Source organism: Streptomyces katrae, assembly GCF_000717655.1.
In the GTDB taxonomy this organism is placed as follows: Bacteria; Actinomycetota; Actinomycetes; order Streptomycetales; family Streptomycetaceae; genus Streptomyces; species Streptomyces katrae_B.
In genome coordinates this window covers 115112-209329 of the sequence record NZ_JNZY01000014.1, presented here as the reverse complement: position 1 = coordinate 209329, position 94218 = coordinate 115112, and the positions used below count along the sequence as shown (strand labels likewise).

Annotated in this window: 75 protein-coding genes, 3 tRNA genes and 1 pseudogene (1 of these 79 running past the window's edge); 41 read left to right on the top strand and 38 right to left on the bottom strand. The window is 72.7% G+C overall.

Features of this window, described 5'->3' with window-relative positions:
• Positions 1-94: 94 nt before the first annotated feature.
• The 3 genes from IF09_RS0119520 to IF09_RS0119510 all read right to left on the bottom strand — a co-directional run bounded on the left by IF09_RS0119520 (position 95) and on the right by IF09_RS0119510 (position 2829).
• Complete coding sequence (locus IF09_RS0119520; RefSeq protein WP_267882159.1) at positions 95-1282, bottom strand: S8 family peptidase; 1188 nt, start codon at positions 1280-1282, stop codon at positions 95-97.
• 194 nt (positions 1283-1476) lie between these two features.
• On the bottom strand, positions 1477-1890 hold the full coding sequence (locus tag IF09_RS0119515) for a GNAT family N-acetyltransferase (protein ID WP_030297381.1): 414 nt from the start codon (positions 1888-1890) through the stop codon (positions 1477-1479).
• Between the two features lie 240 nt (positions 1891-2130).
• Positions 2131-2829, bottom strand: a complete 699-nt coding sequence (locus tag IF09_RS0119510; RefSeq protein WP_051832641.1) for a 4'-phosphopantetheinyl transferase family protein — start codon at positions 2827-2829, stop codon at positions 2131-2133.
• Positions 2830-2918: 89 nt separating this feature from the next.
• On the opposite strand from IF09_RS0119510, the gene IF09_RS0119505 reads away from it, so the two are divergent.
• Positions 2919-3692, top strand: coding sequence for an alpha/beta fold hydrolase (locus tag IF09_RS0119505; protein WP_030297377.1), 774 nt, complete (start codon positions 2919-2921; stop codon positions 3690-3692).
• On the opposite strand, the gene IF09_RS41825 is transcribed toward IF09_RS0119505, so the two are convergent.
• A complete protein-coding gene (locus tag IF09_RS41825) occupies positions 3689-4213 on the bottom strand; it encodes a hypothetical protein (protein ID WP_051832640.1) in 525 nt (174 codons plus the stop codon). The genes IF09_RS0119505 and IF09_RS41825 overlap by 4 nt on opposite strands.
• 271 nt (positions 4214-4484) lie before the next feature.
• On the opposite strand from IF09_RS41825, the gene IF09_RS0119495 reads away from it, so the two are divergent.
• A complete protein-coding gene (locus tag IF09_RS0119495) occupies positions 4485-4982 on the top strand; it encodes a phospholipase (RefSeq protein ID WP_030297373.1) in 498 nt (165 codons plus the stop codon).
• Positions 4983-5417: 435 nt separating this feature from the next.
• Here the strand turns inward: IF09_RS0119495 and IF09_RS0119490 are convergent, their stop codons facing one another.
• The gene (locus tag IF09_RS0119490; protein WP_030297372.1) at positions 5418-6179 is read right to left on the bottom strand and encodes a class I SAM-dependent methyltransferase; all 762 of its coding nucleotides are present in this window, start codon (positions 6177-6179) and stop codon (positions 5418-5420) included.
• Positions 6180-6755: 576 nt separating this feature from the next.
• A tRNA-Arg gene (locus IF09_RS0119485) sits at positions 6756-6828 on the bottom strand.
• 332 nt (positions 6829-7160) lie between these two features.
• Between IF09_RS0119485 and IF09_RS0119480 the strand changes: the two genes are divergently transcribed.
• The 5 genes from IF09_RS0119480 (at position 7161) to IF09_RS0119460 (ending at position 14387) form a co-directional block, all read left to right on the top strand.
• Positions 7161-8774 carry a GTPase domain-containing protein gene (locus IF09_RS0119480; protein ID WP_030297371.1) on the top strand — a complete coding sequence of 538 codons (1614 nt, stop codon included), beginning with the start codon at positions 7161-7163 and terminating at the stop codon, positions 8772-8774.
• 4 nt (positions 8775-8778) lie between these two features.
• Positions 8779-10620, top strand: coding sequence for a GTPase (locus IF09_RS0119475; RefSeq protein ID WP_037635372.1), 1842 nt, complete (start codon positions 8779-8781; stop codon positions 10618-10620).
• Positions 10621-10783: 163 nt separating this feature from the next.
• A complete protein-coding gene (locus tag IF09_RS0119470) occupies positions 10784-11191 on the top strand; it encodes a single-stranded DNA-binding protein (protein ID WP_030297369.1) in 408 nt (135 codons plus the stop codon).
• A 182-nt stretch (positions 11192-11373) separates the two neighbouring features.
• Positions 11374-12549, top strand: coding sequence for a thioester domain-containing protein (locus tag IF09_RS0119465; RefSeq protein WP_037635371.1), 1176 nt, complete (start codon positions 11374-11376; stop codon positions 12547-12549).
• A gap of 353 nt (positions 12550-12902) precedes the next feature.
• A complete protein-coding gene (locus IF09_RS0119460; protein WP_030297367.1) occupies positions 12903-14387 on the top strand; it encodes a bifunctional phosphatase PAP2/diacylglycerol kinase family protein in 1485 nt (494 codons plus the stop codon).
• Between the two features lie 558 nt (positions 14388-14945).
• On the opposite strand, the gene IF09_RS43115 is transcribed toward IF09_RS0119460, so the two are convergent.
• Entirely contained in the window at positions 14946-15827 is an 882-nt protein-coding gene (locus IF09_RS43115; protein WP_418953060.1) for a PRC-barrel domain-containing protein, read from the bottom strand.
• A gap of 337 nt (positions 15828-16164) precedes the next feature.
• On the opposite strand from IF09_RS43115, the gene ettA reads away from it, so the two are divergent.
• The 3 genes from ettA to IF09_RS0119440 are packed head-to-tail and all read left to right on the top strand — an operon-like array spanning position 16165 to position 19046.
• Positions 16165-17829 carry an energy-dependent translational throttle protein EttA gene (gene ettA, locus IF09_RS0119450; protein WP_030297365.1) on the top strand — a complete coding sequence of 555 codons (1665 nt, stop codon included), beginning with the start codon at positions 16165-16167 and terminating at the stop codon, positions 17827-17829.
• A 12-nt stretch (positions 17830-17841) separates the two neighbouring features.
• Positions 17842-18330 (top strand): acyl-CoA thioesterase, encoded by a 489-nt coding sequence (locus IF09_RS0119445; RefSeq protein ID WP_030297364.1) that lies wholly within the window; start codon positions 17842-17844, stop codon positions 18328-18330.
• Positions 18327-19046: a hypothetical protein gene (locus tag IF09_RS0119440; protein WP_030297363.1), complete on the top strand. Its 720-nt coding sequence runs from the start codon at positions 18327-18329 to the stop codon at positions 19044-19046. Before IF09_RS0119445 ends, IF09_RS0119440 begins: the two co-directional genes overlap by 4 nt.
• 61 nt (positions 19047-19107) lie before the next feature.
• Here the strand turns inward: IF09_RS0119440 and IF09_RS0119435 are convergent, their stop codons facing one another.
• Positions 19108-19512, bottom strand: a complete 405-nt coding sequence (locus tag IF09_RS0119435; RefSeq protein WP_030297361.1) for a globin — start codon at positions 19510-19512, stop codon at positions 19108-19110.
• Between the two features lie 138 nt (positions 19513-19650).
• Between IF09_RS0119435 and IF09_RS0119430 the strand changes: the two genes are divergently transcribed.
• Complete coding sequence (locus tag IF09_RS0119430; protein WP_078613344.1) at positions 19651-20667, top strand: methyltransferase domain-containing protein; 1017 nt, start codon at positions 19651-19653, stop codon at positions 20665-20667.
• A 15-nt stretch (positions 20668-20682) separates the two neighbouring features.
• Here IF09_RS0119430 and IF09_RS0119425 read toward each other — a convergent pair whose 3' ends face one another.
• From IF09_RS0119425 to IF09_RS0119360, 14 genes are all read right to left on the bottom strand, one after another.
• Positions 20683-21720, bottom strand: coding sequence for an FHA domain-containing protein (locus IF09_RS0119425; protein ID WP_030297359.1), 1038 nt, complete (start codon positions 21718-21720; stop codon positions 20683-20685).
• Positions 21721-21764: 44 nt separating this feature from the next.
• A complete protein-coding gene (locus tag IF09_RS0119420; protein ID WP_030297357.1) occupies positions 21765-23090 on the bottom strand; it encodes a vWA domain-containing protein in 1326 nt (441 codons plus the stop codon).
• Positions 23091-23126: 36 nt separating this feature from the next.
• Positions 23127-24725 (bottom strand): protein phosphatase 2C domain-containing protein, encoded by a 1599-nt coding sequence (locus tag IF09_RS46375; RefSeq protein WP_199920455.1) that lies wholly within the window; start codon positions 24723-24725, stop codon positions 23127-23129.
• A gap of 3 nt (positions 24726-24728) precedes the next feature.
• A complete protein-coding gene (locus IF09_RS0119410) occupies positions 24729-27509 on the bottom strand; it encodes a serine/threonine-protein kinase (protein WP_030297354.1) in 2781 nt (926 codons plus the stop codon).
• Positions 27506-28771, bottom strand: a complete 1266-nt coding sequence (locus IF09_RS0119405) for a hypothetical protein (RefSeq protein WP_030297353.1) — start codon at positions 28769-28771, stop codon at positions 27506-27508. Before IF09_RS0119405 ends, IF09_RS0119410 begins: the two co-directional genes overlap by 4 nt.
• Before the next feature lie 71 nt (positions 28772-28842).
• Entirely contained in the window at positions 28843-29898 is a 1056-nt protein-coding gene (locus tag IF09_RS0119400; protein WP_078613343.1) for a glutamate ABC transporter substrate-binding protein, read from the bottom strand.
• A gap of 5 nt (positions 29899-29903) precedes the next feature.
• Complete coding sequence (locus IF09_RS0119395; RefSeq protein ID WP_418953059.1) at positions 29904-31301, bottom strand: hypothetical protein; 1398 nt, start codon at positions 31299-31301, stop codon at positions 29904-29906.
• Positions 31302-31482: 181 nt separating this feature from the next.
• Entirely contained in the window at positions 31483-32532 is a 1050-nt protein-coding gene (locus tag IF09_RS0119390) for an N-acetylglucosamine kinase (protein WP_051832639.1), read from the bottom strand.
• Positions 32523-33797 carry a 6-phospho-beta-glucosidase gene (locus IF09_RS0119385; RefSeq protein ID WP_030297346.1) on the bottom strand — a complete coding sequence of 425 codons (1275 nt, stop codon included), beginning with the start codon at positions 33795-33797 and terminating at the stop codon, positions 32523-32525. The genes IF09_RS0119390 and IF09_RS0119385 overlap by 10 nt, the downstream gene beginning before the upstream one ends.
• Before the next feature lie 5 nt (positions 33798-33802).
• The gene (locus tag IF09_RS0119380) at positions 33803-34639 is read right to left on the bottom strand and encodes a carbohydrate ABC transporter permease (protein WP_030297345.1); all 837 of its coding nucleotides are present in this window, start codon (positions 34637-34639) and stop codon (positions 33803-33805) included.
• A 2-nt stretch (positions 34640-34641) separates the two neighbouring features.
• Positions 34642-35616 (bottom strand): carbohydrate ABC transporter permease, encoded by a 975-nt coding sequence (locus IF09_RS0119375; RefSeq protein ID WP_030297344.1) that lies wholly within the window; start codon positions 35614-35616, stop codon positions 34642-34644.
• A gap of 6 nt (positions 35617-35622) precedes the next feature.
• Positions 35623-36957: an ABC transporter substrate-binding protein gene (locus tag IF09_RS0119370; protein ID WP_030297342.1), complete on the bottom strand. Its 1335-nt coding sequence runs from the start codon at positions 36955-36957 to the stop codon at positions 35623-35625.
• 148 nt (positions 36958-37105) lie between these two features.
• Positions 37106-38314: an ROK family transcriptional regulator gene (locus tag IF09_RS0119365; RefSeq protein WP_030297341.1), complete on the bottom strand. Its 1209-nt coding sequence runs from the start codon at positions 38312-38314 to the stop codon at positions 37106-37108.
• A gap of 158 nt (positions 38315-38472) precedes the next feature.
• Positions 38473-39564: a mechanosensitive ion channel family protein gene (locus IF09_RS0119360; RefSeq protein ID WP_199920454.1), complete on the bottom strand. Its 1092-nt coding sequence runs from the start codon at positions 39562-39564 to the stop codon at positions 38473-38475.
• Between the two features lie 261 nt (positions 39565-39825).
• On the opposite strand from IF09_RS0119360, the gene IF09_RS0119355 reads away from it, so the two are divergent.
• A complete protein-coding gene (locus IF09_RS0119355) occupies positions 39826-40362 on the top strand; it encodes an HNH endonuclease (protein ID WP_030297339.1) in 537 nt (178 codons plus the stop codon).
• 39 nt (positions 40363-40401) lie between these two features.
• On the opposite strand, the gene IF09_RS0119350 is transcribed toward IF09_RS0119355, so the two are convergent.
• Entirely contained in the window at positions 40402-43512 is a 3111-nt protein-coding gene (locus IF09_RS0119350) for a beta-N-acetylglucosaminidase domain-containing protein (RefSeq protein ID WP_030297335.1), read from the bottom strand.
• Positions 43513-43723: 211 nt separating this feature from the next.
• Here IF09_RS0119350 and IF09_RS40385 point away from each other — a divergent pair, with 211 nt between their 5' ends.
• From IF09_RS40385 to IF09_RS0119335, 3 genes are read left to right on the top strand one after another with little or no spacing between them, the layout of a single operon-like run.
• Positions 43724-43951: a hypothetical protein gene (locus tag IF09_RS40385; protein WP_051832637.1), complete on the top strand. Its 228-nt coding sequence runs from the start codon at positions 43724-43726 to the stop codon at positions 43949-43951.
• 22 nt (positions 43952-43973) lie between these two features.
• A complete protein-coding gene (locus IF09_RS0119340) occupies positions 43974-45968 on the top strand; it encodes a 4-alpha-glucanotransferase (protein WP_030297334.1) in 1995 nt (664 codons plus the stop codon).
• Between the two features lie 20 nt (positions 45969-45988).
• Entirely contained in the window at positions 45989-46228 is a 240-nt protein-coding gene (locus IF09_RS0119335; RefSeq protein ID WP_030297332.1) for a hypothetical protein, read from the top strand.
• 175 nt (positions 46229-46403) lie between these two features.
• On the opposite strand, the gene IF09_RS0119330 is transcribed toward IF09_RS0119335, so the two are convergent.
• Positions 46404-46898 carry a MarR family winged helix-turn-helix transcriptional regulator gene (locus IF09_RS0119330; RefSeq protein ID WP_030297330.1) on the bottom strand — a complete coding sequence of 165 codons (495 nt, stop codon included), beginning with the start codon at positions 46896-46898 and terminating at the stop codon, positions 46404-46406.
• A gap of 110 nt (positions 46899-47008) precedes the next feature.
• Here IF09_RS0119330 and IF09_RS0119325 point away from each other — a divergent pair, with 110 nt between their 5' ends.
• The 4 genes from IF09_RS0119325 (at position 47009) to IF09_RS0119310 (ending at position 51182) form a co-directional block, all read left to right on the top strand.
• Entirely contained in the window at positions 47009-48289 is a 1281-nt protein-coding gene (locus tag IF09_RS0119325; RefSeq protein ID WP_078613341.1) for an MFS transporter, read from the top strand.
• A gap of 65 nt (positions 48290-48354) precedes the next feature.
• A complete protein-coding gene (locus IF09_RS0119320; protein WP_030297327.1) occupies positions 48355-49293 on the top strand; it encodes an EamA family transporter in 939 nt (312 codons plus the stop codon).
• A gap of 62 nt (positions 49294-49355) precedes the next feature.
• Positions 49356-50273 carry a DMT family transporter gene (locus IF09_RS0119315; protein ID WP_051832645.1) on the top strand — a complete coding sequence of 306 codons (918 nt, stop codon included), beginning with the start codon at positions 49356-49358 and terminating at the stop codon, positions 50271-50273.
• Between the two features lie 9 nt (positions 50274-50282).
• Entirely contained in the window at positions 50283-51182 is a 900-nt protein-coding gene (locus IF09_RS0119310; protein WP_030297323.1) for a LysR family transcriptional regulator, read from the top strand.
• A 64-nt stretch (positions 51183-51246) separates the two neighbouring features.
• On the opposite strand, the gene pepN (IF09_RS0119305) is transcribed toward IF09_RS0119310, so the two are convergent.
• The gene (pepN, locus tag IF09_RS0119305) at positions 51247-53838 is read right to left on the bottom strand and encodes an aminopeptidase N (RefSeq protein WP_030297321.1); all 2592 of its coding nucleotides are present in this window, start codon (positions 53836-53838) and stop codon (positions 51247-51249) included.
• A 141-nt stretch (positions 53839-53979) separates the two neighbouring features.
• Between pepN (IF09_RS0119305) and IF09_RS0119300 the strand changes: the two genes are divergently transcribed.
• On the top strand, positions 53980-54501 hold the full coding sequence (locus IF09_RS0119300) for a DUF1203 domain-containing protein (RefSeq protein ID WP_030297320.1): 522 nt from the start codon (positions 53980-53982) through the stop codon (positions 54499-54501).
• A gap of 71 nt (positions 54502-54572) precedes the next feature.
• On the opposite strand, the gene IF09_RS0119295 is transcribed toward IF09_RS0119300, so the two are convergent.
• From IF09_RS0119295 to pepN (IF09_RS0119275), 5 genes and pseudogenes are all read right to left on the bottom strand, one after another.
• Positions 54573-55601, bottom strand: coding sequence for an aspartate-semialdehyde dehydrogenase (locus tag IF09_RS0119295; protein WP_030297318.1), 1029 nt, complete (start codon positions 55599-55601; stop codon positions 54573-54575).
• A 215-nt stretch (positions 55602-55816) separates the two neighbouring features.
• Positions 55817-59146 carry a S8 family serine peptidase gene (locus tag IF09_RS0119290; protein WP_030297312.1) on the bottom strand — a complete coding sequence of 1110 codons (3330 nt, stop codon included), beginning with the start codon at positions 59144-59146 and terminating at the stop codon, positions 55817-55819.
• 303 nt (positions 59147-59449) lie between these two features.
• Positions 59450-59881: pseudogene (locus IF09_RS0119285) on the bottom strand (ABATE domain-containing protein); the annotation flags it as partial.
• 68 nt (positions 59882-59949) lie between these two features.
• Positions 59950-60909 carry a hypothetical protein gene (locus tag IF09_RS0119280; protein WP_030297309.1) on the bottom strand — a complete coding sequence of 320 codons (960 nt, stop codon included), beginning with the start codon at positions 60907-60909 and terminating at the stop codon, positions 59950-59952.
• Between the two features lie 158 nt (positions 60910-61067).
• Entirely contained in the window at positions 61068-63626 is a 2559-nt protein-coding gene (gene pepN, locus IF09_RS0119275) for an aminopeptidase N (protein WP_030297307.1), read from the bottom strand.
• A gap of 124 nt (positions 63627-63750) precedes the next feature.
• Here pepN (IF09_RS0119275) and IF09_RS0119270 point away from each other — a divergent pair, with 124 nt between their 5' ends.
• On the top strand, positions 63751-64398 hold the full coding sequence (locus IF09_RS0119270) for a DsbA family protein (protein WP_030297305.1): 648 nt from the start codon (positions 63751-63753) through the stop codon (positions 64396-64398).
• Positions 64399-64519: 121 nt separating this feature from the next.
• Here IF09_RS0119270 and IF09_RS0119265 read toward each other — a convergent pair whose 3' ends face one another.
• Together IF09_RS0119265 and IF09_RS0119260 are read right to left on the bottom strand one after the other, a co-directional pair.
• Positions 64520-65176, bottom strand: coding sequence for a superoxide dismutase (locus IF09_RS0119265; RefSeq protein ID WP_030297304.1), 657 nt, complete (start codon positions 65174-65176; stop codon positions 64520-64522).
• Between the two features lie 184 nt (positions 65177-65360).
• Positions 65361-66770: an amino acid permease gene (locus IF09_RS0119260; RefSeq protein ID WP_030297303.1), complete on the bottom strand. Its 1410-nt coding sequence runs from the start codon at positions 66768-66770 to the stop codon at positions 65361-65363.
• Positions 66771-66935: 165 nt separating this feature from the next.
• Between IF09_RS0119260 and IF09_RS0119255 the strand changes: the two genes are divergently transcribed.
• Positions 66936-67718: an SDR family NAD(P)-dependent oxidoreductase gene (locus IF09_RS0119255; RefSeq protein ID WP_030297301.1), complete on the top strand. Its 783-nt coding sequence runs from the start codon at positions 66936-66938 to the stop codon at positions 67716-67718.
• A gap of 70 nt (positions 67719-67788) precedes the next feature.
• Here the strand turns inward: IF09_RS0119255 and IF09_RS0119250 are convergent, their stop codons facing one another.
• Entirely contained in the window at positions 67789-69204 is a 1416-nt protein-coding gene (locus IF09_RS0119250) for an amino acid permease (RefSeq protein ID WP_030297299.1), read from the bottom strand.
• A 285-nt stretch (positions 69205-69489) separates the two neighbouring features.
• Between IF09_RS0119250 and IF09_RS0119245 the strand changes: the two genes are divergently transcribed.
• Entirely contained in the window at positions 69490-70071 is a 582-nt protein-coding gene (locus tag IF09_RS0119245) for a biotin transporter BioY (RefSeq protein WP_030297297.1), read from the top strand.
• An 84-nt stretch (positions 70072-70155) separates the two neighbouring features.
• Here IF09_RS0119245 and IF09_RS0119240 read toward each other — a convergent pair whose 3' ends face one another.
• Positions 70156-71589 carry an amino acid permease gene (locus tag IF09_RS0119240; RefSeq protein ID WP_030297296.1) on the bottom strand — a complete coding sequence of 478 codons (1434 nt, stop codon included), beginning with the start codon at positions 71587-71589 and terminating at the stop codon, positions 70156-70158.
• A gap of 221 nt (positions 71590-71810) precedes the next feature.
• Here IF09_RS0119240 and IF09_RS0119235 point away from each other — a divergent pair, with 221 nt between their 5' ends.
• The gene (locus IF09_RS0119235) at positions 71811-72296 is read left to right on the top strand and encodes a ribose-5-phosphate isomerase (protein WP_030297294.1); all 486 of its coding nucleotides are present in this window, start codon (positions 71811-71813) and stop codon (positions 72294-72296) included.
• Positions 72297-72368: 72 nt separating this feature from the next.
• Positions 72369-73175, top strand: a complete 807-nt coding sequence (locus tag IF09_RS0119230; protein ID WP_030297293.1) for an Fpg/Nei family DNA glycosylase — start codon at positions 72369-72371, stop codon at positions 73173-73175.
• Between the two features lie 21 nt (positions 73176-73196).
• Here IF09_RS0119230 and IF09_RS0119225 read toward each other — a convergent pair whose 3' ends face one another.
• The gene (locus IF09_RS0119225; RefSeq protein WP_030297291.1) at positions 73197-74432 is read right to left on the bottom strand and encodes a GNAT family N-acetyltransferase; all 1236 of its coding nucleotides are present in this window, start codon (positions 74430-74432) and stop codon (positions 73197-73199) included.
• 132 nt (positions 74433-74564) lie between these two features.
• On the opposite strand from IF09_RS0119225, the gene IF09_RS0119220 reads away from it, so the two are divergent.
• The 3 genes from IF09_RS0119220 (at position 74565) to IF09_RS0119210 (ending at position 79032) form a co-directional block, all read left to right on the top strand.
• Positions 74565-75692, top strand: coding sequence for a PP2C family protein-serine/threonine phosphatase (locus IF09_RS0119220; RefSeq protein ID WP_234321067.1), 1128 nt, complete (start codon positions 74565-74567; stop codon positions 75690-75692).
• 125 nt (positions 75693-75817) lie between these two features.
• Positions 75818-76657 (top strand): ABC transporter ATP-binding protein, encoded by an 840-nt coding sequence (locus tag IF09_RS0119215; protein ID WP_030297287.1) that lies wholly within the window; start codon positions 75818-75820, stop codon positions 76655-76657.
• Complete coding sequence (locus IF09_RS0119210; RefSeq protein WP_030297285.1) at positions 76657-79032, top strand: ABC transporter permease; 2376 nt, start codon at positions 76657-76659, stop codon at positions 79030-79032. Before IF09_RS0119215 ends, IF09_RS0119210 begins: the two co-directional genes overlap by 1 nt.
• Positions 79033-79287: 255 nt before the next feature.
• Here IF09_RS0119210 and IF09_RS0119205 read toward each other — a convergent pair whose 3' ends face one another.
• A complete protein-coding gene (locus IF09_RS0119205; protein WP_078613339.1) occupies positions 79288-79764 on the bottom strand; it encodes a DUF4232 domain-containing protein in 477 nt (158 codons plus the stop codon).
• 451 nt (positions 79765-80215) lie between these two features.
• On the opposite strand from IF09_RS0119205, the gene IF09_RS0119200 reads away from it, so the two are divergent.
• The 4 genes from IF09_RS0119200 (at position 80216) to IF09_RS0119185 (ending at position 83139) form a co-directional block, all read left to right on the top strand.
• A complete protein-coding gene (locus tag IF09_RS0119200) occupies positions 80216-81628 on the top strand; it encodes a pyridoxal phosphate-dependent decarboxylase family protein (RefSeq protein ID WP_030297281.1) in 1413 nt (470 codons plus the stop codon).
• A complete protein-coding gene (locus IF09_RS0119195) occupies positions 81625-82083 on the top strand; it encodes an HD domain-containing protein (protein WP_030297275.1) in 459 nt (152 codons plus the stop codon). Before IF09_RS0119200 ends, IF09_RS0119195 begins: the two co-directional genes overlap by 4 nt.
• Before the next feature lie 176 nt (positions 82084-82259).
• The gene (locus IF09_RS0119190; RefSeq protein ID WP_030297273.1) at positions 82260-82454 is read left to right on the top strand and encodes a hypothetical protein; all 195 of its coding nucleotides are present in this window, start codon (positions 82260-82262) and stop codon (positions 82452-82454) included.
• Positions 82455-82812: 358 nt separating this feature from the next.
• Positions 82813-83139, top strand: a complete 327-nt coding sequence (locus tag IF09_RS0119185) for a hypothetical protein (RefSeq protein WP_158710005.1) — start codon at positions 82813-82815, stop codon at positions 83137-83139.
• Positions 83140-83213: 74 nt separating this feature from the next.
• Here IF09_RS0119185 and IF09_RS0119180 read toward each other — a convergent pair.
• Positions 83214-83284, bottom strand: a tRNA-Gly gene (locus IF09_RS0119180).
• A 168-nt stretch (positions 83285-83452) separates the two neighbouring features.
• On the opposite strand from IF09_RS0119180, the gene IF09_RS0119175 reads away from it, so the two are divergent.
• The 6 genes from IF09_RS0119175 to IF09_RS45685 all read left to right on the top strand — a co-directional run bounded on the left by IF09_RS0119175 (position 83453) and on the right by IF09_RS45685 (position 88679).
• Positions 83453-83529: transfer RNA gene (locus tag IF09_RS0119175), tRNA-Pro, on the top strand.
• 172 nt (positions 83530-83701) lie between these two features.
• Positions 83702-85105, top strand: coding sequence for a trigger factor (tig, locus tag IF09_RS0119170; protein ID WP_030297270.1), 1404 nt, complete (start codon positions 83702-83704; stop codon positions 85103-85105).
• Between the two features lie 320 nt (positions 85106-85425).
• Positions 85426-86043, top strand: coding sequence for an ATP-dependent Clp protease proteolytic subunit (locus IF09_RS0119160; RefSeq protein ID WP_030297268.1), 618 nt, complete (start codon positions 85426-85428; stop codon positions 86041-86043).
• A gap of 86 nt (positions 86044-86129) precedes the next feature.
• Positions 86130-86801, top strand: coding sequence for an ATP-dependent Clp protease proteolytic subunit (locus tag IF09_RS0119155; protein WP_030297267.1), 672 nt, complete (start codon positions 86130-86132; stop codon positions 86799-86801).
• Positions 86802-86954: 153 nt separating this feature from the next.
• Entirely contained in the window at positions 86955-88241 is a 1287-nt protein-coding gene (gene clpX / locus IF09_RS0119150; protein ID WP_030297265.1) for an ATP-dependent Clp protease ATP-binding subunit ClpX, read from the top strand.
• A 165-nt stretch (positions 88242-88406) separates the two neighbouring features.
• Positions 88407-88679 (top strand): hypothetical protein, encoded by a 273-nt coding sequence (locus IF09_RS45685; RefSeq protein WP_158710004.1) that lies wholly within the window; start codon positions 88407-88409, stop codon positions 88677-88679.
• Between the two features lie 60 nt (positions 88680-88739).
• Here the strand turns inward: IF09_RS45685 and IF09_RS0119145 are convergent, their stop codons facing one another.
• A complete protein-coding gene (locus IF09_RS0119145) occupies positions 88740-89663 on the bottom strand; it encodes a hypothetical protein (protein WP_030297263.1) in 924 nt (307 codons plus the stop codon).
• A 129-nt stretch (positions 89664-89792) separates the two neighbouring features.
• Here IF09_RS0119145 and IF09_RS0119140 point away from each other — a divergent pair, with 129 nt between their 5' ends.
• From IF09_RS0119140 to IF09_RS45680, 3 genes are all read left to right on the top strand, one after another.
• On the top strand, positions 89793-92414 hold the full coding sequence (locus tag IF09_RS0119140) for a valine--tRNA ligase (protein ID WP_030297261.1): 2622 nt from the start codon (positions 89793-89795) through the stop codon (positions 92412-92414).
• A gap of 102 nt (positions 92415-92516) precedes the next feature.
• On the top strand, positions 92517-93986 hold the full coding sequence (locus tag IF09_RS40380) for a glycoside hydrolase family 26 protein (RefSeq protein WP_158710003.1): 1470 nt from the start codon (positions 92517-92519) through the stop codon (positions 93984-93986).
• Between the two features lie 50 nt (positions 93987-94036).
• Positions 94037-94218: the 5' end (the start) of a hypothetical protein gene (locus IF09_RS45680; RefSeq protein WP_158710002.1), read on the top strand. It continues 565 nt past the right edge of the window; 182 of the gene's 747 nt are visible here — the first part of the coding sequence; the start codon lies at positions 94037-94039; the stop codon falls past the right edge of the window.

Genomic DNA, 94218 nt, shown 5'->3' with positions numbered 1-94218 from the left:
GGGTGCGGGTGGGGTGGGTGGGGTGCGGGCGGGGGGCTGACCTGGGCGTACGGGCCCCCGCGGCCGCGGGCCCGAGGCCGCCCGTGCGGGCCCGTCAGCCCGCGGCCGCCGGGGCGCGCAGCAGCAGGTTGGCGGTGCCGGCCGGGACCCCGGCGAGGTGGTCCGGTACGGCGCCCCGCACCAGCGCGGCGGACACCTCGGCGGGGGTCTTGGCCGTACCGCCCGCGGCGAGGCCGTCCGCGAGGATCAGCGCGGCGACGCCGGCCGCGTGCGGGGCCGCCATGGAGGTGCCGGAGGCGCGGGCGAGGGCGGTGGTCGAGCCCTTCCAGGCCGAGGTGACGGACACGCCCGGCGCGGCGAGGTCCACGCAGCGGCCGTAACTGGAGAACGGGGCCCACTGGTCCGCGGCGTCGGCCGCGCCGACCGTGACCGCCGCGGGGACGGCGGCGGGGGATCCGGTGCAGGCGTCGTCGGCCGAATTGCCGGCGGCGACGGTGAAGGTGATCCCGGCGGCGACGGCCCGCGTCACCGCCGCGTCCAGGGAGTGGCTTCGGGTGCCGCCCATGCTCATGTTGGCCACGGCGGGGGTGCCGGGAGCCTTGGCGGCGTCCTTCACCATCCACTCCAGGCCGCCCAGGATCGACGTCAGGGCCGCGGACCCCTTGCAGTTGGCGACCTTGACGCCGACGAGGGAGACCCCCTTCGCGACGCCGTACGTCGCCCCGCCCAGGGTGCCGGCGACGTGCGTCCCGTGGCCGTTGCAGTCGCTGGAACTCTCCAGGAACACCCCGTTGTAGCCGGCCCGGGCCCGGCCCCCGAACTCCTGGTGGCCGGTGTTGATCCCGGTGTCCACCACGTACGCGGTCACGCCCCGCGCGGTGGTCGCGTACGAGTACGAGCCGTCGAGCGGGAGATCGCGCTGGTCGATCCGGTCCAGGGGCCAGGGCGCCGGGTTCTGCGCGTCGCTGATCCGGAATTCGGCGTCCGGCTCCACCGAGGCCACCCGGGGGTCGGCGGCGAGCGCGGCGGCGCGGGCGGCGGTGGTGCGGACGGCGAAGCCGCTGAGGACGGTGTCGTAGACCGCCCCCACCTGGTCCCCGGCGCCGGCGGCCTCGGCGGCCAGGGCGCGGGTAGGGGCGCGGGAGGCGGTGTCCTTGAGGACCACGACGTACGGGGCGGTGGCGGTTGCGGCGCGGCCGGCGGCGGATGCGGGGGGCGGCGGCAGGGCGGTGGCCGCCGCCAGCAGGGCGGCGGCCGGGAGCAGCGCGGTGAGTGCGGTCATGCGGCCGATGCTCGGCGAGGTGCGGGCCGGGCGCGCGGAGGGTGCGCCGACTGGGCGCACGACACGCCGCCGGACGGATGAGGCCGCACCCGGCGGATCACGGCCGCGCCGAGCCGGCCGGACGCCCCGACGGCGACGACCTCGGTCGCCTCCTCCGGGCGCAGCCGGCCGGGCGGATCCGGAACCGACATCCCTTAGCCGGCGAGGGGCCAGCCGCGCATGGCGAAGACGCCCTCGTCGCGGGAGCCGGCGGAGGCGTAGGTGGCGAGGGCGGCCTCGTTGTCGGTGTCGACTCCCACCCACATGCCGTAGCAGCCGCGCGCCTTGGCCTCGTCGGCGAGGGCCTCGGTCAGGGCGCGGCCGATGCCGCGGCGCCGGTAGCCCTCGTCGACGGAGAGCTCGTACAGGCACATCTCGGTGCCCTTGTCGGGGTGGCTCATCTCGACCCCGGAGACCATGCCGGCGGGGATGTCGTCGACGTAGGCGATCAGCATCAGGTGTCCCGGCGCGGAGAGGAAGCGCTCGGACCAGTCGAGTCGGGCGGGGCCGTCGAAAAGCCCCTCCGCGGCCTGGAGTTCGGCGACGGTGCGGGCAGGGCGGATGTCCATGGCGGTCACCAGATTTCTCCCGTGAAGCCCCGGGCTCCAGCCTGGGGAGATTTCAATAATGGGCGCATGGCGGGCGGAGACCTTGATTTCCCGACGGCGTGGCGAACCCTTCCGGCGGCGGTGCGCTCGACCGCGGCTGCCCGTGCGGGCCGTACCTCCGGACGGTTTCCCGCTGCGCGCGCCGGCTGGCGGGCGGGGGATCCCGGCGGGCGGGTGGAGTTGCCGGGGCCGGGCGGTGGGTCAGGTGCGGAGGGCGAGGGCTGCCGCGTAGGCCGGCGGGGACGGGAGGTCCGTCACCTGCCAGCCGGGGACGGGCGCCGGGTCGGGGCCCGAGCCGACGTACGGGTCGGCCAGACCCAGGGCCAGGCCGGTCCCGGTGCCCTTGAAGTAGGCCTCCTTGCGCGCCCACAGGCGGGCCAGTGCCTCCGGCCGCTCCGCCACGGGCAGTGCGGAGAGCTCCGCGGTCTCCGCCGGATGCAGGCTGGGCAGGACGTCCGCCACCGCCGCTGCACTCGGGGTCGCCTCCACGTCGATCCCGACGGGCACCCCCGCGAACGCGAGGTACGCCAGGTCGTCACTGTGCGAGAGCGAGAACTGCACCGCGCCTCCCGCCACCGCCGGCCGCCCGTGCGGGCCGTCGCAGCACGGGCAGTCCTCCCGGACCAGGGCGACGTCCTGCGGGGCCAGCCCGAGGTAGCCGCCGAGCAGCACCCGCAGCCCGACGTGGGAGGCGAGGTAGCGGTGCCGGTCCTCTGCCCGCAGCAGCCGCCCGGCCCGGTCCCGCTCGTTCGCGTCCAGGATCGCCGTGGCCCCGTCGATGCGGTGGCCGCCGACCACGTCGAGGGTGGTGTCCAGGGACCACACCGTCACGGCCGTCCCCGTCGGGACCTCGCCGGTCCGCTGCGGGTCCGCGCCGAGGCGGTTCACGTACGTACTCACCCGATGAGGGTAGACCAGGCGTTCGAGGCGGCCCTGGTTAACCTCTTCCTCTCGCCGGTCAGTTGATCAGCCGATCAAGGGAGCTCCAGATGAGAAGTGCCGCCGTCACGCCGGAAGATGACCTCATCCGCTGGGTCGAGCTGCCCGGGGAGGAACCCGCCCGGGTGTACGTGCACGGGCTGGGATCGACCTCGCCCGCCTACTTCGCCGCGAGCGCCGTGCACCCGCTCCTCGCGGGCCGCCGCTCGCTGCTGGTCGACCTGCTGGGGCACGGACACAGCGACCGGCCCGAGGGTTTCCCGTACACCCTCGAGGCGCACGCCGACACCCTGGCGGCCGCCCTGGATGCGGCCGGTGCGACCGGGGTCGAACTGATCGCCCACAGCATGGGCGGCGCCGTGGCCATCGTGCTCGCCCACCGGCACCCCCGCCTGGTCTCCCGGCTGGTGCTGGTCGACGCCAACCTGGACCCGGTGCCGGTCGTCCCGCGCACCGCCGGCAGCAGCGGGATCGCCTCCTACACCGAGGAGGAGTTCCTGGCCGGCGGCTGGGCCGAGGTGCGCGACCGGGTCGGCGCGCACTGGTGGTCCACCATGCGCCTGGCGGACCGTACGGCCCTGCACCGCACCGCCGTACACCTCGCGGCCGGCACGACGCCGACCATGCGCGAGCTGCTGCTCGAGCTGAAGATCCCGCGCACCTACCTGCTGCCGGCGGCCGACGGGGCCCTCGCCGGGGCCGACGCCCTGGAGGCCGCCGGGGTGTCCGTGGTCCCCGTTCCGGACTGCGGCCACAACATCATGCTCGACAACCCGGAGGCCTTCGCCCGGGCCACCGCCGCCGCACTCGAACGCGAGAACTAGCCGCGGCTGCGTGCGTGGGCCGTCGCCGGGGAGCCGTCCTGCGTCTTCGCCCCCGGCGAAGGGGTCCCGTCGGTCCAGGCGTAGACCCGCTTGCCGCGCACGGCGACCTGGTACTGGTAGAAGTCCCTGCACTCGGGCCGCTCCTCGGCCCGGGTGCCGTGCGGCCACCACTTGGCGCTCAGCTTCCGCCCGCCCTGGTCGTTCGGCGTGCCCGCGGCGCATTGCGGGCCGTCCAGCGGGGTCGCTCCGAGCGTGAAGCGGATCAGCCTGGCCTCGCCGGTGCTGCGCACGCGTATGCGTATGTCGGTGGCGTCCTCGGGCACCCAGGACGGCAGCGCGAAGGCCTTCCCGTCGCGGGTGGGCGCATCGGCGGCGGTCGCGAAGTGCTTGCTCTTCTCCTTGAAGACCCGGTCGTTGATGGAGTCGGTCAACGGGTTGGGCGGGAGGTTGGGCAGCGCGAAGGCGGCGGTGGCGACGACTCCCACGGTGGCGGCGGCGATGACGAGGGGACGGCGGTTCATGCGATCCAGTCTCGGCCGCGGCGCTCCCGTGCGCGTCCCTCCCCAGGACGAACCCGATGTCTGCCGGAAGTCTGATACCGCGTCCTACCTGAGAGCTGCCCCGGTCAGCCCAGGAGCCTTCACTGACCCCCCGTCATGCCGACACCACGGCTCGGCTAGCGGCGTTATAGCGGCGTTAAGGGGCGGCGATAGGACGTGCCCCGAAGGTGGGACCCGACGCCGTACCGGGGGTTACCCCCGGGCGGCCCCACCCCCGTCCCGGAGGAATGCCATGCGCCGTCGTCCCGCTCCTCTCCTCGCATCGGTGGCCGTGGCCGCCGTACTCGTCGTCGCGACCCCCGCGTCGGCCGTCCCGGCCGACAAGCCGCAGGTCCTCGGTACGTGGACACAGACCAGCGCCACCAGCTACAACGCCTGGGCCGCGGCGCGCGGCAACCAGGGCAATTGGGCGGCGTACGGCTTCGACTGGTCGACGGACTACTGCACGACCTCGCCCGACAACCCGTTCGGGTTCCCCTTCCAGATGTCGTGCGCCCGCCACGACTTCGGCTACCGCAACTACAAGGCCACAGGTGCATTGCCGGCCAGCAAGTCCCGCCTGGACGATGCCCTCTACGCGGACCTGAAGCGGGTCTGCTCGGCCTACTCGGGTGTGAAGAAGGGATCCTGCGACAGCACCGCGTGGACCTACTACCAGGCCGTCAAGGCCTTCGGCGTCGCCCCGCAGGACGTGCCGCAGGACGTGCCGCAGGACGTGCCCGCCGCCTGAGCCGTCCCGTGATCGGCCCGGTTCTCCTTTGCCCTCCGGTCCCGCCCGCACCCCCGTCGGGCGGGACCGGCCGGGTTCTGCGCTCCCTCGTGCGCCCCCTCACGGGGACGCGCGCTCCGGGGGCCGAGAGGGGCGACCTCGTACGGGAACGCCTGACCAAGGCCGCCTGTGGAAGGAGGCCCGGGACCGCCTGCGCCGGCCGGGCGGCCCTCTCTCGGGCGGTCAGCGCGCGCCCGTGCATCACCCGCTCCCTTGCGCTGCGCCCGCAGATCCTGCTGATGGACGAGCCCTGGCCGGCGCTGGACCCGACCTCCACGTGCCGTATCGAGGAGACGATCCGGGAATTGGCCGACGAGGTCACCATCGTCATCGCCCTCGTCGAACACGGCCCCACCGAAGCCGTGTTCCCCACCCGACGGACCCCCGCACGGAGGACTACGTCCAGGGCCCCTTCGGCTGACCCACCCGCGCAACCCGCAGGTCGACGAGGTAATGCTCTCGAACCGTCCCCTCCGGGAACAGCCGGAACAAATGCTCCCTCTCCCCGTCCAGGAACTCGTCGGTCCCGGGCCGTCCGATCAGAAAGAGGGAATGCGTGCCCAGCTTGGCGAGGTGGACATCGATGGGGACCCGGCGGGACCAGCGCAGCACCCGGGTGGTGAACTCCAAGCCGCCCTGCGACCGCGGACGTTCGTTGATGTACCAACCGGGACCGAACCTCTCCTCGATCCGCGCCTGCTGGTCGGCGATCCACCCGACGCCGACGTCCGGGTCGTTCGACCAGACGGCCAGCGCCCCGCCGGGCCGCAGCACGCGCAGGGCTTCGGGCCCGGACCGGGCCGGGTCGGTCCAGTGCCAGGACTGCGCGTACGTAAGGAGGTCCAGGGACCCGGACACGAACGGCAGCCGATCCCCCTCCCCCCGCACGAGCGGAATGCGCGGGTGACGCCGCCGGAACTCCGCGGCCATCCCCGCCCCCGGCTCGACGCCGACCACCCGAGCCCCGCGGCCGTACAACACCTCAGTCGCGATCCCGGTCCCGGCCCCGACATCGGCAACCCGCGCCCCACCCAGCGCAACCCCGGAAACCTCCTCCAAGGCATCGAACAGCCCATCCGGATACGAGGGCCGGTGATCCCCGTACCGCCGGGCAGCCACCCCGAACGACCGCGCCCGCTCAACAGATCCGTCCGCCATCCGGCCACCCTCCCGCACCACCGCCCTCCCACACCAGGGCGCACTGGAGCCGTGGCCGGCCCCGTCTTCTTCGGCCTCCCGCAAGATCAACGCCCTACGCACCCGATCCCCCCACTGCCCAACCCGCGGCAAGAGGGCCAGCCAGCCGCGCGCTGACGCCGGAGGAAGTGGCGTCGCCCCTCGGGAAGCGGGTGTACGACTTGCGCCATACCTGTCTGACTAATTGGCTGAACGACGGCGTGCCGCCGGCGTAGGTGGCCGACTGGCCGGGTAACGGTGTCCCGGTCCTGCTGGCCGTTTATGCACGGTGTGTCAGCGGGCAGCTCGCCGATCTCGAGCGACGGATCGAGAGCGGGGGAGACCTCCCCGAGGTGCCGGAGGACGGCTGAGGGCCGCGGAGAACTTCACCGCGTATTCTCCGTGGCCACTCGCAAGAACCCGGTGACAGCCGGACAGCCCCGGACTCCGGGCAGGGGGTTCCGGGGCTTGCGGCAGTGCTGTCGGCGTCACGTTGGGGTGCCTCTGACCAGCAGAAAGGCCCTCCGAGAGGAGGGCCTGAGGGTGGGACGTGGAGAGTGCCCCCGGCAGGACTCGAACCTGCGGCCAAGTGCTTAGAAGGCACCTGCTCTATCCACTGAGCTACGGGGGCCGGAAGGTGGCCGTGGTGGCCTGGAGCCCCAAGGTGGGGGTGGGACTGCTGTCCGGACCGGGTCAAGGATAGGGCTCCGGCCGCCTTGTCCCGGTTGCTTCACCCGCGTGCCACGATGTGGAGGTTCGGTGAAGCGGTCCCGATAATCGCAGGCAGGTGCGATTCGCGCACCGCTTTTGCGCCGCGGCGGGCCTGGTGTTGTGCACTCGTTATGCCTGCGCCCCACTCGTCCGCTGTGTCCAAAAGGTCCCACTGGAGTCGCGGTCGGCGCGCAGAGGGCGTATAAGCTTCAAAAATGGTCCCAAATTGGGCATTCTTCGCATGTGGTGACCTTGGATGTTCGGCCTCAGCTGCTCGATGCCCTGTCCGCCCTGCGCGACCGGGTCGCGTCCGTGCGTCTGCCGCTGCCCCTGCCCGGCGCCCCGCGCGCCCGCCAGACCAGAGCCGAGCTGCTCGCGCAGCTCGACGACTACCTCGTACCCCGGCTGAAGGCGCCCGAGGCGCCGCTGCTCGCCGTCGTCGGCGGGTCCACCGGGGCCGGTAAGTCCACTCTCGTCAACTCCCTCGTGGGGCGCCAAGTGAGTGAAGCCGGCGTGCTCCGGCCCACGACACGCACCCCCGTACTCGTCTGCCATCCGGATGACCATCACTGGTTCGCCGGAATGCGGGTCCTGCCCGACCTGATGCGGGTCTGGGCCCCGCCCGGCGAGGACGACCCCCTCCCCGGCCCGCACCGCGGCTCCCCCCGCGGATTCGGGAACACCGCCGCCACCCGCGAGCTGCGGATCGAGACCGTCGCCGGTCTGCCGCGCGGGCTCGCCCTCCTCGACGCCCCCGACATCGACTCCCTCGTCGTCGAGAACCGGACACTCGCCGCCGAGCTCATCTGCGCCGCCGACGTCTGGGTCATGGTCACCACCGCCTCGCGGTACGCCGACGCCGTGCCCTGGCACCTGCTGCGCACCGCCAAGCAGTACAAGGCCACCCTGATCATCGTCCTCGACCGGGTCCCGCACCAGGTGCTCACCGAGGTCTCGCGGCAGTACGGGGCCCTGCTCACCCGGGCCGGCCTGGGCGACGTCCCGCGGTTCACGGTGCCCGAGCTGCCCGAATCGGCCGGCGAGGGCGGGCTGCTGCCGGCCAGCGCCGTCGCCCCGCTCTTCGCGTGGCTCGCCCACCACGCCCAGGACCCCGCCGCCCGGCAGTACGCCGTCGGGCGCACCGCGCTCGGCGCGCTGGACTCCCTCGGGCGCCGGATGCCGGAGCTGGCATCCGCCGTCGCCGCCCAGTACGCCGCCTCCGTACGGCTGACCTCGGCCGTGGAGGACGCGTACCGCAGGGAGGGCAAGCGGGTCCGCAACCGGCTCGACCAGGGCGCCGTACTGGCCGGGGACGCGCTGACCCGGTGGCGCGGCTACCCCCTCGACACCACCGCCGACGAACTGCTCGACTCGCTCGCCGAGTCGCTCGCCGCGCTGCTCCAGTGCGCGGTGGCCGCCGCCGACGAGCGGATCGCCCAGGCCTGGCGGCGCGAGCCGGCCGCCGGGGCGGTGCAGCTGCCCGGACCCGACCGGGAGGCGTCGGAACGTATCGGCATGGCCGTACGGCGTTGGCGGCGCGTACTGGAGGAACTCGCCGAGGACGAGGTCTCCCGGCTCGACAAGCAGCCCGCGCCCGATCCCGACGGGATCGCCGCCCTGCTCGTCGCGGCCCTCCTCGGCGGCAAGCGGGCCCGGCCCGCCGGGGAGAAGCTCGCCGAGCGGATCGGCGTACAGGCCGCCGTACGGCTGCGCGACCGGGGCGGCGAACTGGTCGCGCAGCACCTGGAGCAGGTGCTGCGAGCCGAACGGGACCGTCGGCTGGCCCCGCTGGAGGCGCTCGAAGTGACGCCGGAACCGCAGGCCGAGCTGATCGCCGCGCTGTCCCTACTGCAGAAGGAGAGGTGACGCGGTGACCGCCTTGACCGACCGCACCGACGACCGCTGGGACGACGGATTCATCGCACGCTCGCGCCGCGTCGGCGGGATCGACGTGGACCTGGACACCGACGACGGGGACGAGGGCGACGACGCGCTCGTCCGTGCCGTCTCCGGCGCCGGCAGCGACGGGGGCAAGGCGCCCTCGCCGCCGCTCAGCCCCGAGGGACAGGCGCTGCGCACGCGCCTCGAGGCGCTGCGCCAGCTGGTCGGGCTCTCACGGACCCGGCTCGACGGAAAGACCCTCGCCGAGGCCGGCCGGGTGCTCGACGAGGCGGCCGCACGGCGCGGGCTGTCGCCGCAGCACACGGTCGTCGCGATCGCCGGAGCCACCGGAAGCGGCAAGTCCACGCTCTTCAATTCACTCGCCGGAGTGCAGATTTCCGAGACGGGGCTGCGCAGGCCGACGACCGCCGCGCCCATCGCGTGCAGCTGGTCGGACGGCGCGGCCGGGCTGCTCGACCGCCTCGAGATCCCGGGCAGGCTGCGCCGCCGGCCGCGCGAGACCTCGGAGAACGGGGCGCTGCGCGGGATGGTCCTCGTGGACCTGCCGGACCTGGACTCCGCGGTCGGCGCCCACCGCGACCACGTGGACCGGGTGCTCGCCCTCGTCGACGCCGTGGTGTGGGTGGTCGACCCGGAGAAGTACGCCGACGCGGTGCTGCACGAGCGGTACCTGCGGCCGCTGGCCGGGCACGCCGAGGTGACGTTCGTCGTGCTGAACCAGGTGGACCGGCTGCCCGGCGAGTCGGCGGACCTCGTACTGGACGACCTGCGGCGGCTGCTGGACGACGACGGCATCGCCCTCGGCGAGCACGACGAGCCCGGCGCCACCGTCCTCGGGCTGTCGGCGCTGACCGGCGAGGGCGTCGGGGAACTCCGCGACCTCCTCGCACAGTTCACCCAGGAGAAGGGCGCCGCGACCCGGCGGATCTCCGCCGATGTCGACCGGGCGGCCATGCGCCTGCGCCCGCTGTACGTGGCCGACGGCCATCCGGGGCCGGAGATCGGGGAGGCGGCGCGCGCCGAGTTCGAGGACCGGCTCGCGGAGGCGGTCGGGGCGTACGCGGCCGGGCTGGCCGCCGAACGGGCCTGGCGGCGCAATGCCGGCAAGGCGTGCGGCACCCCGTGGCTGCGGCTGTGGCGGTGGTACGAGAGCCGGCGCGCCCCGCGCACGCTGGCCGGGCTGGCCGCCCTCGCGGTGATCGGCGGCCGGGGGCCCGCGACCGCGCAGACGCCGGTCGAGGAGGAGGTGACCGCGCGTCAGCGGGTGGAACAGGCCGTGCGGACGGTCGCCGACGCGGCGGCCGACGGGCTGCCCGACGCCTGGGCGCAAGCGGTACGGGAGACCGCGGTGCGCGGCGCCGAACAGCTCCCGGAGTCACTGGACGAGATCGCGGTCACGCTCGGGCCGGCGGTGACGGTGCCGAGCGCCAAGCCTCCGCGGCCGGCGTGGTGGCCTGCGGCGGTGCTGGCGCAGGCGGCGATGACGCTGCTGCAGATCTACGGCGGGCTGTGGCTCGTCGGGCAGATCGTCGGGGTCCTGGAGCCGCGCCTGATGCCGCCGGTGCTGCTGATGGTGGCGGGCATCGTCGGCGGACCGCTGGTGGAGTGGACCTGCTCGATCGCCGCCCGGGGCCCGGCGCGGCGGTACGGGCAGGACGCGGAGCGGCGGCTGCGGCAGGCGGCGGCCGGCTGCGGTCGGGCCAGGGTGCTGGAGCCGGTGGCGGCGGAGCTGCTGCGCTACCGGGAAGTGCGCGAGCAGTACGCGACGGTGGCCGCAGGGGGGACGAAGTTGTCCACAACCCGCCAGTAGTCCACAGGCCGGAGCGGGAGTCGGGGGGCCGCGCCAGCATGGGTCGTACCCGTGCGGATGGTCCGTGCGGGTTGTGCGGATGATCCGTGCAGGTCGTGCGGATGGTCCGTGCACGTCGTGCGGATGAGCCGTGCGGGTACGGATGCGGGGGAGGGCTGCCGGGATGAACGACACCACGGTGACGCTGATCGGTCATGTGGCCACGCAGATCGACTACAAGGAGACGGTGAACGGGCCGTCGGCGCGGTTCCGGTTCGCCGTGACGCCGCGGTACTTCGACCGGCGCAAGGACGCCTGGACCGACGGCACCACCAGCTTCTATACCGTGTGGGCGCGGCGCACGCTCGCCGTGAACCTGGCCGGTTCCGTCGCGGTGGGCGAGCCGCTGGTGGTGCACGGGCGGCTGCGCGTCCGGGAGGATCCGCCCGACGGGGAGGGCAACCGGTGGTTCTCGGCGGAGATCGACGCGACCGCCGTCGGCCACGACCTGAACCGGGGGACGGCGGCCTTCCGCCGGGTCGTCAAGGCGGACCCGCCACTGATGGTCACTCAGAAGGTGGCGGTGGTCTGAGTGTTCGAGGCGGTTAGGATTCCCCGGTACTCACGGGCACCAGGGTCATTGGCCCGAAGGGGAAGACTGTGTCGATTGCCGTTCCCGCATCCTCCGCTCCTGATTCCGTTCCTTCTCCGCTGCCTGCTGCCGCTTCCCCTACTGCTGGCGCTTCCGCGAGACCTGCCACTCCTGTTGCGGCGATGGCGGCCGTACGGGCGTCCGGGCGGCGGCCGTTGGCCGCGGCGCTGCTGGCCGCGGCCCTGGCCGCCGCCCCGGCGGCGCGGGCGGCCGCGGACTCCGGGACGCCTGCCCACCGGACACCCGAGGGCGCGAGCGCCGTGCTGGACGGGCTGAAGACGTACGGGCAGGCAGTCCTGCGCGGGAAGGACGGGTCGGTCCGGGAGATCCCGGCCGGGCTGTACGAGATGCGGGTCGACGGCGGCGGGACGCTCCAGACGTACGGGGTCGGCGTGGCGGGCAACGCCCAGCCACAGGCCCGGTACACGGAGAGCGGCTGGAACGGCACCCTGCTCGCCGGGAACGGGGAGGCGGGCCGGATCCGCTGGGTCCTCGAGCACTCCTACCCTCAGCTGAACGATCTCGCGGGACTGGCCAAGGCGGCCGGGGCCGGGGCCCTGACCGCGCAGAGCGCGGCCGCCGGGACCCAGGTCGCGATCTGGCGGCTCGCGGACGGGGCGCAGGTGGAGGCCGCCGACCCGGCGGCGGAGAAGCTGGCCGACTACCTCCAGAGGTCGGCGGGCAAGCTCCCCGAGCCGCCGGCCTCGCTGGGGCTGGACCCGGAGAACGTGTCGGGTCCCGTGGGCACCCGCCTCGGGCCGGTGACCGTGCGGACCGGGGCTCAGAGCGTGACGGTCGCCCCGGACGCGGCGGCCGTGGCCATGGGGGTGCGGGTGGTGGACGCCGAGGGGCGACCGCTCACCACCGCGGCCAACGGGAGCCGGCTGTACTTCGAGGTGCCGGCGGGCACCCCGGACGGCGCGGCCTCGGTCACCGTCCAGGGCTCCACGAAGGTGCCGGTCGGGCGGGTCTTCACCAGCGGGGTGCCGGCCCAGGCGCAGATCGTGGCGGGCTCCAGCGAGTCCGCGGCGGCGGCCACGGCGAACGCGGTCTGGCCGCAGCCCGTCGTTGCCGAGGCCGGCTCGACCGGCGACGGACCGGCCGTGACGCAGGCCTCGGCCGCGGCTGCGGCGGCGGTTTCGTCGGCGTCCACCCCGGACGAGGAACGGCTTGCCACCAGCGGCAGCTCCGCCGCCACCCCGGTCATCGCCTCGCTGGCGGTGGGCCTGGTGGTCCTGGGCGGCCTGGTGGTCCTCCTGCTCCGCAAGCGCCCGCTGGACGAGGAGGAGCAGGCGTAGGGCGTCCCGACGGCCGTGGGACCGGGTCCTGGCGGGCGCGGCCGGTTGCCCGCGAGATGGCTCCGGCGCTCGAAGGGCCGCGGGAGAGGCCATGGGGCGGCGGCGCAGGCCCTGGGGCAGTGGCGCCGGGCCATTGAGGTCGCGCGCGCGTCCCGGCGGCGGTATGCCGCCAGGTGGCGGCACGTCGCGCCTGAGGTGGCTCCGGTGGCATGGCGGCGGGGTGCGTGGGGAGGGGGTCCCGCGAGCGGTATGCCGGCCGGCGGGGGCGGTCCGACGCGCGCAGGGGGTGCCCGGGGAGGGCCGGTTGGCGCAGGCGCAGGTTCCAGGAGCGGCGGTTCGGGTAGGCGCAGGCAATGGCTGATCAGGAGTTGACCTGGCGGGGCGCCGCCGCGCGGTGGGACCGGATGCTGTTCGACGGGGTGGCCCGCAGGCACTGGCCCGCGGCCGACCGGGTGCTGCCGAGACTCGGGCGGGCCGCGAACCACGGGGTGCTGTGGGGCGGGGCCGCCGCGGCGATCGCGGTCCTCGGCTCGGCCGGGGCCCGTAAGGCGGCGCTGCGCGGAGCCGCCTCGCTGGCGCTGGCTTCGGCGACCGTCAACAGCGTGGGCAAGTGGTCCGTACGCCGGCCCCGCCCGCTTCTGGAGGGGGTGCCCGAGGTGCGGCGGCTGTTGACGCAGCCGACGACGACCTCGTTCCCGTCCGGGCACTCGGCGTCCGCGTTCGCCTTCACCACAGGGCTGGCGCTGGAGGCGCCCGGCTGGGGCGCCGTGCTGGCCCCGCTGGCCGTGTCGGTGGCGTTCTCCCGCGTGTACACGGGGGTCCACTACCCGTCCGACGTGGTCGCGGGGGCAGCGCTGGGCGTGGCCGCCGGCCTGGCCGTACGCCGCCTCGCGCGCGGCGTCGAGGAGGCGCGGGTCGTGCCGGGCGACGAGCGGACGGCCGCCGAGGCGCCCGCGCTGCCGGACGGGGCCGGGCTCACGGTGGTGGTCAACACCGGGTCGGGCACGGCTGCCGCGGCGGGCCTGGACATCCTGCGCACCCGGCTGCCCAAGGCCGAGGTGGTCGAGTGCGAGGGCCCGGAGCTGTCCGCGGAACTGGCGGCGGCAGCCGCCCGGGCCACCGTGCTCGGGGTGTGCGGCGGCGACGGCACGGTCAACGCGGCCGCCACCGCCGCGCTGCGGGCCGGGGTGCCGCTCGCCGTGTTCCCCGGCGGCACGCTCAACCACTTCGCCCTGGACCTCGGCCTTGCCGGAGCCGAGGACACCTGCCGCGCCGTGGCCGCAGGCCAGGCGGTGCACGCCGCGGTGGGCCGCTTCACCCCGGGCCCCGACCCCGAGGACGGCCGCTCCGGGTACTTCCTGAACACCTTCAGCATCGGCGCCTACCCGGAGCTGCTGCGCCACCGCCTGCACTGGGGGCCCCGGATCGGCGGCGGGCCCGCCGCGCTCCTGGCCGCCTGGAAGGTGCTGCGTGCGGAGCGCCCCGTACGGCTCCGGCTGGCCGGCAGGCCCCGGAGCGTCTGGCTGCTCTTCGCGGGCAACGGCACCTACCACGGCACCGGCCCGGCCCCCCGCCGCCGCGACGGCCTCGGCGAGGGCCTGCTCGACGTCCGCCTCGTGCACGGCGGCGGCCGCCCCGGCCCGCGCCTGTTCGCCGCCGCGCTCGCGGGCCCGCTGAGCCGGTCCCCCGTCCACACGGCCACCCGCCTGCGCAGCCTGCGCGTCGCGGAGATCCCCGCCGGTACCCCGCTGGCGTACGACGGCGAGTACGCGCACGCCCCCGCCGCGCTCGTCCTCGACACCCTCCCGAACGCCTTGACGGTCTACCGCCCCCGGTGAGCGGTCCCTGTGCCCTCCCCCGACCGCGCGCACGCCCCGAGAGGGTGTCGTCGAAGTCCCTCCCCCGGCTACCGCTGGGAGGTGCCCCCAGGCCGGAGGGGTGTGGCACGTGCGCTCGCCGCGTCGTCGTCGGTCGGCGACGCGAGCGTCGCCTCCTCCCCCCTGCCTTCGGCGAGGCGGACTCCCGCCTCCGCCTTGTGATCACACACACCAGACCCCGCCGGCCCCGCCCTCACGGGCGGACGACGCTACTTTGACGACACCCCCCCAGGCTCAGGGGCGCGATGACGACTACGTGCTCGACGGCCGCCGGATCGGGGGGCCCGAGGACTTCTGGACGGCGACGGGCGAAGCCGTCAACGGGACCGGGGGCTATGCCGGGAGGGGCCCCCGGAGCCATACGGGTTTCCCCCAGGGATGGACGTACCGCAAGATGGGGTGTTACTGGCCATCGGATGACGAAAAACCGCCCCCCACCTGCGATGGAACCGCGAGCCGGGGGGCCGTCTCATGCCGCCTGGGCCGTCCGTGGGCCGTCGAGCGCCCCACCGGGCCGCTTCAGCACGCTGTTGACCGCCTTGCGGGTGCGCCCCTCGCCGCTCGGTCCGTCCAGTTACGTTCGCCGCTCTTCGGGAGCCACGTACATACGGAGCCGTGCTCGCCGCCGTTCGGAGCTGTCAGATCGGGCGGGCGCTGTTCCGCTGCGGGCGATGCCTGAGGCGGTGGTGTCGTCGTAATCGGACTGGGGCGCGCTGGTGTCGGCGTCCTCTTTGCCGCTGCGGGCGATGCCTGAGGCGGTCGTGTCGTCGTAGCCGAGCGAGGCTCCTGCAGTGGAGGCGTCCGCCGTTCGGAGCTGTCAGATCGGGCGGGCGCTGTTCCGCTGCGGGCGATGCCTGAGGCGGTGGTGTCGTCGTAATCGGACTGGGGCGCGCTGGTGTCGACGACGTCCTCTTTGCCGCTGCGGGCGATGCCTGAGGCGGTCGTGTCGTCGTAGCCGAGCGAGGCTCCTGCAGTGGAGGCGTCCGTGACGGCCCGGGAGTCGGTGCGGGTCCCTCTGCCCTGGCCGGGCTGGCCGGCCTGCTGCCCGCCGTCCTCCCATTTGATGCCGTAGTGCTCGTACAGGCGGTGTTCCTCGTCAGCCGAGAGGGCGCCCCCGGCGTCGACGTCGGCATTGGGGGCCTCTTTGACCGTGTCCTTGGCGTAGGGAACCTCGAGGTGGTCCTCGACCACGGTGGCCTCACGGAGGGGAACGAAAGATTCCCTGGCGCCGAACAGACCCGTCTTGACGCTGACCCACTCGGGCCGGCCGGTGACGGCATCGAGGAAGACGTGTTTGGCATCGCCGATCTTGTTTCCATCGGCGTCATGGACCGAGTGGTCCAACACGGTGGCGATCTGTACCTGAGTGATCATCTCGGTGCCTCCTGCCCACGCGGTCACCGTTTCGCCTAAGCGGGAGGAATCGCGCGGAAGCACGCTTGAAGAGCCTTCCTTCCCATATTGGTCGGGTTTCCGGAGTCCTGCTACCGCCCGCGCTTGTCCGCCTCACGCAGGCATCCCCGGGCCGGCCAGGAGCGACGGGAACAGGATCCGTTCCGGGCCGTCCGTGGGCCTCCAGCAGCTACCGACGACGCCCAACGGCGACCAAAGGGTGAGACCCGCCCCCGGGCCGCCCCCCCAGGTCGGGGGCGCTGACCATACGGGTTTCCCCCGGGCTATGGACGCCTGGCAAGATGGGGTGTATCTGCCCACCCATCGATCTGCCGGACGGTTTCTCTTGGCTGAGTTCATCTACACCATGCGCAAGACGCGCAAGGCGCACGGCGACAAGGTGATTCTTGATGACGTCTCCTTGAACTTCCTGCCCGGCGCGAAGATCGGTGTGGTCGGCCCGAACGGTGCCGGTAAGTCCACCGTTCTGAAGATCATGGCTGGTCTGGAGCAGCCGTCCAACGGTGACGCGTTCCTGTCGCCCGGCTTCTCGGTCGGCATCCTCATGCAGGAGCCCAAGCTCGACGAGTCGAAGACGGTCCTGGAGAACGTCCAGGACGGCGCCGCCGACATCATGAAGAAGCTCAAGCGCTTCAACGAGGTCGCCGAGCTCATGGCGACCGACTACACCGACGCCCTCATGGACGAGATGGGCAAGCTCCAGGAGGACCTGGACCACGCCAACGCGTGGGACCTGGACGCCCAGCTCGAGCAGGCCATGGACGCCCTGGGCTGCCCGCCCGGCGACTGGCCGGTCACCACCCTCTCCGGTGGCGAGAAGCGCCGCGTGGCGCTCTGCAAGCTGCTGATCGAGGCCCCGGACCTGCTCCTCCTCGACGAGCCCACCAACCACCTCGACGCCGAGTCGGTGAACTGGCTGGAGCAGCACCTCTCCAAGTACGCGGGTGCCGTCGTCGCCGTCACCCACGACCGCTACTTCCTGAACAACGTCGCCGAGTGGATCCTCGAGCTCGACCGCGGCCGGGCGCACCCCTACGAGGGCAACTACTCCACCTACCTGGAGAAGAAGGCCGCCCGCCTCAAGGTCGAGGGCCGCAAGGACGAGAAGCGCCAGAAGCGCCTCAAGGAAGAACTGGAGTGGGTCCGCTCCAACGCCAAGGGCCGCCAGACCAAGTCCAAGGCCCGTCTCGCCCGCTACGAGGAGATGGCGGCCGAGGCGGACAAGATGCGGAAGCTGGACTTCGAGGAGATCCAGATCCCGCCGGGCCCGCGTCTGGGCTCGATCGTGGTCGAGGTCAACAACCTCTCCAAGGCGTTCGGCGACAAGGTCCTCATCGACGACCTGTCGTTCACGCTGCCGCGCAACGGCATCGTCGGCATCATCGGCCCGAACGGCGCCGGCAAGACCACGCTCTTCAAGATGATCCAGGGCCTGGAGACGCCGGACTCCGGCGCCATCAAGGTCGGCGACACCGTCAAGATCAGCTACGTCGACCAGTCCCGCGCCAACATCGACCCCAAGAAGACCCTCTGGGCGGTCGTGTCGGACGAGCTGGACTACATCAACGTGGGCCAGGTCGAGATGCCGTCCCGCGCGTACGTCAGCGCCTTCGGCTTCAAGGGTCCGGACCAGCAGAAGCCGGCCGGCGTCCTGTCCGGTGGTGAGCGCAACCGCCTCAACCTGGCGCTGACGCTCAAGGAGGGCGGCAACCTGCTGCTCCTCGACGAGCCCACCAACGACCTCGACGTCGAGACCCTGTCCTCGCTCGAGAACGCGCTGCTGGAGTTCCCCGGCGCGGCCGTGGTCATCTCCCACGACCGCTGGTTCCTCGACCGGGTCGCCACGCACATCCTGGCGTACGAGGGCGAGTCCAAGTGGTACTGGTTCGAGGGCAACTTCGAGTCGTACGAGAAGAACAAGATCGAGCGTCTCGGCCCGGACGCGGCCCGTCCGCACCGTGCCACCTACAAGAAGCTCACTCGAGGCTGAGGCTGACGAAGAATGGCCAGACACCTCTACCGGTGCCCTTTGCGCTGGTCGGACATGGATGCCTTCGGGCACGTCAACAACGTCGTCTTCATCCGCTACCTGGAAGAGGCGCGGATCGACTTCATGTTCCGGCTGGCGCCCGGGGAGGGCAGTGACTCCTTCACGGGCGGCTCCGTCGTGGCCCGCCACGAGATCGACTACAAGCTGCCCCTCGTGCACCGTCACGAGCCGGTCCTCATCGAGTCCTGGGTGAGCCGGATCGGCGCCGCGTCCCTGACCATCGGCTACGAGGTCAAGGACGAGGCGACCGAGGACGCACCCGAGACGGTGTACGTGCGCGCCGAGACGGTGGTCGTGCCGTACAACCTCGCCGAGGGGCGGCCCCGCCGCATCACCGCCGAGGAGAGGCACTTCCTCGAGAAGTACCTCGACGAGCCGGCCACGCCCGCCGGCAAGTCCAAGGTCAAGGCCAAGGCCGCCGAAGGGCGCCTGGTGGCATGACCGAGCAGCTGCGCTTCGCCGATTCCGGGGAGGCGGCGGACCTCGCCGCCTTCCTGGGCCGGCTGGTGCACTACGACCGCGCCGCCGCGGTCCGCCTGCAGGCGCAGGCGGGCGGCGGCGCGCTCGCCGTCTTCGGACGGCCGGCTTCCTTCGAGGTGCTGGCCATCCGCACGGTGCGGCTCGCCGTGCCCCTCTCCGGGCCGCTGGACGTGACGGTGTCCGCCGGCGAGCTGCTGGAATCCGTCGACGAGGCCACCGCCGGCGCCGCCGCTCCCGGGCCGGTCACCGGCCCGCCGTGGACCGGGGTGCTCCCGCCCCGCGGCGGCTGGCGGCAGCTGCCCGGGCTGCCCGGCGCCGAGGAGATCCGGGCCGCCGTGGCGGCCTCGGTCGCAGAGTTCCGGGCCCGTGACGAGGCCCTGCCCCCACAGCACCGGACCCGGTCCGAGCGGGACCGCATCGGCCGTGAGATCTGGTCCCGGACGCTGGGTGACACCGAGCTCCCGCTGCGCGCCGTGCATGCCGCGCAGTCCCTGGGCTTCCTGCGGCCGATCCGGTCGGCCGTGGCCAGCGGTACCCCCGCACCCGGCGCCCCCGAGCCGGTGGCCCTGCTCGCCTCGGGCGGCTGGCTCCGGCTGCGCACCCCGTACGGCTCGATCGCGATGCGCCGCCCCGGCGGCAACGGCGGCCTGGGCGCCCTCCAGGTCCGGCCGGTCTAGCCTCCGGTCGCGCCCTCCGCTCGGCGTTCCGCGTACGGGCGCCGTACGGGCCCTCTACGGATCAGCCCGCGGTGTTGATCATCGATGCGGCGGCGTACGTCAGGTACCGCCACAGCTGCGCCTCGTGCTCCGGCGCCAGGCCCAGCTCGTCCACCGCAACGCGCATGTGCCCCAGCCAGGCGTCGTGTGCCGCCGCGTCCACCTGGAACGGTGCGTGCCGCATCCGCAGGCGCGGGTGGCCGCGGTCCTCGCTGTACGTGTTCGGGCCGCCCCAGTACTGCATCAGGAACAGGGCGAACCGCTCCTCGGCGGGGCCGAGGTCCTCCTCCGGGTACATCGGGCGCAGCAGCGGGTCCTCCGCGACCCCCTGGTAGAAGCGCCGCACCAGGCGGCGGAACGTCTCCTCGCCGCCCACCTGCTCGTAAAACGTCTGCTCCTGAAGCGTGCCCCGCGGAATCTCATTCACCCGACCATCGTCTCAGACGCCCGGACGGAGGACCGAGGACTTAAGGACCACCGGCGCCGGCGACCACCTGCACCCGCGGCGGCCCGGCTCCCACGCCCACCGCTCGCCTCCCGGGCCCGGCCGCAGGACAGTGGAGCCATGGGTGCACACGCCGCACACTCCGCGCGCCCCGCGCATCCCGCGCCGGCCGCGCACGCCGAGACGCGGGACTTGCGGGACACCGCCCACGCCGCGCAGGTGCGGGAGCTGACCGCCGCCGGAGTGCTGCAGGATCCCGCCTGGCGCTCGGCCTTCGCGGCGGTGCCCCGGCACGTCTTCGTCCCGTACTTCTTCACCGGCCGCGGCGCCGGCCACGAGCGGCTGTGGGGCGAGGACCCGGACCCGGCCCACCGCGCCCGCTGGCTGCGAGGGGTCTACACGGACGGCCCGCTCGCCACCCGGCTGCGCGACGGCGAACTGGTCTCCTCCAGCAGCCAGCCGTCCCTGATGGCGAAGATGCTGCAATCGCTGGACGTCCGCGACGGGCACGACGTGCTGGAGATCGGCGCCGGCACCGGCTACAACGCCGCGCTGCTCTGCCACCGGCTCGGCGACGAGCACGTCACCACGGTGGACCTGGACGAGGAGATCACCGAGTCCGCGCGGGCGCACCTGGCCCTGCTCGGCTACCGGCCGACCGTGGTCACCGGCGACGGGGCGCGCGGCTGCCCCTCCCGGGCCCCGTTCGACCGGATCCTGGTGACCTGCACACTGCCCCTGATCCCGCACGCCTGGCTCGGCCAGTGCCGGCCCGGGGCGCGGATCCTGGCCCCGCTGTCGACCGGGCTGATCGCGCTCACGGTCCGGGACGCCGGCTTCGCGGAGGGCCACTTCCTGCACACCCCGGCGTACTTCGTCCCGCTCCGCGGGGCCACGGCCTCGCCGACCGCGCCCGGGCTGTCGTACGGGCTCCCGTACGAGCTGGTGGAGAACGAGCGGTTCCAGTTCATGCTCGTACTGACGGCGGGCGCACTGCACCCGCGCGAGGCCCTGGACCTGTGGCGCGGCGAGGGCAGGCCGGCCCGCGAGCGGTTCGGGGTGACGGTCAGCGCGGAGGGTCAGTGGTCCTGGCTCGACGACCCCCAGGGCCCGTACGTATGGCCCCTGGGGGAGTAGCCCGGCGGCCGGGGATCAGCCCCGGCGGATGGTGATGGTGGTCCAGGCGCCCACGTGGACCCGGTCGCCGTCGGTGAGCGGCACCGGGACGTAGGGCTGGATCGGCTCCTCGCCGCCGTTGATGGTCGTGCCGTTGGTGGAGTTCTGGTCCACCACCGCCCAGCTGAGGTCGGGCTGCTGGACGAGCACCGCGTGCTGGTGGGAGACGCCCGGGTCCTCCGGGGGCACCGACAGGTCGATGTCCGGGGACTCGCCCGTCGAGGCGCGGCGGCGGCCGATGGTGATCTGGCCGCCGGAGAGCGGAAGGTGCTGCTCCGGTGAGTACGCGGGCAGGTTGAGCCCGGCCGCCTCGGGTCCGCTGCGCTGCATCATCGCCATGAAGTACGAGCGGTCCGGGCCGATCGTGGCGCTCCAGGCGCCGGTGCTCTGCGGCGGGAACGGCTGGGGGGGCTGGGCCTGGTGCTGCTGCTGAGGCTGGTGGGCCTGCTGGTACTCGTGCTGCTGCGGGTACTCCGGCTGCCGGTACTCCTGCTGCGGGGGCTGCTGCCGGTACTGCTGCTGGGGCTGGGCCTGGTGCTGCTCGTGTGCCGGGGGCGGCAGCAGCCAGTCGTCCTCGCGCTGCAGGGGCTCCGCCGGCCGGTTGACCCGGGACGGCCGGGAGCCCTGGTACTCGAAGTGGTCCTGGGAGAACGGCGCCGGGGCAGGAGCCGGCGGCGCGGGCGGCGCAGGCGGCGCAGGCGGCGGAGGTGGCGGGGTTGCCCCGGCGCCGGTCGCGCCGCCGGCACCCGCGTCCGTGCCCAGCGGTGTGTACGAGGTCGCCGAGCGGGTCAGGAAGTTGTACCGGCACTCCTCGCAGAACGGGGCCATGGCCTCGCGCGGGGTGCGGCACTGCGGGCAGAGCTCCGCCTGGGCGGTCGGCTCACCGGCGGTGGGAGGGTAGCCGTAGCCGTAGGAGGGCGCCGCGGGCGCACCCGTGGCGGCAGCCATGCGGTGGCCGCAGACCTCGCACCAGTCGTCGGAGGCGGACTGGTGCCCGTTCGGGCAGGTCGGCATGGCGGCTCTTCCCCCTTCAGCCTGCGTCATCGCGTCAGGTCTTCTCAGGTCTTCTTCACTCGGACGGTCTGGATCGAACGCGTTTCGAGGGTCATCTCGTCGGCATCCGCGACCTTCGCCTTCAGCCGCACAGTACCCGCCGCGGCATCGACGACATCCACCACCTTCGCGAGCAGTTTGGCCGTGTCTGCGTTTCCGGAGGCACTGGCCAGCTGCACGGCACGGCCGAGCTTGGCCGTGGCGCCGTCGACATCGCCCAGTTTGCGCGCTTCCAGGCCCTGTTGGATAGCCTGCGCGAGCTCCGCCTGCCCCGTGTAGTGGGCGACCTGCGGGTTGATGGCGGTGGAGGCGGCCAGATCGTCCGTCCACACCGCCCGGACCAGCCCCTGGGCGAGCGTGGCCGGCGGTTCGCCCGGCGCGCCGGGGAGGAGGAGCGTGGCCCGGGCGGCCAGCATCTCCTGCCCGACGGACGCGGCCGGAACCCGGACGCACACGTGGTACTCGCGGGACTCGTCGCCCCACGACCCGGTCGGGTAGTCGCCGGCGCGCGGGCCCGCCTCGGTGCGGCGGTCGCTGAGGTCCTGGACGGTGGGCGCGACCTGCTTGACGTACTGGATCTCCACGCCGACCGGGGTCCACAGGCGCAGCGCGACGTCCGCGACTTCCTTGCCCATGACGTTCTCCATCATGCGCGTGAAGTCCTCGGTGAGGTGCGCCGGATCGGCCACGATGTCGGCCGAGCCGAGCAGGGCGCTCGCGATGCCGGTGACCTCCTTGACCTCCCAGTCGGTCCCCACCCCGCGGGCGTCGCAGGTGAAGCGGCCCGCGCAGGCGTCGAGAGTGGCGCGGAGCACGGCCGGGTCCTCGTGCTCGTTGCGGCCGTCGGTGAGCAGGATGCCGTGCCGTATGGCGGCCGAGGACTGGCGCAGCAGGCCGTCGGCCAGACGCAGCCAGGTGCCGATGGCGGTTCCGCCGCCGGAACTCAGGGACCGCAGGGCCTCCTTGGCCTGGGCGCGGGTGGCCGGGTCGGCTACCGCCAGGCGGCCCTGGCCGGGGTACACCTCCTTGGCCACGTGCGTCCCGGCGATGACGGCGAACGCGGTGCCGTCGCGCAGGGTGTCGATGGCGGCGGCGGTGGCCTCGCGGGCGCCGCGCATCTTGTCCGGCGGGTACTCCATGGACCCCGAGCAGTCCACCATGATCACGACGGCGGCCGAGCCGTGGGCGGCCGCCGCCCGGGTGGCGGCGGCGCCGCCGGTGGACGTGACCGTGACGATGGCGTGGACGTCCCGCCCGCCCTCGGGGAGGAACTCGTTCTGGTACACCTCCACGCTGAAGCGCGGGGCGCTCGGCTTGGCGAAGTTCGCCATCGGTTGGACTCCTAGGAGAGGGACGGGGCGGCTGGATCAGCCCTGAGGGCGCACTTCCGCTTCCATTTCCGATTCCGCTTGCGGCTGCTGAGGCCTCGACGCGGCTGTCGCCGGCTCTGCTGCTCCCGGCCCGGCCGGCGCGGCGAACGGGACGACGGCGACCGTGACGTTGTCGTGGCCGCCCCCGTCGAGGGCGTGCCCCACCAGGACCTGCGCACTGTGCAGGGGGCGGGCGGCGGCGTCCGCGGGCAGGACCTGGGCCATGTCCTGGGCGGACTCTGCGTAGTTCCACAGCCCGTCGGTGCAGACGACCACGACGCCCGCGTGGTCCGGCTTGAAGGTGGCGGTGTGCGGCTCCAGGTCGTACGCGTCGGCCCCGAGCCAGCCGGTGATGGCGTGGGCGCGGACGTCGGCGTAGGCCTCGGCCTCGCCCATCAGCCCGGCCGCGACCATCTGGGCCGCCCAGGAGTCGTCCTCGGTGAGGCGGCGCGGCAGGGCGTCGCGGTCGTCGGGGACCCAGTACGCGCGGCTGTCGCCGACCCATCCGATGGTCAGCAGGCCGCCGCTGACGACGGCGCCGACCAGGGTGCAGGCGGGGGCGTTCTGCGCGCCGGGGACCTCCGGGGCCAGGGCGTTCACGGCGGAGGCCGCGGCCAGGATGGCGTCGTGCATGGCCTCCTGCGGGTGGGCGCCGCGCGGGAGGGCTTCGAGCAGGGCCTCGTTGGCGGCGCCGGCCGCGGCGGCCGATGCCTCGTCGGGGCGGCTGGCGGAGGAGACGCCGTCGCAGACGATGGCCACGGTGGCGGCCGAGCCGTCGGGCAGGGCAGTGGCCGCGACCGCGAACGAGTCCTCGTTGCGGTGGTGGCGCAGCCCCCGGTCGCTGACGGCGGCGACGCTGCCGAGCTCCTCCTCGAGGTGGTCCCGCTCCCGGGGCTGGGCGTGACCGCAGTGCTCGCAGTAGCCGTCGGTGTCGACCCGCCCGGCCCGGCAGGCCACGCAGGTCTTCCCGCCGTCGGCGGCCGCGGGACCACTGCCCTGCGGGCTGCCGGAGGCGTACGGGTCCTCGTGCGCGGGGCCGGCGGCGCCGTACGCGGCTTCGGCCGCGCCCCAGGGGGCCCCGTCGGGAGGGGTGGGGGTGCTGCCGGGCCGGTCGTGGCGGATCTCGCCCCCGGCCGCCGGATCGGGCACGCCGCCGTACGCCGGCCCGGGCGCCCCGTACGAGGGCCCCTGCGGCGGTACGGGCGCGGCCTCGGCTACGGGCGCGGCGACCGGCGGGGCGACGGGCTCCGCGACCAGGCGCGCGGCGGCGGCCGGGTCGGGGGCCGGCCGTGCGGCCGCCTCCGCGCCGGGCTCGGCGGCCGGATCCGCATCCGCCGATGCGGACCAGCCGGCGGAGTCGCCGACCAGCGTGGGCGCCGCACCGGCCGCGACACTGCCCCACCCGGGCGCGGGCTCCGCGAGGGCGTACCCGCCGGCCGGTCCCGCCGGGAGCGGCGGGATCGGCCGGGTCGGGTTGTCCCGGGACACGGGCGGGGGCGCGGCGGACACGGGGGAGCCGCAGACTCCGCAGAAACGGTCACCCTCCTCGAGGGGCTCCGCGCAGCTGGGGCAGCCAGACGGCCGATGCATCGACATCACTCACACCCACGTCCGGGGACGGAAACGGTTTGCCCGCTCCACCAGTTCGATCCTGTCCTCGCCCCGCTGCGCCAGCCGCGCGAGTACGCGGTACGAGCGCTCCAGGCCGAAGCGCAGGCCCCGCTCGTCCAGTTGACTGCCGAGCAGCGAGGTCCGACCGGGGTCGGAACCCCGGCTACCCGACAGTACCCAGTCCAGGGCCGAGCCCAGAACCTCCGTCGACAGCCGCTCGTGGCGCACCGCGTCCAGGCCGAACCGCTCCAGGGCCTCCACCTGCGCGGCAGCGGCCGCCAGATCCGGCAGCAGCGCCTCCTCGGGAGACCGGTCGCGCAGGCGTGCCCGTACCGCCGCCACTCGTGCGGCGGTGTAGTGGATCGACGCCTCGGGCACGGACTCCAGCGTGCGCACCGCCCCGGCCCGGTCGCCCGCGGCGAGCTGGACGCGGGCCAGCCCGAAGGCCGCGCTCACGAATCCCGGGTCGGTGATCCAGACCAGCCGGTAGTACTCGGCGGCGTTGTCCAGCTGGCCCAGGACCTCCGCGCACAGGCCCAGCGCCAGCTTCGGCGCGGGCTCGCCCGGGAAGGCGTCGTAGATGGCGTCGAAGGACAGGGCCGCTATCTCGTCCTCGCCGGTGGCCAGCGAGGCGATCCCGCGGGCCCACACCACCCGCCAGTCGTCCGGATGCCGGGCCTCCAGGTCGGTCAGGGCGCTGCCGGCCGCGGCGAGTTCGCCGAGCTCCAGGCGGGCCCGCAGCTCGCGCAGCCGCAGTTCCGCCGAGTCGGCGGGCGCCGAGTGCAGGGCGCCCAGGAGGTCGCCCGGTGCGGAGGCCAGCAGTCCGGCCAGGAAGCCGGCGTTCGGGTCGCCCGCGGCCACCAGCGGCACCGGCAGGGCGAGCGCCATGCCCCTCGCGTCCAGCGGGGCCAGTCCCGCGGGATGGACGGCCGGTACGGGCACCGCCACCGGTCCGCCCGCCACGGGACCCGCCCCCGTCGTGTGCCGGCCGGGCGGCACCGGGGCCTGGCGCGCGGCCGGGACGGTACCCGCGGGCGCCGCTGCGGCGACCGGGCCGCCGACCCGGTGCGTCGCGGTGGTCCCGAGCGGCGCCGCGAGGGCAGCCACCCCCGGCGTCCCCGCAGGGGCGTGGGCCACGGCACCCGCCGGAGCGGGCGGCAGGCCCGGCGGCCCCGGCCTGCGCCCGAGCCTGCGTACCGCGGCGGGAGCCGGCAGCGTCCGTGCGCCCAGCCGGGACACCTCGGCCCCGGCCGCGTCGGCGAACAGCCGGGTGTCCGGCACCCGGAGCTCGGGCCCGAAGAGCGTGGACACCTGCGGCCGCGGCTGGCCGGTCTGCAGGGCGACGACCTCCCGCAGCACGCCCGTCAGCTGGTCCGCCATCTCCTGCGCCGACGAGAAGCGGCGGTCCGGATCCGGGTCGGTCGCCCGGACCAGCAGCCGGTAGAAGGACTCGTACCGCCCGAACACCTCGATGTGCTCCGGGTCCGGCAGCGAATCCACGAACACGTTCGTGTAGCCCTGGAAGTCGAAGGTCAGGACGGCCAGCGTCCGCGCCACCGTGTACAGGTCGGAGGCGACCGACGGGCCGAGCTCCGCCACCTCCGGCGCCTGGTAGCCCACCGTGCCGTAGATGGCCGACTCCTCGTCGTCCATCCGGCGCACCGCGCCCATGTCGATCAGCTTCAGCTGGTCCTGCTGCTGGATCGCATTGTCGACCTTGAAGTCGCAGTACAGCAGGTTGCGGCTGTGCAGGTGCCCGAGCGCCTCCAGCGCCTCGATGCCGTACGCACAGGCCTGCTCCACCGGCAGCGGATCGCGGCGCCCGTCCGGCCGCCGCCGCTCGTTCGCTATCTCCTTCAGCGATTTGCCGCCGACGTACTCCATGACGATGTACCCGTCCAGCGAGCCGGTCCGCTGGTCCAGGTGCTCCACGAAGTTGTAGATCCGCACGATGTTGGAGTGCTCGATCTCCGCGAGGAAGCGCCGCTCCGAGATCGCCGCGGCCATCGCGTCCTGGTCCCCGGTGTCCAGCAGGCCCTTGAGCACCACCCACCGGTCCGACACGGCCCGGTCCACCGCCAGGTACACCCAGCCGAGACCGCCGTGCGCCAGGCAGCCCGCCACCTCGTACTGGCCGTGCACGACCTCTCCCGCGCGCAGCTTGGGCACGAAGGAGTACGGGTGGCCGCACTTGGTGCAGAAGCCCTCGGTCCGGCCCGGCCGGTCCCCGCGGGCCCGGCCCACCGGAGCCCCGCAGTCCGAGCGCGAGCAGAACCGCTTGCGCTCCGGCACCTCCGGGTTCTCCAGCACCGCCGCCGAGGGATCCGGACGCGGCACCTCCGGGACGTTGACCAGCCCGGCGCCCAGCCGGCTGCGCCCCGAGGGCCCGGTCGCCGAACCCGAACTGCGCACGGACACCGAGCGGGTGGACGCGGCGCCCGACAGGGAGCGCGAGAGCCGGCCCGACACCGAGCGCCGGGAGGACGACGAACGCGAGGACCGCGAGGAGCGCGCCGAGGCCGATGTCGACCCCGACCGGCCCGACCGGGCCGAACCGTGCGAGCCCTGGGAACCCTGCGAGCCCCGGGAGTCGCCGTGCCGGGCCGCGCTCGTCATCCCCGTCGGCGGCGAGACCAGCTCCTCCGCGCCCGCGGCGACGGCGCCGACCGGCGCCAGACCGCAGGTGTCGCAGTACAGCCCGCCGTCGCCCATGTCCTCGTACGACCCCGGGCAGCCGGGGCGAACGCACGCGGTTCCGACCAGACTCATGCGTCCTCCTCCCCCGGCCCCTCGGGCCGGTACCGCGGCTGCGGCGGTGCCAGTGCCTCGGCCGTCGCCTGTTGGTAGCGCAGCACGGCCTGCTCGGCGGCCCGCAGATCGCAGGGCGCGCTCCACAGCATCCGCCGCGCCGTGTCGTACCGCTCGATCAGGAGCGGATCCTCCGCCATCCCGTGCCGGGCCACCTTCGCCTTGTACGCGTCCAACCGCCCGCGCAGTTCGGCCCGTACCGCCAGGGGAGCCGTCACTGCCGTCAACGATTCGCGGGCCCGGCGCAGTTCCTCCTCGGCCCGCTCCTCCAGCGATTCCAGCAGCGGCGAGAGCCGGTGCCACTGTGCCTGGCGCCGGTACTCGGCCGCCGCCGCCAGCTGCTCCTGCAGCGCCGTCGGCGGCCCGCTGACCACGGGAACCTCCGACGCCGCGATCTTCGCCAGCACCTCGCCGCGCGCGGTCCGCGCCTCCGCCAGCGTCCGGTCGGCCCGCGAGAGCACGTCCCGCAGGCTGATCAGCCGCTGTTCGGCGTCCTGCCGTACGGCCAGGACCGCCTCGATCTCCCGGCGTACGTCCTCCAGTGCGACCGCGGCCCGGTCGTAGCGGGTGGTGTCCGGACGGCCGCCGCCGGGCGCGGAGCTCCCCGCGACCGGCACCCAGAACGCCAGCGGATCCGCGATCACCTGCGCCCGCAGCCCGGTCAGCTCGGCGGTGATGGCCTCCAGGTCGTCGCCCGAGGGGTGCTCACCCGGGCGGACCCCCACGGAGTGGGCCAGCGAGCGGGTGCGGTGCAGTTCGGCCGCGAGCAGGTCGATACGGGCGGGCAGCGCCGACCACACCGAGTCGGCGGCCACCACCACGTCCAGCGAGCTGGCGTACAGCTCGTTCATCCGGGCCACCAGCTCGGCGAGCGACAGCCGCTCCGCCAGCGCCGCGCCCTCCGCCGCGGCCCCGGCGATCAGCACCCCGGGCCCGCGCAGCCGCTCGGTCAGCTCGATCAGCTCCTCGCGGCCCGGCCAGCGGCGCCGCTCACGGATCTCCCGGGCAGCGCCCAGCGCCCCGCTGTAGGCGTCGAAGTACGTCCACAGCCGGCTGATGGCGGCGTCGGCCTCGGCCCACCGCTCCTTGGTGACGCCGGTCAGCCCGGCCCCTTCCAGCAGCCGGCGCCCGGCGTGGTCCTGGAGGGCGAGCAGCGAGGTCTCGACGGCCTCGTGCTCCGCGCCGAGCCGGGCCAGGGCGCGGTCGACGTCGTCCCGGTCCATCACTGCCGACTGCGCTTCCAAAGACCCCGCCTCCGCTTTCCTGACATCGGGCTCCGACTCTGCCACCTGCCTCAGCCGTCCCGGTACTTCGGCGCGGGCGGTCCGGCCACTCCGGGCAGGACGGGCTTGAGGTGCGTCACGTAGGCCTGCATCCAGGGGCTGTTGTCACCGCCGGCGCGGTAGTCCTCCAGCACCTTGTTGACCCGGCGCACCAGGTCGGAGGCGTCCTTGTTCATGGCGACCCCGTAGAACTCCTTGGTGAACGGGGAGCCGACGAGGCGCACCGACGGGTCCTGCGCGGCCTGGCCGGCCGCGAGCGCGTTGTCCGTGATGATGCCGTCCACCTCGCCCAGCTGGAGCCGGACCAGGCAGTCGAGCTGGTTGGGCACGCTGACCGGGACCGAGCCGTACGGCTGGGCCTTGAGCGCCGCCTCGGCCGTGGAGCCGGCCGCGGTGCAGACCCGGCGGCCGTTCAGCGAGGCGTCGTACCCGGTGATCGGCGAGCCCTTGGGCGCGAGGACCTGCTGCCCGGCCTCGAAGTACGCCGTCGAGAACGCGACGTCCTCCAGCCGCTTGCAGTTGATCGTCATGGTCCGCACGACGACGTCGACGCGGCCGTCCTGGAGGGCGGGGACGCGCTGGCTGGTGGGGATGGCCCGGTAGATGACCGCGTTCTCGTCGCCCAGGATGTCCTTTGCGATGGCCTTGACCAGGGCGATGTCGAACCCGTCGAGGCGGCCGTCGACCGGGTTGCGGTAGCCCCACTTGAAGCTGTTCTGGTCCACGCCCGCGACGAGTTTGCCCGCCTTGCGGATCCGTTCGATGGCCGGCCCGTCCACGCCGGACGGCCGCAGGCTGGCCTCCGGGTCCTGGCAGGTGTCGGTGAGCGACCAGGGCGCCGGGGCGGCCGCCATCGAGGCGGGCTCGCGGACCAGGGCCGGGTGGCCGGTGTCCGGGGCGGCATGGGCCAGCGGCAGCAGGACGGCCGCGGCCGTCACCGCGCAGGCGGCGGCCATGGCGCTGACCCCGCCCCAGCCGCGCAGCCGCCCCGCCGGCCGGCGCCGGCCGGTTCCGTCGTCGCGGCGCTCGTCGTGGCTCTCGTCGTGGGACTTCACGCGTATCCGCATCGCTGTCACCTGTACTCCGAAAGCCGGCGCCCGATGCCGAGCAGCGCCGCCGCGGCGCCGATGACCGCGAGGGCCGCCGAACCCGTCACCAAACCGCCCAGCGCCCCGAGCCCGCCCCGGGCCGCCCGGGTGAACTCCTTCTGCTCATGGGCCACTGCCTGTTCCAGGGACTCGTCCACCGTGTCGAACGAGGCCCCGCTGCTGTCCTTGTGGTCCTTGTCCCCGATGACCTGGGGCAAAGCGTCCTGGTAGTCGCCGCGCAAGTCGGTCTCCCGGGCCGCCGCGTGCCGCTGCTTCCACTGCTTGACACCTTCCGCGGCGCGACCGACCGGGTCCCGTCCGCTGCTGTCGTCGGCCAGTTTCAGCGCCCTCGCCAGCCCGGTGTCCAGCTCCTTCATCTCGGTCGTGAAGTCCACGTCGTACTTGTCGGACTTGTTGTCCGCGGCGAGTACGGCGCCCCGCGCGATCAGCGTGAGGTTCTCACTGGCGCGCGCCTGGAGCGAGGCGATCCGCGCATCGTTCAGCACCTTCAGCGACTCCTGCCCGTCCGATCTGGCCTCCGCCAGCTCCGACCGGGCGACCGTGTGCCCCACGGCCAGCCACATCAGCACCACCAGCGAGGCGGCCGTCGCCGCCACGAGACCGTGGTTGAAGACCCGGTTCGTCCGCCGGTAGTTGCGGCGCTGCGCCCACGCCAGCGCGCCGAGCGCGAGCAGGCCCGTGGCGAGCGAGGCCAGCGGCAGCGAGCGGGCGTCGTCGTAGTCCGTGTAGAGCCGGTCCGTCTCCGCCTCGTACAGCCGCTGCGCGGCGGGCAGCAGCTGGGTGCTCATCTGCTCGTTGGCGTACCGCAGATAGGCGCCGCCCAGCGGCAGGCCCTGCTTGTTCGTGGCCCGCGCCTGCTCGATCAGGCCCGTGTAGCGGGGCAGCTGCTCGCTCAGCAGCGCGATCTGCTTGCGGGAGTCCTCGTCCGCCCTGGTGTTGGCGGCTGCGCTCACCAGCAGCTTCGAGGCGTTGGAGATGTCCTTCTCGTACCGCCGGCGGACCTCCCGCGGCTCGTCGCCGCCGGCCAGGAAGCCGCTGGAGGAGGCCGTGTCGGCGTCCGCGAGCGAACGGTAGATGCTCGCCGCGTCCGCGCTCAGCGGCTGGCTGCGGCCCACCACGTCCTCGGCGGCGCCGACCCGGCCGGAGATCTCCAGGACGGTCACCGCGCCGAACAGCAGTACCAGCGCGGCCAGGACCGCCCCGATGATCCGCAGCCGGCCGGGCTCGGTCGTCGCGGCCGCGCGCAGCCGCTCCACGCCCTCGGCCCAGGCCGTACCGGGCCGGGGAGGCGCCTGCGGCGGACCCGCGGGCGGGACGGCGACACCGCCCCCGGGCGCGGGCGCGCGTGATGTGATGGCCACCGTGACCTCCCCCTTGGTCCTCTGCTCCGCAGCAGTATGGCCGTAGTGACGGTCATCCACAGCACCCGGTGCCGGATCTTGGGTGATCCACCCCCCTGTGCGCGCGCCGACCCCACCCCTTCACCGTGAATACGACCCCACGGCCGCCACGGTTCCAGAACCGGGCCCTCCCGGGGCGGGTTCACCCGAAATGGGCACGGAGTTTTCCATGCGCCTCGGGCAGGGCGTCGAGCGCGTCCAGCCCCAGCAGACCGGCGCCCAGCACCGGCGGGGCCGCGACCACCGACACCCGGGCCCGCGGGGCCCGCCGCGCCAGCCCGGCCGCGATCAGCTCGTCCAACTGCCGATGACCGGCCGTCAGCACCCCGCCGCCGAGCAGCACCGGAGCCTCCTCGTCCAGCAGGTCCAGCCGGGCCAGCGCCACCGACGCCAGCGCCACCACCTCGTCCGCCTGCCGCTCCACGATCGCCGACGCCACCTGATCGCCCGCCGCGGCCACCGCGAACAGCACCGGCACCAGCTCGTGGGTCCGCCACTGCGCCAGGGCCCCCAGGTGCAGCGCCTCGATCAGCTCGGCCATCGAAGCGAGCCCGAAGTGCCCCGGCAGGGCCGCCGCCAGCTCCGTCGGCCCGCCGCGGCCGTCCTCCGCCCGCGCCGCCCACCACAGGGCCTCCGCGGCCAGACCGGCCCCGCCGCCCCAGTCCCCGGAGATCTGCCCGAGGGCCGGGAAGCGGGCCGTGCGCCCGTCGGGCAGCATCCCCACGCAGTTGATGCCCGCCCCGCACACCACCGCGACCCCGCGCGGCGGGCCGCCCGCGCAGAGCCCGGCCCGCAGGATCGCGAAGGTGTCGTTGAACACCCGGGTCGCCGCCCCCCAGCCGCGCGCCCCGACCGCGTCCGCGAGCTGCCGCTCCTCCACCGGGAGATCGGCGTTGGCCAGACAGGCCGAGACCTGGTCGGCGTACGGCGTACCGGGCTCCGGCAGGGGCAGCTCCGCCGCCTCGGCGGCCGCCGCGACCGCCTGCGCCAGTACGTCCACCGCCGCCTCGACGCCGGTGCGCTGCGGCTGGAAGCCGCCGGAGCGCCCGGTGCCGAGGACCGTGCCGTCCGCGGCGATCAGTGCCGCGTCCGTCTTGCTGTTGCCCGCGTCGACGGCCAGGACGGCGGCGGACCGTGCGGGACGAGTGGGACGGGCGGGACCCGTGGGGTGGGCGGGAGGGTTCACGCCCATGCCAGGTGCTCCTTGTTGTGCGCGAGGAGCCGGTCGGTCAGCCCCTCGGCGAGGTCGAACTGGCCGACCAGCGGGTGGGCCAGCAGCGCCTTGAACACCCGTTCGCGGCCGCCTCGTACGGCCGCGTCCAGCGCCAGGTCCTCGTACGCCGTGACGTGCGCGACGAGTCCGGCGTACAGCGGGTCGAGCCGCGCCGCGGCCAGCGGCACCGGGCCGGACCGGTCCACCCGGGCCTGCACCTCGATCACCGCGTCGTCCGGGAGGAACGGCAGCGTCCCGTCGTTCCGCGTGTTGACCACCTGCAGTGCCGCCGGGCCCGGGCCGCCGTCGCCCAGCAGCGCCGCCGCCAGGTCCACGGCCGCCTCCGAGTAGAAGGCCCCGCCCCGCTCGGCCAGCAGTCCCGGCTTCTCGTCCAGCGCCGGATCGGCGTACAGGGCGAGCAGCTCCTTCTCCATCGCGGCCACCTCGGCGGCCCGCGAGGGCTTCGTGCCCAGCTCGCGCACCACGGCGTCGTGCGCGTAGAAGTACCGCAGGTAGTACGAGGGCACGACGCCGAGGCGGTCCAGTACCGCGCGCGGCAGTCGCAGGTCCGCGGCGAGGGCCTCCCCGTGCTCGGCGAGCAGCCGCGGCAGCAGGTCCTCGCCGTCCGGGCCGCCCTTGCGCACGCCCAGCTCCCAGGTGAGGTGGTTGAGCCCGACGTGGTCCAGGTGGATGTCGGCCGGGGCCAGCTCCAGCAGCGCCGCGAACTTCCGCTGGAAGCCGATGGCGACGTTGCACAGCCCGACCGCCTTGTGCCCGGCCTGCAGCAGGGCGCGCGTGACGATCCCGACCGGGTTCGTGAAGTCGATGATCCAGGCGTCCGGGTTGGCCCGCCGGACCCGCTCGGCGATGTCCAGCACCACCGGGACCGTCCGCAGCGCCTTGGCGAGCCCGCCCGCGCCCGTGGTCTCCTGCCCGACGCAGCCGCACTCCAGCGGCCACGTCTCGTCCTGCAGCCGGGCCGCCTGCCCGCCGATGCGCAGCTGGAGCAGCACCGCGTCGGCGCCCTCGACGCCCGCGTCGAGATCGGCGGTGGTGGTGACCCGCCCCGGGTGCCCCTGCCTGGCGAAGATCCGCCGGGCCAGCGCACCGATCAGCTCCAGCCGCTCGGTGGCGGGGTCGATGAGCACCAGCTCGCCGATCGGCAGGGTGTCGCGCAGCCGCGCGAAGCCGTCGATCAGTTCGGGGGTGTAGGTGGAACCGCCGCCCACCACTGCGAGTTTCATGGTCACTAGCCTTTCACTCCCGTCAGTGTGACGCCCTCGACGAACGCCTTCTGGGCGAAGAAGAAGAGGACGATCACCGGCGCCATGACCAGCACGGTTGCGGCCATGGTGAGGTTCCAGTTGGTGTGGTGCGCCCCCTTGAAGGACTCCAGTCCGTAGCTGAGCGTCCAGGCAGCGGGGTTGTCCGAGGCGTAGATCTGCGGGCCGAAGTAGTCGTTCCAGGCGCAGAAGAACTGGAACAGCGCGACGGCGGCGATGCCCGGCCTGGCCATCGGTACGACGACGCGCAGCAGGGTGCGGACCTCGCCGCAGCCGTCGACCTTGGCCGCGTCCAGGTACTCGTCCGGGATCGTCAGCAGGAACTGGCGGAGCAGGAAGATGGAGAACGCGTCGCCGAACGCCATCGGGATGATCAGCGGCCACAGCGTGCCGGACAGGTCCAGCTGCTTCGCCCAGAAGAGGTACATCGGGATGACCACCACCTGTGGCGGCAGCATCATCATGGCGATCACCAGCAGCAGCGAGAGCCGCCGCCCGCGGAAGCGGAACTTGGCGAGGGCGTACGCGACGGGCACCGAGGAGACCACGGTCAGCAGCGTGCCCAGCCCCGCGTACAGCAGGGTGTTGCGCCACCAGGTCAGGAAGCCGGGGGTGTCCCAGACCTTGGCGTAGTTGCCCCATTCCCAGGTGTCGGGCACCAGGTCGCGGGTCAGCGCCTGCTGGTCGCTCATCAGGGAGGTCAGGAGCAGGAAGACGAAGGGGAGGACGAAGAACAGGGCGGCCGCGACGCCGAGGGCGTGCACCCCGACCCAGTGGAGGACGGCCTTGCGGTTTCGGCGCATGCTCAGTCACCTGCTCCGATCAGCCCGCCGCGGCGGCGCATCAGGAGTGCGGTGAAGGCCATGGAGAGGGCGAAGAGGACCAGCGCGACGACACACGCGGTGCCGTAGTCGAAGCGCTGGAAACCGACGTTGTAGACGACCTGGGGGAGGGTCAGCGTGGACTTGTCGGGGTAGCCCGGCTCGAACTGCTGGCCCGAACCCCCGATGACGCCCGCGGCGACCTTCCCCGCCACCAGGGGCTGCGTGTAGGACTGCATGGCCTGGATGACCCCGGTGACCACCGCGAACAGGATGATCGGCGAGATGTTCGGCAGGGTGATGTGGCGGAACCGCTGCCAGGGGCCGGCCCCGTCCAGCTCGGCGGCCTCGTACTGCTCCTTCGGTACGTCGAGCAGCGCGGCCATGAAGATGACCATCAGGTCGCCGATCCCCCACAGGGCGAGGAGGGTCAGCGCGGGCTTGGACCAGTCGGCGTCGGTGAACCAGCCGGGGGTGGGCAGGCCGGTCCCCTCCAGCAGGGTGTTGACCGGCCCGGTGCCGGGGTTGAGCAGGAAGACGAAGGCCAGCGTCGCCGCCACCGGCGGGGCCAGGTAGGGCAGGTAGAACAGGGTCCGGAAGAGCCCCGCCCCCGTCTTGATCCTCGTGATGAGCAGGCCGGTGCCGAGGCCGAAGACGACCCGGCTGAGGACCATCACCACGACCAGCCACAGGGTGTTGCGCATGGCCGGCCAGAACAGCGGATAGTCCGAGAAGACGTACGTCCAGTTGTCCAGGCCGTTGAAGACGGGAGGGCGGAAGCCGTCGTACTTCGTGAAGGAGAAGTACACGGTGGAGACGAGCGGGTACGCGAAGAAGACGGCGAACCCGATCAGCCAGGGCGACATGAAGGCCGCGGTCCGCAGGGCGGAGCGCCGGCGCTTCGCCCGCAGGGCGGGTGCGGTGGGGAGGGTGCCTGTGCTCGGCAGCGCGGCGGTCATCGGGGGCTACTTCGCCTTCGCGATGTCCGTGTCGATCTGCTGGTCGGTCTTGGCGAGGCCGGCCGGGATGTCGGCGACGTCGCCCTTCTCGACCGCGTACGCGAGGTCCTGGAAGGTCAGCTGGTAGGTGCCGCCGTCTGCCTGGGCCGGGGTGGTGTTCGACCTCGGGTGCCGGGCGATGTCGAGGAAGGTCTTGAACTCCGGGGTGACCTGGAGGTTCGGCGACTCCAGGGCGGCCAGGGTGGAGGGCACGTTGTGGATGGCGTTGGCGAACGCCACGACCGCCTCGGTGTCGGTGGTCATGTACTTCACCAGCTCCCAGGAGGCGTTCTGCTTCTTGCTGCCCGAGGCGATGCCCATGATCGTGCCGGAGAGGTATCCCTTGCCGTAGTCGGCGACCTGGTCGTCCGGCACCGGCAGCGGCGCGGTCCCGATCTCGAACGCGACCCCTGCCTCCTTGGCCATCGCGGCCCGCCACTCGCCGTCGATCTGCATGGCGACCTGGCCCTTGTGGAAGGGGTGCTCGGCGCTCCACTCGTCGCCGAAGGTGCTGCGGAACTTCTCGAGCTTCTCGTAGCCGCCGAGCTTGGCCACCAGGTCCTTCTGTGCGTTCAGCATGCTCGCGAAGCCCGGGTCCTTGGCCAGGCTGGCCTTCCCGTCGGCGCCGAAGTACTTCGGGCTCCACTGCGCGGCCAGGCGCATGGGGGTGGTCTCGTAACCGTGGTAGGTCGGCATGATGCCGAGCTGGTCGTACGAGTCCCCGCTGGACTTGGTCAGCTTCTGTGCGACCTCGGTGAACTGGCTCCAGGTCTTCGGGGGTTCGGTGATGCCCGCGGCCTTGAAGGCGTCCTTGTTGTAGACGAGGCCGTACGCGTCGTTCAGCAGCGGCAGCGTGCACTGGTTGCCGTTGAACTGGGTGTACTCCAGCAGGGTCTTGGGGAAGACCTGCGCCTTGTCGACGCCCGACTTGCGGAGGAAGGGGTTCAGGTCGGCGAAGGCGCCGGAGTTGCAGAACTTGCCGACGCTGTCGGTGGTGAAGGAGGAGACCACGTCGGGGGCCTTGTCCCCGCCGGCCCGGAGCGCCTGGTTGATCTTGTCGTCGGTCATGTTGCCCGTGACCTTGACCTTGATGTTCGGGTGCGCCTTCTCGAACCTGGCGATGTTCTCCTCGATCGCCTTGGCCTCGCTCGGCGCGGACCAGCCGTGCCAGAAGTTGAGCGTGACCTCCTTGTCCGGGTCGTCGGCGGCCGCGTTGCCGCTCTGGCCCGTACACGCGGAGGCCAGGACGGATATCGCGGCGACGGCGGTGGCCGCGGCGGTCAGACGGCTGTTTCTGGGCATGGCGGTGCTCGCTCTCTGCGGGAGGAACTTCCGGAGATGTGCCAGGGGACGCGACGACGGGCTTCGGTGACGCAGGTGGTGCCGGGGGGAGCCGATGGGGCGGGAGGTGCTGGTCGTACGTACGGGGAAGCGGGCCGGGCCGGGCCGGTCAGCGGCGCGAGGTGTCGAAGACCTCGTCGCGGGTGACGGCGAGGGCGCTCTCGAGTGCGCCGCGCAGTACGGGCCGCTCGCGCACCGTGCCCGACACCAGGCGCGGCCGGGAGGGGGCGAGATCGGCGAGCTCGGCCTCGACGAGCTCGCGCAGCACGTCCCCGCCGGCGGCGGTCACCGCGCCGGAGAGGACCACGATCTCGGGGTCCAGTACGGCGACCAGCGCGGCGAGACCGGTGGCCAGCGCGGTGGCGTACTGCTGCAGGAGCCCCAGGTTCGCCCCCTCGGGATCCCCGGCGGCCCGCGCCAGCAGCGCGGCCGCCGCGCCGACCGGCGTCTGCGCCTCGGCCCCGGGCGGCATCCCGATGCCCAGCGCAGCCGCCATCCCGGGCAGCGCCTCCACGCCGGCCAGCGCCTGGTAGCCGCCGGAGTTGACCCGGGCGACCTGCCGGACCAGGGGGTGGCCCGGCACGGGCAGGAACCCGACCTCCCCCGCGCCGCCGGTCCAGCCGCGGTGCAGCCGGCCGCCGAGTACCAGGGCGGCGCCGAGACCCTCCTCGTTCCACAGCAGGACGAAGTCCCCGTGGCCGCGTGCCGCGCCCAGGCGCTGCTCGGCGACCGCGGCGAGGTTCACGTCGTTCTCGTACCCGACCGGCATCGGCAGGGCCGCCGCCAGCTCTTCGAGGAGGGTGGGGGAGTGCCAGCCGGGGAGGTGCTCGGCGTAGCGCAGCGCCCCGGTGCGCGGGTCGAAGGACCCCGGGGTGGCGATGACGACGCGGTGGATGTCGCAGCGCCCGAGCCCGGCGTCCTCGACGGCCCCGCCGAGGGCGCGGGTGACCCGGTCGACGGCCCCGGTGCCCTCGGCGTACGGGAGCTCGTGGCTGCCGATCACCTCGCCGGTGAGATCGGCGACCGCCGCGACGATGCCGCCCGGGGTGACGTCCAGTCCGGCGACGTGGGCGGCGCGGGGGTTGACCCCGTACAGCTGGGCGTTGGGTCCGGGGCGGCCGCCGGCGGTGCCGGTGGCCACGACCAGCCCGGCGGCTTCGAGGCGGGCCAGCAGCTGGGAGGCGGTGGGCTTGGAGAGCCCGGTGAGCCGGCCGATCCGGGTCCGGGACAGGGGCCCGTGCTCCAGCAGCAGGTCCAGCGCCGCGCGGTCGTTCATGGCGCGCAGCAGGCTGGGCGTTCCGGGGGTGGTGCCGGTCATGAGCACTCTCTCCGTCGTCGGCTCACGCCGTGGTCAGAAACTGTTAGGTAAGTTTCCTATCGGCGTTTGAGCTGTGTCAATGCCGCTGCCCCCGCAGAAATGAACCTGCGGGGGCAGCGGTGTGGTGCGGGAGGTGGCAGGGAGGGAGGGGCGAAGGGCTACTTGCTGATCCGGGGCGTGCCGACGGCCGGTGCCGGGATCGGGGCGGTGGCCAGGGACTGCGGGGAGGCGGGGTTCGCGAGCGCCGACGGGGGCGCCACGGCGGCCGACGGGTCTGCCGGGGCCTCGTCCTCCTCGCCGTCGCCGGCCGGCAGACCGCCGATGATCCGGATGCCGGCGTCGTCGAAGGCCTCCTTGATCCGCCAGCGCAGCTCGCGCTCCACGGCGAACTGCTGGCCCGGCATCGTCTTCGCGGAGATCTTCACCGTCATCGACGCCAGCAGCACCTCGTCCAGGCCCAGCACCTCCACCGGGCCCCACAGGCGTTCGTCCCACGGGGACTCCTTGGCCATGCCGTCCGCGACGTGCTTGACCACCTCGCGGACGCGGGTCAGGCTCTCCGACGGCTTGACCTGGACGGCCACGCCCGCGGTCGCCCAGCCCTGGCTGAGGTTGCCGATCCGCTTGATCTCGCCGTTGCGGACGTACCAGATCTCGCCGTTGTCCCCGCGCAGCTTGGTGACGCGCAGACCGACCTCGACGACCTCGCCGGAGGCCACCCCCGCGTCGATCTTGTCGCCGACGCCGTACTGGTCCTCGAGGATCATGAACACGCCGGACAGGAAGTCCGTCACCAGGTTCCGCGCACCGAAGCCGATCGCGACACCGGCCACACCGGCACTCGCGAGCAGCGGGCCGAGGTTGATGCCCAGAGCCCCGAGCACCATCAGCCCGGCCGTGCCCAGGATCAGGAACGAGGCCACCGAACGCAGGACCGAACCGATCGCCTCGGAGCGCTGGCGCCGGCGCTCCGCGTTGACGAGGAGCCCGCCGAGTGCCATGCCCTCAACGGCCTCCGCTCCCCGGTTCATCCGCGTTATCAGCTTGGTCAGCGACTTGCGGACCAGCGAGCGCAGGGCTGCGGCGATCACCAGGATCAGCAGGATCTTCAGGCCGAGGTACAGCCATCCGGCCCAGTTCGCCTCGACGAAGCTGGCGGCGTTCGTGACGCTCTCGTGGGCCTCCTTGACCGAAGCGGCCGGGTCCGGGGTGTCGGCTGCCAGGGGCAGCAGGGCGGCAGGCCAGGGCACGACGGGAACCTCCAGGTGTAGCGGTCTGCCCGCGGAAGGGGTGTAGGGGGCAGGCCATCCACACTAACGGGGCAATCGGGTGACCCCGTTGCAGTGTTCGAGGGAGAGACCGGACTCACCTGGGGATGAAGCGGGTGTGGTTGAAAACACCTCGGACCCGTTACGGGCGCGTGGTGGCGCTTCGACCAGCCGTAAGGAGAGACTGGAGAGCAGATCGTCCCGGCGCGAGCCACGCGCCGCCGGCGTACAAGGAGGCAGTCCGTGCCGCACGTCCTGGTCCTCAACGCGTCGTACGAGCCGCTCGGCGTCGTACCGCTCCGCCGCGCGCTCGTCCTCGTCCTGGAGAACAAAGCTGTCTCCCTTGAGGAATCCGGCGCCTTTCTGCACAGCGCGACGAGAGTCGTCCCCGCGCCCAGCGTGGTCCGGCTCAAGCGTTTCGTGCGGGTCCCCTACCGGGGGCCCGTTCCTCTCACCCGCCGCGCGCTGTTCGCCCGCGACGGCGGCCGCTGCATGTACTGCGGCGGGGTCGCCACCAGTGTCGATCACGTGATCCCGCGCAGCCGGGGTGGGCAGCACGTGTGGGACAACGTGGTCGCCGCATGCCGGCGGTGCAACCACGTCAAGGCGGACCGGCACCTGCTGGAGCTGGGCTGGCGGCTGCGGCACCAGCCGGCTCCGCCGTCGGGGCTGGCCTGGCGGATCATCGGCACGGGCCACCGGGATCCGCGCTGGATGCCGTACCTCCAGCCGTACGGCGCGGAGGACGCCCTGGACCGCATCGGCGCGGCAGCCTCCTGACCGCCCCGGCCCGGGGGCCCGGCCCCCGGGCCGGGCCCCCTACGGCGTGACCGCGTACGCCTCCGCCGCGAAGAGGCTGCAGCCGAAGCGGGTCGCGCGCTTGTCGCAGGTGACGCGGACGAAGCGGGCCGGGGCCGGCGCGTCCAGGCGGACCGTCTCCAGGCCGCCGCGGGACGCCGGGACCGTCGCCGCCGGTTGCCACGTGACGCCGTCCGGGGAGGTCTCCACCCGGTACGCCGACGGGTACGCCTCCTGCCAGTGCAGGACCAGCCTGCCGATCCGGGCCGCCGCCGGGAGCTCCGCCTGCCACCACGCGCCGTCGACCGGCTTGGACGACCAGCGCGTGGTCGGGGAGCCGTCCACCGCCGCCGAGGCCGGGAACGCCGGGGTCTCGTCCCCCGACGACGAGGCACGCGCCGAACGGAACAGGTCCGGCCCGCCCGTACGCGGGACGGCGCGCACGGTCAGCGTCCGGGTCTGCCCCGCGAACGTGACCGGCACCGGATAGCTGCCCGCCGCGGTGCCCGCCGGGACCGTCACCGACACCGGGACCGTGACCCGCGTACCCCGCGGAGCAGCGGCCTCCGCGGGGAGTTTCACCTCGACGCCCTGTGGCGCCGCCGCCGAGAGCGGCCCCCGGGCCCCGCCGGCGCTCAGTGCCGACAGCTGCGCCGGCACCACCTGCGCGGCCCCGCCGATCTCCACGTCCAAGGCCTCCGGCAGCTCGAACGAGGCCGACGGCCCGTCCGCCAGCCACGGCACCACCTGGTGCACCGCCGGAGCCGGCCCCGCCCACGACAGCCGCACCGCGTCCGCACCCAGGCCGCCGACGTCCGCCTGTGTCCAGCCCGACGCCGAGGCCTCCGCGACCTTGCGCCAGCCCTCGCCCGGCACGTGCGCCTCCACCGCCGCGCCCCGGACCCCCGGCGGCAGCGGGTCCGTCATCACGGTCACCACCGACACCGGCCGCACCGTGTCCAGCCGGACCGTGTACGAGTCCGGCTCCCGGGACACCGTGCCCGGCGTGCGGGCCGCTCCGGTCCACGCGTCCGCCTCGGCCACCGCCCGTGCGAGGAAGGGGTCCAGTACGGTCTGGTCCAGCCGGGCGGTTCCCGGCTCGGCCAGCGCCTTGCGGGCCGCCGACAGCTCCTGCGAGGCCCGCCACGCCGCCGCGCCGTCCCCGCGGGACTGGGCCCGCAGGAGATCCACCGCCAGCTCGCCCGCCGTTCCGTACGCCGACAGCCGCGCCAGCCACGGCCCGGCCTCGGCCGACAGCCCCGGCAGCCGTGCAGGCGCCTCCCGCAGGGCCGTGAACGCCGCCCGCAGCCGGTCGCCCGCCGCCGGGTCGCCCGAGCCGCGGCTGCGCCAGAACTCGTCCACCAGCGGGCGCAGGTACGCCGACTCCTGGTGGCCGAGGCCCGAGGAGGCCGTGTTCCCGGCCAGCGCGGCCAGGGACCGGCGGGCCGCCTGGTCCGGCCCGGCCAGGTCGCAGACCGCCGCCGCCCAGGACTCGCCCGGCCGGTAGCCGTTCGCGTTCCACGCGAAGTCGGCGGCCGTGAACAGCGGGATCCGCGCCAGGGTGCCCTGCTGCATCGCATTGGCCAGCAGGGCCGCCGAGCCGCCCGCCACCGCCGGCTCCCGGCCCGTGTACGGGCCGAGGAAGACCCGGCCCGGGTCCCAGTCGTTGACCGGGTAGTTGTCCATGGTGACGAGCGGGTGCTGCCCGAAGGCGCTGCGCGCCCCCTCGAGTTCTTTCCCGGTGATCGCGCGCGGCACCACGCCCACGCCCGTCCAGGCGACCTCCACCCGCCCGTCGAGCCGGCTCGCCAGGGCGGTCCGGTACGCGGTCGCGCCCTTCTGGTGGTACTCCGTCGGCATCAGCGACAGCGGCGCAGCGCCCGGATGCCGCGCGGCGAGGTGCGCCGCCAGCTCGCCCGCGACCTCCGCGTGCGCCTTCGCGGCCGCCGCCGGGCCCGTCCCGTACCGCACGCGGTCCGCCCGGCAGCCCCACTCGGTGTAGCTGACGTCCTGGAACTGCACCTGGAACGCGCGGAAGCCCAGGTCCCACATCGCGTCCAGCTTGCGCGCCAGCGCCGCCCGGTCGGCCGCCGAGGCCAGGCACATCGACTGCCCGGGGGCCACCGCCCAGGCCAGCACCACCCGGTTGGCGCGGGCCCGATCGGCCAGCGCCCGGAACTCGGCCTGCTGCGCCGCCGGGTAGTCCTCGCGCCAGCCGGTCGTACGGTACGGGTCGTCGCCGGGCGCGAGCAGCAGCCGGTTCTGCTTGGTCCGGCCCATGAAGTCCAGCTGTGCGAGCCGCTGGTCCTGCGTCCACGGCTGCCCGTAGAACCCCTCGGTGATCCCGCGTACGGGCGCGGTCGGCCAGTCCCGCACCACCACTCCGGGCACCTTCCCGCCGCCCGCCCCGGCCGGGGCCAGCAGCTGGCGCAGCGTCTGTGCCGCGTGGAACAGCCCGTCCTCACCCACGCCGGCCAGCGCGACCGTGTCACGGCCCGCGGCCTTGCCGACGGCCAGCCGGTAGCCCCCGTTCGGCAGGTCCGCGGCCCCGGCCGCCGCCGGGGCCGCGCCCAGCACCCGCAGGGCCTCCTGCGCGTCGGGGCCCTGCAGTCGTACGACGGTGCCCCGTTCGGGCAGCGGGGCCCCGGGGGCCGGTTCGTGCAGGGTCCGTACGCCCGCTGCGCGCAGGGCGGTGCGCACCAGCCCGACCGCGTACGGATCGGCGTCCGGCGCCGCCACCAGAACGGCCTCGGCGCCCAGCGGGACCTCGCGCGCCGCGTCGGCGGTCATCGACTGCGGCCGCGGCCACACGGCCGGCCCCTCGGCGGCCGCTCGCGGAGCGTCGGAGCCCGGGTCGAACGCGGGCCCAGGAGCAAGCCCCGTCGCGGGATCCGTGCCCGGCCCGGCGGCGGGCCCGGCGGCGGGCGCGGTGGCAGGCCCGGCGGCAGGTCCGTTCGCATGTCCGGGCGCAGTCCCGGTGGCAGGTCCGGCAGCGGGATCCGGCCCCGGGAGGGCCGGTGCGCTCGGCGCCGCGAACGCGGCGGGCGGGCCGGCGAACACCCCGCCGCCCAGCAGCGTCCCGATGACCGCCACCGCCGCCGCCGTCGCCCGCTTCCTGCTCCTGAGCTGCACGGAGCCTCCCCGTCCCGAGTCGTCACCCGCCCGTACGAATGACCCCGAGCCCACCACCCGTGCGGCCGGAGTGTCAATGCGGGCGGGCGTTCTGACCTGGATACGCAGGAATTGCGGCGGCGCCCGCGGGGTATGGCTGCGATGTTCCCGGCGGTGTTCCATGGCCCCTGACCCACCCTCACACCTCGTACGGACAAAGGAGCAACCGCCCGTGGACACCGCAACCGGCACCCCGCACACCGCCGCCGCACCGCGGCACACCCCACTGCTCGCCCACCTGCCCGCGCAGGCCGGGCCCGCCGAAGGACCCCTCACCAGCGAGCCCCCGCTCGCCGGTGCCGCCCACGCGCCGCTGACCAGCGAGCCCCCGCTCACCGACGAGGCCCCGCTGACGAGCGAGCCGACCCCACCCGCCGCGGCCGCTGCCGCAGGCGACTAGACACAGGGACACAGGTATTCACATGGACGACCTCGCCCGGCTCGCCTCCCTGCACGGCATCGCCACCACCTACCAGCCCGCCGAGGACGTCACCGTCCCGGTCCCGGAGGCCACCGTCAAGGCGCTCCTCGGGCTGCTGGGGGTCGTTGCCGACGACGCCGAGGACGTCCGGGTGAGCGCCGAGGACGCCGTACGGGAGGCGGCCGAGCGGCTGCTGCCGAGGACGGTGGTGCTCTGGCAGGGGGAACCCGTGCCGCCGGAGCCCGCCGGGCTGCCGCCGGGCACCCGGGTACGGGTGGCCGCCGAGGAGACGGGGGAGGAGCTCGCATGGGGCCCCGGACTGCCGCTCGGCGTCCACCGGCTCGCCGCCGAGACCCCCGACGGCCGCACCGGCGCCGCCACCCTGATCGTGGCCCCGGAGCGGGCCCCGGCCGCGCCCGAGCGGGCCCACGGGCTGCTCGTCCAGCTGTACTCGCTGCTCTCCGAGCACTCCTGGGGCATGGGCGACCTCGGCGACCTGGCCGCACTCGCCCGCTGGGCCGGCCGCACCCACGGAGTCGGGTTCATCCAGGTCAACCCGCTGCACGCGGCCGTGCCCGGGATCCCGACCGACCCCTCCCCGTACCGGCCCTCCACGCGCCGCTTCCCCGACCCGGTGCACCTGCGGATCGAGGACGTCCCCGAGTACGGTGACTGCCCTGATGCCGGCGCCCTCGCCGAACTCGCCGCCCGGGGCGGGGAGCTGCGCCGCGCGGTACTCGAGAAGGGGGCGCTGATCGACCGGGACGCCGTCTGGGCCCTCAAGCGCGCCGCCCTGGAACTGCTGTACGCGGTTCCCCGCACGCCCGAACGGGAGGCCGCCTACCGGGAGTTCCGTGCCGAACAGGGCGAGGCACTGGACCGGCACGCGGCCTGGTGCGCCGACCATGCCGGCGACGATCCGAGAAGCGGGGCCGACTTCCACCGCTGGCTGGTCTGGCTGACGGTCACCCAGCTCGCCGCGGCCCAGAGCGCGGCCCGCGAGGCCGGGATGGCGGTCGGCATCGTGCACGACCTGGCCGTCGGGGTGCACCCGAAGGGCTCGGACACCGCCGGCCCGCCCCTGTACGCGAACGGCGTGTGCGTCGGCGCCCCGCCGGACGCCTTCAACGCCCGCGGCCAGGACTGGGGGCTGCCGCCGTGGCGGCCCGACCGGCTGGAGGCCACCGGGTACGCGCCCTTCCGGGCCCTGCTGCGCGGGGTGTTCCGCTACGCCGGCGCCCTGCGCATCGACCACGTCATGGGCCTGTTCCGGCTCTGGTGGATCCCTGAGGGCACCCCGCCCGCCGACGGCGCGTACGTCTCGTACGACGGCGAGGCCATGCTCGCGGTCCTGGTGCTCGAGGCCCACCGGGCCGGAGCCCTGGTCATCGGCGAGGACCTCGGGACGGTGGAGCCGCGGGTCCGCCGGGCACTGGCCCGGCGCGGGGTGCTCGGCACCTCCGTGCTCTGGTTCGAACGGGACTGGGCGGGCGACGGGCAGCCGCTCGCCCCCGAGGCCTGGCGGGCCGACTGCCTGGCCACCGCCACCACCCACGACCTGCCGCCCACCGCCGCCAAGCTGGCCGGCGGCCACGTGGAACTGCGCGACCGGCTCGGCCTGCTGACCCGCCCGCTCGAGGAGGAGCGGGCCCAGGACGCCGCGGACACCGCCCGGTGGCTGGACGTGCTGGAGGGGCTCGGCCTGGACACCAAGGGCGAGGAGGCCGCCGTACGGGCCCTGTACGGCTTCCTGCTGCGCACCCCCGCCCGGCTGGTCGGCGTATGGCTGCCGGACGCGGTCGGGGACCGGCGGCCGCAGAACCTGCCGGGAACCTGGGACCAGTACCCCAATTGGCGGCTGCCGGTCGCGGACGCCGCGGGACGGCCGCTGACCCTGGAGGCGCTGGCCGCCTCGCCCCGGGCGAACGCCCTGCTGGGCGCGGTCCGGGAGGGGGCGCGTGCCCGTACGGCACCCCCGGGCGCGCGCCTCGTTTAGGTGTTCGCTACGTTTGCACCGTGGACAAGAAGAACGCCCTGCGCGCCGGCGCCGTCACGGCCGGATCGACGCTGATGATGCTGCTGATGACGTCTCCCGCGCTCGCGGTGACCCATGACGACGGCGACGACCCGGGCGCGGGCCTGAGCGTTGCCCAGACCCTCGGTCTGTACGTCGGCCTGCCGATCCTGCTGTTCCTGGTCATCGCGGGCCTCGTGATGGTCCTCGACAAGTCGGACAGGCCGCAGGCGCAGGGCTGACCCCGCGGGGGTAGCAACCCGTCAGAGACTTCCGGGGCGCCGGGGGTCCGCAGGACGATGCCTTGTCGGCGTCGGTGCGGACCCCCGGCGCCCCGTTGTGCGTTCCGGGCGCCGCCGGGCCGGGGGCGGGGGCACCTCCCGGCGGTGGCTGGGGGAGGGACTTCGACGACGCCCCCTAGACGCCGGCCATCAGCTTGCGGAGCAGGCCCGTCAGGACGGCGACCTCCTCGTCGTCCAGCCCGGTCAGCGCGGCGCGCTGTACCTCCAGCCCGGCGGCGACGGCCTCGTCGACGAGGGCGAGCCCGCGGTCGGTGATGGTCACCTGGAGCCCCCGCCGGTCGTGCGGATCGGGCTTGCGGCAGAGCAGGCCGGCCTTCTCCAGCTTGTCCAGGCGCCCGGTCATGCCCCCCGTCGTGAGCATGAGCGTGGCCGACAGCTGGCGTGGCGAGAGGGTGTACGGGGCGCCGGAGCGGCGCAGCGTGCCGATGACGTCGAACTCGCCGCGCGAGATCCCGTAGCGGGCGTAGGCCTTCTCGATCGCGTCACCCATGGCCCGGGAGATCCGGTAGATGCGGCCGAAGAGGGCCATGGGGGCGGTTTCCAGGTCCGGCCGTACTGCAGCCCACTGGTCGATGATCGCGTCGACGGCGTCCTTGTTGGCCTCGGTCATGCGCGAAGTATCCAGCCTTCCTCCGATCGTTCGCAAGAAAGTTGCTTGACGGAAAGTAGCTTAGAGGTAAGCTACTTTCCAGCAACCTACTTTGGGGAGGGGCCGTGGCCATGGCCAGGGAAGCAAGGGTGGCGGGGGAGCGGTCCCTGCTCGTCGGCGTCGGTGTCAGCGCGGTCGGGATCGGCATGTACGTCCCGTTCTCGCTCGTCTTCTTCCACCACGTCACCGGCCTCTCCTTCGCCCTCGTCGGCGTGGTCATGACCGCCACCGGCCTGGCCGGACTGGCGTTCATGCCGCTGGCCGGCTCGGCCGTCGACCGGTTCGGCGCCCGGCGGATCGTCCTGGTCCTCTACGCGCTGCGGGCGCTCGGCTTCGCGCTCTACCCGTTCGCCGGCTCGCTGCCCGCCTTCGCCGGCGTCGCGCTCGTCACCGCCCTGGCCGACCGGTCCTTCCCCGCCGTCCAGCAGTCCCTGATCGGGGAGGTGGCCCGCGGCGCCGCCCGGGACCGGCTCCAGGCCTCGCTGCGGGCCCTGCAGAACGCCGGGATGGGAGCCGGGGCCCTGATCGTCTCCGGAGTGCTGGCGCTGTGGGGGACGGCCGCCTTCACGTACACCGCCTGGGGCAACGCGCTCGCGTTCGCGCTCGCCGGACTGCTCGTGAGCCGGGTCCGCCCGGTGCAGGGCGGGCAGGACGCCGCCGCCGGCCGGCCTGCCGCCGGATACGGGACGGTCCTGCGCGACCGGCCCTTCCTCGCGCTGACCGCCGCCAACTTCCTCACCGCGCTGGGCTACGCGGCCCTGTCCGTGCTCTTCCCGCTGTACATCGCCACCTGGCTGCACGGGCCCGACTCCCTCACCGGGGCCGCGTTCACCGTCAACACCGCCCTGTGCGCCGGGATCGGCGTGCTCGTCGCGAGCCGGGTCCGCCGCTCGGGCGCCCGCCGCACCCGCTCGGCCGCCCTGGGCGCACTGCTCTTCGCCGCCGCCTTCGTCGGGCAGATCGTGCTCGGCACGCTGCGCCCCGGGCAGAGCGTGACCCTGGTCGCGCTGCTGGCCATCGTCGTCGTCTACACCCTGGGCGAGCTCGTGCACAGCCCGTCCGGCGGGGCCCTGTCCGTCTCCGCCGCCCCGGCGGCCGTACGAGGTCGCTACCTCGCCACCTACCAGCTGTCCTACTCGCTGGCCACCGCGCTGGCCCCCTCCCTCTTCACCGCCCTGCTCTCCGTCGACGGCCGCCTGCCCTGGGCCGTCCTCGCCACCGCCGCGGCCGGCGCCGCCCTGGCGCTGGTCCGGCTGGAGCGGCGGCTGCCGATCGAGGCCGTGTACGCCGAGCCGCCGGCCGTGGTGGCCGCGCGGACCCCGGCCGCCCCGGCGCAGGCCCCGGCCGGCTGAGCCGCCCGCCGGTGGTCCGGCTCCCTCCCTCCCGAGTTCCTCACCCGCCCGAGGAGTCACCTGCCATGAACCGTTTCGCCACCGTCGCCGTGACCGCACTCGCCCCGGTCTCCTGGGGCTCGACCTACGCCGTGACCACCGAACTGCTCCCGCCCGACCGGCCCCTGTTCACCGCGGTGATGCGGGCCCTGCCCGCCGGGCTGCTGCTCACGGCCCTGTCCCGCAGACTCCCGAGCGGGCAGTGGTGGTGGAAGTCCGCCGTCCTGGGCACGCTCAACATCGGCGCATTCTTCCCGCTGCTGTTCCTCTCCGCGTACCGGCTGCCCGGCGGAGTGGCGGCCGTACTGGGCTCCGCCGGCCCGCTGTTCGTCGTCGGACTCGCCGCCCTCGTCCTGGGGGAGCGGGCGCGGCTGCGGACCGTCCTCGCCGCCGTCGCGGGGGCGTTCGGCGTGAGCATGGTCGTCCTGACCGCCGAGGCCCGGCTGGACCTCGTCGGCATCGTCGCCGGTGTCGTCTCCTCCGCCTCCATGGCCGCGGGCACGGTCATGACCAAGCGCTGGGGGCGTCCGGACGGGGTCGGCCCGCTGGCCGTGGCCGGCTGGCAGCTCACCGCGGGCGGGCTGGTCATCATCCCCGTCGCGGCCCTGGCCGAGGGGGCGCCGCCCGCGCTCGACGGAAACGCCCTCCTCGGCTACGGCTACATGATGCTGATCAACACCGGTATCGCGTACTGGCTCTGGTTCCGCGGCATCGGCAGGCTCACCGCCACCTCGGTCACCCTGCTCGGCCCGCTCTCCCCGCTCAGCGCGGCCGTGATCGGCTGGGCGGCCCTCGGGCAGACGCTGTCGCCCGTGCAACTGGTGGGCATGGCAATCGCCTTCGGCGCCACCGTCGCGGGCCAGCTGTTCGCCGCCGCCCCGACCCCCGCGCAATCGTTCAGTTCTACTGAAAAGAATAATCGAAACATTTCGATGGACCTGACGGATGGCTCGATGCGACGGTAGATCCACGTCGGACGGACAGACCGTCGGACCAGCACCCGAGGGGGAGATACACCGTGGCCGTCATGGACCGGGTCCGTACCGTTGCGCAGCACACGCCGGGCATCCAGGTGAAGAAGGGGTCCGCCGGACTCGGCGTACTCCTCGCCCTGGTCGCCACGGTCGTCTGGTCCGGCAGCTTCGTCGCCACCCGGGGGATGGCCGACGCCGTCCCGCCCGTCCAGGCCGTGTTCTGGCGCTGGATCATCGCCACCCTCGCCGTCGCCCCCTTCGCGGCCCGGCAGGCCTGGCAGCAGCGGGAGCTGATCCGCCGGCACCTCGGCTTCATCGCCCTCGCCTCGCTGTTCGGTGTCGCCCTGTACAACACGCTCGTGCACCAGGCCGGACTGACCACCTCCGCCTCCAACATGGGCATGATCATGGCCGCCTCGCCGGTCGTCATGGCGCTGTACGCCCGCCTCGGCGGCGAACGGCTCGGCGCCCGGCGCACCTTCGGACTGCTGCTCGCCGCCTTCGGTGTGCTGCTGCTCGTCGGGGACGGCTCGCTCGGCTTCGCCTTCGGGGCCGGTGACCTGTGGATGTTCGCCGCCGCCCTGTCGTTCGCCACGTACAGCGCGCTGCTCAAGCGCAAGCCGGCCGAGCTCGGCGGGCCGGCCTTCCTGATCACCACCTTCGCGCTCGGCGCGCTGATGCTGGCCCCCGCGTACGCCGTGTCCGTCACCGTCCAGGGCGGCTTCGAGGTCACCTCGGGAACCGGCGGCATGCTGCTGTACGTCGGCGTCATGTCCTCCGCGGTCGCGTTCTTCGCCTGGAACAAGGCCGTCTCGCTCATCGGGGCGGCCCGGGCGGGAGTCGTCTACTACCTCCAGCCGGTGTGCGTCGCCGGCCTGGGCCTCCTGCTGCTCGGCGAGCGGACGGGCCCGGCAGAGCTCTTCTGCATGGCGCTCATCCTGGGCGGCGTGAGCCTGGGAGCGCGCCGGTAGGTTCGGTCCATGACCGAGTGGGACATCAAGAAGCTGCGGATCCTGCGGACCCTGGCCGACCGGGGGACCGTGACCGCGACGGCCGAGGCGCTGCACATGACGCCCTCGGCCGTTTCGCAGCAGCTGACCAATCTCGCGCGGCAGTTGGGAGTGCCCCTGCTGGAGGCACGGGGGCGCAGGGTCCGGCTCACGGATGCGGCGCACCTCGTACTGCGGCATGCGGAGGCGGTGTTCGCGCAGCTGGAGCGCGCGGACGCCGAGCTGGCCGGGTACCTGGCCGGGGATGCGGGGGAGGTCCGGATCGGGGCGTTCTCCACGGCCGTGCCGGTGCTGGTGGTCCCGGCGGTGGCGGCACTGCGGCGGAGCCACCCGGGGGTGGAGGTACGGGTACGGGAGACCGAGGCGGCGGAGTCGTACGAGCTGCTGTCGGCCGGGGCGGTCGACCTGGCCCTCTCGCTGGCGGCCCACGCCCCGACGGCCCGGGACCCGCGGTTCACCCGGCTGACGCTGATGGAGGACCCGCTGGACGTGGCCCTCCCGCCGGACCACCCGCTGGCGGCGGCCCCGGCCCTGCGGCTGGCGGACCTGTCCGGCGATCCGTGGATCTACGGGGGCAGCGGACCGTGGCAGGAGATCGCCCGCAACGCGTGCGAGGCGGCAGGCTTCGTGCCGGAACAGGCGCACTCGGCATCCGGCTGGACCGCGATCCTGGCGATGGTGGAGGCCGGCATGGGCGTGGCGCTGGTCCCCCGCATGGTGTCGAGCCGGGCCTCGGGGGTGACGGTGCGGGTCCTGACCCACGACCGCCCGACCCGGCACGTCATCGCGGCCACGCGCCGGGGCTCGGAATCCGCGCCGGCGGTGGCCCGCGCACTGGCCGCTCTCCGCGAAGCCGCCGCGGCCCGCTAGGCCGTCTCTGCCCCGTGCCCGGTGGGCCCGCCGAACGTGCTCGGCGGGCCCACGGGGGGTGGGGTCAGGCCGAGGCCGAGGCCGAGGCCGCGTCTGCGGACTGGGCCTTCAGGGCGCGTTCCACGCCCGAGCGGGACTCCGAGACCAGGCGGCGCAGGGCCGCGTTCGGCTGCGCCGAGGTCAGCCACGCGTCCGTCGCCGCCAGGGTCTCCGGGGAGACCTGCAGGGACGGGTACAGGCCCACCGCGATCTGCTGGGCGATCTCGTGGCTGCGGTTTTCCCAGATCCCCTTGATCACCGCGAAGTACTTCTCGGTGTAAGGGGCCAGCAGCTCGCGCTGGTCGGTCTGGACGAAGCCGCCGATCACGGCCTCCTGCACCGCGTTCGGCAGGTCCGCCGAGTCCACCACCGAGGCCCACGCCTCGGCCTTGGCCTCCGCCGTCGGACGCGCGGCCCGCGCGGTGGCCGCGTGGCGCTCGCCCGCCGCCGTGCGGTCGCGCTGCAGCTCCGCCGCGATGGCAGGCTCGCCCAGCACGCCCGTGGCGACCAGGCGCTCCAGGAACGCCCATCGCAGCTCGGTGTCGACGACCAGGCCCTCGACCTCCGCCGAACCGTCCAGCAGCGCGGACAGGTAGGTCAGCTGCCCCTCGGTGCGGGCCGTGGCCGCGAACGCGCGGGCCCACGCCAGCTGGTGGTCGCTGCCCGGCTCGGCGCCGCGCAGGTGCTCCAGCGTCGCCTCGGTCCAGGTCGCCAGGCCCTGCTCCCGCCATGCCGGGTCGGCGTACAGGTCGACGGCCAGCTTCACCTGACGGTGCAGCGACTGGACGACGCCGATGTCCGACTCCTTGCCGATGCCCGACAGGACGAGGGCGAGGTAGTCGCGCGTGGCCAGTTCGCCGTCGCGGGTCATGTCCCACGCCGAGGCCCAGCACAGCGCCCGCGGCAGCGACTCGGTGAAGTCGCCCAGGTGCGCGGTGACGTTGGCGAGGGAGACCTCGTCCAGACGGACCTTGGCGTACGACAGGTCGTCGTCGTTCAGCAGCACGACCGCCGGACGGGCCCGGCCGACCAGCTCCGGCACCTCCGTCAGCTCGCCGTCGATGTCCAGCTCGATCCGGTCCGTACGGACGAGCTTGCCGCCGTCCAGGTCGTACAGGCCGATCGCGATCCGGTGCGGCCGCAGCGTCGGCTCGCCCTTGGCGCCCGCGGGCAGCGCCGGGGCCTCCTGGCGCACGGCGAACGCGGTGATGTTCCCCGCCGCGTCCGTCTCGATCCCGGGCCGCAGGATGTTGATGCCGGCCGTCTCCAGCCATGCCTTCGACCAGGTGGTCAGGTCACGGCCCGAGGTCTCCTCGAGGGCGCCCAGCAGGTCCGAAAGGCGCGTGTTCCCGAACGCGTGCGCCTTGAAGTACGCCTGCACGCCCTTGAAGAAGGCGTCGGTGCCCACGTAGGCGACGAGCTGCTTGAGCACCGAGGCGCCCTTGGCGTACGTGATGCCGTCGAAGTTGACCAGGACGTCGTCCAGGTCACGGATGTCGGCCATGATCGGGTGCGTGGACGGCAGCTGGTCCTGCCGGTACGCCCAGGTCTTCATCGAGTTGGCGAACGTCGTCCACGCCTGCGGCCACTTCGTGCCCTCGGCGTACGCCTGGCAGGCGATCGAGGTGTACGTCGCGAACGACTCGTTCAGCCAAAGGTCGTTCCACCACTCCATGGTGACCAGGTCGCCGAACCACATGTGGGCGAGCTCGTGGAGGATCGTCTCGGCGCGGCCCTCGTACGCCGCGTCCGTCACCTTCGAGCGGAAGACGTACTGGTCGCGGATGGTGACCGCGCCCGCGTTCTCCATCGCACCCGCGTTGAACTCGGGGACGAAGAGCTGGTCGTACTTGGCGAAGGGGTAGTCGTACGCGAACTTCTCCTGGAACCAGTCGAAGCCCTGACGCGTGACGGCGAAGATCGCGTCGGCGTCCAGGAACTCGGCGAGCGACGGCCGGCAGTAGATGCCGAGCGGCACCGACTGGCCGTTCGGGCCCTCGTACGAGCTGTGCACCGCGTGGTACGGGCCGACGATCAGCGCCGTGATGTACGTGGAGATGCGCGGCGTCGGCTCGAAGCGCCAGACGTTGTCCTTGACGTCCGCGGCGTCCGGCGTCGGGGAGTTCGAGATGACCTTCCAGCCCTCGGGGGCCGTCACCGTGAACCGGAACGTCGCCTTCAGGTCGGGCTGCTCGAAGCTGGCGAACACCCGCCGCGCGTCCGGCACCTCGAACTGGGTGTACAGGTAGGCCTGCTGGTCGACCGGGTCGACGAAGCGGTGCAGGCCCTCGCCCGTGTTGGTGTACGCGCAGTCCGCGACGACCTTCAGCTCGTTGGCCCCGGCCGCGAGGTGCTTCAGCGCGATGCGCGAGTCCCGGAAGACCTCGGCCACGTCCAGGGACTTGCCGTTGAGGACGACCTCGTGCACGGCCGGAGCGACCAGGTCGATGAAGGTCTCCGCGCCCGCCTCGGCGGACTGGAAGCGCACGGTGGTCACGGAGGGGTACGTGCCGCCCTCCTGCGCCCCGCTCAGGTCGAGGTCGATCTCGTACGAGTCGACGCTGAGCAGCTTCGCCCGCTGCTGAGCCTCTTCACGGGTCAGATTCGTGCCAGGCACGCGTTCATCTCCTTCGATGGTGACGTTGCCCCGCCATCCTTCCACGTGGCGCAGACCAGACGCCCTGGAGTAATCCACGGGCGAAACGCGGCGTCCGATTTCCGCCAGCTTCTCCGCGTCCGGGCGCGCACCCTGGACGGCATGACCACGCATTCCGCGCCCCGACCGGCGCTCCACGCCGTACGCCCCCTCGCCCCCGCCGCCCTCGCCGGCCTGCGCGTCCGTGACGACGCCGGCCGGCCCTGCCTGCCCTACGAGGACCCCGAGGGCGGCGCCCCGCTGCGCTGCTGCCTGCGCCGCAGCCGCCCCGGGGAGCGGATCGCCCTCGTCTCGTACGCACCACTGCGCCGCTGGGCCGCCGAGACCGGCGCCGACCCGGGCGCGTACGACGAGCAGGGCCCGGTGTTCATCCACGCCGCCGACTGCGGCGGGCCGGCCGAGGGATCCGGATACCCGTTCGCCCAGGCCGGGGCCCTGCGCACGGCGCGCCGCTACGACGCCGGGGGCCGCATCCTCGGCGGTCGCGCCCTGTCCCTCGGCGAGGAGCCGGACGCGGAGCTGGAGGAGGCGCTGTCGCAGGCCTTCGCCGACCCGGAGGTCGCCCTCGTGCACGTCCGCGCCACCGAATTCGGCTGCTTCCTCTTCGAGGCCCGCCGGCCCTGACGGCTGACGGCCGACGGGAACGCAAAAGGGGCGGCACCGGCCGGTGCCGCCCCATCCGCTCGGCCGGAGGCTCAGCCGCGCAGTTCCTCGGCGACGAGCTCGGCGATCTGCACCGCGTTCAGGGCCGCGCCCTTGCGCAGGTTGTCGTTCGAGAGGAACAGCGCGAGGCCGTTCTCGACCGTCTCGTCGGCGCGGATGCGGCCCACGTACGAGGCGTCCTTGCCCGCGGCCTGCAGGGGGGTCGGGATCTCCGAGAGCTCGACGCCCGGGGCGCCCTCGAGCAGCTCGTACGCGCGCTCCACGCTGATCGGGTTCGCGAAGCGGGCATTGACCTGGAGGGAGTGACCGGAGAAGACCGGCACGCGCACGCAGGTGCCGGAGACCTTGAGCTCCGGGATCTCCAGGATCTTGCGGGACTCGTTGCGGAGCTTCTGCTCCTCGTCGGTCTCGAAGGAGCCGTCGTCCACCAGGTTGCCGGCGAGCGGGACCACGTTGTACGCGATGGGGCGCTTGTAGACGGCCGGCTCCGGGAAGTCCACGGCGCCGCCGTCGAAGGTCAGCTGGTCGGCGGCCTCGGAGACCGCGCAGGCCTGGCCCTTGAGCTCGGCGACACCGGCCAGGCCCGAGCCGGAGACGGCCTGGTAGGTGGTGGCGACCATCGCGGTCAGCCCGGCCTCCTCGTGCAGCGGGCGCAGCACCGGCATCGCGGCCATGGTGGTGCAGTTCGGGTTCGCGATGATGCCCTTGGGGCGGTTCTTGATCGCGTGCGGGTTCACCTCGGAGACGACGAGGGGAACGTCGGGGTCGCGGCGCCACGCGGAGGAGTTGTCGATCACGACCGCACCCTGGGAGGCGACCTTCTCGGCGAGGGCCTTGGACGTCGCGCCGCCCGCGGAGAAGAGCACGATGTCCAGGCCGGAGTAGTCGGCCGTGGAGGCGTCCTCGATGGTGATCTCCTGGCCCTCCCACTCGAGGGCCGAGCCCGCGGAACGGGCCGAGGCGAACAGCCGCAGCTCGTCCACCGGGAACTTGCGCTCGGCGAGGATGCCGCGCATGACTCCGCCGACCTGTCCGGTGGCTCCGACGATTCCGACCCTCACGGTGACTCCTTCTGGTACGTACGACGCGGGCGCGTGAAGCCATCATGCGTTCGACCCCACGAGGCTTGTCCAATCCATTGTCCGAGGAACGGACAGTGTCCGGGGTGTGAACCCGGTTACCGTCCGGTAGTCAGGCCTGCGGCGTACGGAAAGCCCGAAGGGGCGGTGCCCGGTCGGCACCGCCCCTTCGGTGTGGATCCGTGGATCCGGTGGTGCTACGGGGTGACCTTCTCGATCTGGACGCTGCCGGTGCCGGCGGCGGTGCCGCGGGCGTTCAGCAGCTTGACCTGGCCGAAGAACTGCCGGCCCTCGGGCGCCGGGCTGTTGGCCACGACGTTCGCCGAGACGGTCGCCGAGGCGCCGTTGGCGAGGTTCACCGCGGCGGCCTCGTCGACCTGGACGGAGCCCAGGGCGGACGAGAAGTACACGTCGCGGTAGTCGTACGTGGTGGAGCCGGACGGAACGGCGTAACCGGTGACCACGAAGGTGTAGGTGCCGGCGGCCGGGTTGATCAGGCTCACGGCCTCCTCGGAGTCGCCGTCCGCGGACGAGCCGACCTTCACGCCGTCCTTGAAGACGTCGAGGTCGAGGTCGGCGCCGGTGTCGGAGACGTTGCCGATCGCCACGTCCAGGCGCGAGACGCCCTCACCGACGGTGACGGTGGTGGTCTGCTGCTCGCCGTTCGCGATGGTCGGCTTGGCGACCTTCGCGGAGCCGAGCGGACCGCCCTGGAGCTTGCCGCCGGAGATGGCGGCGGCGTCGTTCTTGATCGTCCACTGGACCGGGGCGGGGGTGCCCTGCTTCACCTCGGGCAGGACCTTGACCGCCGGGTCGAAGGCCGCACCGAGGACGCTGACGTCCAGCTTGAACGGGTTGTCGAGCAGCGGCGACGTACGGCGCGACTCGACCTCGATCTCCCAGACGCCCGGCTGCGGGTTCTCGTACGAGCGCAGGTCGGGGCGGCACTTGTTCGCCGGGTTGTCGTAGTTCGGGTAGCACATGGTGGTCGCGCTGTCCTCGACGCCCACACCGTACGGGTGGATCGAGATGAAGCGCGTCTGGCTGCCCGCCGCGAGACCGCCGAGGGCGACCTCGAGGGACTTCGCGCCCTGCGGGACCGTCACGAAGTACGACTTGTGGCTGTTGCGCTGGACGGAGGAGGTGTCCGACAGCGTGAACGACGGCTTCGCCAGCGGGGTGGCGGCGACGACCGTGGTCAGGATCTGCTTGTCGATGCCCTCGGTGGTCTCGTCGTCCAGCTGCAGGATGCCGCTGTGGACGCCGGCCGTCGTGGGCTTGGCCTCGACCTTGATGGTGACCGGCTTGTTCAGCGGCAGCGTGACGTAGTCGTAGCCGCCGACGACCTTGAACGTGCCGTCGTTGTTGCGCCAGCTCAGGTTGTGCCGGGTGCCGTACTTGACGCCCGTGGTGCGGGTGACGACGACGTCGTAGACCTTCTTCTGGCCGACCTTGAGGCCGCCCTCGCGGTCGTAGAGGCCGGTGCCGAAGCCCGGGGTCTTCAGGAACTGGTCGATCGCGGTGTCGACGGGCGCCTTGACGGTGAACTCGTTCGCCTTGGCACCGCGCTGGATGGACTCCCACGCACCGTTGATGTCGATCAGACCCGCGCCCTGGGCGTGCGCCGGGACGTCGTCGATCTTCTTCGCGGTGCTGGTGAGCGCGACGCGCAGGCCCGCCGGGGTGAGCGCGATGTGCTGCTGCTTCGCGGCCGAGATCAGCAGGGCGCCGGCGCCCGCCGCCTGCGGCGAGGACATCGAGGTGCCCTGCAGCATCGAGTAACCGGCCGGCAGGCTGTAGCCGGCCTCCTTCACCGGTCCGCCGGGCAGCCAGGTCTGCGTGGTGTTGATGGCAGCGCCGGGGGCGGTGATGGTCGGCGTGAAGCCGCCGTCCTCACGCGGACCGCGCGAGGAGAACGGGAACATGTTGTACTTCTTGGTCACGCCGGAGCCGTAGTTGGCGGCCCAGGTCTCCTTGGAGACCGCGGCACCCACGGAGATGACCTTGTCCGCGAGACCGGGGTCGCCGATGGTGTTGACACCGGGGCCCTCGTTGCCCGCCGAGATGACGAGCTGGACACCGTAGGTGTCGATGAGGTTCTTGTAGAGCTCGGCGCGGGCGTTGTTGCCGTCGTTCAGCGCCGGCAGGCCGCCGATGGACATGTTGACGATGTCCACACCGCGGTTGACGACGAGGTCGATCATGCCCTCGGTCAGCGCGACGTTGGTGCAGCCGCCGGACCAGGAGCAGGCGCGCGAGGAGACGATCTTCGCGCCGGGCGCCTCGCCGTTCATCTTGCCGCCGAAGAGGCTGTTGGCGGCGGTGATGCCGGCGACGTGCGTGCCGTGCTCGGACTCGATGATGCCGATGTTGACGAAGTCGGCCTTCTTGCCGACCCAGTCCCCGCCCAGCGGGTCCATCGGGACGTCCTTGCGGATCTGGATCACGAACGGGATGCGCTCGGCGACGTCGGTCGCCGGGTTGTCCGTGCCGAAGTAGCCGATCTGGTAGCCGTCCTTGTACGGCTTCATCGGCTCGTTGTTCGTGAAGTCGCCGTCCTGGTCGGTGTCGACGCGGACGGTGCCGGCGGCGGCGTCGTAGAGCATGCCGAACCGGTCGGTGGTGTCCCCGTCCCGGTTGACGTCGCCCTTCATGTCACCGGTGGCGGTGATCGACTCGCTGAACCGGCTCCACTGGTACGAGCCCTCCGGGGCCTTCCAGCTCTGGCCGCCGGCGCTGAAGGTGCCGCCCGTGGCCGCGACCGGGGTGATCTGCGCGCGCCAGGTGGCGTCGTTGTCGGTGATCGGGTCGGTCGCGGTGACCCAGTCGACGATCTTGCGCTCGCCCGTGGTGGTCTTCTGGAGCGCCGGGTGGCCGAGGTCGACGCCCGAGTCCAGGATGCCGATGGTCACGCCGCGGCCGTCGGCCTGCGGGTTCTTGGCGACGAAGTCCACCGCACCGGTCTCGAAGGACGGGTTGTACGGGTTCTTCGCGGGGGTGTTCTTGTCCGGCCCCGGGTAGGTCTCGGAGGCGGTCTTCTTCGCCGAGCCCGATTCCTTGCCGCCGTCGGGGCGCGGGTCCGACAGCTGGATCTCGTGCTTGAGGTCCATGGCGTGCACCGAGGACAGCTTGCCGGCCGCCTTCAGCGCGGCCTCGGCCTTGCCGGTGGGCAGCGTGGCCCGCACGTAGCCGAGCTTGTCGTCGGTCTGGCCGACGGAGGCGCCCTGGACCGCGGTGAGCTGGTCCGCGACCTGCTTGGTCTGGCCGGGGGCCGTGGCCACCATGACGGTGACGGTCGCGTCACCCTTGGCCTTGGCCTCCTGCAGCAGCTCGGCGTCCGCCGAACCGAGCTTCTGGTCGGCGGACTTGACGGCCGGGCCGGTGCCCGGGGTGCCGGCAGCGGGGCCGGTGGCCGCGAAGACGGGCATCGCGCCCGCGGTCGCGAGCGCGGCGACCAGACCGGCCGCGGCCGCGACGCGTGCCACGCGTCTGGCCCCGGATATGGAGCTGGGGGATTCGAGGGTCATCAGCATCCCTGGATAAGTGAAAGATACGGTCCGGATTTCGGTGCCGGATGACCGGTCAGCTTTGCGCACGTGACGGCTCTTTGGGGAGCGTTGTCTTGACCGAGACCTGACATGGCGGACTCCCGCCAGCTCAGGGCATGTGCCATCAAGGCCGTACCGGGGCGTACCCGTACGAAACACAGGGATTGAAGAGTTGCTTTGTCGACTTCCCGACCTCTTGACGGAGGTGCGGCGGTGCCCGGTCTCAGATCGGGTGTGACAACTTCCGGCTTCTCAGCGCTCGCGCGTGCGCGCGCGGTGCTCGCGGAGCCGCTCGGGCGCCGAGACCAGCAGCTCCAGGTAGTCGCGGGCGGCCGTCCAGGCCGGACCCCAGGCCGGGTCGTCGAACTCCGCCCGCTCGCCCGGGCCCTCGGCGGTCAGGGTGACCCGGATCCGCCCGTGCTCCAGGACGGCGTCGATCAGGGCGCGCGCACTCGCGTCGGCCGGGTCCGCGACGGCGCGGGTCAGCGCCTCGCGGGCGGTCAGCAGATGGACGAGGGTCGCGGCGTCGGCGCGGAAGCGGCCGGCCAGCCCGGCGGTGCGCAGCCAGATCGCGAGCCCCTCGACCCGGGTCAGCCCGAAGGCGCCGGCGAAGAGGTCGGCGGACTCGCCGTCCTGGGTCCAGCGCGTGTTCAGCAGGTCCAGGGCGATCGGTCCGCCCGTCAGCGGGCGGGGATCCGCCGCCTCTGTCGCCATCCCGCCGCTCCTCCGTGCATGCCTGCCGATCCGTCGAGCGTACGTGACCGGCCGGCGCCGGTCGCCCTTCACCGGGGGAGTACGACCAGGTAGGCGGCCGGCTCGCGGTCGGCCGACGCCGCCAGGGCGGTCCGGACGACCGCGGCCTGCTGCTCGGGCCAGTCGCGGAGCTTGCGCGGGGTGATGTGCAGGACGGTCACCCCGACCCGTTCCAGGCTCTCCCGCTTGCGGACGGCCTCGGAGAACTGCTCGTCCTCGCCCTGCCGGGGCGCGCGGGTGTCGATCTCCACGGCGACGGCCTGCTCGGGCCAGAACGCGTCGACCCCGCCCAGGTGCGGGCCGCCGGGCAGGCGCAGATCCACGTTCCAGACCGGCTCGGGCAGCTCGTAGCCCCGTACGAGCTGGTACAGCCGGTCCTCGGCGATGGCCCGGCCCTCGGCGAGCAGGGCCTCGACGGCGTCCACCACGTGGGGCCGGTTCAGCAGCCGGGCCACCGTCAGCTCCCGTACGACGGCGGCGGGTTCGCAGTGCCCCGCCCGAACGGCCTCGCTCAGCAGGCGGCGTACGGTCCCGGCGTCGGAGAGCTGGGCGACGGCGTCGGCCACGGCCCGGGCCGCGGGTGCCACGGGCAGCCCCGTCACCTGCTGCGGCCGGGGCGGGGTGTGCGAGCGCACGATCCGCACGCTGCCGACGGAGCGGAGCCGGCGGGTGTGCGGCACCAGCACGTCGATCTGCGCGAGGGCGGTGAGTGCGGGGGCGGAGCCGAACCGGTACAGCGCGAGCGCGGCCAGCCCGGTGATCATGGCCTCGCCGCCGCGGCGGCCCGCGTACAGCAGGGCGGCGTGCAGGCGCTCCTCGCTGGTCGCGGCGCCCGCGTGGAGGAGGAACACCCCCGGCAGGATCTCCTGCCAGGGCCGCGCGGCGGCGTCGGAGGCGCTCACGCCGTGCTCGCGGAGCTGGGCGAGGCTCAGCACGAGGGGGCGGCTGCCGGTGAGGTGGGCGAGGGGGAGGGGTGCGTTGTGGTTCATGCGGCGGAGATTCCCGCTCGCCGGGGCCCTGCTAACCCCTGTTACGTTCCCGTCGACAAATCCGGACAAGCCCGCACTAAAGTACGGCCGTTCGAAAGCCGATACCGCCGTTCGCTTCGGTCGGCGGGGCCGTGGATCCGGCCCCGCCGACCGAAGCGTCAGACCGCGGCGGCCGCCTTGTCGCAGGCCTGGGCGCGCAGGGCGCGGGCCAGGTCGTCACGGGCCTCCAGCACCAGGCGCCGCAGCGCAGGCGCCGCGTCCGGGTGGGACGAGAGCCACGCGTCCGTCGCGGCCAGCGTGGCCGGCGAGTCCTCCAGCGACGGGTACAGCCCCTTCACCACATGCATGCCGATCTGGATCGAACGCTCCGCCCAGATCCGCTCGATCACCTCGAAGTAGCGCTCCGCGTAGGGCGCCAGCAGCGCCCGCTGCGAAGGCTGCTGCATACCGGCGATCGTCGCCTCCACGAGCGCGTTCGACAGTGCGTCGGATTCGACCACCGCCGCCCACGCCTGGTCCTTGACCGCTTCCGAGGGCCGCGCCGCCAGGCACCGCACCTGGTGCCGCTTGCCCGACGCGGTGTCGTCCCGCACCAGTTCCGCCGCCAGCGCGGCCTCGTCCACGGCGCCGTGCGCGGCCAGCGGCAGCAGGAAGTCCCACCGCAGCTCCTGGTCCACGTCCAGCCCGTCGATCCGCGCCGACCCGTCGAGCAGTCCCAGCAGCAGCTGGAAGTCGCCCTCGGTGGCCGCGCTCGCCGCGAAGAACCGGGCCCAGGTCAGCTGGTGCTCCGACCCCGGCTCGGCCATCCGCAGCTCCTGCAGGGCGACCGCGGACAGCACCCGGCCGCCCTGCTCGCGCCAGTCGGCCACCGCGTAGTGCGTGACCGCGGTCAGCGCCTGCGCGTGCACCATCTGCAGCACGCCGACGTCGCTCTCGCGCCCCGCGTGGGCCAGCACCAGCGAGACGAAGTCGCGGGCCGGCATCAGCCCGTCCCGCGTCAGGTTCCACAGCGCAGACCAGCACAGCGCCCGCGCCAGCGGATCCGCCACGTCCCCGAGCCGCACCCGCAGCGTCTCCAGCGAGCCCTCGTCGAAGCGCATCTTGCAGTAGGTGAGGTCCTCGTCGTTGACGAGCACCAGGTCGGGCCGCTCCTGCCCGGCCAGCTCCGCCACGGCCGTCCGGACCCCCGCCACGTCCGCCTCGGCCTGCGCATAGCGCACCAGCGAGCCGTCCTCCAGCCGGTACAGGCCGACCGCGACCCGGTGCGGGCGAAGCTCCTCGCCCTCCTGGACGACAGCCAGCTCGGTCACCCGGCCGCCCGCGTCGTACGTCACCACCGGCGTCAGCACGTTCACGCCGGCCGTCTGCAGCCATGCCCGGGACCACTCGGCCATGTCCCGCCCGGAGACCTCCCCGAGCACCGCCAGCAGGTCGTCCAGCGTGGTGTTCCCGTACGCGTTGGCCTTGAAGTAGCGCCGCGCGCCCTCGAGGAACGCGTCCCGCCCCACGTACGCCACCAGCTGCTTGAGCACCGCCGCGCCCTTGGCGTACGTGATGCCGTCGAAGTTGAGCTTCGCGTCCTCCAGGTCACGGATGTCGGCCGTGATCGGGTGCGTGGAGGGCAGCTGGTCGGCCCGGTACGCCCACGCCTTGCGGCTGTTGGCGAAGGTCACCCACGCCTGGTCGAAGCGGGTCGCGTCCACCTGCGAGAAGGAGCCCATGAAGTCCGCGAAGGACTCCTTCAGCCACAGGTCGTCCCACCACTTCATGGTGACGAGGTCGCCGAACCACATGTGGGCCATCTCGTGCAGGATCGTGTTGCAGCGGCGCTCGTACGCGGCCCGGGTCACCTTGCCGCGGAAGATGTACTCCTCGCGGAAGGTCACCATCCCCGGGTTCTCCATCGCGCCCAGGTTGTACTCGGGCACGAAGGCCTGGTCGTACTTCCCGAAGGGGTACGGGTAGTCGAAGTGCTCGTGGAAGAAGTCGAAGCCCTGCTTGGTGACCAGGAAGACGTCGTCCGCGTCGAAGTGCTTCGCCAGCCCCTTGCGGCACATCGCGCCCAGCGGGATCGTCAGGTCCCCGCGCGTGTAGGTGTCCGTCACGTAGTGGTACGGGCCCGCCACCACGCACGTGATGTACGTGGAGATCGGGGCGGTCTCGGCGAACCGCCGGGTCTGGCCCTCGCGGGACTCCTCCGCGCCGTTGCTCCAGACCTGCCAGCCCTCGGGCGCGGTCACCTCGAAGCGGTAGGGCGCCTTCAGGTCGGGCTGCTCGAAGTTCGCGTACACCCGCCGGGCGTCGGCAGGCTCGTACTGCGTGTAGAGGTAGACCTCGCCGTCCTCCGGGTCCACGAAGCGGTGCATGCCCTCGCCCGTCCGGCTGTACGCGCAGTTCGCGTCCACCACCAGGACGTTCTCCGAGGCCAGGTCGGTCAGGGCGATCCGCGCCCCGTCGAAGACGGCGGCCGGGTCCAGTGCGCGCCCGTTGAGCGTGACGGAGTTCACCGACGGGGCGACGAGGTCCGCGAAGGTGGCCGAGCCGGGGGCCGCGGACTGGAAGCGGATCGTGGTCACCGAGCGGAAGGTCCGGGGGCCGTCGGCCGGTTCCGCCTCGTCCACGGCGGACCTCAGGTCGAGGACCACCTCGTACCCGTCGACGGACAGCAGCTCGGCCCGCTCGCGGGCCTCGTCACGGGACAGATTCTCTCCGGGCACGTGCACTCCTTCGTGCGTGATCGCGATACCTGATCGAATCCTCGCACGGGGGAATGCGGAAGGTCCCGGGCTCGTTGGCGAGGGGGAACAGGTCCCGCCGTACCCAAGCGACACGAGGAGAGACATGGCCGACACCCAGGTGCGAGAGAAGACCCCGGTCGACTTCTGGTTCGACCCGCTCTGCCCCTGGGCCTGGATGACGTCCCGCTGGATGCTGGAGGTCGAGAAGGTCCGCGACGTCGAGGTGCGCTGGCACGTGATGAGCCTCGCCGTCCTCAACGAGAACAAGCTCGACGAACTGCCCGAGCACTACCGCGAGATCCTCGGCCCCAAGGGCTGGGCGCCGGTCCGCGTGGTCATCGCGGCCCAGCAGAAGCACGGCGACGAGATCACCGGCAAGCTCTACACCGCGCTCGGCACCCGGATCCACAACGAGGACAAGGGCGCGACCCGCGAGGTCATCGCCGAGGCGCTGGCGGAGGCCGGCCTGCCGGCCGAGCTGCTCGCGTACGCCGACTCCGACGAGTACGACCAGGTACTGCGCGACTCCCACAACAACGGCATCGAGCGCGTCGGCCAGGAGGTCGGCACCCCGGTGATCTCCGTGCCCGGCGCCGAGGGCGACGAGGTGGCCTTCTTCGGGCCGGTCGTCACCCCGACCCCGCGCGGCGAGGCCGCGGCCCGGCTGTGGGACGGCACCCTGCTGGTCGCCTCCACCCCCGGCTTCTACGAGATCAAGCGCACCCGCACCAAGGGCCCGTCCTTCGAGTAGGCCTGCTGCCGGATGCAGAAGACCCCCGCAAGTCACGTCCTTGCGGGGGTTTTCCATTGGACACGCCCGCACGCGAAGGCTGAGAAGACGATCACGAGGCGGACGGGCTGGGCGGCTGTGATCAGCCCTTGGCGGGGATCAGCAGCGGGGTGTTCGCCTTGGCGTCGGCGTAGCGCCCGGCCACGTCCTGCCAGTTGACGACGTTCCACATGGCCTCGATGAAGTCCGCCTTCTGGTTCTTGTACTGCAGGTAGAAGGCGTGCTCCCAGGCGTCGAAGACCAGGATCGGGGTGCTCGCGGCGCCCACGTTGCCCTGGTGGTCGTAGATCTGCTCGACGATCAGGCGGCCGCTGACCGGCTCGTACGCGAGCACGCCCCAGCCGGAGCCCTGCGTGGCGGAGGACGCGAAGGTCAGCTGCTTCCTGAACTTCGCGAAGGAGCCGAACGACTCGGTGATGGCGTCCGCGAGCTCGCCGATGCCGTCCGCGGCGGTGGGCTCCCCGCCGCCCTCACCGGTCTTCGGGCTGGCCATGTTGTGCCAGTAGATGCTGTGCAGGATGTGGCCGGAGAGGTGGAAGGCCAGGTTCTTCTCCAGGCCGTTCAGCGCGCCCCAGTTCTCCTTGTCGCGCGCCTCCTCCAGCTGCTCCAGCGTGGTGTTGGCGCCGGCGACGTAGGCCGCGTGGTGCTTGTCGTGGTGCAGCTCGATGATCTGCGGGTTGATCACCGGCTCGAGTGCCGCGTAGTCGTACGGAAGCTCAGGAAGCGTGTAGATGGCCATGCGTGTTGTCCGGTCCCCTCAGCGTGCCAACTGCTTATTGCAACCAATGCGCAACTGCACGCTAGCAGTATCTATTCCGGAGATCACATAAGGGTGACCTGACCTCGTCCGGCGTGCCCCGCACACGACGAAGGCGCTCCCCCTGTCGATGGCAGGGGGAGCGCCTTCGTCGTGTGCGGGCAGCTCAGGCCCGGGCCGCGGCCCGGCGCTGCATCACGTAGCCGGTCGCCGCGAGGGCGAGGGTGAGGCCGCCGGTGAACACCACCTGGACCCGGGTGTCCTCGCCCAGGAGCATCAGGACCAGGACCCCGGCCACCCCGGCCAGTGCCACCCAGGTCAGATACGGGAAGCCCCACATCCTCACGACCAGCTTCTCGGGGGCCTCCCGCTCCAGCCGGCGCCGCAGCACCAACTGCGAGACGGCGATGAAGCCCCAGACGACGAGGATGACCCCGCCGACCATGTTCAGCAGCCAGGCGAACAGGGTGTCCGGGTACCAGTACGACAGCAGCACGGTGACGAAGCCGAACCCGCAGGAGGCGAGCACCGCGCGGCGCGGCACCCGGCCGCTGACCTTGCCCAGGGCCTTGGGGCCCTGGCCGCGGGAGACGAGCGAGTGGGCCATCCGCGAGGAGCCGTAGACGTTGGCGTTCATCGCCGACAGCAGGGCGATCAGGATGACCACGTTCATGATCTCGCCGGCGGCCGGGATCCCCAGGTGGTCCAGGGTGGCCGCGTACGGCCCCTCCCCGGTCACCGCCGGGTCGTTCCACGGCAGCAGCGTGACGATGACCAGCATGGAGCCGACGTACACGATCGCGATCCGCCACATGGTGGTCCTCACGGCCCGGGCCACGCCCTTGACGGGGTCGTCGGACTCGGCGGCCGCGATGGTCACCGTCTCCAGACCGCCGTACGCGACGACCGAGGCGAGCAGTCCGACCAGCAGGCCGTCCATGCCGTTGGGCAGGAACCCGCCGTCGTGCACCAGGTTCGCGCTGCCGGGGGAGGAGGTGCCGGGCAGCAGGCCCAGGACGGCCAGCACGCCCAGGCCCAGGAACAGCGCGATCGCGCCGATCTTGAGGGCGGCGAACCAGAACTCGAACTCGCCGAAGTGGGAGACGGCGGCCAGGTTGGTGCCGCAGAACAGGGCCATGAAGGCCAGCACCCACATCCAGGACGCGGTGCCGGGGAACCAGCCGGTCATGATGTGCGCCGCGCCGATCGCCTCGATGGCCACGCCCACGCACAGCAGCGTCCAGAACATCCAGCCGGCCGTGAATCCGGCCCACGGGCCGATCGCCCGGTCCGCGTGCACGGAGAACGAGCCGGAGGCGGGGTTCGCGGCGGACATCTCGCCGAGCATCCGCATCACGAACATCACGAGCAGCCCGGACACGGCGTACGCGATCACGATCGAGGGACCCGCGGCGGCGATCCCGGCGCCGGAGCCGACGAAGAGGCCGGCGCCGATGACCCCGCCGAGGGCGATCATCGAGAGGTGGCGCTGCTTGAGGCCGTTGCCGAGCGGGGATCCGGCGCCGCCCGGGGACGACGCGTCCTGGGCGCGGGGCGCGGTGGAGGTCTGGCTCATGGAGGTGTTGCCTGTCCGGTGTGCGGGTGGACGGGAGGAAGTGCCCCAGTCTCACCGTTGTCCGATCATCGGACGGGCGACGTCCGCTATCCGGACAACGGGATGACCATCGGTGATCGTCCCCGTACGCTCGCGGCAGGACATGGAAACGCGGCAGGGGGCCGAATGGACCACGGCATACGGGAATTGGCGGCGACGGGGCGGGGCGTACTGGTCACCGGAGCCTCCCGGGGCATCGGGCGGGCCGTCGCCACCGCCTTCGCCCGTCAGGGCGACCGGGTCGCCGTGCACTGCACCGCCCGCCGGGCCGACGCCGAACGGACCTTGGCCGAGCTGCCCGGGGACGGCCACGTCCTGCTCACCGGCGACCTCGCCGACCCCGCGCAGGTGGCGGACCTGGCCGCGGCGGCCGAGGACGCGCTCGACGGTGTGGACGTGCTGGTCAACAATGCCGCCGTTATGGTCGCGCACCCGTTGCCCACCACCTCGTACACCGACTGGCAGGCGGCCTGGCAGCACACCGCCGCGGTCAACCTGTTCGGCGCCGCCAACCTCGTGCACTGCGTCGCCCGCCGCATGATCGACGGCCGCCGCGCGGGCCGAGTCGTCAACATCGGCTCGCGCGGCGCCTTCCGGGGTGAGCCCGACCACCCGGCGTACGGCGCCACCAAGGCCGCCCTGCACGCCCTCGGCCAGTCCCTCGCCGTCTCCCTGGCCCCGCACGGCATCGCGGTCGCGGCCGTCGCACCCGGCTTCGTGGCCACCGAACGGGTCGCCGGCCGGCTCGACGGGGAGGAGGGCGAACGCATCCGCGCCCAGAGCCCCTTCGGCCGGGTCGGCACCCCCGAGGAGGTCGCCGCCGCGGTCCTCCACCTCGCCTCGCCCGCGGCGGCCTGGAGCTCGGGCACGGTCCTCGACGTCAACGGCGCCTCGTACCTGCGGACCTGACGGCCCCCGAACGCGCAGCGGGCCCCCGCCTTCCGGCACGGGGGCCCGCTCCTTCACCGCTTCCGCGGGATCAGGCCCGGCGCGCCCGGATCTCCCGCACCCACGCCACGACCAGCACGGCCGCGGCCGCACCGGTGGACCACAGCAGCTGCGGCCGCGCCGAGTCGTCGAACAGCATCAGCACCAGCACCGCCGCCATACCGAGCAGCGCCGCCCACGTCAGGTACGGGAAGCACCACATCCGCAGCGTGAGCCGCTCCGGCATGTCGCGCTCCAGCATGCGGCGCAGCTTCAGCTGCGAGACCGCGATCAGCGCCCACACGAACAGCAGCACCGCGCCGACCGCGTTGAGCATGTAGAGGAAGACCGTGTCCGGCCACAGCAGGTTCAGCACCACCGACACGAAGCCGAAGGCCACCGAGGCGAACACGGCCCGGCGCGGCACTCCGCCGCCGGACACCTTCAGCAGCGCCTTGGGCGCCTCGCCGCGCTCGGCCAGCGAGAACACCATGCGGGAGGAGCCGTACAGGTTGGCGTTGAGCGCGGAGAGCAGCGCCACGAACACCACGATGTTCATGATCTGTCCGGCCGCCGGGATCCCGATGGAGTCCAGCACCGCGACGTACGGGCTCTCACCCGGCGTAAGCGAGTCCCACGGCAGCAGGGTGACGATGACCACCATCGAGCCGACATAGAAGAAGAGGATGCGCCACACGGCGCTGCGCACCGCGCGCGCCACGGACTTCGCCGGGTCGTCGGACTCGGCGGCCGCGATGGTGACGACCTCCAGGCCGCCGAAGGCGAAGATGACGGCGAGCATGCCGGCGACCACTCCGCCGAAGCCCTCGGGGAAGAAGCCGCCCTGGCCGGTGAGGTTGGCCGTGCCGACCGGATCCGTGTCCGGGAGCAGGCCGAAGATCGCGAGGGTGCCGAGGATCAGGAAGAGCACGATCGCGCCGACCTTGAGGGCCGCGAACCAGAACTCGAACTCGCCGAAGTTCTTCACGGCGGCCAGGTTGCTCACGGTGAAGACCACCATGAAGACGAGCACCCAGACCCACTGGTCGACCGAGGGCAGCCAGCCGTTCGCGATCTTCGCCGCGCCGGTGGCCTCCACGGCCAGCACCACGACCAGCAGGAACCAGTACAGCCAGCCCGCGGAGAAACCGGCCCAGCGGCCCAGCGCCCGCTCCGCGTACACGGAGAACGAGCCGGAGGCGGGCATCGCCGCCGACATCTCGCCGAGCGCGCGCATCACCAGCATGGCGAGGGCGCCCGCCAGCAGGTACGAGCAGATGATCGCGGGGCCGGCGATGCCGATGCCGGCTCCGGATCCGACGAACAGCCCGGCGCCGATCACGCCGCCGAGGCCGAGCATGGTCAGGTGGCGCTGCTTGAGACTGTGGCTGAGGGGTTCCTCCGGCAGGCCCGGCCCGGTCGGCGGGGTGGGCCCGGAAGGCGGTGCGGTGGGCAAGCGGTCGCGCATGAGTGGGTGCTCGTACTCTCGTGCTCGGCAGCGGCGGTGGGGGCTCCGCAGAGGATTGGCGGGACCCTACAGTCTCGCCGGACGGCGCCCCTCCGTGCAAAACGGACGTGTTGTCTGAATCTGGCTCGTGACGCGGATCACTGCACGTCAGGTGTAAACCGGCCTCTTTGTGCACTCCCCACCAAACCGGTGAGTAGGGCTTTGTCCCGGCCGGCGGTGGGGAGGCGCCCGGCCGCGCACTAGCGTCGGTGATCGTCCCGTCACCCTCACCCCGCGGAGCCTCCGATGAGCACTGCTTCCGTTTCCTTCCGCCCCGGCGCCGTCCTCGCCGACCTGCTGCCCGCGAGCCGCGTCCGCGACATCGCGCTCGTCGCCGGCGGAGCCGCGCTCACCGGTCTGGCCGCGCAGCTCTCAGTGCCCGTCCCCGGCTCCCCGGTCCCGGTCACCGGCCAGACCTTCGCGGCCCTGCTGGTCGGCACCGCCTTCGGTGCCCGCCGCGGGTTCCTCTCGCTCGCCCTGTATGCGCTCGTCGGCATGGCGGGCGTGCCGTGGTTCGCGGGCGGCACCTCCGGCGCGGGCGGCGCCTCCTTCGGCTACGTGCTCGGCATGCTGCTCGCCGCCACCGTCGTGGGCGCCCTGGCCCGCCGCGGCGCCGACCGCTCGGTGCTCCGTACGGCCGCGACCATGGCGCTGGGCTCCGCCCTGATCTACGCGGTGGGTGTGCCGTACCTGGCGCTGTCCACCGGGATGTCCTTCGGCGCGGCCGTCGCGGCGGGTCTGACCCCGTTCCTGATCGGCGACGCGCTCAAGGCCGCGCTGGCCATGGGCCTGCTGCCCGCCACCTGGAAGCTGGTCGGCCGCAAGTAGCCCCCGTACGGCGAGCGCGGCAAGCACGGCAGCCCCGGACCACGCGAAGTGGTCCGGGGCTGCCGCGTCTGCCTGCACGCGTGCCTAGGCGCGCTCGGCCGCCTTGCGGCGCATGTCGCGCACCACGCCGATGACCAGCACGACGGCGGCGACCAGCAGCGACAGCATGACCGTCTCGCGGTTGTCCTTGTCGTAGACCATGTAGGCCAGGACGAAGGTGATCATCGCGGCGGTGGCCCACGTCAGGTACGGGAAGAGCCACATCTTGACCGTCAGCTTCTCCGGCGCCTCGCGGACGAGGATCTTGCGCATCCGCAGCTGGGTCAGGCAGATGACCAGCCACACGAAGAGAGCGATCGCACCCGAGGAGTTCAGCAGGAAGCTGAAGACCGTGTCCGGGGAGGTGTAGTTGAAGTAGACCGCGGCGAAGCCGAAGACGACCGAGCCCAGGATCGCGGCCATGGGCACGCCCCGCTTGTTGACCTTGGCGAAGATCTTGGGCGCGTCACCGCGCTCACCCAGCGAGAACGCCATGCGGGAGGCCGTGTACATGCCCGAGTTCAGGCAGGACAGCACAGCGGTCAGGACGATCACGTTCATGATCTGGCCGGCGTGCGCGATGCCGATCGAGTCCAGGGCGGCGACGTACGAACCCTTGTCGACGATCGACTTGTCGTTCCACGGCAGCAGGGTGAGGACGATGAAGATCGAGCCCAGGTAGAAGACGCCGATGCGCCAGATCACCGAGTTGGTGGCCTTGGTGACCGCGCGGCGCGGGTCCTCGGACTCGCCGGCCGCCAGGGTGACGATCTCGCTGCCCATGAAGGAGAAGACGACCATCAGCACACCGGTGAGGATGGAGCCCCAGCCGTTCGGCATGAATCCGCCGGCGTCGGTGAGGTGGGCGAAGCCCGCACCCGGGTTGTCCGAGCCCGGCAGCACGCCGAACACGGCCAGCATGCCGACGACCACGAAGGCGCCGATGGCGACGACCTTGATGCCGGCGAACCAGAACTCGAACTCGCCGTAGGAGGCGACCGAGCCGAGGTTGGTGACCGTCAGGACCACCATCACGATCAGGGCCCAGCCCCACTGCGGGACGGCAGGGACCCAGCCTTCGAGGATCTTCGCGCCGGCGGTCGCCTCCACGGCGAGCACCACGACCCAGAAGAACCAGTACAGCCAGCCGATGGAGAAGCCGGCCCAGCGGCCGAGAGCCCGGTCGGCGTACGCCGAGAAGGAGCCCGAGTTCGGGCTGGCGGCGGCCATCTCGCCGAGCATCCGCATCACGAAGACGACCAGCGCGCCGACGAGGAGGTATGAGATCAGGATGGCGGGGCCGGCCTTGGCGATGCCGCCACCAGAGCCGACGAAGAGACCGGCGCCGATGACGCCGCCAATGGCGATCATGGAAAGATGGCGGTTCTTGAGACCGGCCTTCAGACCGTCGGAGGGCAGGCCTTCACCGGAGTTACCGGTGGGGTCGCCTGCCTTCTGAAGGGTCGTCGTGGAGCTCATGGACGGATCCTTAGGTTCTCGGGTTGCGAGGCCCCGGCATTCAAACCTGAGATGAACGCAGGACGGAAGACCTCAGTCCGGATCGTTGCCTTGGGATGAAAGTCCAGGACTTGGGTCCCGCCGTGTCCCATCTGCGTTCTTTGGGTTTACTTGAGCTTTAGAAGTGACTTACGCGACACCCCTCCGCGGATCTTCGGGGCCGCTCGTGCCACACTCGACCCATGCGCGTGTACCTCGGATCCGACCATGCCGGCTTTGAGCTCAAGAACCACCTGGTGGACTGGCTCAAGAACAACGGCCACGAGCCCGTCGACTGCGGGCCCCACATCTACGACGCCGTGGACGACTACCCGCCGTTCTGCCTGCGCGCCGCGGAGAAGACCGCCGCGGACGCCGACAGCCTCGGCATCGTGATCGGCGGCTCCGGCAACGGCGAGCAGATCGCCGCGAACAAGGTCAAGGGCGTCCGCGCCATCCTGGCCTGGAGCGTCGAGACCGCGAAGCTCGGCCGCGAGCACAACAACGCCAACGTGATCTCCGTCGGCGGCCGCATGCACACCCAGGACGAGGCCGTCGGCTTCATCGAGGCCTTCCTGGCGACCCCCTACTCCGGCGAGGAGCGCCACACCCGGCGCATCGAGATGCTCTCCGCGTACGAGACCACCGGCGAGCTCCCCCCGATCCCGGCCCACCACCCGCAGGGCTGATCTTCCGCTTCGCCGTGCCGCCGTGGCTTCCGGCCCGGCGGCACGGCCGTTTCCAGAGGTAGGAGCAGAGCAGTGCCCGAGGGGCATACGATCCACCGCCTCGCCCAGGACCACACCGAGCGCTTCGCCGGGCGCCCGGTCCGGGTGAGCAGCCCGCAGGGCCGCTTCGCCGAGAGCGCCGCCCTGCTCGACGGGCGGGACCTGGAGAGCGCCGAGGCGCACGGCAAGCACCTGTTCCTGGAACTCGGCGACGCATGGGTCCACATCCACCTCGGCCTGTTCGGCAAGCTCGGCTTCGGCCCGGCCCCCGCGCCCCCGGCCACCGACACGGTCCGGCTGCGGCTCCTCAACGCCGAGCACTGGGCCGACCTGCGCGGCCCCACCGCCTGCGCACTGATCGGCGACGCCGAGAAGAAGGCGATACACGAGCGGCTCGGCCCCGACCCGCTGCGCCCGGCCGACGATCCGGACCGCGCCTGGAAGCGGATCTCCCGCTCCCGCACCACCGTCGCCGCCCTGCTCATGGACCAGAAGGTGATCGCGGGCGTCGGCAACGTCTACCGCGCCGAGGTCCTCTTCCGGCACGGCATCGACCCGTACCGGCTCGGCAAGGACCTCACGCGCGGCGAGTGGGACGCCCTGTGGGCGGACCTGGCGGCGCTGATGCGCGAGGGCGTACGGAACAACCGGATCGACACCGTCCGCGACGAGCACCTGCCCGAGGCCATGGGCCGCCCGCCGCGCGTGGACGACCACGGCGGCGAGGTGTACGTCTACCGCAGGGCGAACATGCCCTGCCACATCTGCGGAGCCGAGGTCCGCACCGTCGGCCTGGCGGCGCGCAACCTCTTCTGGTGCCCGTCCTGTCAGACCCGCTGAGGCCGGACCGGTCAACCCGGCTCAGAAGCCGTGCGGGAGCCAGGGCGCCGCGTCGGTGGCGAAGGCCCGCGAGGCCGCAGCCAGGGCGCCCGGGCGCAGCTCGCGCACCCGGCCCGCCGCCGCCAGCGCGGTCAGGGTGATCCCGCCGAGGTACGCCGAGCCCAGCTCCCGGGCCGACAGCTCCAGGTCCGCCGGGTCCGCCGTCCGCGTGACCCGGGCGGCGCCCTCGGCGTCGCAGACCAGCCGCCACCGCCCCTCGTTCCACGGGCAGAACGCGTCCTCCACCTCCACCACCACGTCCAGCGGAGCCCCGTACGCGCGCGCCTCCAGGGCCGCCGGCAGCTCCACCAGCCGCAGGTGCAGCGAGTCCCGCAGGCTCGGCCGCGACCGTCGGACGTCGCTCACCAGGTGGAGCACCGGATCGTCCACCGGCCGCCTGCCGGCCCGCACGGTCGAGGTCAGGTCGATCTCGAAGAGGTAGCGCCACAGCGCGGCCGTCGTCGCCGGGTCCAGCGCATCGAGATCGGCCACCTCGACCTTGCCCTCCGGGCCCTGCGGCTCCCAGTCCGCCCTGACCCGGTAGCGGACGTACCCGGCCACCTGGCCGTCCGCCCGCTCCGCCACCACGCACTTCAGCGGCGAGGCGCCCTCGCGCACCGCCTCCGGGTCCAGCACGCCCAGCAGCTCCCAGCCGGGCTGCCGCGCCGGCATGCCGGGCCGCCGCGCGACCAGCTCCGCGTACACCTGCTCGCAGTCCGGCAGCGCCTTCTCCGGATCGACGAGCCGCAGTCGCACCTCGTCCGTCCCGGGCGGCACCGAGAGCCGAACGCGGGTGCTGTCGACGGCCAGGGCCAGCGCGTACGACGCGATGCCGTACCCGAAGCGCCCGTAGATCGCCGCCTCCGAGGCCGTCAGCACGGCGAGCGGCTCGCCACCCGCCCGGATGTCGTCGAGCTGGCGGCGCATCAGCGACGTGAGCACGCCCCGGCGGCGGTGCGTCGGCGCGACGCCCACCATCGTGACCCCGGCCGCCGGTACGAGTGCGCCGCCGGGCACCGAAAGGCGGAACGAGAAGGCACTGGCCGAGCCGACGCAGGTCCCGCCGTCCCAGACTCCCAGCGAGCGCCCGGGCTCGGTCAGCGACTTGTAGAGTTCGCGCTCCTGGGGAGACTCCGGCACCCCGCCGAACGCCAGTTCCAGGTGGTCGTACCAGACATCCCACTCACCAGCCTGCAATACGCGCATCTCAAGAGCCATACGGCCATCCTTACCAGGGCATTCCGTCACAGTCGAAGGGTTTTCGACCGGCCGGAGCCCCCGGGTCCGGGGGTCCCCCTGCGCGTGCACAGCCAGGATGGATAGGGTCCCGAAGCAATGGCCGGAGCACGCATGGAGACGCTCATGGCCCGGATGCGCATGCTGTCGCACCGGGCTCGCACGGCCCTGCGCAAATCCGCCGTCGACTACTTCCGCGGCGACGCCTCCGACTGGCTCGCCTTCGCCGGGCTGCTCCTGACCATCCCGGCCATCGCCTGCGGCACGATCATGCTGCCGGTCTGGTTCTCGCCCTCCGCCCTCGTCCTGCCGATCGTCGCGGGCGGGCTGCTGCTGCGTCCCGCGAGCCTGCTCGCGCTGTACGCGGCCTCCGCGGCGGCCCTCATCGTCGAGGCCCTGGTCCTCGGGCCGTACACCCTCGGTCCCGCCCGGGTCACCCCCGGCACGGTCCTGGTCGTGGCCGCCTGCGGATTCTTCGGACTGATCATCGCCCAGTTCCGCAGCCGCGTCGGCGTGCCCTGGCGGCGCGGCGGCACCATGCTCTTCGACCTGCGCGAACGCATCCGGGTCCAGAGCAAGCTGCCCGCCCTGCCGCGAGGCTGGCACCGTGAGATGGCCCTGCGCCCGGCCGGCGGCCAGTCCTTCTCCGGCGACTTCGTCGTCGCCGCCCGCACGAACGGCGGCCGGACCCTCGAGGTCGTCCTGACCGACGTCTCCGGCAAGGGCATGGAAGCCGGCTCCCGCGCCCTGCTCCTGTCCGGCGCGTTCGGCGGCCTGCTCGGCGCCCTGCCCCCGCACGGCTTCCTGCCCGCCGCCAACGGCTACCTGCTCCGCCAGGACTGGGACGAGGGCTTCGCCACCTCCATCCACCTCGTCCTGGACCTGGAGACCGGCGACTACGAGCTCCTCTCCGCCGGCCACCTGCCCGCCCTCCAGCTCTGCGCGGGCACCGGCCGCTGGCAGGAGAAGTCCGGCGAGGGCCCGCTGCTCGGCGTCTACGACGGCGCCGAGTTCGAGCCCGCCCGCGGCAACCTGCGCCGCGGCGACGTCCTCATGCTCTTCACGGACGGCCTCGTCGAGACCGCCGACCGCGACATCGGCGAGGGCATCGACCGCCTCACCGGCGAAGCCGACCGCTACGTCGCCGCCGGCTGGGACGGCGCGGCCTGGCACCTGATCGAAAAGGTCGCCAAGGACGTCAACGACGACCGCGCGCTGCTGCTCATCCGCCGCTCGCCCTGAGCGCCGGCTGCCCGGGGTGGGGTTTTCCCCACCAGTGATCCGCCTGGCTGCGCCATGTCCGCCCCGTACCCCCCGTCCGTAGCGTCGGGACCACGATCATCGGCGGACACGGAAGGCGGCACACCATGGGGCTCCGGCGGAGCAGGCGGCAGCGCGAGAGCGCGCAGGCGGCGTACGACGGCGCGGGGGATGCGGCGTACGGCACGGGGTACGACAGCGGCGCCGCCGTCGAGCTGCGCGGCGTACGGCGCGAGTACGGGCGGGGAGCCGCCACCGTGCACGCGCTGCGCGGGATCGACCTCAGCCTGCCCCGCGGCAGCTTCACCGCCGTCATGGGGCCCTCCGGCTCCGGCAAGTCCACCTTCCTGCAGTGCGCGGCCGGGCTCGACCTGCCCACCGCGGGCTCCGTCCGCCTCGGCGGCACCGAGATCACCGGCATGAACGAGAACGAGCTCACCGAGCTGCGCCGCAGCCGCCTCGGCTTCGTCTTCCAGGCCTTCAACCTGCTGCCGTCCCTGACGGTGGAGCAGAACGTGCTGCTCCCGATGCGGCTGGCCGGCGGCCGCCAGGACCGGGCGCGGGCCGCCGACCTGCTCGCCCGCGTCGGCCTCGAGGGCAAGGGCCGGCGCCGCCCCGCCGAGCTCTCCGGCGGCCAGCAGCAGCGCGTCGCCATCGCGCGGGCCCTGGTCACCCGCCCCGACGTCGTCTTCGCCGACGAGCCCACCGGCGCCCTCGACACCACCACCGCCGCCGAGGTCCTCGGGCTGCTCCGGGCCGCCGTGGACTCCATGGGCGCCACCATCGTCATGGTCACCCACGACCCGGCCGCCGCCGCCCACGCCGACCAGGTGCTCTTCCTCGCCGACGGGCTGATCGCGGACCGGCTGCCGCACAGCTCCGCCGCGGCCATCGCCGACCGGATGACCGCCCTCACCGCCCCGGCGTACGCGGGCGCGGCCGCCTGATGCCGCTCCACCCCAACGGCCTGGCCCGGGCGGCGGTCCGCTTCCGCCCCGCCGCCTTCGCCGGCACCTTCATCGCCCTGCTCATGACCGTCGCCATCGTCTCCGCCTGCGGCATCCTGCTGGAGAGCGGAGCCCGGGCGAGCGTCCCGCCGGCCCGCTACGCCCAGGCACCCGCAGTCGTTGCCGCCGACCAGCAGATCCGCTGGCAGATGGGCAGCGGCGAAGGCTCGTACGAGGAATCCGTGCGGGTCCCGGAGCGGGCCCGGGTCGACGCCGCCCTGCTGGAACGGCTGGCTCCGCTCGGGCGGGCCGTCCCCGACGTGGTCTTCCCCGTACGCGGGGACGCGGGCTCTGCCGTGGAGGCCTCCGGCTGGGGGGCGTCTGCCTTCACCGGCGTGCAGCTCAGCCGGGGCCGGGCCCCGGGGGCCGGCGGGGAGGTCGTCCTGGGTACGGGCTCGGGGCTCCAGGGCGACCGGGTGTCGCTCGACACCCCGGTCGGGAAGCGGGAGTTCCGCGTCGTGGGACACGCCGAAGGCGCCGGTGTCTGGTTCTCCGACGCCGAGGCCCGCGCCCTCTCCGGGCACCCCGGCGCCCTCGACGCCGTCGTCGTGCTCGACGCCGACCCGGCCCGGGTCCGCGCCGCCGTCGACGGCCGCGCCCAGGTGCTGACCGGCGCCGCCCGCGCCGTGGACCCGCAGCTCGCGGGCGCCAAGGAGATGCTGATGGGCCTCGGCGGCTCCTTCGGCGGCACCGCCACCCTCGTCGCCGTCTTCACCGCCGCCGGAACGGTCGCGCTCTCCGTCGGGCAGCGCTCCCGCGAGTTCGCCCTGCTGCGAGCGGTCGGAGCCACCCCGCGGCAGATCCGCCGCACCGTCGCCACCGAAGCCCTGCTCGTCGCGCCGGCCGCGGGCGCGCTGGGCTGCGTACCCGGAATCGGCCTCGCCGCCTGGTGGTTCGGGCAGCTCAAGGCCAAGGGCGCGATCCCGGCCGGGGTCGACCTCGCCGTTTCCTGGATCCCCCTGGTCTCGGCCGCCGGCATCGGCCTCGTCGCCGCCCTGCTCGCCGGCTGGGCCGCCGCCCGCCGGCCCGCCCGGATCCGGCCCGGCCAGGCGCTCGCCGAAGCCGCCGTGGAACGCCTCCGCCCGGGGTGGATCCGTACACCGCTCGGCCTCGCGGCGGTGGCCGGCGGGACCGCCTGTGCGGGGCTGGCCGCCACCTCCGGCGGGGAGGACGCCGCCAACGCCGCGCTCGGCGTCGTCATGCTCTTCATGCTGGCCGTCGCCCTGCTCGGCCCGCTGATCGCCCGCGCCTGCGCCGCCGTACTCGGCCTCCCGCTGCGCGCCGGCGGCGCCTCCGGCTCGCTGGCCGCCGCCAACTCCCGGGCCCACGCCCGTCGGCTCGCCTCCGCGATCACCCCGATCGTGCTCGCCATGGCCTTCTCCTCGACCCTGGTCTTCCTGCACACCAGCGAGGAACGCGCCGCCCGGCAGCAGCAGGAGGCCGGGCTGCTCGCCGACCACGTGATCACCGACCCGCCCTCCGACGCCCGCGCCGGCGTCGCGATCACCCGTACCCCGGTCCTCGTGATGGCCGGCCGCGGCGGCGAACGCCGGCTGCAGTCCGCGTCGGCCCAGGGCGTCGCGGGCGATGTCACCACCGTCCAGGACCTGGGCGTACGCGAGGGCAGCCTCGCCGCGCTCCGGCCCGGCACGGTCGCCGTGGACCGAAGCATCGCGGAGTCCGCCCGCCTGGGGGTCGGCGACCGCCTCGAACTCCGGCTCCCGGACGGGGCTCCGGCGCATCCCGAGATCGTGGCCGTCTACACCCGCGGCCTGGGCCTCGGCCGGGTCACCCTCCCCGCGGCCGACCTGGCCGGCCACACCACGGCCGGGCACGCCACCGAGCTCATGATCCGCGGCCCGGTGCCGGCGGAGCTGGGCCCGGCGGTGTCCGCCTCGGCGGTGCCCGTCTCGGCGTGGACCACGGCCCGGGACCCGGACCGCGAGCTCAACGCCTGGGCCAACACCACCATGGCGGCGGTCCTCGGCGGCTTCGCGGCCGTCGCCGCAGCCAACACCCTGGTGATGACCGTCCTCGACCGCCGCCGCGAGCTGCGGATGCTCCGCCTCGTCGGCTCCACCCGCCGCCAGGTGTTCCGGATGCTGCGCTGGGAGGCCCTCCTGATCGGCGGCGCGGGCGTCATCCTCGGCAGCGCGATCGCCCTGGCCACGCTGTTCCCGCTGGCCAAGGCGATCACCGGGGCGCCCCCGCACATCCCGCCGATGCTGTACGCCTCCTTCGCGGCGGCGGCCCTGACGCTGGGCCTGACCGCCACCACCCTCCCGGCCCGCTGGGCCCTCCGCCGGGAGAGGTAGCCCGCCGGGCCCGCGGCGTCTGGTGCCCCGTACCTCGCCGGGCCCGCGGCGTCTGGTGCCGTACCTCGCCGGGCTGTCGGGGCGACCGCGTACGTCCGGTACTCGGGCGCCCCTCCGCGTTGCGGTGCCCGGCACCAGACACCGCGGGCGGCGCCCTTCGCACGCCGGGCAGGACCCTGCGCCACCTGGAGCGTGCGGCACCTGCAGCGTGCGGCCTGCATCCACCCGTCCCGAAGGGCCCGTTGCGTCAGATGATCACGGGGCCATTTCCTTCCAGGGGCCGATCCCGAGCCTCCCGGTGTTCCCGAGGTCGACGGACCGGTCGAGCTCCAGTTCAACCCGGGGCGCACCGGGCCGCGGGGTCACCTCCAGCACCCACCCCTCGGCGGCGGGCACCGCCCCGTCGGTCACCAGGTTCCGCCACACCATCATGACCCTGGCCGCCTGGCCGGGCCAGAGTTCGACCCTCTGCGGGGCGCCGTCCGCACCGGTCGGCGCGGACGTGATCTCCTCCGCCCCGTGCACGACGGCGACCTCCACCGGAACCCGCTTCTCGTCCAGCAACCGGATCTCCGGATAGCCCTCGAGTACGTAGGGCTGCTTACTGCAGTTGACCAGCTGGATGTCGGCCACACGAAGCCCCATCGCGGCATTTCCGGTCCCTTCGAGCAACCGCACCCCGCCCTCGGGACAGTCCTCCTGCGCCCCCGCCGCCGACGGCGCAGCCCTCATCCCAGTGGGCCCCGGCGCAGCCGCAGGCGCGGGCGGCGTACGCACCCCACGACCACCCCCGCCGAAACGATCCCCCCGACGACCCCCGCCACCCACCGCAACCTGACCATCCCCCGACCCTACGACCCCCACCGTCCACCCTGACCCTGCCCGCCCGGCTCCGCCCACGCCGGCCAACTCCCGGGCCGCAGCGGCACATCCAGCCCGGTCGGCGACCGCGGCCCCGCCGGCGTTCGAGGCCCGGGGTCCGGGGCGCAGCCGGGGGCCGCTCGCGCAGCCGGGGGCCGGTCGCGCAGCCGGGGGCCGGTCGCGCAGCCGGGGGCCGGTCGCGCAGCCCGGGGCCGCTCGCGCAGCGGCGTGGCACACCACGCCCGGCCCCCGGAGGCGCGGACCGGCCAATCACCCCCGATTGGCCGGTCCGCCGCGCCCGGCGGATCCCTACCGTGCCCCCATGGACCGCACGCTCGCCGCCGACCTCGCCCGCCTCCCCGACCTCCTCGAGGCCACCCGCCGTACCGCCGCCGACGCCCTCGAAGCCCTGGACGCCCGTCCCGTCGTGCCGGCCGTCGTACCGCCCACCGGGCCTCCGCAGGACCCCGAGCCCCTGCCTGCGCACGCCGCCGGGGCGGCCGCCGCGCTCGCCGCCTTCCAGGACCGGTGGGCGCCCCGCCTCTCCGCCTCCGCCGGCCCCCGCTACCTCGGCTTCGTCACCGGCGGCGCCACCCCCGCCGCCCTCGCCGGCGACTGGCTGACCTCCGTCCACGACCAGAACTCCAACTCCGCCCTGGACCCCGCCGGCCAGGACCTCGAACGCGAAACGATCAGCTGGCTGCGCGAGCTCTTCGGCCTCACCGACGCCCACGCCGGCACCTTCGTCAGCGGCGCCACCATGTCCAACACCACCGGCCTCGCCATCGCCCGCGAGTGGCTCGGCGAACGCCTCGGCGTCTCCCCCTCCGAGGACGGCGCGGCAGCCCTCGGCCCCGTCCGCGTCCTCTCCGGAGCCCCGCACTCCTCCATCGCCAAGGCCCTCTCCGTCCTCGGCCTCGGCCGCAGCTCCCTCGTCGCCGTCCCCACCCTCCCCGGCCGCGAGGCCGTCGACCCCGCCGCCCTCGACCGTGCCCTCGCCGACACCCCCGGCCCGGCCGTCGTCGTCGCCAACGCCGGCACCGTCAACACCGTGGACTTCGACGACCTCCCCGCCATCGTCGCCCTCCGCGAACGCCACGCGTTCTGGCTCCACACCGACGCCGCCTTCGGCGCCTTCGCCGCCGTTTCCCCGGAGCACGCCCACCTCGCCGCCGGGCTCGACGCCTCCGACTCCCTCTGCATCGACCTGCACAAGTGGCTGAACGTCCCCTACGACAGCGCCGTCCAGTTCACCCGCCGCCAGGACCTCCAGGCCCGCGTCTTCCAGAACGCCGCCGCCTACCTCGGCCCCCTCGGCGGCCGCCCCGACCTCGTCCACCTCACTCCCGAGAACTCGCACCGGCTGCGCGCCCTCGCGGCCTGGTTCACCCTCCGCGCGTACGGCCGCGAAGGCCACCGCGAGATCGTCGAGCGCGACATCGCCTGCGCCCGGGCCCTCGGCGCCGCACTCGAGCAGGACCCGGCCTTCCGCCTCCTCGCCCCGGTCCGCCTGAACGTCGTCTGCTTCACCCTCGCCGAGGACCCCACCCCGGCCCGCCTGACGGCCCTGCGCGAGGCGGCGCAGGAGGAGGTGTTCGTCACCCCCACCGTCTACGCGGGAACCCCCGCCCTGCGCGCAGCGTTCTCCAACTGGCGCACCACGCAGGCCGATGTACGCCGGGCCGCGCAGGCTCTCCGTACAGCGGCACACACGGCAGCGAAGGGGACCGCATGACGCAGCAGCAACCACTGACCCTGCTCGAGGTCGAGGCCCTGGCGCGCTCCGCGCACGAGGGCCAGACCGACAAGGCCGGCCGGCCGTACGCCGAGCACCTCGCGGCCGTCGCGGAGGGAGTCCGCGCCCGCGGCGGCAGCGCGGAGCAGCAGGCGGCGGCCTGGCTGCACGACGCCGTCGAGGACGATGCGCTCAGCCGGGAGTGGCTGGATTCGGCCGCTCTGCCCCAGCCGGTGAAGGACATGGTCCTGGCAGTCACCAAGCGCCCCGGCGAACCGGTGGAGGAGTACGCGGCCCGGATCCTCGCCACGCCCGGCGCCCTCCTGGTCAAGGAGGCCGACCTGGCGCACAACGCGGATCCCGTGCGGCTCTCCGTACTGGACGGTCCCACCCGGGAACGGCTGTCCGCGAAGTACGCGTATGTCCGCTCCCTCCTCGGCCTCGCCGCACCATGACCGTGTCCCCGCGCCCGAAATATGTCCGGTGCACGGCCGGTTGGCGGGAAAGCGCCGACGCCGATTCGCCACGGGGCGGATAGCCGGGGCCCGTTGGTGGGAGGATGGTCCATGTGGGGGCGCGCGCGGCCGTGCGCCCCAGGCCGACCAGGGGACGACCGAAGGTGTGATCAGTAGTGGCCATTTCGCTGTCAGTGGTGGTTCTGTTGGCGGTCATCCTGGTGGTGCTCGTCCGCGGCAACCACATCAAGGCCGGCCCCGCGATCGTCGCGGTCCTCTTCGGCTTCTTCCTGGCGTCCAGCTCGATCGCCCCGGATGTCAACCGCTTCCTCAACTCCCTCGCCGACACCATCGCGGGAATCAAGCTCTAGGGGGAAGGCCCGGGGAGTACCGGCCACCCGCCGGTACTCCAGGTCCGTGTTCCCCCGGGCCGCCCGGCGCGATGACGCCGAGGGTGGCCGAATCCTCGTCGGCGATCGCGTCGTCAAATGGGTGACCTCGCTCCTGGTGCCGACACGGCCGCGCCCCGGCGTACCCCTGCGCCGCAGCCCACTCAAGGCCATCCGTGAGATGCCGAGCGACAAACCGGACGATAGGCTAAAGGCGTCATCAATACGGCGTAACGGTATGAGACTTCCCCCTCGGCGCCCCCCGTGCGACCGCTGCCGCGGGCATCGGAGCCGTCACGCCTCCCCGGCCGCACCGTCAGCGTCCAAGGCAGGTTGAATGATGAACCGGACACGTCGTCTTGCAGCACTCACGCTGTTGGTGGCCCCCGCCCTCGCGCTGGGCCCCGCCGTCGCCGCACACGCCTCGACCACCGCGGCCCCCGCGGCCGCGAAGTGCAACGTCGAGGTGGATTCAGCCGGCAAATACCACCTGTGGGGTGAGGGATTCCCCGCCGGCACGACGGTGACCTACTCCGGCTCCACTGCCGGCTCGGTACCCGTCGACAAGTCGGGCAGGTTCGACCTCGGCGGCCTGAGCGGAGCCAAGTACGTCGTCAAGACGGCCGACGGCAAGACCACGGTCACCTGCGCGATGGTCCAGCACTGAGACCTGCGCCAGTTCGGAACGACGAAGGGCCAGGTCAGAGGAAACATCCTCTGACCTGGCCCTTCGTTCTTCAGAGCGGGCGACGGGAATCGAACCCGCGTAGCTAGTTTGGAAGACTAGGGCTCTACCATTGAGCTACGCCCGCAACGCGTGCGCCGCAGGTCCGGGGGGCCGCGGCACGGACAGCATCCTAGCGGGTCGGGCCGGGGGAGTGCACACCGCATGACGCGCCCGCGGCGCGGCGTCCGGAAACGTTCGCTCGAACCCCGCGCATCGGAGGGTCTCCGGGCATGTACCCTACGTGTCGCACCGACGGGGTGTGGCGCAGCTTGGTAGCGCGTCCGCTTTGGGAGCGGAAGGTCGTCGGTTCGAATCCGGCCACCCCGACCAACAGCACCACCGGCATCGCCCTCACAAGCTCGCGTTGTGGGCAGATTGCCGCTTGCGGCTACTATGCAAGCTGCGTGCCCGTGTGTCTGATGTACCGGGCCGAATCCGCCGAACCGCTGAATCGCAGCGAGGACGCAGAACCCCAAGCAGTCAGCCACAAGGAGACCGAACCGTGAAGAGCGCCGTGGAGACCCTGAACCCGACTCGGGTTCGGCTCACTGTTGAGGTGCCCTTCGAGGAGCTCAAGGACAGCCTCGACGCGGCGTACAAGAAGATCAACCAGCAGGTCACGGTGAAGGGCTTCCGCAAGGGCAAGATCCCGGCCCGGGTCATCGACCAGCGCTTCGGTCGCGGTGCGGTGCTGGAGGAGGCCGTCAACGACGCCCTCCCGAAGTTCTACACCGAGGCCGTCAACGAGGCCGACCTGAACCCGCTGGGCCAGCCTGAGGTCGACATCACGGAGCTGAAGGACGGCGAGCTGCTGGCCTTCACCGCCGAGGTCGACGTCCGCCCCGAGATCGAGATCCCGGACTACTCCGGCATCGAGGTCGAGGTCGACGCGGTCGAGGTCTCCGACGAGGACATCGAGAAGTCGGTCGAGCAGCTGCGCGGCCGCTTCGCGTCCACCAAGGACGTCGAGCGCGCGGCCGAGGACGGCGACGTCGTCACCATCGACCTCGAGGCCAAGGTCGACGGCGAGGTGCTGCCCGACGGCGTCGCCTCCGACGTCTCCTACACCATCGGCTCGGGCGAGCTCCTCGAGGGCATCGACGACGCCGTCAAGGGCCTGGAGGCCGGTGGCGAGGCCACCTTCACCTCCCAGCTGAAGGGCGGCTCCGCCGAGGGCAAGGACGCCGAGGTCACCGTCAAGGTCACCAAGGTCTCCGCCCGTGAGCTGCCGGAGCTGGACGACGAGTTCGCGCAGATGGCGAGCGAGTTCGACACCCTCGAGGACCTCAAGGCGGACAGCCGCAAGCGCCTCGAGAACATGAAGCAGTACGACCAGGCCACGCAGGCCCAGGAGCGCGTCCTGGAGAAGCTGCTGGAGCTCGTCGAGGTGCCGATCCCCGAGAAGCTGCTCGAGGACGAGGTCAACACCCGCAAGCACAACCTGGAGCACCACCAGCTCGGCCAGATGGGCCTGACCATCGAGAAGTACCTGGAGTTCCAGGGCAAGACGGTCGAGGAGTTCGACGCCGAGACCAAGGACCAGGCGATCAAGGGCATCAAGACCCAGTTCGTCCTGGACGCGCTCGTCAACAAGGAGAAGCTGGGCGTCGACCAGGAGGAGCTCACCGAGCACCTCATGCGCCGTGCCGCCTCCTCCGGCATGTCCCCCGACCAGTTCGCCCAGGCCGTCGTCGAGGGTGGCCAGGTGCCGATGCTCGTCGGCGAGGTCGCCCGCGGCAAGGCCCTCGCGGTCGTCGTCGAGGCCGCCAAGGTCGTCGACACCAACGGTGAGGTCGTCGACCTCTCCGACGAGGAGGACGAGGTCGAGGCTGCCGCCGAGACCGTCGAGGCCGTCGTCGAAGGTGACGCCGACGCCGCCGAGGCGCAGGCCGACGAGGCCAAGTAACGCCTTGGGCGCCGCCCCGCGCGGCGCCCGCTGAGCAGCACCCGAAGGGCCCGTACGCAGCCGTGTACGGGCCCTTCGCACACTCCGCGCCCGGCGCCTTCCACCGGGCCTGCGCCCGGTCCCCGAAGGGCCCACGGACCTTGCGCTCCGAGCGAACAGTTCGGGAAGCGGGATGGCGTTGTCCGACCTGCGCGTTAGGGTCCATGAATACGAGGGCACGGGAGTACCCGGATGCCGGCGGCCACTGCCGCCGACCGGTCCGCGCCCCAGAACGAGACGCTGAGACGGCATGTGGCCGTCGGAGACGAGCAGGTGGATACGTGACGAATCTGAAGCCTTACGCCGCGGGTGAGCCGTCCATCGGTGGCGGCCTCGGCGACCATGTCTACAACCGGCTGCTCGGCGAGCGCATCATCTTCCTCGGCCAGCAGGTCGACGACGACATCGCCAACAAGATCACGGCGCAGCTCCTCCTCCTGGCCGCGGAGCCGGAGAAGGACATCTACCTGTACATCAACAGCCCGGGCGGCTCGGTGACGGCGGGCATGGCGGTCTACGACACCATGCAGTACATCCCGAACGACGTCGTCACCATCGGCATGGGCATGGCGGCCTCCATGGGCCAGTTCCTGCTCACCGGCGGCGCCCAGGGCAAGCGCTTCGCGCTCCCGAACACCGACATCCTGATGCACCAGGGTTCCGCCGGCATCGGTGGCACCGCCTCGGACATCAAGATCCAGGCCCAGTACCTGCTGCGCACGAAGCAGCGCATGGCCGAGATCACCGCCCACCACTCCGGCCAGACCGTGGAGGCGATCATCCGCGACGGCGACCGCGACCGCTGGTTCACCGCGGAGGAGGCCAAGGAGTACGGCCTCATCGACGAGATCATCTCCGCCGCGTCGCTGGTCCCGGGCGGCGGCGGCACCGGGGCCTGATCCCGGCCCCGGCGCGCGGGTCCTCGTACGAGGCCCCGTACGCCCGCCCGCACCCGGCAAGCCCCAGCCCGCAGAACGCCACCAGGATGGTGAACACCCAGATGCACATGAACAACCTCTCTCCCGCGAGCGGCCTCTACACCGGCGCGCAGGTGGACAACCGCTACGTCGTCCCGCGCTTCGTCGAGCGCACCTCGCAGGGTGTGCGCGAGTACGACCCGTACGCGAAGCTCTTCGAGGAGCGCGTGATCTTCCTCGGCGTGCAGATCGACGACGCATCCGCCAACGACGTCATGGCGCAGCTGCTGTGCCTGGAGTCGATGGACCCGGACCGCGACATCTCGATCTACATCAACAGCCCCGGCGGCTCCTTCACCGCGCTGACGGCCATCTACGACACGATGCAGTTCGTGAAGCCGGACATCCAGACGGTCTGCATGGGCCAGGCAGCCTCCGCCGCCGCGGTCCTGCTGGCGGCCGGCACGCCCGGCAAGCGCATGGCGCTGCCGAACGCCCGCGTGCTGATCCACCAGCCGTCCGGCGGCACCGGCCGTGAGCAGCTCTCCGACCTGGAGATCGCGGCCAACGAGATCCTGCGCATGCGTGACCAGCTGGAGACCATGCTGGCCAAGCACTCGACCACGCCGATCGAGAAGATCCGCGAGGACATCGAGCGCGACAAGATCCTGACGGCCGAGGACGCGCTCGCGTACGGCCTGATCGACCAGATCGTCTCGACCCGCAAGAACTCCCACTGATCCTTGCCGTCAATTGGCGTGGGCACGTCGTCACATTCGGCGATGTGAACCACGTCAAGGGGGCCCCGTACGGGGCCCCCGGCAAGGTACCGTCGGATATGAGGCACCAGGAGCGCTGAACCAAGCGTCTCCCAGGCGAAGGGGAAGCACCTCGTGGCACGCATCGGTGACGGCGGCGACCTGCTCAAGTGCTCGTTCTGCGGAAAGAGCCAGAAGCAGGTGAAGAAGCTCATCGCAGGACCCGGTGTGTACATCTGCGACGAGTGCATCGACCTCTGCAACGAGATCATCGAGGAGGAGCTCGCCGAGACCTCCGAGGTCCGGTGGGAGGAACTCCCCAAGCCTCGTGAGATCTACGAGTTCCTGGAGAGCTACGTCGTCGGCCAGGAGCCGGCGAAGAAGGCCCTCTCGGTGGCGGTGTACAACCACTACAAGCGGGTCCAGGCCGGCGAGAACGGCGGTGCGCAGGGCCGGGACGACGCGATCGAGCTCGCGAAGTCCAACATCCTGCTGCTGGGCCCGACGGGCTCCGGCAAGACGCTCCTCGCCCAGACGCTCGCGCGCATGCTGAACGTCCCGTTCGCCATCGCCGACGCGACGGCGCTGACGGAGGCCGGGTACGTCGGCGAGGACGTCGAGAACATCCTGCTCAAGCTGATCCAGGCGGCCGACTACGACGTCAAGAAGGCCGAGACCGGGATCATCTACATCGACGAGATCGACAAGGTCGCCCGCAAGAGCGAGAACCCGTCGATCACCCGTGATGTGAGCGGCGAGGGCGTGCAGCAGGCCCTCCTGAAGATCCTGGAGGGCACGACCGCCTCCGTCCCGCCGCAGGGTGGTCGCAAGCACCCGCACCAGGAGTTCATCCAGATCGACACGACGAACGTGCTCTTCATCGTGGGCGGCGCCTTCGCCGGCCTCGAGAAGATCATCGAGTCGCGTGCGGGCGCCAAGGGCATCGGCTTCGGGGCGACGATCCGCTCGAAGCGCGAGATCGAGGCGAGCGACCAGTTCCAGGAGGTCATGCCGGAGGACCTGGTGAAGTTCGGGATGATCCCGGAGTTCATCGGCCGTCTGCCCGTCATCACCTCGGTGCACAACCTGGACCGCGAGGCGCTGCTGCAGATCCTGGTGGAGCCGCGGAACGCGCTGGTGAAGCAGTACCAGCGGCTGTTCGAACTCGACGGCGTCGAGCTGGACTTCGAGCGCGAGGCGCTCGAAGCCATCGCGGACCAGGCCATCCTGCGCCAGACGGGCGCGCGCGGACTGCGCGCCATCATGGAGGAGGTCCTGATGTCGGTGATGTACGAGGTCCCGTCCCGCAAGGACGTGGCCCGCGTGGTCATCACCGCGGACGTGGTCCGCTCGAACGTCAACCCGACGCTGGTCCCCCGCATCGTCCCGAAGGACCAGGGCCCGCAGGAGAAGTCGGCCTAGCCGACGCGCCGTACGAGGAGGGGCGCCCCGGACATCCGGGGCGCCCCTCCTCGCTTTCGGGACCATCTTGACCGATTATCGGACAAGTGGCCCGTGTGGCCTGGTGCGGCGGATAACTCCTTGATCAACTTTGTCTCGACCAGCCTTAGTCAAGGGGAACGAGACATGAAGATGAAGAAGCGCACACTCGGCGTCCTGGCCGCGACGTTTGCCGCAGCCGCCCTCCCGATCATGGCGGCTTCACCCGCGTCGGCCGACCAAGGTGCGTGCCAGTTTTCCCTGATAGACGCGGGCTACAGGGTAGGCCCGAAGGCGGAAGCGGCTTGCCGGACTGGAAGTGATTCCGGCAACCCCGCCCGTTGGGTTCAGTGTTACTGGGGTCTGACCGCCATAGAGGTGACGGAAGTGGAGGCTGCCAGGGCCTGCAACGCGGCGTAGCAGGGGATCGGCGGCGGTCGGCGTGAAGGCGACGATTTCACACGCCGGCCGCCAGTCCGATCAGGCCTTGGTCCGTGAGGTGTTGTAGAGCTTCGCCGCCAGCTTGGAGACGTCCTCCAGGGTGCCCTGGCTGCCGCCGGTCAAAATCGTGGTCTGGTCCATGTGGTTGACTGCGGTCAGGGTGGAGTGGTCGCTCCAGGCGCAGGTGGGGACCACGAGCGAGCTGGGCTCTCCGGGCTTGGTGGTCTTCGTGGTCGTCATCTTGACCTCGACGCACTTCATGACGGCGCCCTTGAACCCGTCCGGCGTGAACGCCTTGGGGGAGCCGACCTTTTCGTACTTCAGGCCGAGCTTGTCGGTCTCCGGGTTGGGCGCGCCGATCGTGCCGAAGTAGGCGTCGAGAGCCTGCTCCGGATCGTCGATCTGGCCCCAGAAACCGCTCGCGGTCATCTGCTTGGCCTTGCCCTTGATGCCGCTCAGGTACTGCTGGCTCGCCTGGTGGGGGTCCTTGATGCCGATGCCCTCGGCCTTGGTCTTCTGCTCGCCGGTCAGGGGGGTGTCGCCCTTTGCGGTACCGGCCGCCTGCTCGTTCTTCGCGTAGCTGTCGACCGTGGCAGGGAAAGCCAGCTTGTAGCCCTTGGTGTCCGCCGCGATGGCGCCGCCCGCGCCGCCGCCCTGCGTGAAGTACCAGCCCGCGCCCGCGATCACGGCGACCGCGACGACCACGGCGATGATCACGCCGGCCTTGGACTTCTTCGGCTGCTGCGGCTGCATGCCGTACGGGGGCTGCTGCGGGTAGCCGTAGCCCGGCTGGGGCTGCTGCTGGGGGTAGCCCTGCGGGGGGATGCCCGGCTGCTGCGGGTAGCCGTAACCCGGCTGGGGGGCGGGCTGGCCGTAGGGGCCCGGCTGCTGCGGGGGGCCTCCGTACGGCCCCGGCTGCTGCGGCGGCTGGGCCCCGTACGGTCCCGGCTGGTTGTAACTCATGCCCGCGTCCCCCTTCAGGAATCCTTTATGTGTTTCAGACATCCTGACGGAAGCCGAAGCCGCACACGGCGCCGGGCCCCTTGATTACCGGTTTCATGACTGGACTGTTACGGCCCTAAACTGTGCCTCGTGACCGAGAACACGCAGACACCCAGCAGCCCCGACTCCGAACTGCCGACCGCGTACGCTCCGGCCGAGGTAGAGGGGAAGCTCTACGAGCGCTGGGTGGAGCGTGGGTACTTCACGGCCGATGCAGCGAGCGAGAAGCCCGCTTACACCATCGTCATCCCGCCGCCGAACGTCACCGGCTCCCTGCACCTGGGGCACGCCTTCCAGCACACGCTCATGGACGCGCTCACCCGCCGCAAGCGCATGCAGGGCTACGAGTCCCTGTGGCTGCCCGGCATGGACCACGCCGGTATCGCCACCCAGAACAAGGTCGAGCAGCAGCTCGCCGAGGAGGGCAAGTCCCGCCACGACCTGGGCCGCGAGGAGTTCGTCGAGCGCGTCTGGCAGTGGAAGGAAGAATACGGCGGCAAGATCCTCGGCCAGATGCGCCGCCTCGGCGACGGAGTCGACTGGTCGCGCGAGCGGTTCACCATGGACGAGGGCCTCTCCAAGGCCGTCCAGACGATCTTCAAGAAGCTCTTCGACGACGGTCTGATCTACCGTGCCGAGCGCATCATCAACTGGTGCCCCCGCTGCCTGACGGCCATCTCCGACATCGAGGTGGAGTACCAGGAGGACGCGGGCGAGCTCGTCTCGATCAAGTACGGGGAGGGTGAGGACTCCCTCGTCGTCGCCACCACGCGCGCCGAGACGATGCTCGGTGACACCGCCGTGGCCGTCCACCCGGACGACGAGCGGTACGCGCACCTCATCGGCAAGCAGATCAAGCTGCCGCTGACCGACCGGACCATCCCGGTCGTCGCCGACGCGCACGTCGACCCGGAGTTCGGCACCGGCGCCGTCAAGGTGACCCCGGCGCACGACCCGAACGACTTCGCGATCGGCCAGCGCCACGGCCTGCCCTCCATGACGATCATGGACGAGCACGGCGTCATCACCGTCCACGGCCCCTTCCTCGGCCTGGACCGCTTCGAGGCCCGCTCCGCGGTCGTCGGCGCGCTGCGCCAGCAGGGCCGGATCGTCGCCGAGAAGCGTCCGTACGCGCACTCCGTCGGGCACTGCTCACGCTGCAGCACCACCGTCGAGCCGCGCCTCTCGCTCCAGTGGTGGGTCAAGGTCGAGACCCTCGCCAAGGCCGCGGGTGACGCGGTCCGCGACGGCCGGGTCGCGATCCACCCGCAGGAGATGGAGAAGCGCTACTTCGACTGGGTCGACAACCTCAACGACTGGTGCATCTCGCGCCAGCTGTGGTGGGGCCACCGCATTCCGGTCTGGTACGGCCCGGACGGCGAGGTCGTCTGCCTCGGCCCGGACGACGAGGCGCCCACAGGCGAGGGCTGGACCCAGGACACCGACGTCCTCGACACCTGGTTCTCCTCCGGCCTGTGGCCCTTCTCCACGCTCGGCTGGCCGGCGAAGACCCCGGACCTGGCGAAGTTCTACTCCACCGACGTCCTGCTCACGGGCCACGACATCATCTTCTTCTGGGTCGCCCGGATGATGATGTTCGGCCTGTACGCCATGGACGGCGAGGTCCCCTTCAAGACGATCGCGCTGACCGGCCTGGTCCGCGACGAGCGGGGCAAGAAGATGTCGAAGTCCTTCGGCAACGTCGTCGACCCGCTGGACTGGATGGACAAGTACGGCTCCGACGCCGTCCGGTTCACCCTGGCCAAGGGCGCCAACCCCGGAACCGACGTCCCGATCGGCGAGGACTGGGTCCAGGCCTCCAGCAAGTTCGCCAACAAGATCTGGAACGCCACGCGCTTCGCGCTGATGAACGGCGCCACGATCGAGGGCGAGCTGCCGCCGGCCGAGCAGCTGTCGGCCACCGACCGCTGGATCCTGTCCCGCCTGAACAAGACGGTCGCTCAGGTCGACGCGTACTACGAGGACTTCCAGTTCTCGAAGCTCAGCGAGGCGCTCTACCACTTCGCGTGGGACGAGGTCTTCGACTGGTACGTCGAGCTGTCGAAGACGACGTTCTTCGCGGGCGGCGAGCAGGCCAAGGTCTCCGCCCGGGTCCTCGGCGAGGTCCTCGACGTCATGCTGCGCCTGCTGCACCCGGTGGTCCCGTTCGTCACCGAGACCCTGTGGACCACCCTCACCGGGCGTGAGTCGCTGGTCATCGCCGACTGGCCGAAGGACAGTGGCTTCCGCGACGAGGCCGCCGAGGCCGAGATCGGGAGCATCCAGACCCTCACCAAGGAGGTCCGCCGGTTCCGCAAGGAGCAGGGCCTCGACGACAAGCAGAAGGTCCCGGCCCGCCTGGACCTGACCGGCACCGTGCTGGCCGCCCACGAGGCCGCCATCCGCCAGGTGCTGCGGCTGCAGCCCGAGGGCGATTCCTTCAGCGCCACCGCGACCCTCCCGGTCGCCGGCGCCACGGTCGCGCTCGACCTGTCGGGCACGATCGACGTGGCCGCCGAGCGCAAGCGCCTCTCCAAGGACCTGGCGGCCGCGGAGAAGGAGAAGCAGCAGGCCGAGGCGAAGCTCGGGAACGAGGCCTTCCTGGCCAAGGCGCCCGACAACGTCGTGGACAAGATCAAGGGCCGGCTGGCCAAGGCCGAGGCGGACATCGCCCGGATCCAGGCACAGCTGGAGACGCTGCCCGCCGCGTAACACGTACAAACGGTGAACCACACGTACATACGGTGAACCTTCGGCCCCCGAGTACCTCGCTCGGGGGCCGACGCGTAGGGTGACAACGGCCCCAGGGGTTCCGTGCGTTCGGCAGGGGCCATCGTCGGCCGGCTGTCGACCGAGGGGGGTCTCGGAGTGTGGGGTCGTGACGTGCCGGGCCGCCCGGCCTTGAGCCGCGAGCTGAAGCGCCGCAATCTCCTCCTCGGGGCGGCGGCCACCGCGGCCACGGGCGGCGCCCTCGCCGGAGTGGCGGCCTTGAGCACCTCGCGCGCGCCCGCCGCCGGACTCCAGAAGGACCTGCTGTCGCGGGACCCCAAGGCCTCCGGACCGGCCCGGTCCGTCTACCGATTACTGGCCGGGCTGGAGGCGGACGCCCGGGCCGGCCGGCGCCGCGGCACCCTCATCGGCCAGCACGCCGAGGTGCACAACGAGCGGTACAACCCGGAGTACGGCGACCACACCGGTCCGAAACCGCCCGGCTACTACTACCGCAAGCCCCAGGACATCACCGGGAAGCTGCCGGCGTTCCTCGAACTGGACCTGGGCCCCGGATACCAGCAGGAGAGCTGGGGCGTGGGCGAGGCGCGGGACTACTCGCGAGCCGCCTGGCCCGCACGCCGCGAGTTCTGGACCTACACCAACGACGTCGTCGACCTCGCCATGGGCGTCTGGCACGGGCTGCCCCGCAAGGACGACGGCTCGTACAACCCGACCGGCACGGAACGCCTCTGGAACGGCACCAAGACCGTGCTGCCGGCCAACGGAGGAGCGCCCGCGGGCCTGGTCGGGATGTCGTTCCACCAGCCGTGGCCGGGCAGCCCGGTCAAGAGCTACGACCAGACCCTGCGCCGCAACGCACCCTCGGCGAAGGACCCGGGCTGGATCGACCGGGTGCTCACCCCCGGTTCCCCCGAACACGCGGCGCTCCTGCTCGACCTGTCGTTCCTCGCGGACCACCTCGGCTACCTGGCCGCGCACGGCGTACCCGTACTGCTGCGCCCGTACCACGAGATGAACTCGCTCGGCGGCGAGCAGAGCTTCTGGTGGGCCGGCCTGAAGCCCCAGCAGTACACGGCCCTCTGGGAGTTGCTCTACCACTACCTGGTGGGCTCCCGGGGACTGCACAACCTGATCTTCGTCTGGGCCCCGACGGCGTGGGACGGCGTCCACGGCAGCGAACCCTGGGACTTCTACCCGGGCGGCGAGTACGTGGACGTGGTCGGCGTCGACGACTACAGCGGAACGCCGGACGACCCCTTCGACCCGGCCGCCTGGACATCTACGTGGCACCGCGGCCTCGAGGACTACGGCAAGCCGCGGATCCTCGCGGAGTCCTTCCACGTGCCGCTGGGAGCGGCGCAGCGCACGACGCTCGACAAGGCCCCGTGGGTGCTGTGGACCGTGTGGGGCGACGGGCTCACGGCGAAGAACTCCCCGGCGGACGTGCAGCAGACCTACAACGACCCCAAGACGATCCCCGGCGGCCGTGCATCGGGCCCCGCCGGAGTGCAATGGCTCGCCTTGCACGACGGTTCATCCGAAGAGGAGTGAAGTTGAGCGCGCTAACGCCACGTGCCCACCGCGTGGCAGCCTTCGTGGCCATGGGATGGGCAGGGGTCCTGCTCCTCTGGGCCCTGTACAACTGCTTCTGGCAGGTCGGCGTCGTCGACTTCCTGCAGGGCATCGTCTACTACGGCATGGGCGACGGCTCCGGAGCAGCCGAGACGTTCAACCTCAACTGGGGCGTCGTCTATGTGGCGGGCGGCCTGCTCGTCCTGCGGGG

What these genes read in the sequence shown, in the direction of transcription:
- IF09_RS0119520 (WP_267882159.1), bottom strand. Translation starts at nt 1,282, where the DNA reads ATGACCGCACTCACCGCGCTGCTCCCGGCCGCCGCCCTGCTGGCGGCG.
- IF09_RS0119515 (WP_030297381.1), bottom strand. Translation starts at nt 1,890, where the DNA reads ATGGACATCCGCCCTGCCCGCACCGTCGCCGAACTCCAGGCCGCGGAG.
- IF09_RS0119505 (WP_030297377.1), top strand. Translation starts at nt 2,919, where the DNA reads ATGAGAAGTGCCGCCGTCACGCCGGAAGATGACCTCATCCGCTGGGTC.
- IF09_RS41825 (WP_051832640.1), bottom strand. Translation starts at nt 4,213, where the DNA reads ATGAACCGCCGTCCCCTCGTCATCGCCGCCGCCACCGTGGGAGTCGTC.
- IF09_RS0119495 (WP_030297373.1), top strand. Translation starts at nt 4,485, where the DNA reads ATGCGCCGTCGTCCCGCTCCTCTCCTCGCATCGGTGGCCGTGGCCGCC.
- IF09_RS0119490 (WP_030297372.1), bottom strand. Translation starts at nt 6,179, where the DNA reads ATGGCGGACGGATCTGTTGAGCGGGCGCGGTCGTTCGGGGTGGCTGCC.
- IF09_RS0119470 (WP_030297369.1), top strand. Translation starts at nt 10,784, where the DNA reads ATGAACGACACCACGGTGACGCTGATCGGTCATGTGGCCACGCAGATC.
- IF09_RS0119465 (WP_037635371.1), top strand. Translation starts at nt 11,374, where the DNA reads ATGGCGGCCGTACGGGCGTCCGGGCGGCGGCCGTTGGCCGCGGCGCTG.
- IF09_RS0119460 (WP_030297367.1), top strand. Translation starts at nt 12,903, where the DNA reads ATGGCTGATCAGGAGTTGACCTGGCGGGGCGCCGCCGCGCGGTGGGAC.
- IF09_RS0119445 (WP_030297364.1), top strand. Translation starts at nt 17,842, where the DNA reads ATGGCCAGACACCTCTACCGGTGCCCTTTGCGCTGGTCGGACATGGAT.
- IF09_RS0119440 (WP_030297363.1), top strand. Translation starts at nt 18,327, where the DNA reads ATGACCGAGCAGCTGCGCTTCGCCGATTCCGGGGAGGCGGCGGACCTC.
- IF09_RS0119430 (WP_078613344.1), top strand. Translation starts at nt 19,651, where the DNA reads ATGGGTGCACACGCCGCACACTCCGCGCGCCCCGCGCATCCCGCGCCG.
- IF09_RS0119425 (WP_030297359.1), bottom strand. Translation starts at nt 21,720, where the DNA reads ATGCCGACCTGCCCGAACGGGCACCAGTCCGCCTCCGACGACTGGTGC.
- IF09_RS0119420 (WP_030297357.1), bottom strand. Translation starts at nt 23,090, where the DNA reads ATGGCGAACTTCGCCAAGCCGAGCGCCCCGCGCTTCAGCGTGGAGGTG.
- IF09_RS46375 (WP_199920455.1), bottom strand. Translation starts at nt 24,725, where the DNA reads ATGTCGATGCATCGGCCGTCTGGCTGCCCCAGCTGCGCGGAGCCCCTC.
- IF09_RS0119410 (WP_030297354.1), bottom strand. Translation starts at nt 27,509, where the DNA reads ATGAGTCTGGTCGGAACCGCGTGCGTTCGCCCCGGCTGCCCGGGGTCG.
- IF09_RS0119405 (WP_030297353.1), bottom strand. Translation starts at nt 28,771, where the DNA reads ATGGACCGGGACGACGTCGACCGCGCCCTGGCCCGGCTCGGCGCGGAG.
- IF09_RS0119400 (WP_078613343.1), bottom strand. Translation starts at nt 29,898, where the DNA reads ATGCGGATACGCGTGAAGTCCCACGACGAGAGCCACGACGAGCGCCGC.
- IF09_RS0119390 (WP_051832639.1), bottom strand. Translation starts at nt 32,532, where the DNA reads ATGGGCGTGAACCCTCCCGCCCACCCCACGGGTCCCGCCCGTCCCACT.
- IF09_RS0119385 (WP_030297346.1), bottom strand. Translation starts at nt 33,797, where the DNA reads ATGAAACTCGCAGTGGTGGGCGGCGGTTCCACCTACACCCCCGAACTG.
- IF09_RS0119380 (WP_030297345.1), bottom strand. Translation starts at nt 34,639, where the DNA reads ATGCGCCGAAACCGCAAGGCCGTCCTCCACTGGGTCGGGGTGCACGCC.
- IF09_RS0119375 (WP_030297344.1), bottom strand. Translation starts at nt 35,616, where the DNA reads ATGACCGCCGCGCTGCCGAGCACAGGCACCCTCCCCACCGCACCCGCC.
- IF09_RS0119370 (WP_030297342.1), bottom strand. Translation starts at nt 36,957, where the DNA reads ATGCCCAGAAACAGCCGTCTGACCGCCGCGGCCACCGCCGTCGCCGCG.
- IF09_RS0119365 (WP_030297341.1), bottom strand. Translation starts at nt 38,314, where the DNA reads ATGACCGGCACCACCCCCGGAACGCCCAGCCTGCTGCGCGCCATGAAC.
- IF09_RS0119340 (WP_030297334.1), top strand. Translation starts at nt 43,974, where the DNA reads ATGGACGACCTCGCCCGGCTCGCCTCCCTGCACGGCATCGCCACCACC.
- IF09_RS0119330 (WP_030297330.1), bottom strand. Translation starts at nt 46,898, where the DNA reads ATGACCGAGGCCAACAAGGACGCCGTCGACGCGATCATCGACCAGTGG.
- IF09_RS0119325 (WP_078613341.1), top strand. Translation starts at nt 47,009, where the DNA reads ATGGCCAGGGAAGCAAGGGTGGCGGGGGAGCGGTCCCTGCTCGTCGGC.
- IF09_RS0119320 (WP_030297327.1), top strand. Translation starts at nt 48,355, where the DNA reads ATGAACCGTTTCGCCACCGTCGCCGTGACCGCACTCGCCCCGGTCTCC.
- IF09_RS0119315 (WP_051832645.1), top strand. Translation starts at nt 49,356, where the DNA reads ATGGACCGGGTCCGTACCGTTGCGCAGCACACGCCGGGCATCCAGGTG.
- IF09_RS0119310 (WP_030297323.1), top strand. Translation starts at nt 50,283, where the DNA reads ATGACCGAGTGGGACATCAAGAAGCTGCGGATCCTGCGGACCCTGGCC.
- IF09_RS0119300 (WP_030297320.1), top strand. Translation starts at nt 53,980, where the DNA reads ATGACCACGCATTCCGCGCCCCGACCGGCGCTCCACGCCGTACGCCCC.
- IF09_RS0119290 (WP_030297312.1), bottom strand. Translation starts at nt 59,146, where the DNA reads ATGACCCTCGAATCCCCCAGCTCCATATCCGGGGCCAGACGCGTGGCA.
- IF09_RS0119280 (WP_030297309.1), bottom strand. Translation starts at nt 60,909, where the DNA reads ATGAACCACAACGCACCCCTCCCCCTCGCCCACCTCACCGGCAGCCGC.
- IF09_RS0119270 (WP_030297305.1), top strand. Translation starts at nt 63,751, where the DNA reads ATGGCCGACACCCAGGTGCGAGAGAAGACCCCGGTCGACTTCTGGTTC.
- IF09_RS0119265 (WP_030297304.1), bottom strand. Translation starts at nt 65,176, where the DNA reads ATGGCCATCTACACGCTTCCTGAGCTTCCGTACGACTACGCGGCACTC.
- IF09_RS0119260 (WP_030297303.1), bottom strand. Translation starts at nt 66,770, where the DNA reads ATGAGCCAGACCTCCACCGCGCCCCGCGCCCAGGACGCGTCGTCCCCG.
- IF09_RS0119255 (WP_030297301.1), top strand. Translation starts at nt 66,936, where the DNA reads ATGGACCACGGCATACGGGAATTGGCGGCGACGGGGCGGGGCGTACTG.
- IF09_RS0119250 (WP_030297299.1), bottom strand. Translation starts at nt 69,204, where the DNA reads ATGCGCGACCGCTTGCCCACCGCACCGCCTTCCGGGCCCACCCCGCCG.
- IF09_RS0119245 (WP_030297297.1), top strand. Translation starts at nt 69,490, where the DNA reads ATGAGCACTGCTTCCGTTTCCTTCCGCCCCGGCGCCGTCCTCGCCGAC.
- IF09_RS0119240 (WP_030297296.1), bottom strand. Translation starts at nt 71,589, where the DNA reads ATGAGCTCCACGACGACCCTTCAGAAGGCAGGCGACCCCACCGGTAAC.
- IF09_RS0119235 (WP_030297294.1), top strand. Translation starts at nt 71,811, where the DNA reads ATGCGCGTGTACCTCGGATCCGACCATGCCGGCTTTGAGCTCAAGAAC.
- IF09_RS0119225 (WP_030297291.1), bottom strand. Translation starts at nt 74,432, where the DNA reads ATGGCTCTTGAGATGCGCGTATTGCAGGCTGGTGAGTGGGATGTCTGG.
- IF09_RS0119220 (WP_234321067.1), top strand. Translation starts at nt 74,565, where the DNA reads ATGGAGACGCTCATGGCCCGGATGCGCATGCTGTCGCACCGGGCTCGC.
- IF09_RS0119215 (WP_030297287.1), top strand. Translation starts at nt 75,818, where the DNA reads ATGGGGCTCCGGCGGAGCAGGCGGCAGCGCGAGAGCGCGCAGGCGGCG.
- IF09_RS0119210 (WP_030297285.1), top strand. Translation starts at nt 76,657, where the DNA reads ATGCCGCTCCACCCCAACGGCCTGGCCCGGGCGGCGGTCCGCTTCCGC.
- IF09_RS0119205 (WP_078613339.1), bottom strand. Translation starts at nt 79,764, where the DNA reads ATGAGGGCTGCGCCGTCGGCGGCGGGGGCGCAGGAGGACTGTCCCGAG.
- IF09_RS0119200 (WP_030297281.1), top strand. Translation starts at nt 80,216, where the DNA reads ATGGACCGCACGCTCGCCGCCGACCTCGCCCGCCTCCCCGACCTCCTC.
- IF09_RS0119195 (WP_030297275.1), top strand. Translation starts at nt 81,625, where the DNA reads ATGACGCAGCAGCAACCACTGACCCTGCTCGAGGTCGAGGCCCTGGCG.
- IF09_RS0119185 (WP_158710005.1), top strand. Translation starts at nt 82,813, where the DNA reads ATGAACCGGACACGTCGTCTTGCAGCACTCACGCTGTTGGTGGCCCCC.
- IF09_RS0119155 (WP_030297267.1), top strand. Translation starts at nt 86,130, where the DNA reads ATGGTGAACACCCAGATGCACATGAACAACCTCTCTCCCGCGAGCGGC.
- IF09_RS45685 (WP_158710004.1), top strand. Translation starts at nt 88,407, where the DNA reads ATGAAGATGAAGAAGCGCACACTCGGCGTCCTGGCCGCGACGTTTGCC.
- IF09_RS0119145 (WP_030297263.1), bottom strand. Translation starts at nt 89,663, where the DNA reads ATGAGTTACAACCAGCCGGGACCGTACGGGGCCCAGCCGCCGCAGCAG.